Origin of the sequence: Rhizobium sp. P40RR-XXII, assembly GCF_012641405.1 — a bacterium.
Lineage (GTDB): Bacteria > Pseudomonadota > Alphaproteobacteria > Rhizobiales > Rhizobiaceae > Rhizobium.
On record NZ_JABAII010000001.1, the window covers coordinates 507405 to 619257 of the forward strand.

Annotated in this window: 113 protein-coding genes, 1 tRNA gene, 1 pseudogene and 1 riboswitch (2 of these 116 only partly in view); of the genes and pseudogenes, 63 read left to right on the forward strand and 52 right to left on the reverse strand. The window is 60.4% G+C overall.

The window, feature by feature from the left end:
* The 5 genes in view from HGP16_RS02435 to hemP are tightly spaced (at most 19 nt apart) and all read right to left on the reverse strand, a layout consistent with a single transcriptional unit that may run on beyond the window.
* Nucleotides 1-148, reverse strand: the beginning of a protein-coding gene (locus tag HGP16_RS02435) for a heme ABC transporter ATP-binding protein (protein ID WP_168838418.1). 644 nt of this gene lie to the left of the window's left edge; the window shows 148 of its 792 coding nt (coding positions 1-148); the start codon lies at nt 146-148; its stop codon lies beyond the left edge, outside the window.
* Nucleotides 149-155: 7 nt separating this feature from the next.
* Nucleotides 156-1247 (reverse strand): FecCD family ABC transporter permease, encoded by a 1092-nt coding sequence (locus HGP16_RS02440; RefSeq protein ID WP_409526805.1) that lies wholly within the window; start codon nt 1245-1247, stop codon nt 156-158.
* A 19-nt stretch (nt 1248-1266) separates the two neighbouring features.
* Nucleotides 1267-2199: a hemin ABC transporter substrate-binding protein gene (locus tag HGP16_RS02445; RefSeq protein WP_168838420.1), complete on the reverse strand. Its 933-nt coding sequence runs from the start codon at nt 2197-2199 to the stop codon at nt 1267-1269.
* Nucleotides 2200-2209: 10 nt separating this feature from the next.
* Nucleotides 2210-3265 (reverse strand): hemin-degrading factor, encoded by a 1056-nt coding sequence (locus HGP16_RS02450; RefSeq protein WP_168838421.1) that lies wholly within the window; start codon nt 3263-3265, stop codon nt 2210-2212.
* Nucleotides 3266-3274: 9 nt separating this feature from the next.
* Entirely contained in the window at nt 3275-3448 is a 174-nt protein-coding gene (hemP, locus tag HGP16_RS02455) for a hemin uptake protein HemP (protein ID WP_168838601.1), read from the reverse strand.
* Nucleotides 3449-3640: 192 nt separating this feature from the next.
* Between hemP and HGP16_RS02460 the strand changes: the two genes are divergently transcribed.
* The 5 genes from HGP16_RS02460 (at nt 3641) to HGP16_RS02480 (ending at nt 6496) form a co-directional block, all read left to right on the forward strand.
* Entirely contained in the window at nt 3641-4108 is a 468-nt protein-coding gene (locus tag HGP16_RS02460) for a hypothetical protein (protein ID WP_168838422.1), read from the forward strand.
* A gap of 4 nt (nt 4109-4112) precedes the next feature.
* Entirely contained in the window at nt 4113-5357 is a 1245-nt protein-coding gene (locus tag HGP16_RS02465) for a cell envelope integrity protein TolA (RefSeq protein WP_168838423.1), read from the forward strand.
* A 135-nt stretch (nt 5358-5492) separates the two neighbouring features.
* Nucleotides 5493-5891, forward strand: a complete 399-nt coding sequence (locus HGP16_RS02470) for a DUF2325 domain-containing protein (protein WP_168838424.1) — start codon at nt 5493-5495, stop codon at nt 5889-5891.
* Entirely contained in the window at nt 5888-6163 is a 276-nt protein-coding gene (locus tag HGP16_RS02475) for a hypothetical protein (protein WP_168838425.1), read from the forward strand. The genes HGP16_RS02470 and HGP16_RS02475 overlap by 4 nt, the downstream gene beginning before the upstream one ends.
* An 18-nt stretch (nt 6164-6181) precedes the next feature.
* Complete coding sequence (locus tag HGP16_RS02480; RefSeq protein WP_168838426.1) at nt 6182-6496, forward strand: antibiotic biosynthesis monooxygenase family protein; 315 nt, start codon at nt 6182-6184, stop codon at nt 6494-6496.
* A 36-nt stretch (nt 6497-6532) separates the two neighbouring features.
* Here HGP16_RS02480 and HGP16_RS02485 read toward each other — a convergent pair whose 3' ends face one another.
* From HGP16_RS02485 to HGP16_RS02495, 3 genes are all read right to left on the reverse strand, one after another.
* Entirely contained in the window at nt 6533-6910 is a 378-nt protein-coding gene (locus HGP16_RS02485; protein WP_168838427.1) for a DUF423 domain-containing protein, read from the reverse strand.
* Nucleotides 6911-6917: 7 nt separating this feature from the next.
* Nucleotides 6918-7307, reverse strand: a complete 390-nt coding sequence (locus HGP16_RS02490) for a group II truncated hemoglobin (RefSeq protein WP_168838428.1) — start codon at nt 7305-7307, stop codon at nt 6918-6920.
* Between the two features lie 89 nt (nt 7308-7396).
* On the reverse strand, nt 7397-8440 hold the full coding sequence (locus HGP16_RS02495; protein ID WP_168838429.1) for a substrate-binding domain-containing protein: 1044 nt from the start codon (nt 8438-8440) through the stop codon (nt 7397-7399).
* A 136-nt stretch (nt 8441-8576) separates the two neighbouring features.
* Here HGP16_RS02495 and HGP16_RS02500 point away from each other — a divergent pair, with 136 nt between their 5' ends.
* The 14 genes and pseudogenes from HGP16_RS02500 to HGP16_RS02565 all read left to right on the forward strand — a co-directional run bounded on the left by HGP16_RS02500 (nt 8577) and on the right by HGP16_RS02565 (nt 22249).
* Nucleotides 8577-9620 (forward strand): Gfo/Idh/MocA family protein, encoded by a 1044-nt coding sequence (locus HGP16_RS02500; RefSeq protein ID WP_168838430.1) that lies wholly within the window; start codon nt 8577-8579, stop codon nt 9618-9620.
* 4 nt (nt 9621-9624) lie between these two features.
* Nucleotides 9625-10518 (forward strand): sugar phosphate isomerase/epimerase, encoded by an 894-nt coding sequence (locus HGP16_RS02505; RefSeq protein WP_168838431.1) that lies wholly within the window; start codon nt 9625-9627, stop codon nt 10516-10518.
* Between the two features lie 234 nt (nt 10519-10752).
* Nucleotides 10753-12021: an ABC transporter substrate-binding protein gene (locus HGP16_RS02510; RefSeq protein WP_168838432.1), complete on the forward strand. Its 1269-nt coding sequence runs from the start codon at nt 10753-10755 to the stop codon at nt 12019-12021.
* Between the two features lie 71 nt (nt 12022-12092).
* Nucleotides 12093-12998, forward strand: a complete 906-nt coding sequence (locus HGP16_RS02515; RefSeq protein ID WP_168838433.1) for a carbohydrate ABC transporter permease — start codon at nt 12093-12095, stop codon at nt 12996-12998.
* Nucleotide 12999: 1 nt separating this feature from the next.
* On the forward strand, nt 13000-13875 hold the full coding sequence (locus HGP16_RS02520) for a carbohydrate ABC transporter permease (RefSeq protein ID WP_168838434.1): 876 nt from the start codon (nt 13000-13002) through the stop codon (nt 13873-13875).
* A gap of 92 nt (nt 13876-13967) precedes the next feature.
* The gene (locus HGP16_RS02525) at nt 13968-15056 is read left to right on the forward strand and encodes an ABC transporter ATP-binding protein (protein WP_168838435.1); all 1089 of its coding nucleotides are present in this window, start codon (nt 13968-13970) and stop codon (nt 15054-15056) included.
* 96 nt (nt 15057-15152) lie between these two features.
* The gene (locus HGP16_RS02530; RefSeq protein ID WP_168838436.1) at nt 15153-15716 is read left to right on the forward strand and encodes a TetR/AcrR family transcriptional regulator; all 564 of its coding nucleotides are present in this window, start codon (nt 15153-15155) and stop codon (nt 15714-15716) included.
* Between the two features lie 19 nt (nt 15717-15735).
* On the forward strand, nt 15736-16077 hold the full coding sequence (locus HGP16_RS02535) for an SMR family transporter (RefSeq protein ID WP_168838437.1): 342 nt from the start codon (nt 15736-15738) through the stop codon (nt 16075-16077).
* 164 nt (nt 16078-16241) lie between these two features.
* Nucleotides 16242-17027, forward strand: coding sequence for a ThuA domain-containing protein (locus HGP16_RS02540; protein WP_168838438.1), 786 nt, complete (start codon nt 16242-16244; stop codon nt 17025-17027).
* An 8-nt stretch (nt 17028-17035) separates the two neighbouring features.
* Complete coding sequence (locus HGP16_RS02545) at nt 17036-18079, forward strand: Gfo/Idh/MocA family protein (protein ID WP_168838439.1); 1044 nt, start codon at nt 17036-17038, stop codon at nt 18077-18079.
* A gap of 143 nt (nt 18080-18222) precedes the next feature.
* The gene (locus HGP16_RS02550) at nt 18223-19050 is read left to right on the forward strand and encodes a class I SAM-dependent methyltransferase (protein WP_168838440.1); all 828 of its coding nucleotides are present in this window, start codon (nt 18223-18225) and stop codon (nt 19048-19050) included.
* A 64-nt stretch (nt 19051-19114) separates the two neighbouring features.
* A riboswitch (Fluoride riboswitch) is annotated at nt 19115-19202 on the forward strand.
* Nucleotides 19203-19317: 115 nt separating this feature from the next.
* Nucleotides 19318-20688, forward strand: coding sequence for a voltage-gated chloride channel family protein (locus HGP16_RS02555; protein ID WP_168838441.1), 1371 nt, complete (start codon nt 19318-19320; stop codon nt 20686-20688).
* A 24-nt stretch (nt 20689-20712) separates the two neighbouring features.
* Nucleotides 20713-21101 (forward strand): annotated as a pseudogene (gene crcB / locus HGP16_RS02560) (fluoride efflux transporter CrcB).
* A 302-nt stretch (nt 21102-21403) separates the two neighbouring features.
* Nucleotides 21404-22249 carry an aspartyl/asparaginyl beta-hydroxylase domain-containing protein gene (locus HGP16_RS02565; protein ID WP_168838442.1) on the forward strand — a complete coding sequence of 282 codons (846 nt, stop codon included), beginning with the start codon at nt 21404-21406 and terminating at the stop codon, nt 22247-22249.
* A gap of 187 nt (nt 22250-22436) precedes the next feature.
* Here HGP16_RS02565 and HGP16_RS02570 read toward each other — a convergent pair whose 3' ends face one another.
* Nucleotides 22437-25760 carry a thiamine pyrophosphate-dependent enzyme gene (locus tag HGP16_RS02570; RefSeq protein ID WP_168838443.1) on the reverse strand — a complete coding sequence of 1108 codons (3324 nt, stop codon included), beginning with the start codon at nt 25758-25760 and terminating at the stop codon, nt 22437-22439.
* Nucleotides 25761-25985: 225 nt separating this feature from the next.
* Nucleotides 25986-26981, reverse strand: coding sequence for a sterol desaturase family protein (locus tag HGP16_RS02575; RefSeq protein ID WP_168838444.1), 996 nt, complete (start codon nt 26979-26981; stop codon nt 25986-25988).
* 131 nt (nt 26982-27112) lie between these two features.
* Between HGP16_RS02575 and aac(6') the strand changes: the two genes are divergently transcribed.
* Nucleotides 27113-27553: an aminoglycoside 6'-N-acetyltransferase gene (gene aac(6') / locus HGP16_RS02580; RefSeq protein WP_168838445.1), complete on the forward strand. Its 441-nt coding sequence runs from the start codon at nt 27113-27115 to the stop codon at nt 27551-27553.
* A 26-nt stretch (nt 27554-27579) separates the two neighbouring features.
* Here aac(6') and HGP16_RS02585 read toward each other — a convergent pair whose 3' ends face one another.
* Nucleotides 27580-28242: a GNAT family N-acetyltransferase gene (locus tag HGP16_RS02585; protein WP_168838446.1), complete on the reverse strand. Its 663-nt coding sequence runs from the start codon at nt 28240-28242 to the stop codon at nt 27580-27582.
* A gap of 29 nt (nt 28243-28271) precedes the next feature.
* Nucleotides 28272-28955, reverse strand: coding sequence for a pyridoxamine 5'-phosphate oxidase family protein (locus HGP16_RS02590; RefSeq protein WP_168838447.1), 684 nt, complete (start codon nt 28953-28955; stop codon nt 28272-28274).
* A gap of 94 nt (nt 28956-29049) precedes the next feature.
* On the opposite strand from HGP16_RS02590, the gene HGP16_RS02595 reads away from it, so the two are divergent.
* The gene (locus HGP16_RS02595) at nt 29050-30477 is read left to right on the forward strand and encodes a PLP-dependent aminotransferase family protein (protein ID WP_168838448.1); all 1428 of its coding nucleotides are present in this window, start codon (nt 29050-29052) and stop codon (nt 30475-30477) included.
* Here HGP16_RS02595 and HGP16_RS02600 read toward each other — a convergent pair.
* Nucleotides 30467-31330 (reverse strand): helix-turn-helix domain-containing protein, encoded by an 864-nt coding sequence (locus HGP16_RS02600; RefSeq protein ID WP_168838449.1) that lies wholly within the window; start codon nt 31328-31330, stop codon nt 30467-30469. The two genes, HGP16_RS02595 and HGP16_RS02600, sit on opposite strands and share 11 nt — an antisense overlap.
* Nucleotides 31331-31464: 134 nt before the next feature.
* On the opposite strand from HGP16_RS02600, the gene HGP16_RS02605 reads away from it, so the two are divergent.
* Nucleotides 31465-32400 (forward strand): phytanoyl-CoA dioxygenase family protein, encoded by a 936-nt coding sequence (locus tag HGP16_RS02605; protein ID WP_168838450.1) that lies wholly within the window; start codon nt 31465-31467, stop codon nt 32398-32400.
* A gap of 157 nt (nt 32401-32557) precedes the next feature.
* On the opposite strand, the gene HGP16_RS02610 is transcribed toward HGP16_RS02605, so the two are convergent.
* The 6 genes from HGP16_RS02610 to HGP16_RS02635 all read right to left on the reverse strand — a co-directional run bounded on the left by HGP16_RS02610 (nt 32558) and on the right by HGP16_RS02635 (nt 38393).
* Nucleotides 32558-33139, reverse strand: a complete 582-nt coding sequence (locus HGP16_RS02610) for a histidine phosphatase family protein (protein ID WP_168838451.1) — start codon at nt 33137-33139, stop codon at nt 32558-32560.
* Between the two features lie 131 nt (nt 33140-33270).
* On the reverse strand, nt 33271-33477 hold the full coding sequence (locus tag HGP16_RS02615) for a hypothetical protein (RefSeq protein ID WP_168838452.1): 207 nt from the start codon (nt 33475-33477) through the stop codon (nt 33271-33273).
* Nucleotides 33474-34220: a COG4280 domain-containing protein gene (locus HGP16_RS02620; RefSeq protein WP_168838453.1), complete on the reverse strand. Its 747-nt coding sequence runs from the start codon at nt 34218-34220 to the stop codon at nt 33474-33476. Before HGP16_RS02620 ends, HGP16_RS02615 begins: the two co-directional genes overlap by 4 nt.
* A gap of 133 nt (nt 34221-34353) precedes the next feature.
* A complete protein-coding gene (locus tag HGP16_RS02625; RefSeq protein ID WP_168838454.1) occupies nt 34354-35253 on the reverse strand; it encodes a MurR/RpiR family transcriptional regulator in 900 nt (299 codons plus the stop codon).
* Between the two features lie 158 nt (nt 35254-35411).
* Nucleotides 35412-36449, reverse strand: a complete 1038-nt coding sequence (locus tag HGP16_RS02630) for an LLM class flavin-dependent oxidoreductase (protein WP_168838455.1) — start codon at nt 36447-36449, stop codon at nt 35412-35414.
* A 264-nt stretch (nt 36450-36713) separates the two neighbouring features.
* Nucleotides 36714-38393, reverse strand: a complete 1680-nt coding sequence (locus tag HGP16_RS02635) for a phosphoethanolamine transferase (protein WP_168838456.1) — start codon at nt 38391-38393, stop codon at nt 36714-36716.
* 226 nt (nt 38394-38619) lie between these two features.
* On the opposite strand from HGP16_RS02635, the gene HGP16_RS02640 reads away from it, so the two are divergent.
* Nucleotides 38620-39006 (forward strand): response regulator, encoded by a 387-nt coding sequence (locus tag HGP16_RS02640; RefSeq protein WP_168838457.1) that lies wholly within the window; start codon nt 38620-38622, stop codon nt 39004-39006.
* 11 nt (nt 39007-39017) lie between these two features.
* On the opposite strand, the gene HGP16_RS02645 is transcribed toward HGP16_RS02640, so the two are convergent.
* The 3 genes from HGP16_RS02645 to HGP16_RS02655 form a co-directional block, all read right to left on the reverse strand.
* Complete coding sequence (locus tag HGP16_RS02645) at nt 39018-39803, reverse strand: phosphatase PAP2 family protein (RefSeq protein ID WP_168838458.1); 786 nt, start codon at nt 39801-39803, stop codon at nt 39018-39020.
* Nucleotides 39804-40015: 212 nt separating this feature from the next.
* On the reverse strand, nt 40016-40393 hold the full coding sequence (locus tag HGP16_RS02650) for a VOC family protein (protein ID WP_168838459.1): 378 nt from the start codon (nt 40391-40393) through the stop codon (nt 40016-40018).
* A 109-nt stretch (nt 40394-40502) separates the two neighbouring features.
* Entirely contained in the window at nt 40503-40763 is a 261-nt protein-coding gene (locus HGP16_RS02655; protein WP_168838460.1) for a hypothetical protein, read from the reverse strand.
* Between HGP16_RS02655 and HGP16_RS02660 the strand changes: the two genes are divergently transcribed.
* The gene (locus tag HGP16_RS02660) at nt 40753-41145 is read left to right on the forward strand and encodes a YciI family protein (RefSeq protein WP_168838461.1); all 393 of its coding nucleotides are present in this window, start codon (nt 40753-40755) and stop codon (nt 41143-41145) included. The two genes, HGP16_RS02655 and HGP16_RS02660, sit on opposite strands and share 11 nt — an antisense overlap.
* 49 nt (nt 41146-41194) lie before the next feature.
* Entirely contained in the window at nt 41195-42466 is a 1272-nt protein-coding gene (locus HGP16_RS02665) for an RNA polymerase sigma factor (protein WP_168838462.1), read from the forward strand.
* Between the two features lie 32 nt (nt 42467-42498).
* On the opposite strand, the gene HGP16_RS02670 is transcribed toward HGP16_RS02665, so the two are convergent.
* A complete protein-coding gene (locus tag HGP16_RS02670) occupies nt 42499-43899 on the reverse strand; it encodes an MFS transporter (protein WP_168838463.1) in 1401 nt (466 codons plus the stop codon).
* A gap of 120 nt (nt 43900-44019) precedes the next feature.
* On the opposite strand from HGP16_RS02670, the gene HGP16_RS02675 reads away from it, so the two are divergent.
* Both HGP16_RS02675 and HGP16_RS02680 read left to right on the forward strand, forming a co-directional pair.
* Complete coding sequence (locus HGP16_RS02675; RefSeq protein ID WP_168838464.1) at nt 44020-45015, forward strand: LysR family transcriptional regulator; 996 nt, start codon at nt 44020-44022, stop codon at nt 45013-45015.
* Between the two features lie 19 nt (nt 45016-45034).
* Entirely contained in the window at nt 45035-45550 is a 516-nt protein-coding gene (locus tag HGP16_RS02680; protein ID WP_168838465.1) for a GNAT family N-acetyltransferase, read from the forward strand.
* A gap of 60 nt (nt 45551-45610) precedes the next feature.
* Here HGP16_RS02680 and HGP16_RS02685 read toward each other — a convergent pair whose 3' ends face one another.
* Nucleotides 45611-46072, reverse strand: coding sequence for a cupin domain-containing protein (locus HGP16_RS02685; RefSeq protein ID WP_168838466.1), 462 nt, complete (start codon nt 46070-46072; stop codon nt 45611-45613).
* A gap of 377 nt (nt 46073-46449) precedes the next feature.
* Here HGP16_RS02685 and HGP16_RS02690 point away from each other — a divergent pair, with 377 nt between their 5' ends.
* From HGP16_RS02690 to HGP16_RS02700, 3 genes are all read left to right on the forward strand, one after another.
* Nucleotides 46450-47550 (forward strand): porin, encoded by a 1101-nt coding sequence (locus HGP16_RS02690; protein ID WP_168838467.1) that lies wholly within the window; start codon nt 46450-46452, stop codon nt 47548-47550.
* Between the two features lie 285 nt (nt 47551-47835).
* Nucleotides 47836-48147, forward strand: coding sequence for a hypothetical protein (locus HGP16_RS02695; protein ID WP_168838468.1), 312 nt, complete (start codon nt 47836-47838; stop codon nt 48145-48147).
* A 360-nt stretch (nt 48148-48507) separates the two neighbouring features.
* The gene (locus HGP16_RS02700; protein WP_168838469.1) at nt 48508-49410 is read left to right on the forward strand and encodes a GNAT family N-acetyltransferase; all 903 of its coding nucleotides are present in this window, start codon (nt 48508-48510) and stop codon (nt 49408-49410) included.
* A 148-nt stretch (nt 49411-49558) separates the two neighbouring features.
* Here HGP16_RS02700 and HGP16_RS02705 read toward each other — a convergent pair.
* The 4 genes from HGP16_RS02705 to xylF all read right to left on the reverse strand — a co-directional run bounded on the left by HGP16_RS02705 (nt 49559) and on the right by xylF (nt 53240).
* Nucleotides 49559-49635 (reverse strand) — tRNA-Arg (locus HGP16_RS02705).
* Nucleotides 49636-49796: 161 nt separating this feature from the next.
* Nucleotides 49797-50579, reverse strand: a complete 783-nt coding sequence (locus HGP16_RS02710) for an ATP-binding cassette domain-containing protein (RefSeq protein WP_168838470.1) — start codon at nt 50577-50579, stop codon at nt 49797-49799.
* A 15-nt stretch (nt 50580-50594) separates the two neighbouring features.
* A complete protein-coding gene (locus tag HGP16_RS02715; RefSeq protein ID WP_168838602.1) occupies nt 50595-51908 on the reverse strand; it encodes a sugar ABC transporter permease in 1314 nt (437 codons plus the stop codon).
* Between the two features lie 291 nt (nt 51909-52199).
* Nucleotides 52200-53240: a D-xylose ABC transporter substrate-binding protein gene (gene xylF, locus HGP16_RS02720; protein WP_168838471.1), complete on the reverse strand. Its 1041-nt coding sequence runs from the start codon at nt 53238-53240 to the stop codon at nt 52200-52202.
* A 222-nt stretch (nt 53241-53462) separates the two neighbouring features.
* Here xylF and HGP16_RS02725 point away from each other — a divergent pair, with 222 nt between their 5' ends.
* Nucleotides 53463-54704: an ROK family transcriptional regulator gene (locus HGP16_RS02725; RefSeq protein WP_168838472.1), complete on the forward strand. Its 1242-nt coding sequence runs from the start codon at nt 53463-53465 to the stop codon at nt 54702-54704.
* 54 nt (nt 54705-54758) lie between these two features.
* On the opposite strand, the gene HGP16_RS02730 is transcribed toward HGP16_RS02725, so the two are convergent.
* The 4 genes from HGP16_RS02730 to iolG all read right to left on the reverse strand — a co-directional run bounded on the left by HGP16_RS02730 (nt 54759) and on the right by iolG (nt 57263).
* Entirely contained in the window at nt 54759-55382 is a 624-nt protein-coding gene (locus HGP16_RS02730) for an ATP-dependent Clp protease proteolytic subunit (protein WP_168838473.1), read from the reverse strand.
* 44 nt (nt 55383-55426) lie between these two features.
* On the reverse strand, nt 55427-55786 hold the full coding sequence (locus tag HGP16_RS02735; protein WP_168838474.1) for an SRPBCC domain-containing protein: 360 nt from the start codon (nt 55784-55786) through the stop codon (nt 55427-55429).
* Complete coding sequence (locus HGP16_RS02740; RefSeq protein WP_112340583.1) at nt 55783-56097, reverse strand: ArsR/SmtB family transcription factor; 315 nt, start codon at nt 56095-56097, stop codon at nt 55783-55785. The genes HGP16_RS02735 and HGP16_RS02740 overlap by 4 nt, the downstream gene beginning before the upstream one ends.
* Nucleotides 56098-56270: 173 nt before the next feature.
* Nucleotides 56271-57263, reverse strand: coding sequence for an inositol 2-dehydrogenase (gene iolG / locus HGP16_RS02745; protein WP_168838475.1), 993 nt, complete (start codon nt 57261-57263; stop codon nt 56271-56273).
* Between the two features lie 231 nt (nt 57264-57494).
* On the opposite strand from iolG, the gene HGP16_RS02750 reads away from it, so the two are divergent.
* Nucleotides 57495-57755, forward strand: a complete 261-nt coding sequence (locus HGP16_RS02750; protein ID WP_168838476.1) for a hypothetical protein — start codon at nt 57495-57497, stop codon at nt 57753-57755.
* On the opposite strand, the gene HGP16_RS02755 is transcribed toward HGP16_RS02750, so the two are convergent.
* Entirely contained in the window at nt 57756-58226 is a 471-nt protein-coding gene (locus tag HGP16_RS02755) for a hypothetical protein (protein WP_168838477.1), read from the reverse strand.
* 75 nt (nt 58227-58301) lie between these two features.
* Nucleotides 58302-59309 carry a LysR family transcriptional regulator gene (locus tag HGP16_RS02760; RefSeq protein WP_168838478.1) on the reverse strand — a complete coding sequence of 336 codons (1008 nt, stop codon included), beginning with the start codon at nt 59307-59309 and terminating at the stop codon, nt 58302-58304.
* Between the two features lie 274 nt (nt 59310-59583).
* Between HGP16_RS02760 and chvE the strand changes: the two genes are divergently transcribed.
* The 6 genes from chvE to araD all read left to right on the forward strand — a co-directional run bounded on the left by chvE (nt 59584) and on the right by araD (nt 67921).
* A complete protein-coding gene (chvE, locus tag HGP16_RS02765; RefSeq protein ID WP_168838479.1) occupies nt 59584-60648 on the forward strand; it encodes a multiple monosaccharide ABC transporter substrate-binding protein in 1065 nt (354 codons plus the stop codon).
* Between the two features lie 105 nt (nt 60649-60753).
* Nucleotides 60754-62292 (forward strand): multiple monosaccharide ABC transporter ATP-binding protein, encoded by a 1539-nt coding sequence (gene mmsA / locus HGP16_RS02770; RefSeq protein ID WP_168838480.1) that lies wholly within the window; start codon nt 60754-60756, stop codon nt 62290-62292.
* A complete protein-coding gene (gene mmsB, locus HGP16_RS02775; protein ID WP_149634652.1) occupies nt 62289-63497 on the forward strand; it encodes a multiple monosaccharide ABC transporter permease in 1209 nt (402 codons plus the stop codon). Before mmsA ends, mmsB begins: the two co-directional genes overlap by 4 nt.
* Nucleotides 63498-63614: 117 nt before the next feature.
* Nucleotides 63615-64613 (forward strand): AraD1 family protein, encoded by a 999-nt coding sequence (gene araD1 / locus HGP16_RS02780; RefSeq protein ID WP_168838481.1) that lies wholly within the window; start codon nt 63615-63617, stop codon nt 64611-64613.
* Nucleotides 64614-64678: 65 nt separating this feature from the next.
* Nucleotides 64679-66112: an aldehyde dehydrogenase family protein gene (locus tag HGP16_RS02785; protein ID WP_168838482.1), complete on the forward strand. Its 1434-nt coding sequence runs from the start codon at nt 64679-64681 to the stop codon at nt 66110-66112.
* 63 nt (nt 66113-66175) lie between these two features.
* Nucleotides 66176-67921, forward strand: a complete 1746-nt coding sequence (araD, locus tag HGP16_RS02790) for an L-arabinonate dehydratase (protein WP_015340744.1) — start codon at nt 66176-66178, stop codon at nt 67919-67921.
* 65 nt (nt 67922-67986) lie between these two features.
* Here araD and HGP16_RS02795 read toward each other — a convergent pair whose 3' ends face one another.
* The 3 genes from HGP16_RS02795 to HGP16_RS02805 are packed head-to-tail and all read right to left on the reverse strand — an operon-like array spanning nt 67987 to nt 71175.
* Nucleotides 67987-68805: a transglutaminase family protein gene (locus HGP16_RS02795; protein WP_168838483.1), complete on the reverse strand. Its 819-nt coding sequence runs from the start codon at nt 68803-68805 to the stop codon at nt 67987-67989.
* Between the two features lie 12 nt (nt 68806-68817).
* Nucleotides 68818-69759: an alpha-E domain-containing protein gene (locus HGP16_RS02800; RefSeq protein ID WP_168838484.1), complete on the reverse strand. Its 942-nt coding sequence runs from the start codon at nt 69757-69759 to the stop codon at nt 68818-68820.
* A 6-nt stretch (nt 69760-69765) separates the two neighbouring features.
* Nucleotides 69766-71175, reverse strand: coding sequence for a circularly permuted type 2 ATP-grasp protein (locus HGP16_RS02805; protein WP_168838485.1), 1410 nt, complete (start codon nt 71173-71175; stop codon nt 69766-69768).
* A gap of 398 nt (nt 71176-71573) precedes the next feature.
* Here HGP16_RS02805 and HGP16_RS02810 point away from each other — a divergent pair, with 398 nt between their 5' ends.
* Nucleotides 71574-72467 (forward strand): DMT family transporter, encoded by an 894-nt coding sequence (locus tag HGP16_RS02810; protein ID WP_168838486.1) that lies wholly within the window; start codon nt 71574-71576, stop codon nt 72465-72467.
* Between the two features lie 38 nt (nt 72468-72505).
* A complete protein-coding gene (locus tag HGP16_RS33865) occupies nt 72506-72724 on the forward strand; it encodes a DUF6500 family protein (protein ID WP_312862853.1) in 219 nt (72 codons plus the stop codon).
* 210 nt (nt 72725-72934) lie between these two features.
* Here the strand turns inward: HGP16_RS33865 and HGP16_RS02820 are convergent, their stop codons facing one another.
* The 4 genes from HGP16_RS02820 to HGP16_RS02835 all read right to left on the reverse strand — a co-directional run bounded on the left by HGP16_RS02820 (nt 72935) and on the right by HGP16_RS02835 (nt 78070).
* Nucleotides 72935-74587, reverse strand: a complete 1653-nt coding sequence (locus tag HGP16_RS02820) for a DEAD/DEAH box helicase (RefSeq protein ID WP_168838488.1) — start codon at nt 74585-74587, stop codon at nt 72935-72937.
* Nucleotides 74588-75098: 511 nt separating this feature from the next.
* Entirely contained in the window at nt 75099-75602 is a 504-nt protein-coding gene (locus HGP16_RS02825; protein WP_168838489.1) for a DUF1772 domain-containing protein, read from the reverse strand.
* Nucleotides 75599-76252, reverse strand: coding sequence for a TetR/AcrR family transcriptional regulator (locus HGP16_RS02830; RefSeq protein ID WP_168838490.1), 654 nt, complete (start codon nt 76250-76252; stop codon nt 75599-75601). Before HGP16_RS02830 ends, HGP16_RS02825 begins: the two co-directional genes overlap by 4 nt.
* 231 nt (nt 76253-76483) lie before the next feature.
* Nucleotides 76484-78070 (reverse strand): trimethylamine methyltransferase family protein, encoded by a 1587-nt coding sequence (locus HGP16_RS02835; RefSeq protein WP_168838491.1) that lies wholly within the window; start codon nt 78068-78070, stop codon nt 76484-76486.
* A 216-nt stretch (nt 78071-78286) separates the two neighbouring features.
* Between HGP16_RS02835 and HGP16_RS02840 the strand changes: the two genes are divergently transcribed.
* Nucleotides 78287-81535 carry a response regulator gene (locus tag HGP16_RS02840; RefSeq protein ID WP_168838492.1) on the forward strand — a complete coding sequence of 1083 codons (3249 nt, stop codon included), beginning with the start codon at nt 78287-78289 and terminating at the stop codon, nt 81533-81535.
* 67 nt (nt 81536-81602) lie between these two features.
* On the opposite strand, the gene HGP16_RS02845 is transcribed toward HGP16_RS02840, so the two are convergent.
* The gene (locus tag HGP16_RS02845) at nt 81603-82430 is read right to left on the reverse strand and encodes an oxidoreductase (protein ID WP_168838493.1); all 828 of its coding nucleotides are present in this window, start codon (nt 82428-82430) and stop codon (nt 81603-81605) included.
* 77 nt (nt 82431-82507) lie between these two features.
* Between HGP16_RS02845 and HGP16_RS02850 the strand changes: the two genes are divergently transcribed.
* Nucleotides 82508-83437, forward strand: a complete 930-nt coding sequence (locus HGP16_RS02850; RefSeq protein ID WP_168838494.1) for an AraC family transcriptional regulator — start codon at nt 82508-82510, stop codon at nt 83435-83437.
* A gap of 42 nt (nt 83438-83479) precedes the next feature.
* On the opposite strand, the gene mnmD is transcribed toward HGP16_RS02850, so the two are convergent.
* The gene (gene mnmD, locus HGP16_RS02855) at nt 83480-84214 is read right to left on the reverse strand and encodes a tRNA (5-methylaminomethyl-2-thiouridine)(34)-methyltransferase MnmD (protein ID WP_168838495.1); all 735 of its coding nucleotides are present in this window, start codon (nt 84212-84214) and stop codon (nt 83480-83482) included.
* On the opposite strand from mnmD, the gene HGP16_RS02860 reads away from it, so the two are divergent.
* The 8 genes from HGP16_RS02860 to HGP16_RS02895 all read left to right on the forward strand — a co-directional run bounded on the left by HGP16_RS02860 (nt 84213) and on the right by HGP16_RS02895 (nt 89762).
* Nucleotides 84213-85397, forward strand: coding sequence for an NAD(P)/FAD-dependent oxidoreductase (locus tag HGP16_RS02860; protein WP_168838496.1), 1185 nt, complete (start codon nt 84213-84215; stop codon nt 85395-85397). The genes mnmD and HGP16_RS02860 overlap by 2 nt on opposite strands.
* Nucleotides 85398-85499: 102 nt before the next feature.
* Nucleotides 85500-86207, forward strand: a complete 708-nt coding sequence (locus HGP16_RS02865) for a DUF1045 domain-containing protein (RefSeq protein WP_168838497.1) — start codon at nt 85500-85502, stop codon at nt 86205-86207.
* 105 nt (nt 86208-86312) lie between these two features.
* Entirely contained in the window at nt 86313-87236 is a 924-nt protein-coding gene (gene puuE / locus HGP16_RS02870; protein WP_168838498.1) for an allantoinase PuuE, read from the forward strand.
* Nucleotide 87237: 1 nt separating this feature from the next.
* Nucleotides 87238-87735 (forward strand): 2-oxo-4-hydroxy-4-carboxy-5-ureidoimidazoline decarboxylase, encoded by a 498-nt coding sequence (gene uraD / locus HGP16_RS02875; protein WP_168838499.1) that lies wholly within the window; start codon nt 87238-87240, stop codon nt 87733-87735.
* Between the two features lie 95 nt (nt 87736-87830).
* Entirely contained in the window at nt 87831-88157 is a 327-nt protein-coding gene (locus HGP16_RS02880) for a DUF86 domain-containing protein (RefSeq protein WP_246703264.1), read from the forward strand.
* A 7-nt stretch (nt 88158-88164) separates the two neighbouring features.
* Nucleotides 88165-88665, forward strand: a complete 501-nt coding sequence (locus tag HGP16_RS02885) for an ureidoglycolate lyase (protein WP_168838501.1) — start codon at nt 88165-88167, stop codon at nt 88663-88665.
* Nucleotides 88662-89018 carry a hydroxyisourate hydrolase gene (gene uraH, locus HGP16_RS02890; protein WP_168838502.1) on the forward strand — a complete coding sequence of 119 codons (357 nt, stop codon included), beginning with the start codon at nt 88662-88664 and terminating at the stop codon, nt 89016-89018. Before HGP16_RS02885 ends, uraH begins: the two co-directional genes overlap by 4 nt.
* A 3-nt stretch (nt 89019-89021) precedes the next feature.
* Entirely contained in the window at nt 89022-89762 is a 741-nt protein-coding gene (locus HGP16_RS02895) for a metallophosphoesterase (RefSeq protein WP_168838503.1), read from the forward strand.
* A 48-nt stretch (nt 89763-89810) separates the two neighbouring features.
* Here HGP16_RS02895 and HGP16_RS02900 read toward each other — a convergent pair whose 3' ends face one another.
* From HGP16_RS02900 to HGP16_RS02910, 3 genes are read right to left on the reverse strand one after another with little or no spacing between them, the layout of a single operon-like run.
* On the reverse strand, nt 89811-90950 hold the full coding sequence (locus HGP16_RS02900) for an alpha-hydroxy acid oxidase (RefSeq protein ID WP_168838504.1): 1140 nt from the start codon (nt 90948-90950) through the stop codon (nt 89811-89813).
* Nucleotides 90951-90997: 47 nt separating this feature from the next.
* Nucleotides 90998-92305 (reverse strand): guanine deaminase, encoded by a 1308-nt coding sequence (gene guaD, locus HGP16_RS02905; RefSeq protein ID WP_168838505.1) that lies wholly within the window; start codon nt 92303-92305, stop codon nt 90998-91000.
* A complete protein-coding gene (locus HGP16_RS02910) occupies nt 92302-93540 on the reverse strand; it encodes a urate hydroxylase PuuD (protein WP_168838506.1) in 1239 nt (412 codons plus the stop codon). The genes guaD and HGP16_RS02910 overlap by 4 nt, the downstream gene beginning before the upstream one ends.
* Before the next feature lie 217 nt (nt 93541-93757).
* On the opposite strand from HGP16_RS02910, the gene HGP16_RS02915 reads away from it, so the two are divergent.
* Nucleotides 93758-94093, forward strand: a complete 336-nt coding sequence (locus HGP16_RS02915; protein WP_168838507.1) for a hypothetical protein — start codon at nt 93758-93760, stop codon at nt 94091-94093.
* Nucleotides 94094-94171: 78 nt separating this feature from the next.
* On the opposite strand, the gene HGP16_RS02920 is transcribed toward HGP16_RS02915, so the two are convergent.
* Nucleotides 94172-95068, reverse strand: coding sequence for a LysR substrate-binding domain-containing protein (locus HGP16_RS02920; RefSeq protein ID WP_205926335.1), 897 nt, complete (start codon nt 95066-95068; stop codon nt 94172-94174).
* A gap of 102 nt (nt 95069-95170) precedes the next feature.
* On the opposite strand from HGP16_RS02920, the gene HGP16_RS02925 reads away from it, so the two are divergent.
* Nucleotides 95171-95374 carry a hypothetical protein gene (locus HGP16_RS02925; RefSeq protein WP_168838508.1) on the forward strand — a complete coding sequence of 68 codons (204 nt, stop codon included), beginning with the start codon at nt 95171-95173 and terminating at the stop codon, nt 95372-95374.
* 31 nt (nt 95375-95405) lie between these two features.
* Here HGP16_RS02925 and xdhB read toward each other — a convergent pair whose 3' ends face one another.
* The 3 genes from xdhB to HGP16_RS02940 all read right to left on the reverse strand — a co-directional run bounded on the left by xdhB (nt 95406) and on the right by HGP16_RS02940 (nt 100064).
* Complete coding sequence (gene xdhB / locus HGP16_RS02930) at nt 95406-97745, reverse strand: xanthine dehydrogenase molybdopterin binding subunit (RefSeq protein ID WP_168838509.1); 2340 nt, start codon at nt 97743-97745, stop codon at nt 95406-95408.
* 3 nt (nt 97746-97748) lie between these two features.
* A complete protein-coding gene (gene xdhA, locus HGP16_RS02935) occupies nt 97749-99218 on the reverse strand; it encodes a xanthine dehydrogenase small subunit (RefSeq protein ID WP_168838510.1) in 1470 nt (489 codons plus the stop codon).
* Nucleotides 99219-99287: 69 nt separating this feature from the next.
* Nucleotides 99288-100064, reverse strand: a complete 777-nt coding sequence (locus HGP16_RS02940) for a 3-hydroxybutyrate dehydrogenase (RefSeq protein ID WP_168838511.1) — start codon at nt 100062-100064, stop codon at nt 99288-99290.
* 334 nt (nt 100065-100398) lie between these two features.
* Here HGP16_RS02940 and glpK point away from each other — a divergent pair, with 334 nt between their 5' ends.
* From glpK to map, 9 genes are all read left to right on the forward strand, one after another.
* Nucleotides 100399-101895, forward strand: coding sequence for a glycerol kinase GlpK (glpK, locus tag HGP16_RS02945; protein ID WP_168838512.1), 1497 nt, complete (start codon nt 100399-100401; stop codon nt 101893-101895).
* A 180-nt stretch (nt 101896-102075) separates the two neighbouring features.
* The gene (locus HGP16_RS02950) at nt 102076-102879 is read left to right on the forward strand and encodes a membrane-anchored protein (RefSeq protein ID WP_168838513.1); all 804 of its coding nucleotides are present in this window, start codon (nt 102076-102078) and stop codon (nt 102877-102879) included.
* 50 nt (nt 102880-102929) lie between these two features.
* Nucleotides 102930-103877 carry an LD-carboxypeptidase gene (locus tag HGP16_RS02955; RefSeq protein ID WP_246705495.1) on the forward strand — a complete coding sequence of 316 codons (948 nt, stop codon included), beginning with the start codon at nt 102930-102932 and terminating at the stop codon, nt 103875-103877.
* An 81-nt stretch (nt 103878-103958) separates the two neighbouring features.
* Nucleotides 103959-104333, forward strand: a complete 375-nt coding sequence (locus HGP16_RS02960) for a YciI family protein (protein ID WP_168838514.1) — start codon at nt 103959-103961, stop codon at nt 104331-104333.
* Nucleotides 104330-105586, forward strand: a complete 1257-nt coding sequence (locus tag HGP16_RS02965; protein WP_168838515.1) for an RNA polymerase sigma factor — start codon at nt 104330-104332, stop codon at nt 105584-105586. The genes HGP16_RS02960 and HGP16_RS02965 overlap by 4 nt, the downstream gene beginning before the upstream one ends.
* A 99-nt stretch (nt 105587-105685) precedes the next feature.
* On the forward strand, nt 105686-106156 hold the full coding sequence (locus tag HGP16_RS02970; RefSeq protein WP_168838516.1) for an SRPBCC family protein: 471 nt from the start codon (nt 105686-105688) through the stop codon (nt 106154-106156).
* Between the two features lie 30 nt (nt 106157-106186).
* Nucleotides 106187-106615 carry a DoxX family protein gene (locus HGP16_RS02975; RefSeq protein ID WP_168838517.1) on the forward strand — a complete coding sequence of 143 codons (429 nt, stop codon included), beginning with the start codon at nt 106187-106189 and terminating at the stop codon, nt 106613-106615.
* Nucleotides 106616-106764: 149 nt separating this feature from the next.
* Nucleotides 106765-107277, forward strand: a complete 513-nt coding sequence (locus tag HGP16_RS02980; RefSeq protein ID WP_168838518.1) for a GNAT family N-acetyltransferase — start codon at nt 106765-106767, stop codon at nt 107275-107277.
* A gap of 148 nt (nt 107278-107425) precedes the next feature.
* The gene (gene map / locus HGP16_RS02985; RefSeq protein ID WP_168838519.1) at nt 107426-108178 is read left to right on the forward strand and encodes a type I methionyl aminopeptidase; all 753 of its coding nucleotides are present in this window, start codon (nt 107426-107428) and stop codon (nt 108176-108178) included.
* 9 nt (nt 108179-108187) lie between these two features.
* On the opposite strand, the gene HGP16_RS02990 is transcribed toward map, so the two are convergent.
* On the reverse strand, nt 108188-108772 hold the full coding sequence (locus tag HGP16_RS02990) for a PadR family transcriptional regulator (protein ID WP_168838520.1): 585 nt from the start codon (nt 108770-108772) through the stop codon (nt 108188-108190).
* 423 nt (nt 108773-109195) lie between these two features.
* Here HGP16_RS02990 and sbmA point away from each other — a divergent pair, with 423 nt between their 5' ends.
* The gene (gene sbmA / locus HGP16_RS02995) at nt 109196-110461 is read left to right on the forward strand and encodes a peptide antibiotic transporter SbmA (protein ID WP_168838521.1); all 1266 of its coding nucleotides are present in this window, start codon (nt 109196-109198) and stop codon (nt 110459-110461) included.
* A 191-nt stretch (nt 110462-110652) separates the two neighbouring features.
* Here sbmA and HGP16_RS03000 read toward each other — a convergent pair whose 3' ends face one another.
* Nucleotides 110653-111633: a polysaccharide deacetylase gene (locus HGP16_RS03000; RefSeq protein ID WP_168838522.1), complete on the reverse strand. Its 981-nt coding sequence runs from the start codon at nt 111631-111633 to the stop codon at nt 110653-110655.
* A 180-nt stretch (nt 111634-111813) separates the two neighbouring features.
* On the opposite strand from HGP16_RS03000, the gene HGP16_RS03005 reads away from it, so the two are divergent.
* Nucleotides 111814-111853, forward strand: the 5' portion of a protein-coding gene (locus HGP16_RS03005) for an NnrU family protein (RefSeq protein ID WP_168838523.1). Its footprint extends 542 nt past the window's final position; only the first 40 of its 582 coding nucleotides appear in the window; it begins with the start codon at nt 111814-111816; the stop codon falls past the right edge of the window.

Sequence of the window (111853 nt, forward strand, 5' to 3'; positions counted from 1 at the left end):
CGCCGGAGACCGCTTTCATCGTGGTGGTTTTGCCGGAGCCGTTCGGGCCGCAGATCGCCGTCAGCGTCCCGGCCTCGGCCGTGAAGGATATGTCCTGCACGACGGCCTTGCCGGAAAGCCGGACGCTCAGATTGGAGACATCGATCATCGCAGGCTCACAGGCTGAGGCGCGAGCGCTGCCGCAGCAGCATCCACAGGAAGAAGGGACCGCCGACGCCCGCCGTCAGGATGCCGATCGGCAATTCCGCCGGGGAAACCACGGTGCGCGCCGCCACATCGGCAATGATCAGCAATGCGCCGCCGAGCAGCGCGGAAGCCGGCAGGAGGAAGCGGTGGTCGGGTCCGATGACCATGCGCAGGATGTGCGGCACCACGATGCCGACGAAGCCGATGCCGCCGCTGACGGCGACAGAGGCGCCGACGGCCGCGGCCACGCTGACCACGGCGATATTCTTCAGCCGCTGCACCGATATCCCCATGTGAAAGGCGGCAGCCTCGCCAAGCGTCAGTGCGTTCAAGCCGCGTGCCATGAAGGGAAGCGGCAGGAGAGAAAGGACGATGATGGGGCCGGCACCGCCGACCTTGCTCCAGGTCGAGCCCGCCAACGAGCCCATGCTCCAGAAGGTGAGGTCGCGCAATTGCCGGTCGTCGGCCATGTAGATGAGGATTCCCGTTGCCGCGAGAGCGAGGGAACCGAGCGCAATGCCCGCAAGCAGCATGGTCGCGATGGACGTCTGCCCCTGCCTGGTTGCGACTTTATAAAGCAACATGGTCGTCACCAGGCCGCCGATGAAGGCTGCGAGGGGCAGGGCGAAGATACCGAAGAAATGCGCGACCGGACCAAGAATGCCGCCGCCGAGAGCGATCATGGACACGGCACCGAGGCCGGAGCCGGCGGACACGCCGATCAGGCCCGGATCGGCCAGCGGGTTGCGGAAGAGACCCTGCATGACCGCCCCCGATACCGCCAATCCGCCGCCGATCAGGAAACCGAGAATGGCGCGGGGCAGGCGGATGTCGAAAATGACGATACGGTCGCGATTGCTGAGCGCGCTTTCCGCGCCGCCGCCCAGCATGCCTGTCATCACGTCGACGACCGAAGCATTCGAGGCGCCTGTCGTAATGGAGAAGAAAAATGCAGCGGCGGAAACCAGAGCGAGGCCGGCGATGACGAGGATCGCAAGTGTGGTGCGATCCCCCTCGCGACGGCGTGCCGTGGTTTGCGACATCTGCTTCAATCCTGCCATGGCATCGTTGAATGCCACGTCAGCCTCCGTAGATCGCCGTGTTCAACTCGCGAATGGCGCTTGCGGTGCGCGGTCCGAAGCCGAGCAGGTGCAGGCCGTCCATGCGCACGATCGTCTTGTGGCTGGCGGCCGGCGTCAGCGAAATCGCCGGCTGCTTGAGCAGATCCTCGTTCGATATCGACAGCGGTCCCTCGCGATCCATGATGAGGATGACGTCGGGCTTGGCTTCGATGATCGCTTCATCCGTCACCGACTTGTAACCGGAAAAGCCACTGATCGCATTGACGGCGCCGGTGAGCTTGATGATGCCGTCAGCAGCCGTGTTGCTGCCCGATGCAAGGATCTTGCCGTTCTGGTTGCTGAGCACGAAGAGCACGCGCTTGCGCGCGGTTTGCGGACGCTTGGCGGAATCGGCAATTGCCGCATCGAGATCGGCCGCGACCTTGTCTTCCAGTGCCTTTGCCTTTTCGGGTACGCCGAGCAGCGCGCCGACGATCTCTATCTTCTTCAGAATGCCGTCGCGGTCATACTGCTGCGGCACGGTTTCGAAGGGCAGGCTGGCGTTGCGCAGCACGGCAAGCGCCTCCGGCGGGCCGGAGCCCTCGACGGCGATGATGGCTGTCGGATTGACGGCGAGGATGCCTTCTGGCGACAAAGCGCGCATATAGCCGACATCGGGAAGCTTGGTTGCTTCCTTGGGATAGAGGCTCGTGGAGTCGCGGGCGATGAGTCGCTTTTCCTCGCCCAGCGCATAGACGATCTCGGTGACATCGCCGCCGATGGAGACGAGGCGCGACGTATCCGGCTTGGGCGTTTCGGCCGCATGCGCGTGGCGTACGAGGCTGCCGAAACCGGCAATCGGATTGGCCGGCACGAGCGGCAAGGCCATCACCACCATGGTCAGGGCGACTTCCCACGGCCTGATGCGCTTGAAGTTCCTAAACATCGTCATGAACCATCCCTCATGCGGCGACGCTGGTGCCGGCTCTTGTCAGATTTTCCACGATAGCGCGCCAATCGGGGCGCTCATCGAGGCCTTCCTTCCGCTTGCCGAAGAACTGGATGATCATCTCGCCCTTGGCATTATAGGCTTCGAGCGAGGTGACATGGCCGTCCTTGGTCGGCTTGCGCACGGCCCATGCCTCGGCGATGTGGTCCATCCGCAGATGCAGATGGAAGGTCGGGTCCATCACATTGATCCACGGTCCCATGGCCTGCACGTTGTGGATCGGGCCGGAGTGGATCTGCACGGTGCCCTCGTTGGCGACGAAGCACATGATCGGCAGGCCCTCGCGCACGGAAGCATGCATCATCTCGGCGACAGCGGCGGTTTCCAGCTTCCAGGCATAATCATCGCCGACGGTGCGGATCGCTTCCTGGCGGCCGATCTTCAGCTTCTTCAGCATGCCGAAGAATTCGTGCGTGTCCGTCATGCGGCTCCAACGGTCGCGCAATTCGTCGCGGCTGACGTCGCCATCCGTCGCGCCATTGTCATAGCCCGAGCGATCTTCGATGAATTCCTGCGCCTGGTCTTCGATACGCAGCTCGGCCACCATGGCGTGATAGGCATCGACATTCGAGTCGGGGCGCAGATGCACCTTGTGGACGGCATCGCCGGCCTTGTCGAAGAACTGCAGGCTCAGCTTTTTCTGATCGCCATCGGTCTTGGTGACGGCGAAGCCGTACACCCAACGCTTCGGGAAGATGCGCAGGTCGATATTCTCGCCCAGCACGATGGCCGCCTGCACGCCGAACTTCATGTTTTCATAGACGCCGATCTTCTCGTGCACGGCGCTTTCGTTGCGTGACAGCGCCATGATCTCGCCGAGCGAGGCAATCCGCTCCAGGAAGCGATCGACGCTGGCATCGATGCGGATGGCCGAGATGCCGACTTCGGCCGCAACCAGGGCAGCTTCGGAAATATCGAGGCGGGCAGCGATGTCGCGCTCGCGCATTTTCGGGTTTTCGGCGCGGAAGGTGCGGATTTCGGCGGGGGTCGGTCGGGTCGTCTCAGTCATCTGTCATGCCTATTTGTTGAGTATGAGTTTGCCTTGGCGCGTAATCTTCATGCGGTAGATGACGCCCTCGTGCTTGATCATGATTTCGGTCTGGCCCCGGAAAATATCCGTGCTCTCGACAATTCTTATCTGCGGTGCGGCCGTGCATTGCACCGGCGGCGTTGGGGTCTTCTCAGCAATCATCCTGTTTAGTTTTGCCTGAAAATTCATCGGGGGCCGAACCCTCGTCCGGCCAAATTTATCTTGACTCTCATACTCATGGTTTCATAAAGACGCAATAGGAGACTGTTAAAGTCAAGTTTAAAAATTTCGACGCTACACGCCAGGGCCGTTGGCCGGGAAGGTACGTGTCAAACATATTCAGGAGGCATGCCGATGCTGACGAAAACGATCCTGGCGCTCGCTACCTCGGGGCTGTTTGCCGCGGCATCCTCCATTCCCGCCTTCGCCCAGGATGCGACTGCAGCGGCGGCACCCGCATCGGCAGTTCCGGCCGCCGCACATAAGCTCAACATCGAACTCAATGCATTGGCGCCTTCGCAGAAGGGCTGCATGATGACCTTCGTCGCCGAAAACGACATGGCGACGGCGATCAACAAGATTTCCTTCGAACTCGCCTTCTTCAACGATAAGAACGCGGTCGATCGTGTCACCGTTCTCGACTTCCGCGATCTGCCGCTCGGCAAGAAGCGCGTGCGGCAATTCGACATGCCCGGCGTGAAGTGCGAGACCGTATCGCGCATCATCATCAATGACACGCCGGTCTGCGACGGCCCGGCCGCCGGCGAATGCAAGGCGGCTCTGACGACCCGTTCGCAGATATCCGTTCCCTTCGAGGGTTGAAGCCATGGCGGTGCGCTCGGCGAGGGTTTCCATGGAGCGCCGCGCCAACGGCGGCTTGAATGACAATTATCCGAGTGTGCTGCCGGGCCACGAACTGGCCGGCCTTGAAGGTGTGCCGCGACCGCCGGTTGGCGAAGCGGTCGCGCATTACAGTCGCGTTACTGAGATCAGTTCTTTTCCGGACAATCCAAGTGAAGCCGCGTCGGTCGAGACGGCGGAGCGTCTGCCGATGGACGCGCTGCCCGAAAGGCGGCGCGAGGCTATTGCAGGGCGCAAGACATCGCTTCTTTTCTCCGGAATGGGGTCCTGCCTGTTCCATGCCGTGATCGTTGCCGTGTTGCTGCTGACCTTCGTCGCGACCCCGGAAGATGCGCAGGAGGAAGCCGGTGACTCTGTCAGTGTCATTATGATCGGCAATTCCGATGCGGATCAGATGGCCGCCGGCGAGGAGACGCCGCAGACCGAACCGGAACAGGTGACGGCCGAGGCCGTGCAGCCGCAAACGGTTCAGCCGACCGAGGTAACGCCGGAAGAGACCCAGCCTCCGCAGCCGGATATCGTTCAGCCACAGGAAGTCGAGACGCAGCAGGCGCAAACGGCCGAGCCCGTCGAGCAGGCTCAACCAACGACAGTCGTACCGGAGCAGCCGCAGATTTTGGCGACGCAGGTACCGGCCGAGACGACGGTGGTCCAGCCCGCCGAACCGGTGCAGCCCGTGGAGACCGAGGTCGTCGAAGCCCAACCAGTAGAGCCGCCCGCGGCAGTAGCAACGCCTGTAGAAAAGCCGAAGCCAATCGAGAAGCCGAAGGAGGTCAAGAGGCCGGTTGCAAAGGTTGCGAAGGCAAAGTCGGGGTCGCTAGGGGAGAGCCGGGAGGATACCAAACGAGGGGCCGCCGACGGTATTGAGGCGGCGCAGGCCGACACAAATTCGCAAGTGAATGCTCGCCGTACGGGTTCAGGCGATGCTGCCGTCGCGAACTACAAGGGCAAAATACAATCCCGTATCCGCCGCTACGTTCAACGTGTCTCCTCAAAATATGAGAAGGGCCTGATACTCGTTGTAAATCTGACAATTGGTTCCGGCGGCGAGCTCCGATCTCTTTCCCTGACGCGCAGCTCCGGAGACTCTGCATTGGATCAAGCCGTGATGGAGCAAATCCGGAATGCGGCGCCATTTCCACCGCTGCCCTCGGAGTGGGGTAGGCCGACCTGGCCGTTCATGCAAGCGGTTCAGGTCGGCGGGCGCTAGCCTTCCGGCCAGTGTCGCTTTAAAATATGATAAAAATTATCAACTTTATACTTTACTGTAAAAATCAAGTTTAATATGGTCGCCTCGCGCTCGATGGAATCGAGTGCATAGGAGCAACCAGCAAACGGGTGATGCATGGCGCGTAAGGGGAAGAAGGATTCTGGCCGCGAGAGCCGCGAAACGCAGGCGATGGCACAGGCTTCCGGAAAATCCACGCTTGATGGGCGCAGTTTCCTCTATGTGGGCGGTCGCGATTGCCAGGTGGCGCATCTGCGCCAGATTGCCAGCAGCTTCGGCGCCGAGCTCATCCATCACGATGGCGGCCTGCGCGAAGCGGTATCACGTATCGATACGGTGCTTCCTTCCGTCGACTGTGTCTTCTGCCCGATCGATTGCATCAGCCATGATGCCTGCCTGCGGGTAAAGACGGGCTGCAAGAAATTCGGCAAGGCCTTCATTCCCTTGCGCAACGGCAGCAAGTCCAGCCTCGAGCGGGCACTGCAGACCATGAACGAACGAGACGCTTCAAGATGATCGATAACGGCCCTGACGGGTTTTTGCTGATCGGCCTGCACAAGCTGGCCGCACAGAATGGCGACGGGCTCGTGCCCGAACTCTATGAATTGTTGATGCGTCGTGCCGAAGAACAGCGCGCGGCCAATATCGCCTCCTTCCCGGCATGGAAGGCGCGGCAGCCCGGGGAAGCGCCGGATCAGCCGCTGGACGAGACGAGCCGTGATGGCGCGAATGTCGTTGCCTTTGCGCCTGACGTCGATAAGACTGTCGCGCGCCGCAAGAAGTTCTAATCGTCGAACGAGGTTGCCATGTATATCGCCATGAACCGCTTCAAGGTCGTCATCGGTTTGGAGGGCGAATTCGAAGAGGTTTGGAGAGGGCGCGCTTCGCGGCTGTCGGAAGTGCCCGGCTTCCTGGAGTTCAGGCTCCTGCGCGGCAAGGCGGATGTCGAAGAGGGCTATACGTTGTTTTCCTCGCACACCATTTGGCGTAGCGAAGAGGATTTCATCAATTGGACGAAATCCGAACATTTCCGCACGTCGCACCGCAATGCGGGCGATAACAAGCGGCTCTATTGGGGGCCGCCGCAATTCGAAGGCTTTGCTGTCGTTCCGGGGATTTGAGACAGCGCGGTCTGTTTCGCGTACGGTAATTCTCTCTTAGGCTTTGGTCGCAGTGGTTCTGAAGAAAGCGCCGAGCGCTATCGCGGCCCAGCCGGCAATCATCCCCATTCCGCCTATCGGCGCGGCCATCGGAAAGAGCGAGCCGCCACCGTAATGCCTGTTGATCAGATCGCCGGCGAAGATCAGCGCTCCCAATCCCAGCAGGATAGCGGCGATCGGCGCGGTACGGATGCGGTCGTAGCCGATATAAAGCGCAAGCAGGGCAGGGGCGTGGGCGAGGCTCATGGTAGAGGCCGCGCCGAGGAAATGCGTATCACCACCGTGGGTGGCGGCCGCGGCAAGCGCGATACCACCACCGCCGAGAATGCCGGCAATAAACAGGGTGGCCGGACGGATTGCGGCGCTCATGCTCATGTTTTCTTTATTCCCTATTTTGCATATGGAAGGCCAGGCGCTCGACCGGCTCCCAGATAGTGGCCCGCAGCTTTTCATTCTCGATGGTTTCATCCATGGCGCGGCGGAAGCAAAGTAGCCACTCGTCGCGCTCCATCGGACCGATGGCGGCGACGAAATGCCGGCTGCGCAAGCGTGGGTGGCCGCGCTTTTTGGTATAGAGCTGCGGCCCACCGAGATAGCCGGTCAGATATTCGTAGAATTTCTCCTGCGAGCCTGCGAGGCTTGGCGGGTGCACCGCGCGGCAATTGGCTGCCTCGGGCAGCGTATCCATCAGTTCGTAAAAGCGTGATGTCAGCGCTCGCACCGTGCGGTCGCCGCCGATCGCTTCGTAAAGTGTGATGGTTTCTTCGCTCAAGCCCAAGCCCCTGTTTGCGATGTCCTACGTGGCAACTGACGGGCGCTGCCGCAACCGTCGAAGCGGTCGCTGCGGCGTTTCGGCGCTGCTTATTTTGCGGTCTTCAGCTGGAAAGCATCGCTTTCCCCCGGGATGAGCTCGAGCGGCCAGACCGTCTGGCGTGTCTTCCGGGGATATTCCTGGCTGTAGGCGGGCATGCTGGAAAGTAGGATCTCCGCCAGCTCGACGCCGAGATCGTGCACGGACGTGCGAAAGCAGGTCAGCGCCGGCTGCAGGAACTTGGCACGCGGCGCCTCGCGAAAGCTGACGACGGCAATGTCACGTCCCGGAATGATGCCGGCTTCCATCACGCGCCGATAGAAGCCGATCGCCATCAATTCGTAGATCAGGATCACGGCCGTCGGCTGGTTTTCGAGGCTCAGCAGTTCGTCGGCAACCTGATAGCCTCCCTGTTCGCTCGATTTGGCGCGAATGACGAGTGCAGGATCGTAGGCGATGCCATGCCGCTCAAGCGCCCGGCGGTAGCCCTCGAGGAAGACAAAGCCGAGGTTGATGTCGCTCGACGGCGCGCTGACGGCGATGCGGCGATGTCCATGCGCCACGAGCCGGTCGACGGCGCAATTGACGACGCCGTCGAAATCGAGGTCGGCCCAGGGATGCTGCGTGCCCGAAAGGCTGCGGCCGAGTGCTGCGAAGGGGATCTTGGCCTTGGCGAGCAGGTCGAAGCGCTTGTCGACGCGCTGCGTCTCCGAAATGATGAGGGCGTCGACGACGCGCCTTGCCACCATGCGCTTCAGATATTCATACGGATCTTCGTCATGCGGGCAGGGCAGCATGATGAGATCGAGCTTGTGGCGCGAAAATACGCTCTGCAGCCCCCCGGTCACGGTGAGAAAGAAATTGTCGCTGTTTTCGACCGTTTCCCGGCTGGACTGGATCATCAGGCCGATGACATTCGTCGTGCCCTGCCGCAGGCTGCGCCCCGATTGATTGGCCACGTAACCCAGCTGCTCGGCGGCGGCGAGAACGCGCTTGCGGGTTTCCTCGTTGACATCAGGTTTGCCGTTCAACGCCCGTGATACTGTGCCGATCGAGATATCGAGATGTTCGGCAAGCTGACGAATTCCCTTCATCGGCCGCGGTTTTCCTCCATGCGCCATTTTCCGTTGTCCTCCTCTATTGACACAGGAAAATCTTTTCGCATAGTATCGTAAACGTTTACGGAGCGCGTGTCATGAGGGGTTTACGCACCGCCCGCTGGAGGACATCGTGAAATTTAATGCCATTTTGTGTGGGTGCGGAGCTATGTCCAAGGGCTGGCTCAGGGCCATCGCCTCGACGCCAGACCTTGCCGAATCCATTCAGATCGTCGGTCTGGTCGATCTCAATCGCGCCACTGCTGAAAACCTTGCGAAAGAGTTTTCTCTCGAGCATGCCGTCATCGGCTCCGATCTCGCCGAGGTCATTGCGATGACCAAGGCGGATCTGGTCTTCGACGTCGTCATTCCGGCCGCTCGTTTCGGCGTGGTTTCGACGGCGCTGAAGGCCGGCTGCCATGTCTTGAGCGAAAAGCCGATGGCGACGTCGCTCGCCGAAGGTGCCGCTCTCATCGATCTTGCAGCTGAGGCCGGCAAGGTCCATGCCATCATCCAGAACCGCCGCTTCATCTCCGGCATCCGTCGCATGCGACGCTTGGTGGAAGAGGGGGCGATCGGCGAGCTCACGGGCGTTCATTGCGATTTCTTCCTTGGTCCGCATTTTGGCGGCTTCCGCGAAGAGATGGACAATGTCCTGCTGCTCGACATGGCGATCCACACCTTCGATGCCGCCCGCTTCGTGTCCGGCAAGGTGCCGCTTTCGGTCTACTGCGTCGAAAAGAATCCTGTTGGGTCCTGGTACAAGCATGGCGCATCGGCCCATGCGCTGTTCGATTTTTCCGATGACGTCGTTTTCAGCTATCGCGGCTCCTGGTGTGCCGAGGGCCAGCGCACGAGCTGGGAAAGTGAGTGGCGGCTGACCGGCAGCAAGGGCATGCTGACCTGGGACGGCGAGGAGAATTTCGAGGCTGGTGTCGCCGGCAACGATCCGGGGCTGCTGCATGGCTTTACGCCGATCGAGGTTCCCGGACCGAAGCATGAGGAAGAGACGCATGGCCATGCCAGCGTCATCGCCTCCTTCATCGAAGCGATCAAGACCTGCAAGCCGCCCGAAACTGCAAGCGGTGACAACATTCGCAGCCTCGCCATGGTTTTAGGCGCGATTGAAAGCGCCAAGACGGGCCGGCGCGTCGATATTTCAGCACAAGGACAGTGACATCATGACAAATCCGGCAAAGGCCATCCGCATCGGCACGATGATCAGGGCGGCGAACGAGGACGCCGCCAAGGGCATCGCGAAGATCGCCGATCTTGGCTTTGAAAGCTTCGAGCCCTTCTTCTGGCAGACCACCAACGGCCAGAACCTTGCGGAGCTCGGCAAGCGCTGCCTCGACGCCATCGGCGATCGCGATATCACCATCTCGACCCTCGGCATGTTCGGCAATCCGCTCGAAGAGCGCGAGATGGACCTGCAGACGCTGCAGGGCTGGAAGGATTGCATCGACAACGCCCATCATTTCGGCGCGACTTGCGTTGCCGGTTTCACTGGCCGTATCCGCGACAAGCCGCTCACCGACAGTCTGCCGCGCTATAAGCAGATCTGGAGCGAGCTTGCCAAGCGTGCCGCCGACAAGGGCATCAAGATCGCCTTCGAGAATTGCGCCATGGATGGCAACTGGGCGACCGGCGACTGGAACATCGCTCACAACCCGGATGCCTGGGAGCTGATGTTCAACGAGACGCCTGACGACAATATCGGCCTGGAATGGGAACCGTGCCATCAGATGGTCTATCTGATCGAGCCGCTGCCGCAGATCCGCAAATGGGCAAGCAAGATCTTCCACGTTCACGGCAAGGATGCGACGATCCGCTGGGATGTCATCAAGGAGCACGGCATCTTCGGCAAGGAGAAGTTCGTGTTCATGCGCACGCCGGGCTTCGGCGACAGCAACTGGACCGATATCATCTCCGAGCTGCGCCTTGCAGACTGGTCTGGCTCCATCGACATCGAAGGCTGGCATGACCCGGTTTACCGCGATGCGCTTGAGATGACTGGCCAGGTTCACGGTCTGAACTATCTCAAGGCAAGCCGGGGTGGGGACTTCGTCGAGTAACGCATGCATTTGCAGAACTGCATCGATTTAGGAGGCAAGTTGTGCGTTAATGAAATGCCCTAAGTTATCGACGCTTAGGGCATGACGGAAACCCGAACGGAGGAACCCGAGCGTCTGCACCTTGCCCTATGGGACAGGCGGGCGCTTGGCGCAGGTAAGAGGAAAACGCCGATGGCAGCGCGGGCCATGTTATCGGACAGATACCGTCACGGTTCGCATGGTGGAGGAGAATGTATGAATATTTTTTCGAAGCTGGCGATCTCCGCCGGCATGTCGCTTCTGCTTGCCGCCGGTGTGGCGCAAGCGCAGAGCAAGACATTTAACGTCTGGTGGTTCGAACTGCCGGATACTTCGCAAGCCAAGGCATGGACCAAGGCGCTCGAAGAGCTGAAAGCCAAGCATCCTGACGTTACGATCAATTTCGAGCAGAAGACCTTCGAGCAATTGCAGAAGGCAGGCAGCCTCATTCTCAATTCGGATCAGGCCCCGGATGTTCTGGAGTACAACAAGGGCAATGCCACGGCTGGCCTCGTCGCCTCGCAGGGCCTGCTGACACCGCTCGACGATCAATTCAAATCGCGCGGATGGGATAAGATCCTCAACGAAACGAATAGCCAGCTCAGCAAATACGATGGCAACGGCATCTACGGTTCCGGTCCAATTATCGGTATTCCCGTCTATGGCGAATTCGTTTCGGTTTTCTACAATATCGACATGTTCCAAGCCAATGGCGTGAAAGTGCCGACCACGCTGGACGAGTTCGAAGCTGCGCTCGATACTTTCAAGAAGAAAGGCATTACGCCGCTTGCCTATGGTACGGTGGATTCCAACGCGCAGCACCTGGTCTATACGCTTGCACTGACGCAGGCTGACGATACCTGGGTCAAGAATTATCAGGGGCTGAAGGCACCGCTTGATACCAAACCCTTCCTGTTCGCCGCCCAGAAGATCGCCGACTGGGTGAGTAAGGGTTATATTTCGAAGGATTCGACCGGCCTGAAGGGTACCGGCGGCGCCGACAATCTCTTCTCGTCGGGCACAGCTCCGATGTTTGTCAGCGGCACCTGGAACAACGGCAACTTCGCGAGCTCGATCAAGAACTTCAAGTGGAGCCAGTTCATCTTCCCGACCACAAAGTACAGCGTGGGTTCGACCGGCAACCTGTTCATGGTGCCGAAGAGCGCGAAGAACAAGGATCTCTCCTACGAGTTCATCGATCTTGTTCTGAGCAAGGAAAACCAGAACCAGCAGGCCAATCTCGGTGGTGTTGCCATCGCCGCCGATCCGGCCTCAGTCACTGACGAAGTCGGCAAGCGCAACGTTGAGCTCTTCAACCAGATCTCCAGCAAGGGCGGCCTCGGCTTCTATCCGGACTGGCCGGTGCCTGGTTACTACGAACTGCTGATCCAGGCGACCACGGGTCTTGTCAACGGTTCGACCACGCCTGATCAGTTCGCGGCGCGCCTGAAGAAGGCCTATGACGACGTGCAGGCAGCGCAGTAACACCATCGGCGACAATCACAACGGCAAGACGGCTTTGATGCTGCCTTGCCGTATCGGACTGGAGGATTTCGATGGATAAGTCGAAGAACGCCGGCAAGGCGGGGTATTATTTCTATATGATCCCCGGTGTGTTGGGCTTTGTTCTGATCGTGCTCATTCCCCTGATTGCCAATCTCGCAATCAGCTTCACGACGTGGAAGGGGGGCGTTATTCCGCCGCGCTATGTCGGCCTGGAGAACTATCAAAGATTGCTTCAGGATACCCTCTTTTGGGGGTCGATCCAGCATACGCTGCTGTTCATCATTTCGATGACCATCGTGCCCATTCTGTTGGGATTGCTGCTGGCGGCGGTGCTTTTTGACTATATCAGCGCGCAGTTCAGCGAGAGATGGTCGAGCTTCTTTCGCGCGGGCTTCTATCTGCCGCAGATCCTGCCGCTAACCGCCGCCGGTGTTCTCTGGGCATGGATCCTCAATCCGATCGGCATCATCAACGCGGTGCTGAAGGCGATCGGGCTCGATTTCCTCGCCAAGAACTGGCTGGGGGATGCAAGTTATGCGCTTTGGGCGGTTTCAGCCGTCATCGTCTGGGTGCAGGTCGGCTATTGTCTCGTGGTCTTCATGTCCGGGCTGGCGCGCGTGGACCCCTCGCTCTATGAGGCTGCTGAGCTCGACAATGCAAGCTGGTTCGGGCGCTTCCGTTCCATCACGATCCCGATGCTCATGCCTGAAATCTTCGTAGTTGCGCTGACCACGCTGATCGCGGCGCTCAAGGTCTTCGCGCCCATCTACGTTCTGACGTCGGGCGGTCCTGACAATGCGACGACGGTACCGTCCTATCTGTCCTATTATCACTTCTTCACGACAAATCGCGTCGGCTATGCCGCGGCGATCGCAACATTGCAGACGGCCGTGACCATCTTACTCGGCGTCGTGTTTCTGCGCATGCAATCGAAGCAAACCGAGGGAGGTCACTGATATGACGGCCACGTCTTCGCTTTCCGCCCAGGCTGTTTCGGTGCATCATGGCCAGAAGAAAGGGATAGGCCGATGGGTCGTCCTGGCCATCCTGCTGGTTTTCCTTGCAGGTACGCTCTTTCCGTTCTTCCTGGCCGCCGTCAATGCCATCAAGACGCCGTCCGATTATGCCGCCAACGGTCCGCTCGCCTTTCCGCAGAGCTTTGATCTGACGGCGCTCAAGAACTTCTGGGCGACCGTCGATTTCCCGCGCAAGCTCTTCAACAGCATTGTCATCAGCGGATGCGCCGCCATTCTGGCCGTCGTACTCAGCCTGCTCAACGCCTATGCCATCGGCATCGGCCGCGTGCGCGGCGGACAGGTGATGCTCGTCATCCTGCTGATTTCGATCATGGCGCCGCAGGAGGCGCTCGTCTATCCGCTCTACTATATGTCCAAGCAGGTCGGCCTGTTCGACTCGATGCTCTCGGTCATCCTGATCATCGGTGTCCTGCATACCGCATTCGGCACTTACCTGCTGTCGTCTGTCATGGCGACCTTCCCGCGCGAGATCATCGAGGCGGCGCAGATCGACAATGCGAGCCGATGGCAGATCCTTTGGATGGTGATCGTGCCGGTGCTGCGGCCGACGCTTGCGGTGCTCGCAACCTTCTTTTTCATCTGGACCTGGAACGAGTTCCTGATCCCGTTGGTCTTCCTGGTCTCCAACAACAATCAGACGGTTTCCGTCGCCATGGGCGTGCTGTCGGGAGCCAATACGCAGGAGCCGACCGCGATTGCAGCAGCGTCGTTGCTCGGTATCCTGCCGACGGTGATCTTCTTCCTTATTTTCCAGCGGACCCTGACGCGCGGTGTTGCGGTCGGTGCCGTCAAATAACCAATGCGGAAGTCCCGGTCCGACTGTCGTCGTCGGGCGGGGCGCGATGAATGGCAAGTCAGACGACTTCGATTTTCCGCAGGAGGCGTAAAGTGGCAGGAATCAACATCAAGTCCCTCACTAAGCATTTCGGTGCCGTGCAGGTTCTCAACGACATCGATCTGACGATCGAACGCGGCGAGTTCGTCGTCTTTCTCGGCGGCTCGGGCTGTGGAAAGTCGACATTGCTACGTATGATCGCGGGTCTGGAGTCGATCACCAGCGGCGAGATCTGGATCGGCGGAAAGCGCGTCGACCAGTTGCCGCCCGGCGAGCGCGGTGTGTCGATGGTCTTCCAATCCTATGCGCTCTATCCGCACATGACCGTTCGCGACAACATGTCCTTCGGCCTGCGCAACATCAAAACGCCAAAGGCCGAGATCAACAGGCGCATCGAAGAGGCTGCGAAGATCCTTGAAATGCCGCATCTGCTGGATCGCAAGCCTTCGGCTCTCTCCGGCGGCCAGCGCCAGCGTGTCGCGATCGGCCGCGCCATCGTGCGCGAGCCCGACGTCTTCCTCTTTGACGAGCCGCTCTCCAACCTCGATGCCGGCCTGCGCACGCGCACGCGCGTCGAGCTGGCTCAGCTGCATGAGCGGCTGGGCGCGACGATGGTGTTCGTCACCCACGACCAGGTGGAGGCGATGACGCTTGCAGACCGTATCGTCCTGCTCAACAACAAGAAGATCGAGCAGGTGGCCACGCCCGTCGAGATCTATACGCGCCCCGCGACGCGCTATGTCGCGCAATTCGTCGGATCGCCGGGCATGAACTTCATCAACATAGCCGGTGTCGGCGAGGCGGGCGGGCTGGCGACGGCAGCGCTGCCGGACGGATCGGTCATCAGGACGGCGATAGCGCTCGACGGCCTTTCGAACTCCGGGCTGACGCTCGGCATTCGCCCTGAGCATCTGGTTGTCACGGCGGCGGAAAAGGGCGACATTGACGGCCAGGTCGAGACGGTGGAGCGTCTGGGCGACCGTTCCCTCGTTCATGTCAGGCTCAAGGACGGCTCGAAGATCATCGGCACCGATCCTGGCATGACGACCATCGCGACCGGCTCGCCGATCGCCTTCACCGTCGATGCAGCAAAGGTGAGCATCTTCGACGAGAAGGATGCAGCCTATCATTCGGTAAACTAAGAAGGGAGCAACACGAAGATCAGCCACACTCAATAAGGTTCAGAGGCAATCAACTAGGTCGTTGACGAAACCGTCCAACTGGTATGTTATGTCGCCATGTCCACTGCGCACCATAGGAAGAAGCAGCCCTTGTTCGTCCGCCAGCAATTGCTGGAGGTGGCGGCGCGGCTTGCTTCCGAAAAAGGGATGACGGCCGTGACCCTGGATGCCGTTTCCGGCGCGTCCGGCGTCAGCAAGGGCGGTTTGCTGCATCATTTTCCCAGCAAGAACATGCTTCTGGAGGCACTGTTCGAAAGCCTGCTGGAGCGGCTGGACGCGGCAATCGAGGAAGCGATGCGCGCCGATCCGTTGCCGCATGGCCGCTTCACCCGCGGTTACCTGCATGCCTGCCTGGCGCTGCGCGATCAGCCCGAGGGCACGAAGGACTGGGCGCAGGTGACGATGGTGTTGCTCACCGAGCCGCAATTGCGGCAGCGGTGGCACGCCTGGGTGCGCGAGCGCAGCGAGGAATATGTCGGCACGGACTCCTCGGTGGATGCGGCAATCGTCAGGCTGGCAGCCGATGGAATCTGGCTCGCGGATTTGCTCGGTAGCCACGACATGGACGAGAGCGCCCGTCAAAAGCTGATCGACCGGCTGATCGAGCTGACGCAGCTCTAACCTTATCGGAGAAAATGGAATGGCGAACGCATCGGTCTATGCAATGCTGCTGGTCGCGATCGTGCTGGAGGTGATCGGCACGACGGCATTGCAGATGTCGCAGCAGTTCACCCGCCTCGGCCCGACAGTGGTTCTGGTGGTCTGCTATACCGCAGCCTTCTATTGTCTCTCGGTGACGTTGCGGGTCATCCCTGTGGGCATTGCTTATGCCATATGGAGCGCGCTCGGCATCGTGCTGATTTCGATGGTGGGCGTCGTGCTTTTCCGCCAGAAACTCGACCTTGCCGCCGTCATCGGCCTGGGTCTGATCATTGCCGGCGTCCTGGTCGTCAATCTCTTTTCAAAGTCCGTGTCGCACTGAAAACACAGGTGTTGTCTATGGTCGTTTTTGTCTTTGTCAAATTCACGGGGAGGCTTTATCTCTTGTCCCGACTGGGCTGATGGAGTCTTGAAGTACGGCGCTTTCCCAAAGCGCTTTGGATCGCATAACCCATTCAATTTCAATGGTATAAGAGGAGTGCCGTAATGACTATTCGTGCCGTCGTTTGGGGCGAGAACATTCATGAGCAGACAAACAAGGTCGTCGCCGAGATCTATCCGGAGGGCATGCACAACACCATCGCCAAGGCACTGAATGCTGATGCCGGTATCGAGGCGACCACCGCAACGTTGCAGGAGCCGGAACACGGTCTCAGCGAAGCCCGTCTGAAGGATACCGATGTCCTTTTGTGGTGGGGCCACAAGGATCATGGCGCCGTCAAGGACGAGGTCGTCGAGCGCGTCGCCAGGCGCGTGTGGGAAGGCATGGGCCTGATCGTCCTGCACTCCGGCCATTTCTCCAAGGTCTTCAAGCGCCTGATGGGCACGCCCTGCGCGCTGAAATGGCGCGAAGCCGGTGAGCGCGAGCGTCTGTGGGTCATCAACCCCCGCCATCCGATCGCAGCCGGCCTCGGCGAGCATTTCGAGCTTGAGAACGAGGAAATGTACGGCGAGCAGTTCTCCGTTCCCGAGCCGCTGGAAACCGTGTTCATCTCCTGGTTTCAGGGCGGCGAAGTCTTCCGCTCGGGCATGACTTGGCGCCGTGGTGCCGGCAACATCTTCTATTTCCGTCCTGGCCACGAAACCTATCCGACCTATCACAACGGCACCGTTCAGAAGGTTCTGATCAATTCCGTGAAATGGGCTCATAACCCGCTCGGCACCCAGGCCAGCATCCATGATGCGCCGAACGTTCCCGTCGAAAAGGCGCTGGAGCCGATCGTCGAGCGCGGCCCGAAATTGCACCAGGCCGGCGAAGCCGGTTATCGCTGAGGTATCATATGCGTCTCATAGTAGTTGGCACGGGCGGCATGGCGAAGAACCAAGTGGAGCATTTCGCCCGCATCCCTGGCGTCGAAGTCGTGGGCGCCGTCGATACGGACGCGACAAGACTCACCGCCTTTTGCGATACGTTCGATATTAAGAAGCGCTTTTTGTCGTTGGACGAGGCCATCGCCTGGGGCGAGTTCGATGCGGCGACCAACGTCACGCCGGACAAGGCTCACCATCCGACGACCCTGCCGCTGCTTGCCGCCGGCAAGCATGTTCTCTGCGAGAAGCCGCTCGCGGAGAATTACGAAAAGGCACTTGAGATGACGGAAGCTGCCGAAAGGGCAGGGGTCATCAACATGGTCAACCTCACCTATCGCAATGTCGCGCAGCTGCAGAAGGCGCGCGAGATGGTGATCTCAGGCGAGATCGGCACGGTCAAGCATGTGGAGGCGTCCTACCTGCAGAGCTGGCTCGTCTCCAAGGCCTGGGGCGATTGGCGCAGCGAATCCAAATGGCTCTGGCGCCTGTCGACCGGCCACGGTTCGAATGGTGTTCTGGGCGACATCGGTATCCACATCCTCGATTTCGCCGCCTATGGCGCAGCGACCGATATCGATCACGTCTTCGCCCGCCTCAAGACCTTCGCCAAGGCGCCCGGCGAGCGCATCGGCGAATATACGCTCGACGCGAACGACAGTTTCTCGATGTCGGTCGATTTCGCCAACGGTGCGCTCGGCGTCGTGCATGCGAGCCGCTGGGCGACGGGGCATCTGAACGAGCTGAAGCTGCGCATCTACGGCGAGCGCGGCGGCCTGGAAGTGTCCCACAGCCCGAACGGCTCCGAATTGCGCGGTTGCCTTGGCGACGACACCGAAACGGCGACGTGGAGGGTGCTCGAGGTGCCACCGGTCCTGACCAACTACCAGCGCTTCGCCGAAGCTGTCACGACCGGCAGCAGCCAGGACCCGAGCTTCCGCCATGCGGCTAACTTGCAGCGCGTGCTGGATCTTGCCATGGTAACGGAAACCGAGCGGCGCGAACTGAAGGTCTGATGGCTACAGCGCCGCGCATCCCATGTGACGCGCAAAGGTCGCTGTAGTATTTTAAATCTGCCGCATAATTTTATCCTTAAATCGATTCCGGTTTAAGGAAATATGCAGTAGGCCACCTTCAGGCAAAGCCTTGGGAGTGATGCATGTCTACCGAGGAAAAAGTTGCCAGCCACTACACGCACGGATCGCTGGAAACGGCGATCCTGCAAACCCTTGCGGCCGACGGCAAAGACATCGAAAACCTGCGCATTCGCGATCTGGCCGGTGTCGATGAGTTCCATCTGGGGCGACATGCGGCGACGGTGGATTTCGCGAGGGATCTCGATCTTTCCGCCGGCCTGCGGCTTGCCGATATCGGATCGGGGCTCGGCGGGCCTGCGCGCCATTTTGCCGATTCCTATGGATGCATCGTCTCGGGCATCGATCTCACCGAGGAGTTCGTCCAAGTCGCCAATTCGCTGACGGCCCGCTGCGGTCTGGCGGATCAAGTCTCCTTCCGGCAGGGGAGCGGTTTGGCACTGCCCTTCGAGAGTGGCGGCTTCGACCGGACGACGCTCATTCATGTCGGCATGAACATCGAGGACAAGGCGAGGCTGTTTTCCGAGGTCAGGCGCATTCTCAAGCCGGGCGGCCGCTTTGGCCTCTATGAGATCATGCAGATGCGGGAAGGCGCGCTGCCCTATCCGATGCCCTGGGCGATGGAGCCGGAGACGAGTTTCGTCTGCAGCCCCGATGTCTATCGAAATCTGCTTGATGAAGCCGGCTTCAAGGTGGAGCTGGAGCAGGATCGCAGTGCTCTCGCAATCCGGCTGGCCCATGAAGCGCGCGCCAAGGCTGCGGCGGGCGAGGAGCGGAACCAGGGGGGCCGTATCCTGATGGGGCCGCGGGCTGGTGAGCGCATGAGCAACGTCAATATGTCGGTGGAGGGTGGCCTGCTTGCTCCGATCGAGATGATCTCCAGAGCCATTTGAGGCGATTGCGCCGAATGCAGTTCGTCACGGTACATTGACAGCGGTGGGCCTATTTCTATATGGAAATTCCGACGGTAATGGATTTCTGCCGGGCCATGGTGGCCGAACCGCTGCTCTGATTTTCCAGGGAAGCTGATGACTCCTACTCAACGCGCCTAAAAGGCGAAGGAGTAGAGTCATGCCTGTCTTCCTGCCGTTATCCCGCCTATGTTTCTTATGCACTGTCCCCGGAAGACCGTCCGTCGGCTTCGCGGGAGGGGCAAACTGATGTCCGCATCCGCCTATTTTCATCATCGCTTTCAGCAGTTTCGCAGCCTCTTCAAATGGATCCTTCTCGTCGTGCCGATGGCGGTCGTCGTCGGCTCGCTTTGCGCCCTGTTTCTGTGGAGCCTGGACGAGGCGACGACGGCGCGTTTCGAGTATCCCTGGCTGATCTTCCTGATGCCGGTTGCCGGTTTCCTGATGGTGCTGGTCTATCAGCACTTCGGCCGCGGGTCGGAAGGCGGCAACAATCTGATCGTCGACCAGATCCACGAGCCCGGTGGTGGCGTGCCGCTACGCATGGCGCCCTTCATCTTGGTTTCGACGGTCCTGACGCATCTGGTTGGCGGTTCGGCCGGGCGCGAAGGGACGGCGGTGCAGCTCGGCGGCAGCATTGCCAGCGCCTTTGCCAAAGTCTTCCGGCTCAGCCATGCCGAGATCCGCATTCTCCTCATGGCGGGCATCGCCGCCGGCTTCGGCGCGGTCTTCGGCACGCCGATCGCTGGTGCAGTCTTCGCTCTCGAAGTCTTGACGATCGGGCGCATGCAATATGAAGCGCTGATCCCGAGCCTTGCGGCGGCGATCACAGCCGATTGGACCTGCCATGCCTGGGGTATCGAGCATATCCAGTATCAGATCGGCTACCTAGCCGGCACACCGGCCAGCACCTTCCATCTCGATGCCTTGCTGCTCGTCAAGGTCAGCATCGCCGGCGTGATCTTCGGCCTGATGGCGCGCTGCTTCAGCGAGGTCTCGCATCGGGCGTCCGCGGCGTTCAAGCGGTTGTGCGCCTATGCGCCGCTGCGGCCTGTCATCGCCAGTGCAATCCTGATCAGTCTCGTCTACCTGCTCGGCACGCGGCAATATCTCGGACTAGGTGTCTGGTCGCCCAATCCTGGCGATGCGACGATCCTAGGTTTCTTCGATCCCGCCCATGCCGATTACTGGAGCTGGTTCTGGAAGGCCGTCTTCACGATCGTGACGTTGAGTGCCGGCTTCAAGGGTGGCGAAGTGACGCCCTTGTTCTTCATCGGTGCTGCACTTGGCAATGCGCTTGCCGCCATTCTCGGCGCGCCGGCCGATCTCTTTGCCGGGCTGGGCTTCGTCGCCGTCTTTGCCGGGGCCACCAATACGCCGCTTGCCTGTATGATCATGGGTATCGAGCTCTTCGGCGCGACGCACACGGTCTATCTCGCCGTCGCCTGCTTCCTTGCCTATATCTGCAGCGGTCATACCAGCATCTACCTGTCGCAACGGCTTGGCGTCGCCAAGGGGGCCGCCGCCGGTAATGTCCCCGCCGACACGCCGCTTCGCCATATTCGGGAGCGCGGTTTGGAGACGCGGCGAGAAAATGCCCATAAGACCGGAAAGGTTTGACGCCAAGGACGGCTGGAAGTTGTCGTGCTCTATCTTGTCGTGTTTCTCGGTGCCGGATTGGGCGGCGCATTCCGTCTCGGTATCAACGAACTCGTCGCCCGCCTGCTCGGGGTCGAATTTCCATTCGGCACGCTCATCATCAATATCCTCGGAGCCTTCGTCATGGGGGCTGCTGACGGAATATTTCGCCTTTCGCGGCGGTATGTCGCAGGAGGTGCGATTGTTTCTGACGACGGGCGTTCTCGGCGGCTTCACGACGTTTTCGACCTTTGCGCTGGAGAGCGTCGTTCCATGGGGCGCGGCCAATGGATGCCGCCATCGCCTATATCGGCCTGTCCGTTTTCCTGCCGATCGGGGCTCTGATGGCAGGACTTGCAATTGTCCGGCTAATAATTCAGGCTCAAACGGCATAGTGATTGGGGGTCGGCAGATTTCGCCGCATTTTTGCCGATTCCGAGGTGAAACCCTCTCGAGAATCGCGGGGATTCATTCCACGACAAACCACCGCTCGTCGCGAACGGACTCTCTTGCGAAATTCGACTTATCAACTCATATAAACGCCTATTAAGATCACCGCATAACACAAGGAGTCGGGCGTCGATCAGGATAAAGACGGGCAAGCATTCCCAATGACAAGCCTGTTCTCGCTCCGGGATTCGCATGCGGATTCCCCGGCAAAATTTCCTCCCGGACCGCACCGCCCCAAAAGACAGACATGACGGAGAGTCCCTTGAGCGCACCTGCTCCCACTTCCAACCAATCTCCTGTTCCGGAACAAACCTTTGGCACCGCCGGCATCGCGCCGATGGAGCGCGCGAGCGCCATGACGCGCTTTTTCATGGGCATTGTTGCCTGGGCCGAAAGCCTCAATCTGAAATATGCCAAGCTCGGCAATCCGCCGGTCTATGACACCGCGACCTTCCCCTGGGCGGCCGAGATCGAGAAGGATTATCCGGCCATCCGCGCCGAGCTGGAAAAGGTGCTGCTGCGCCAGAGCGAGCTGCCGACCTTCCAGGACATCTCGACCGACGTGAAGACCATTTCGACGGATACGCGCTGGAAGACCTTCTTCCTTCTCGGTTTCGGGGTTAAGTCCGAGCAGAACATCAAGGCATGCCCGAATACCTGGGCAGCCGTGCAGAAGATTCCCGGCCTGACGACGGCGATGTTCTCGATCTTCGAGCCGGGCAAACATCTTCCCGCCCATCGCGGCCCCTATAACGGCGTGCTTCGCCTGCATCTCGGCCTCATCGTACCGGAGCCGAACGAGAAGCTCGCCATCCGCGTCGACAAGCAGGTTTGCCATTGGCAGGAAGGCAAGGCGCTGATCTTCGACGACGCCTATGAGCATGAAGCCTGGAACCACTCCGACAAGACCCGCGTCGTGCTCTTCGTCGATTTCGTCAAGCCGCTGAAGTTCCCGGCCCGTATCGTCAACTGGGCTTTGATGAACCTGGCGATCTTCACGCCTTTCATCAAGGAAGGTCTCGACAATCACAAGGAATGGGAAAAGAAGTTCTACGCCGAAGCAGAGGCGCTCAGGAATCGGCCGAAGCCCTAATTTCATCGGCTGATGACTCTAGTAAAAACCCCGGAATCCGTAAGGATTCCGGGGTTTTATTTTGTCGATCAGACGCAGCGGTTAAGCAGGCTTATTCGCCTCTTCGTGTCTTCTTCTTCGTAGCACTCTTCTTCCGGCTCAGCCGCAGCGGCTTTACCGTCGAGATTGCCAAGCAGCGCCGAAATGGCTACTTCACCGTCCGCACAATTGCAGCGCCCGCCGTCATGCCGCCGCCGAAGGCAACGAGGCCGAGATTGAGCGGCTCGGAGTGTTCGCTGGCGACATGCAGCATGGCAAGCGGAATGCTGGATGAGCTGGTGTTGCCATAGGTCTCGATGACGCTCAGGGCCGGGCGGCCGCTGCGCTTGGCAATCGTATCGATGATGCGCTGGTTGGCCTGATGCGGCACCAGCAGATCGAGATTGGCAAGCTCGATGCCCGCATCGACGCAGGCGTTTTCGATCGAGCGGGTCATCGAATGCACAGCTTCGGTGAAGACCGCGCGGCCGTTCATCGCGATTACGCCGTCGTCCGGCAGCGGAACGTAGAGCAGATCGCCCGGCTCCGGCCGGCCGCTGACGATCGGTCGGCTTGCGGTGAAGAGCGGATTGCGCGCCATGTCGCGGCTGGTCACGAGACTGGCCGTGGCGGCGTCGCCGAAGAGGATCGCCGTGGAGAAGTCGTTCATGTCGAGCAGCGGCGACAAGACTTCCGAGGTGATGATGAGCACCTTGGCATCGTTCTGCTGCGCAATGAAATCATAGGCCTGCTGCAGCGCGTAGAGATAGCCGGAGCAGGCTGCGCCCATATCGTAGGCGGCAAGCGAAGGCCGCACGCCATCTTCGGCAACGGCAACCGCGACGCGGCTTGCGAGCGACGGCGTGGCGATATCGGGCGTGCCGGTGGCGGCAATCACCAGATCAATATCGTGGATCGAGATCTGGTTCTGCCGCAGGAGATCGCGCGCAGCCTTCGTGGCGAGGCTCAGCGTGCCTTCCTCAGGCCCGACCCAGAAGCGACTCTTGATGCCGGTCAGCGCGAGAATCTCGTCAGCGCGGCGGTTCGGCCAGTTGTGGATGATCTCTTCATTGGTGATACGGCGGGCGCCTGTCGCGAAACCGATGCCGTTGATGACAACTTCGGAGAAGCTACCGGTATGGCGGCGCAGCGCCGGGATGACATGCGACTTCAGACGGCGCAGCACGAATTTGTTCTGGATTTCGGAGGCGAGTGCGAAATTCTGCTCGCTCAGATCGCGATTGGCGTCAACGGTCAGAAGCGGACTGTCCGTGGCGATCTGGTCGCCGACCTTGGCGAAGACCTCCTGCACGACGCCGCCTATGTTGGCGCAAATCTCGACAGAGGCTTTCGTCGCCTCGACGACGGCAACGAGTTGGCCGACTTCGATCTTGTCGCCGGGCTTGACGAGCAGATCCGTCACCAGGACGTTTTCGTCGGCAGGGCCGGAGCCGATCGCCTTGATGGCGGCCGTCGGGCCACTATCGTCCTCTTCATGCCAGGTCACCTCGCATTCGAGGACTTCGGCCATCAGATCGACCAGCTTGCGGTAAGAGGGCAGGGTCTCGAGCTGGTTGCGGAAGTTGAAGGGGATATGGGCGTCCGAGCGGGCGAGCCTGCGCACGACAACGGGCACATCGGTCTTTTCTGTAACAGTGGCGACGATTTCCGCGCCCATGCCGACGGTGCGATTGTCCTCATGAACGACGATCAGGCGGCGGGTGCGCCGTGCGCTCGCCAGCACTTCCTTCTCGTCCCAAGGCGAGATCGAGCGGAGGTCGATCACCTCGACGGAAAAGCCCTGAGCCTCGAAGGCGCTTGCGGCATTGGCGCAGAGCGAAACCGTATTGCCATAGCTGACGAGCGTGATGTCTCGGCCTCTGGCGACATGGCGCGACAGGCCGGGATGGACGAAGTGCTTGTCGAGATCCTCGGAGGTGCGGCCGTCGGAATTGTTGAGAACGGCCTTGGGATAGAGGAACACCGTGGGGCGGCGCGACTCGAAGGCGGCGTTGAGAAGCCCGGCCGCATCGCCGGCGCTGGAGGGCATGACGACGTCGATACCCGGCGTATGCGCCAGCATTCCCTCGAAGCTCTGGGCGTGGAATGGGCCGAGGCCGGGCTTATAGCCGCCGCAGCTCACCATCAGGATGACGGGGGCTTCCCATGCGCCTCGGGTGCGCCAGAACATGCTGCCCATTTCCGAGACGATCTGGTTGTAGGCAAGCGGCAGGAAATCGGCGAACTGCAGGAAGGCGACCGGGCGTTGCCCGGCCAGCGCGCGGCCGACGGCTGTGCCGACGATGGTGGATTCGCTGAGCGCGGCGTTGCGCACGCGATCGGGATATTTCGTGCTGAGGCCTCGGGTGACACCAAAGACATCGCCCTTCGGATCTTCGATATCCTGTCCGAACAGGACGACGTCCGGGTTGGCGGCAAGCTGCTTGTCGAGAACGACATTCAGCGCTTCGCGCATCGTCAAGGTCGATACTTTTTCATTGCCGCGATATTCCGCTTTTCCCTTGAAGGAAGCGGGATAGGGAGCCTTCGCGTCCGGCTCGACCTTGGGGGCGTCTTCCTTGCGGGCGAGGGCGGCTTCCGCCTGGACCTCGGCCGTCAGGTCCTGTTCGATCTTCAGAAGCGTGTCGGCGTCGATGCCCGCCTTCTGCAGCATGGCCCGCAAGTTCGGCAGCGGGTCGCGCGAGGAGCCGGCCTCGATTTCGAGCAGGGTGCGATAGGTCTTCTGATCGTCGGCATTCGTATGATCGGACAGCCGCTCGACATTGAGGAGCACGATGCTCGGTGTGCGATTGTTGCGGCTGTGGCGGACTGCCTTATGAAAGGCCTCGCGCGACGCCCGCAGATCGTCACCCTCGGTGCGGATGATCTCGACGCCATAGAAGCTCGCGGCCGGGCCGCCGGGCAGGTCGAAGAAAGTCTGCTTGTTCGTTCTCGTCGAAATGGAGAAGCTGTTATCCTCGATGACGAAGACGACGGGATACTGGCCGCGCACGGCCTCGGCGACCGCTTCGACGAATTCGCCCTGCTGGGTGGTGCCGTCGCCGACGCAACAGACGGCAATCGGCATGCCGGGCTTGTGCTTCAGGGATGCGGCAACGCCGGCGGCGTGCAGCGCATTGTTGCCGACGGGGCCGACGATGGAGGTGATGTTGAGAGCGCGGGAGGAAAGATGCGCGCTCATCTGCCGACCGGCGGAGTGAGAGCTGGCTGTGGCGAGAAGGCTGGAGAAGAACTCACGAATGGGCATTCCGCGCGCCAGCATCAATGCCTTGTCGCGATAATGGAGATGCAGCCAGTCGTCGTCCTGGAGAAACTCGTTAAGCAGCGCCGTGGACTCGTGTCCGGCGCCGGAAACATGGAAATGTGCTATGCCCTGCTTGATGAATTCTCGCTCAAGCCGGTCTATTTCTCTGGAGACGAAAAATATTCTGTGAAGTTGCTTGAGGTATTCTGTCGTAAGCCTCCCTTCCATCTTAATGATTTTCCTAATCTTTCGTCTAAATCAACTGCAGGGACCTAGGTAGACCCCTAGGCTGCCTTTTTCAATACACGTTAAATGACAATATCTTCTCAGTTTGAAATCGAAATACGTGGATTGCCGGGCTGGAGTTTTTCGTGATGTTTCTATCCACAGGCATGCAACGATCAACGCACCCGTCCGCGCGCTGAGCGGCTGGTGCGTTTATCGAAAGCGATCTTAGCTCGATTTGCGGATCTTAGCGTTGCTGTTCCGCCTTGCCGCAGCTGCCTTTGCGGCTTGTTCTTCCTGAAGGATCAATTCCTTCGGCTTCTTGCCGATGATCTCCTTGCGGCCCTTCCTGGAGAAGGGTTGCGCGAGCTGGGCGAGGAAGCCCTTGGCGACCTTGCCGGTGATGCCGATATCCGTGGAGGAAGGACGCGTCGGATTGTAAAAGGTGCCGAGAAGCTGATCCCAGATCACGAGGTTTTCCCCATAATTCGTATTGCCTTCGGCAAGCACCTTCGAATGATGCCAACGATGCAGGCGCGGCGTCGAGAATATGAGATCGAGCGGGCCGGTCCGCATATCGACATTGCAATGCGTGAGCAGGCCGATAAAGGCCGTGACGGCACCAATCCATAGAAAGACGGGTAATGGTGCGCCGAGCAGATAAAGCGGGATCTGGCTGAGCGCGATCTTGAAGAGCGAGTCCATGAAATGGAACCGGCCCGTATTGATGACCCAGAGGCGCTCGACGCTGTGATGCAGCGCATGGAAACGCCAAAGCGACAGATGTTCGTGGGCAAGACGATGCGCCATGTAGAGGCCTAACTCGGCGATAAAGAGGCCAAGCGCTACCTGGAATATCAGCGGCCATCGATCCGGCCAGAAATGCGAGTGATAGCTGAGGACAGGCTGTGCGACTGTCGCCACCGCCATGGGAAACGAGGTACCGATTGCCGCTGCAATCTGCACACCCCCTTTGCTCAGCAGGGTATGGGCGACATCGTTGAAGGTTTCTCCGTCGCGTTTCAGCCAGGTTTTTTCATAGGGCATGAGCCATTCGAAGACCGCAATCACCGCCACGGTCGCAAGATAGACGACGTTGAACCAGAGGAGATGCATGTTCGACTCGAAGGCGAAATAGGCGCCGACCAATCCGGCGCAGAAGATTGCCGGCCACAACAGAGCTGAAACAGCAGCGTAGAGACGCGAACTGCTTTGAAATGTCATTCCATCATCCTCAGATTATGATCAGCGAAAATTGCGCGTGAGTATGCGCGATATGTAGCGTGATGATTGTGGAGTCGAAAGCGAAATTTTTCCATTCGCTGGCGACGGGTAGTTGGAAGGGAGGCCGAAGCATGCGGATAGAGAAGGCGGGACACGAGCATCTGGAGGGTTGGGTGGGCCTGCGCGCGGCGCTTTGGCCAGACGATTCGCTTGAACATCACCGCGCGGAACTCGCGCAGTTTCGCTCCAATGAAAACGGTATTGCCTTCGTGGCGATCGATGCTGCGGGTCATATTGTCGGTTTTGCCGAAGCGACATTGCGGCACGATTACGTCAACGGCTGCGAGACATCTCCGGTTCTGTTCCTCGAGGGCATTTATGTGCGCCCGGAAAATCGGCGCGAAGGCGTGGCGCAGGCGCTTTGCCAGGCTATCGCCGCCTGGGGGCGAGATGCCGGCTGCGTGGAATTTGCCTCGGATGCGCTGATCGACAATCTCGCGAGCCACGCTTTTCACGCCGCGCTCGGCTTCGTCGAAACCAGGCGCGTGGTTTATTTCCGCAAGCTGCTATAGTCGGGAGCCTCGGAGAGCAATTGTACTCAAGCGAATGTCAGCTTGGTCTTCTGCTGTCCAGCCGCGTCGAAATTCTCCGGGGCTAGCCAGCGTTCGTAGCCGGCCTTCAGGCGCGGCCAATCGGCGTCGGTGATGGCAAACCAGGCGGTGTCGCGGTTCTTGCCCTTGGCAACCATGTGCTGGCGGAAGATACCTTCGAAGACGAAACCGAAGCGTCCGGCCGCCTGCTTCGACTGTTCGTTGAGATTGTTGCACTTCCATTCGAAGCGGCGATAGCCGAGCGTATCGAAGACGTAGGATGCAAACAGATAGAGGGTTTCCGTCGTCACGCGGCTGCGGGCGATCGCGGGTCCCCAAAGGATGCTGCCGATCTCGATGACGCCATGCGCATTATCAATGCGCATCAGTGCCTGCCGGCCTTCCGCGCGTCCCGTGCGCTTGTCGATGGACGCGAAGAAGAGCGGGTCGGCGCTGGAGGCGGCTTTTTCGAGCCAGGGAGAAAAGGCGGCGTGATTGGCCGGCGCGTCTTCGAAAAGATAACGGAAACGGTCCTCCGCGCCGTGGGCTCGAGCCGAGGCATAGAGATCCTCGCCATGACGCGCCGGATCGAGCGGCTCGATCCGCACATAGCGGCCTTCAAGGGTAATCCGTTCGGGGCGGGGAACGCCCTTCCAGTTTGCAAGATCCATGTCAAAGTCCTTTGGTCATCAAATGCAGCCTAGCCGAGCCGGCCGGATTGTATCAAGTCCGCGAGGGATTGTGGCAGTTCCATCCCGTCGGGCAAGCCAGGCGCCGGTTGCGGCGGCAACAGACGGCTTTCGATGGGCAGGACACCGGCCCAGACGGGATGATTGGCCTCGTCCATATCGCCAGGCGGGCCGTTGCGGATCTTGGCTGAGGCCTCGTCGATTTTCATTCGCAGCACCGAGGTCGCCTTGACTTCCTGCCTGGTCATCGGCCTCAAGCTGTCCCAGCGACCAGGAAACAGGTCCTCGACAAAACGGCGCAGCGCATCGGTCTTTTCCTCGAGGTCGTCGACCAGGCGGGCCGTGCCGAAGACCATCGCAGAGCGATAGTTGACCGAATGGTTGAAGGCGGAGCGGGCGAGCACATAGCCGTCCATGATACTGCAGGTCAGGCAGACCGGCATATCTTCGGCAGCGCGCAGGAAGCGGCTGGCGGCGGAGCCATGCCAATAGACGTGATCGTCCTCCCGCCAATGCAGGGTCGGCGTCACATAGGGCGCGCCGTTGACGACATAGCCCACATGACAGAGCGGGGCGGCATCCAGAATGGCGTGAACGTCGGCATGGGCATGGCTGCCGCGCTTCGGGCTACGCCGCACGCGGGTGCGCTCGGTCGTCGGATAGGTGTCGGATGCGAGCGGATAGTGATCGGTCATGTCTTCCTCGTCGATTGACCGTTGATCTCTGCCAGCAAAGAGGTAGGTTATAAACAGCCAGTTTCTTGATGTTGAGCAGACCAGTTGAGGTTTCATGGCATCGGTGGCGCAATGGCCGGCACTCGATCGGACTTCGGGTGACTTGGAGGGCCAAGTTTATCGCCTGATGCGCGATCGTGTCCTTCACGGACAGATCCCGACAGGGCAGCGCGTGCCTTCGACGCGGGCAATGGCAATCTCGCTTGGCGTTGCGCGTTCGACCGTCGTCAACGCCTATGATCGCCTGAAAGCGGAGGGCTATCTGCTCTCGGCGACGGGTGCTGCAACGCGCGTCGCGGCCTTCCCGGCTGCACCGTTGTCTGGAGAGGTCGCCGCACCGCCGCCGAACCAGCCCCGCGTTACGGAATTCAAGACCGGAGGATTGTTCGAACCCGGCGTGCCGGATGTGTCGGCTTTTCCTCACGCTGCCTGGGCGCGCTGTCTCGGCGCTCGCGGCCGTTCTCTCCGGGTGCATGATCTCGGCTATAGCGATCATGGCGGCGTTCGCGAGTTGCGCGAAGCCATCCTCGATCATATTGCGGCGACGCGCGGCGTGGTTGCCCGCCCCGAACAGGTTTTGATCGTGCCGTCGACGGGTGCTGCGATCGGGCTGCTTTCGAGCGTGCTGATCCGCGCCCGTGAGCCGGGCGGCGACGTGGTCTGGATGGAGGATCCCGGCTATGCCACTGCGCAGGCGATCCTGCGGATGGCTGGAGCCAGCCTCGTGCCGGTGCCCTGCGATGCCGAGGGCATCGATATCGCGCGAGCTGCCGGGCCGTCTCCACGGCTGATCTATGTAACGCCCTCGCATCAATATCCGACCGGCGTCACCATGAGCCTGCCGCGTCGTCTCGCTCTGCTCGAATTTGCCCGGGCCAACGGCGCGATCGTGCTGGAGGATGATTACGACAGCGAGTTCCAGTATGCGTCGCGCCCGATCGCCGCCTTGCAGGGCATCGATCGCGGCGAGGTGGTCGTCTATGTCGGCACTTTCTCGAAGACGCTCGCGCCAGGCTTGCGTGTTGCCTATGCCGTCGTGCCCTCCCGTCTGGTGGCGGCGACCGAGGCGGCGCAGCGGCTGAGGGGCGCCGTCGTGCCTGTTCATATCCAGGCGGCCCTTGCCGATTTCATGCGCGAGGGACGGTTTCGCGCGCATCTGAGGCAGATGAACGCGATCTATGCGGAGCGCATGGCGGCGACTGTCTCGGCATTCAAGCGTCACTGTGGCACCCAGCTGGAGGTGGGAGCAGGCGGCGGCGGGTTGCAGCTGGCGAGCTGGTTCCGCGATATAAAGACCGATGATGTCGCCCTCGCGCGGACCATCAACGCCAACGGTTTCGCTGTGCGGCCTATATCGGCGCTGTGCCTCGGCCCCGCAAGGCCTGGATTGCTGCTCGGCATCGCCCGCATGGAGGCGCAGGCTGCGGATACGGCGGCTGCCAAAATTGGCAGGTTGCTCGCGACAGTGTCCGTCAGCGCCTAAGAAACATTGCCCGATATTCGCGCGGGGTCATGTCCTTCAGCGCCTTGAACTGCCTGTTGAAATTGGCAAGCGAGGCATAACCGACGGCATCGCTGACGTGGTGGATCGCCTGATCGGTGGAGGAGAGGCGAGCGCAGGCGTCGCCGATGCGCATGCGCATGAGATAGTCCGATATCGTCCCGCCGGTGTGGCGGCGAAACATGCGGTGCAGGCCGGAGACGCTGAGGGCCGCGACATCGGCGAGTTCATCAAGGCTGATTGCGCGGGCATAGTGAAGATGCATATGCGTCAGTACGCGGTCGATGCGCTCACGGCTTTCCTTGAGATCCGGTGCCTGTGCCGGCGCGCTGGCGAGTGGCGTTGCCTGCCGGTCTTCCGCAACCCTCACCAGAATGCCGAGCAACGCTAAAAGGCGCTCCACGGGCGGCCTTTCGAAAATGGTTTCGAAGGCGGGGCGGACGGCGGCGGAGGTCGTCTCGGAAAAGTGCAGGCCGTTGTCTCCACGCTGCAGCATCGCCTCGATCGATCGGAATTCGACGGCACCGTCCGTCATCTGCAACAGCCATTCGCGATTGAACCAGAGCACGAGCGCGATATGCGGCGTCTGTTCCTTGATCTTGGCGCGCGAAACCCAGCTGTGCGGTAGATTAGGTCCGACAAGAACGAGGTCACCGTCGGCATAGTCGCCACTGTGATCGCCGATGAAGCGCTGCCCGATGGAGTTCAGCGTCAGCGTCAGCTCGAATTCCGGATGATGATGCCATTGGAAGGGGATGCAGTCGTCGAGCCGGCGATTGAGCATGCTCCAGGATGCTTCCGGCGAACGGGGCAAAACTTCGAGATAGGGCCTCATTGGGCGTCCATAGCGCTAGAGAGGCCAGAATAGTATCAGAATTGGCCAGAGCCAAGCAACATCGAAGCGGCGCTTACAGCTACAACTTTCTCCGTCACCCGAAACCAAAGGGGCCAGCGAGATGGAGGAAACCGATGCAGCCTGCCTTGAAACGAGACGCTCACCCGACCGCATCAGCGGTCACGGCGCAATTGAAGGATATCCGGAAGACCTTGCCGCTCAGGGTGCTGTCGAAGGACGATTGGCAGCATTGGATCACCAGGGGTTATGTGATCGTGCGTCAGGCGGTGCCGGCGGTGAATGTCGAGCGGCTTGCCGACGTTTTATGGCATTTTGACGAGAAGGACCCGAGTGACCCTTCCACCTGGTATGCGCCGCAGCGGCGCGAGCACAAGATGAAGGAGCTCAACAATACCGGGATGCTGGAGATCTACAATCACCAGTATCTCTGGGACAATCGCATGGAAAAGCGGATCTACGATGTCTTCGTCGATATATGGGATCGGGAAGATCTCTGGGTCACGATCGATCGTGCCAACCTCAATCCGCCGAAGAAGGTGAAGGGTAATCCGAACGGCTTCATCCACTGGGATGTCGACACCTCGATCCGCCCGCTGCCGATCGGCGTCCAGGGTGTTCTGAGCCTGAAGAAGCAGGATGGCGATGTCGGCGGATTCCAGTGCGTGCCGGAGCTCTTCGAGCATTTCGAGGAATGGGAAAAGACGCAGCCGGAAGATCGTGATCCGATGCATCCCGATACGACGAGCCTTTCTGTCGTCAATATCGATATGGAGCCTGGCGATCTGATGATCTTCAACTCGCTACTCGCGCATGGGGTCCGTCCCAACCATTCCGACAATCGCGTTCGCATGGCGCAGTACATCTCCATGCATCCGGCGGAATACGACAACGTCGCCGAGCGCGAGGAACGCATCCGTCTGTGGCGCGAGCTCGACCATCCGAAGCGCGATGCCTTTCCCGGCGACCCCCGCGAATGGGAAAAGCACAATGCGACGACGGCCCAACTGACGCCGCTGGGCGAGAAGCTGCTGGGGCTCAAGGCCTGGTAAGCGGCTGCAAGATGACGTCTGGAAAACATCGAGCGGCCTGGAGCATGATGCCGGAAAGTGTGAACGATTTCCGGACAACATCATGCTCCAATTTCCAGAATCCCCTCCAGGGCCGCTCGAAACGTTTGTGGAGATGCGGCGGGTCGGTGTGCGTCCGTCACATCTGGTTCCAGCGGCGGATGACCGGCTCGGTCAGGTCATGCTCGTAGCCGAGCACGCTGATGCTTGTGGTATCAAGGGCCAGATGCGCGCCGCCTTCCGGCGGCAGGCCGACCCAGCGGGCGGCGAAGACGCGCAGGAAATGGGCGCTGGAGAAGATCAGGACGGAATCGCCGATGCCGCGAAGTTCGCCGATGATCCGGTCGGCGCGCGCGCCGACATCGGCCGCCATTTCGCCATTCGGGCAACCATCGCGAAAGATCTGCCAACCGGGGCGTTCGGCGAGGATCGCCTTGGTGGTGATGCCCTCATAGGCGCCGTAATCCCATTCCGCCAGATCCTCCTTGACGACGCGCCGGTCGCCGAAGCCGGCTAGCGCGCAGGTGTTTTGCGCGCGTTGCGATGGGCTGGACCAGACGGCGGCGAAATCGATTAGGGGTAGGCGACCCACAAGCTTGCGGGCAGCTTCCTCGCCGGCGGCGGTCAGGGGAATATCGGTCCGGCCGGTGTGCCTGCCGGAAAGGCTCCACTCCGTCTGTCCGTGCCGTACGAGGTAGACTTCGGGATAGGCGCTGCTCATGCCGTTTCTCCTTTTCGCTTGACGTGCGGGATTCTTCGCATCTGCCAAAGTTTCTGTCGAGAACTAAGGCCGATCGGCGCGAAACATCACATCCGCCTGCAAATCCAAGGCTTTGCAGGCGGATGTGAATCTCATCGTTTCACGGCGCGCCGGATGCTGTAGAGCAGGATGGCGAGGCAGCCGATCAGCAGGAGAAGGCCGCCCGCGAGCGGCGGCATGGCGAGAAACTCCACCGCTCCGGCAATGACGAGGATAAGGATGAGGCAGAGCGTTGCAAGGCTGCCGTCGTCGATGAACATGCCGATGAGCTCGGACAGGGCGATGCGGAGGATGGTCATTGGGCTGCCTTTGCTGTCGGGTTGCCGCGCAGGCCGCGGATGATGGCGTAGGAGGCGAGGGAGACGATCGCGAAGATGGCGATCAAGGCCAGATCCTCTCCCGGCCAATGCGCGCCGATGCCTTCGCCGGTCCAGAAGATGCCGAAGCTGGTGAGCATGAGGCCGACGACGAATTTGAGGGTATTTTCCGGCACGCTGGCAAGCGGGCGGTGGACCAGCAGCCCTATCAGCATGACAAGCACGAAGGCGGCAAGTGCGCCGAGGCCGGCATAGAGCGTGAGGCCATGGGCGCCGCCGACCGCGATGACGATGAACACCACTTCGACGCCTTCCAGCAGCACCGCCTTGAAGGCGGCGAGGCCGGCGAGATAATCGGCGCGGCGATCGGTGGACTGCGCCTGTAATGCGGCGGTTTCCTTGGAGAAGGCCGCTTCCTCGTCATGCAAGGCGATGACGCCGAGCGAGCGGAGGATGGCTTTGCGCAGCCAGCGCATGCCGAAGAGGATGAGGAGGACGCCGACGACGAATTGCAGCATCTCGATCGGCACCAGCGCCTGCAACGGCCCGAAGATGAGAACAAGGACCGCCAGCACGGCAAGGGCAAGCGCTGCACCCGTAAGAGCCGGACGCCAGCTTCTCGTGACACCGACGGCAAGCACGATGGTGAAGGCCTCCACGACCTCGACGAACGAAGCAAGGAAGGATGCCGTCACGGTGGAAAGAATAGGTGTTAGGCTGTTCATGAAATGAATCCTGGATGGCGGTTAGGGATTTGAATTTGCGAAATATTTCCCCGAAAGTTCTTCTTGATGTCCTGGACCAGCTTGCACAGGGTAGAGGGTCGACCTGCTTCGAGCCCAGCGGTTGGTCCGCGGCTCACTTGCGTTTCCTCGTGCCGCGCTTGCTCCACGCCTTGTCGATCGCGCCGCGCAACTGGCTGAGCTGGTCAAGACTGTCGATGGCTGCTTTCTTGCCCTTGGCCGCCAGCGCGACGATCAATGCCTCGATCAGCACCATCGTGCCGGCATGCATGGCGAGGTGGCCGGCATTGCCGCGTGGGACCGGGAGAACTTCCGCGACCTTATCGACAGTGAACGGGCCAAGATCATCGCTGATAAGAATGACCGGCACGCCATGCTTGCCGGCGTGTTCCAGCAGCACCTCGACCTCGCGATAGAGCGGGGCGTAGGCCATCATCAGCACGACGTCACCTTTGCCTATCCAGAGCAGGCGGTCCGCCAGAGCGATGCCCGACGCCGAAAGCGCGTGGGTCGGAAGGCCGATGCGGTTGAACTGCAGGCTGACATAATCCGCCATCGCGCCCGAAGGACCGATGCCGAAGACATGGCGCCCCCCAGCGCCTGCCAGAATATCGACGCTGCGTTCGAAGCTTGCGGCAAATTCCTCATGTCGCAGGACGTCCAGGGCCTGTTCGTGCATGCCGATAACGTGGCGAAGCGCGTCGTTCGCCTGATTGCCTGTTTCAGCCAACGTACGCTCCATCCGCGTTCCGGGTGAAGGCGTTCCCGTCAGCTCCGCAAGCACGGCGGCCCGCAGCGCCGACAGGCTTTCGAAGCCGAGGGTGCGCGCTGTGCGTACGACGGTTGCGTCGCTGGCGCCGGCGAGCTGCGCGATCTGGGCAGCCGAGTTCAGCAAGGTTGCCTGCTTCTGGTCAATGAAGAAGCGGGCAATGCGTTGCTCCGCAGGCGCCAACGTTTCGATCACGCCGAGAATGCGGTCGTCGAACGTGTGAGGCTTCTGCGTCTTCTCTTCCATCGGCGACTTTGGCTCGTAGTAAATGCTACCAATAACACTATCCGTAGCATTTACTGCATGAAAATGACAGCGCAAAAACAACAGGCGCCTCGCTGTATTGCGAAGCGCCCGCTGATCCGATCGATCATCAAAGGCGAGGGTGAGGCACCCGGCTGCGACTATCCCGCCAGCGCGGCGCGCACGGCCGGGATCACCTTCTGGCCATAGAGTTCGATACAGCGCAGCATCTTGTCATGACGGAGTGCGCCTGCGCTGTATTTCAGCTGGAAGCGGCTGATGCCGAGCGTCTTGACGACGGGGGCGAGCTTGGCGGCGACCGTTTCCGGCGAGCCGACATAGAGCGAGCCCTTTTCGATCTCGCTGTCGAATTCGGCCCGCGTCATGGGCGGCCAGCCGCGCTCGCGGCCGATGCGGTCGCGCATTGCCTTGAAGCAGGGCCACAATTCCTCGCGGGCCTGTTCGTCTGTCTCGGCTATATAGCCCGGCGAATGGATGCCGATCGGCTTGATAGGCTTGCCCAGTTGCTCGAAGGCGCGGTGATAGAGGTCGACATAGGGCTGGAAGCGGTAGGGGCTGCCGCCGATAATCGCCAGCATCAGCGGCAGATCGTAGTGCGCCGCGCGCACCACCGATTCCGGGCTGCCGCCGACGCCGATCCAGGTCTTCAGCTGGCCGCTCTCGATGGTCGGAAAGACTTTCTGATTGCGCAGCGGCGGGCGAATGCTGCCCTCCCAGTTCACCGGCTCGTTCTTGAGCAGGGCTGCGAACAGATCGAGCTTTTCCTCGAACAGCTGCTCATACTGCGACAGCTCGAAGCCGAATAGCGGGAAGGACTCCGTGAAGGAGCCGCGGCCGAGAATGACTTCGGCGCGGCCGTTCGAAACCGCGTTCAGGCTGGAGAAGCGCTGGAACACGCGGATCGGATCGTCCGAGCTCAGCACCGTCACGGCCGATCCCAGATGGATTTTCGAGGTTCGGCTGGCAATGGCAGCCAGGATCGTCTCGGGCGAGGAGACCGCGAAATCCTCGCGGTGATGCTCGCCGATGCCGAAGAAGTCTATCCCAAGCTGATCGGCAAGGACGCCTTCCTCGACGACATTGCGCAGCACCTGCGCATGCGGCAGCGGCGTACCCTTGTCGTCAAAGGTCACGTCGCCAAAAGTATCGAGTCCGAATTCGACATTGTGTGTCGGCATGATTTTTCCTGTCATGTGTCGAAGATGATGTTGAGACAGCATGTAGTGCCGTCGCTGCTCATCAACTACCCGGAAAGTTTCGGCTGAAACCTTCGAGGAATTCGATATGCCAGGATACGGGTTGGCGTTGCCTTCGGCGAAGCCGGCGTCAATATTGGCAATGTGGAAAACGAGCGGACGATCCGCGAGCCGAAGCGGCTTTGAGGGATATTGAAAGCTCGGCGGCCCCATCGAAGCAGGGGCCGCCGGCTATTGTGCAGTCCGTCAGTTCAGCGCGAGCTTGTTCGATGGCGTGCGGCAGGCGGCGAAGACGTCCAGCTTGGGATCGTAGACTTTCGTCGACACGTCCATCATGCCAAGAACGCTGTGGAAGATGTTGTCGTGGGAGTAAGTGCCCTCGGCAGCGCGCTTGGAGAGGCAGGCCATGTCGAAACCGGCTGCCTTGGCGAGATCGTCTGCCATCCACACCAGCATCGGCACCTGCGTCTGCTGCGACGGGGCGATGATATAGGGTGTGCCGTGCAGGTAGATGCCGTTCTCGCCGAGAGATTCGCCGTGATCGGAGAAATAGAGCACGGAGCCGGATACCGAATTCGAGCGTTGTTTCAGCTTGTCGATGACCATCGAGACGACGTGATCCGTATAGAGGATCGTATTGTCATAGGCATTGGTGATTTCTTCTTGCGAGCAGGCGCTGAAATCGTTGGAACGGCAATCCGGGCGGAAGCGGCGGAATTCCTCGGGATAGCGCTGATAGTAGGCCGGGCCATGGCTGCCGAGCTGATGCAACACCAGCACGCTGTCGCCCTTCACCTTGTCCAGCCAGCCGTCGATCTTGTCGACGAGGATCTCGTCCCTGCATTCGCCATCCTTGCAGAAGCGCGGATCGGCCGAGGGCGGCAGATAGGTGTAGGAGACACGATTGGTCACATTGTAGCTGCCGGTGTCGTTGTCGAGCCAGGTCACATCGACCTTCGCATGGGTCAGCACATCGAGCAGGTTTTCCGTCTCAAGCCCCTTGCGGTGCGTGTACTGCCCGTGCGTGTAGACCGAAAACAGGCAGGGTATGGAGGTTGCCGTCGCCGTACCGCAACTGCTGGTATTGGGGAAGTAGACGACATTGCGCTTTGCCAGTTCCGGATTGGTCATCTTGGCGTAGCCGCCGAGCGAGAAGCTCTGCGCGCGGGCGGTTTCGCCGGCAACGATGATCGTGACGCGCGGCTTGCCGCTATCGACCACGCCGACCCTGCGAGCATCCGTGCCCAGCGGCTGCGCGACGACGTTTGCGTTCTTTTGGGCATCGATTGCGTAACGCACGGCGCTGGTGATCGGGACGACCGGATTAAGCGTATCCATCAGGTCGCGATGAGCGCGGCCGACGCCGGCATAGGTCTTGTAGTAGCTGGTGCCGGCAGCGACAAGGATCGCCGAGCAGGCGAGAATGACGGCGGTATTGTAGGCAAGCTTCTTGAGGATGGGGCGATGAACGATCCGGATCCACATGATGACAAGCGAGGGCAAGATGCCCGTCAGCAGAACATATGTCACGAAGCGTGTCGTGATCAGGTGCGCACTTTCCGCCCCCGTCGACACCGCTGCATTGCGGATCATCTCTTTGTCGATGATGACACCGAACTGATCGTTGAACCAGGAACATACCGATGCCACCAGCACGAAGAAGATCAGGGCGGGCTTGGTGAGATATTTGGCGGAAAAGAACGTGAAGAGCGCCATGATGCCGGCGGAAATGCCAATCACGAAGGCGGCGAAAGCGGCAGGTTCAGCAATGAAATAGCCGTATGCCTTGATCCAAAACATCCGGTTTGTCACAAGGAGTACATAAGAAGCGGCTATGAAACAAAGCGTGACGCTCCCGATGGCTGGCCTGAATATTTGCCGGCCGGGCGTGGCGTTTCTGTTGGTCAATAGTCTTTCTCCGCGCATCTGCTGCCGGTCGGGGCGGAAATGCCACTACTGCAGGGTGCGTTTTGGCTGCCAAAGCCGGCCACCATGGTGATCGATCCTGACATCTACCTGAACGGCGAGTTGTTGTGCAGGGCTGTTTCGAGCCCTGTTCGGATTATCTTTGCTTTTTGCCGGCCTCTCGCCCGCAGTTCAGGTCATCGTCAGAAATAGGCATCATAGCTGCCTGATTGCAACGGGGGCAATCGTGCGGCTCTTATTGATCGAAGACAATCCGGCCATAGGCAATGCCGTGCAGGATCATCTGCATGCCGACGGCTGGTCGGTCGACTGGTCGATCAATCTGGAATCCGCAACCGCCGCGGTCGCGGTAAAAAACCATGATGTGGTTCTTCTCGACCTTCGATTGCCGGATGGAAGCGGCCTCGACGTGCTGAAGCTTATGGAGGCGCGTGGCGATACGACACCGGTCGTCGTCATGTCGGCCTATGATCAGCTATCGGACCAGATGACCGCCATGAGCATCGGCGCCGTGGACTATCTGGTGAAGCCCTTTGCGCTCGCCGAGATGGCGGTTCGTGTGCGGAAGGCAGCCTCGCGCAGCGGGCTGATCAGCATGCGCAATGTCAGCTGAGTGAGCGTTTTTCAGGATTGAGTCGATCTTGCCGACCGCAGGAAGTCGATCATCGCGATGACTGCGGCAAAGACGACAAGCGACAGCAGCCAACCCAGGACAGCATCGGACAAGTAATGCGCCCCGGTCATCACGCGCATGACGGGCATCATGATCGAGACGATCGCGAGCGGAATGCCGAGCCGGAGGCGCAGCTGTGGCGGCAGCAGCAGTATGAGACAGAGCAGCCAGCCGCCTGACGATGCTTCCCCGGAAACGAAGGAGCAATTTCCAAGGCACCGGCCGGCAAACGAACCTGCCTGGACGAAATCGAGCGAACCGCCGAAGAGATCAGTGCTGCGCGGCCGCGGCCTGCCGGAATAGCTTTTGAGCAACGTGTTCACGATCAGCCCGCAGCCGATTGTCAGCGATATCAAGGCGGCGACATATCGATCCGTTTTCAGTGTGCGCCAGTCGGCGCCACGTTTGCGCCAGGACGAAATCACGGTCGCGACCAGGGTGACGGCAGCGATGTAGGGCAGAGCAAGCGTCACAGCCCGCATGATCTCGAAAAGAGGATTCTTGGCGAGAGCAAAGACCCCGCACACTTTTCCGGGAAAGCTGGCTGGTCCGGGAAGGATGGCTGGCGCGCAGGGTGTCGCGGTGAAGACGCGCTTGGCGACGAGGAGATCGATACCGGGAAACCGGTAGAAGACAAACAGCAGCAGCCACCAAAGCGTGAAGAGCGCGAGAAACGCGACGAGAGATCTGCTTACCGGCGCGGTCCGTTTTGTGTAGGCAATGGAATTATCGAACATCGGGAAGCCGGCCACGGTCTGAACAAGTTCAAAACGAGCGCCCGTCCGCGTTTTGCAAAACGCCAGGACGGCCACCATCGAGCGTCCAGTACGACAGAAGGCTGACAGCAGCCTGAAAGATAAAATGCTTAAGAAAATCAAGCGACAGGACCCACGCCGGTCAGGTCGATCCCGATAGGTCAATGGGTCCTCATGTTGCCTTTGGTTGCGCTCTATTCGCCGGTCTGGAAATAGGCTTCCAGCCGATAGCCGTCGGGATCGATGACGAAGGCGGCATAGTAGAACTGGCTGTAGTCCGGCCGGATGCCCGGCTTGCCATTGTCCTCGCCGCCATTGGCGATGCCCGCGGCATAGAAGGCGTCGACGGCAGCCTGGCTCGGGGCGACGAAACAGAAATGCAGGCCGGAGCCGCGATCGGCGGGCACCGGGCGCTCCACCTCGCTGACCCAGAATTGCGCGCGTTCCGCGCCATATCCGACCGTGCCGTCGAAATTGGTCAGGCGCTCATAACCAAGCGGCGAAAGCGCTGCGTCATAGAACTTCTGCGCCCGCGTTAGGTCTTTGACGCCGATCGAGATATGGTCGAACATGAAAACAAGCTCCCGCCACGTTTCGCGGGCTTTGCGGAAGGCCGTGTCCCTGGAAGACGCCAGCTTTCGAAGCCCGCAGGTTCAATTTCGCCTCACCATCTTGCAATGGTTATGGGAAGTCAACAAAGCGAAGCGATGGATTGTGGCATCGTTCGATCCAAAATTTCAGTCGTAAAATCGCCTCGATGCCGCCAATCTTGATGAGATGCGCGGGCCGGACGTAGGATCTGCCGGCGTACGGCTGCAATCCGAATTTTTTTAAGACGGCTGTCGATTTGCCAATGGCTGCTTCGTCGTCAATATGAGCGGGCTTTTTCAGCGGCAATGGTGCCGGCGTCCCGCTTCCGGAGGAAACTTCCATGCGTTTCATGTCTATTGTCACCTCTAGTGATCACATGCATCCGACGCCGGAGCTTATCGAAGCCATGGGCAAGCTTGCCGATCGGGAAATCAAGGCCGGCCGCATGCTCGATACGGCGGGGCTGATGCCGCTTGCGACCGGCGCCCGCGTCACGATCAAGGACCGTAAGTTGAGCGTCGTCGACGGCCCCTTCGTGGAGGCCAAGGAGGTCGTCGGCGGCTATGCGATCTTCGAGCTGCAAAGCAAGGAAGAGGCCGTGGCTCTGGCGGTCGAGTTCATGCAGCTGCACAAGGATTTCATGCCCGGCTGGGAAGGCACGTGCGAAGTGCGTGCCTATTTTGAACCGGGTGCGGAGGGGATATGCGATCCGCTCGCCGAAGCAAGGGCGTGATGGTTTCAACCTGTCATATGGTTTTAACCTGTCATAAGGGCGGGCGGCCGTGACGGCCGCCGGTACCCATCGGGCGATGATGGCCGTCTGGCGGATCGAACAGCCACGGCTCATCACCAGCCTGGTCCGATTGCTGCGCGATGTGCCGCTTGCGGAAGATCTGACCCAGGAAGCTCTGATCGTCGCCCTGGAGCGGTGGCCGGAAACGGGCATCCCCGAGCGCCCCGGCGCGTGGCTGATGACCACTGCCAAGCGCCGGGCGCTGGACCATTTGCGCCGTCGCCGGATGCTCGACCAGAAGCACGAGATGATCGTTCGGGAAATGGAAGAGGACGAGCAGATCATGCCCGACCTGGATACACCTCTGGATGACGATATCGGCGATGAAATGCTGCGCCTGATCTTCACGGCGTGCCACCCACTGATCTCGCGCGAGGGACGCGTGGCGCTTGCCCTGCGGATGATCTGCGGCCTGACGACGGAAGAGATTGCCAGAGCCTTTCTGGTGCCGGAAGCGACGATCGCCCAGCGCATTGTCCGCGCCAAGAGGACATTGTCGGAATCGCGGCTTACCTACGAGACGCCGCATGGCGAGGAATTGTCGGAGCGCCTGGCCGCGGTGCTGGAGGTCGTCTATCTGATCTTCAACGAGGGTTATACGGCCGCGCGCGGCGAGAACTGGCTTCGGCTGCAATTGTGCAACGAGGCGCTGCGGCTTGGCCGGGTCTTGACCTCCGTTGCCCCGTTGGAGCCGGAGGCGCATGCGCTACTGGCTCTGATGGAGCTGAATGCATCCCGCGCGGCGGCCCGGACGGATGCCGACGGCAACCCGATCCTGCTGCTCGAACAGAATCGCGGCCGCTGGGATCGATTGCAGATTCAGCGCGGTTTGAAGGCCCTGATAAGGGTACAGGAGCTTGGCGGCGCTGGTGGGGTCTACGCCTTGCAGGCCGCGATCATCGCATGCCACGCCAGCGCAAGAACGGCTGAAGAAACAGACTGGCGGCGGATTGCCGATCTCTATGCGGAACTTGCCGGGCTTACGCGTTCGCCGATTGTCGAACTTAATCGCGCAGTCGCCATCGGCATGGTCGAAGGTCCCGAGGCGGCATTGGGCATCGTTGAAAGCCTTGGCGCCGAGCCTGCTTTGAGGGACTATCATCTCCTGCCGAGTGTTCGCGGCGATCTTCTTTACAAGCTTGGCCGATACGACGAAGCGCGGCAGGTCTTCGAAATGGCCGCCGCGCTTGCCGAAAATCGGAGGGAGCGTGATCTCCTGCTGCGCCGTGCCGCCGAAGCTGCCGGTGTGGAGAAGGATTGACCCGTCCACCGGACGGGTCGTCTTGCCTTGAACTATTCCGCAGCTTGATAATTCGTGGCTCTCGCGGTGGATGAGCGCGGACCGACGGCGGCAAGCAGCGTGATGGCGGCCGCGAGGATCGTCACGAAACCGATGCCGGCGATGTAGGGGTTCCAGCCGAAGCTCGGTGCTGCGCTGAAGACGGCCGATGCCGCCGCCAGGATGATGCCGCCGCCGATCTGGAAGGAGGCAAACAGCATACCCGAAGCCAGTCCGGATTCGTCATCTCCAACTTCGGACAGGGCGGCGACCTGGATCGACGGATAGGTCATGGCATAGCCGACGCCGAGCAACAGCTGCGAGATGATGACGAGCACGATCGTATCGATCTGGCCGGCCGACAGCACCCAGAAAAGATAGCTGATGGCCTGCAATCCGACACCGACGGTCATCAACAGGGTCGTTCCGCGGTTCTGTCCGATCGTGGCGAAGCGTGGAGCGAGGAACATGACGCAGGTCCCGCCGATGGCGAAAGCAAGACCCGTGGCGAAGGCCGACCAGCCGACGACGGTTTGATAGTAGAGTGTCGCAATGAACTGGAAGCCGACATAGGCTCCCTGGTATAGCGCGGCAATGGCATTGGCATGGCTGAGCTTGGCGCGCCGGAACATGGCGAGCGGCACCATCGGATCCCGATGGCGGGACTCGACGACCAGGAACAGCAGGATCAGAACAAGCGCGGCCACCAGGGAGCCCCAGGTCGCAAATGCCTGCCAACCATCGGCTGCGGCATTGGTGACACCGAAGACGAAGAGCAGCAGGCCGGGGGTGATCGTCAATGCTCCGGCCCAATCGAAGCGGGCGCGTGGGCCGCTTCGCTTATGATCGGCGGGCAGGACGAGCGGCGCGACGATGAGCGCGAGGATGGCGATGGGAGCGCCTATGACCAGGGTCGCGCGCCAGCTGATGATGGTCGCGGCACCGCCAAGCACCATGCCTAGCACGAAGCCGGCGGCACCGGTGGAGGAGAAGACGCCAAGCGCCTTGGCGCGGGCGTTGCCTTCTCCGAAGACGGAGAGCAGGAGGGCAAGCGCGGCGGGGGCGGTGAAGGCGGCGGCAATGCCCTTGATCAGGCGCGCGGCGATCAGGGTGGGAGCGCTATCGACGAAACCGCCGGCGATGCTGGCGGCGGCGAAGACGGCGAGCGACCAGAGAAAGACGCGGCGATGGCCGAAAAGGTCGGCAGCGCGGCCGCCAAGCAGCAGAAAGCCGCCATAGCCGAGCACATAGGCGCTGACCGCCCATTGCAGGGATGTGGCCTGCATGCCGAGCTCTTTCTGGATTGCGGGCAGGGCCACGCCAATGGTGGAGACGTCCATGGCGTCGAGGAAGTTGGCAGCGCATAGCAGCAGCAACGCCAATCCGGCCCCGCTTCGGGTTTGGGAAGAAGTCATCGGGATCGTTCCTTTCTAGGCTGCCGCCTCTTGGGAGGTTGAAAGCGGCAGGGAACGAGAAAATGTACATCTTCAAACCCTATTGCAAATTGATAGTAACCATGTCAGGTATTACTGACGATGATGAATGATGCGACCCTGCGAAAAATAGATCTCAACTTGCTGCTCGCCTTCTCCGTGCTGATGCAGGAGCGGAATGTGAGCCGTGCCGCCGAGCGCCTGTTGCTTGGCCAGCCGGGTCTTTCCGCTGCGCTCCGCCGGCTGCGCGAGACGCTGGATGACGAGTTGTTCGTGCGTGTCGGGCGCGGGCTGCAGCCGACGCCGCGGGCGCTTTCCATTGCGCCGGCGATCGAGGATGCTCTCTCCGGCATCGAGCGCGCCATTCGTCCGCCGGCCGCCTTCGATCCGGGAAGCTGGCAGGGAGAATTCCGTATCGGGCTCTGCGACAATCTCGAATCGTCCTTCTTCGGGCTGCTGGCCGCGCGGTTGCGCCAGCTCGCGCCCAATGCCCGGCTGACCAGCGTTGCCTTCGACCGGCGTGATGCCGTGCGGCTGCTGGACGAGGGCGCCTTTGAATTCAGCATCTCCGTGCATGATGAGCCGGCCTCTTGGCACGTTCGCGCGCCGCTGTTCGAACAGGCTTCGCTCTGCATCTACGATGGCCGGCATCTCAAATGCGCGACGCCGCTGAGCCTGAAGCATTTTGCCAACGCGCCGCATGTGACCGTTTCGCTTGAAGGCGCCATATCCACCAGTGTCGACGTCGCTCTCGCCCGCCTCGGCCATCGCCGGCAAGTGGTGGCGACCGTTCCCCGCTTCTCCGCCCTGCCGACGACGCTGCGGGCCATTCCCGCCATCGCGACGGTTCCGGAAGCCATTGCCCGCTGCATGGCGCAACTGCATGATCTTACGATTTCGGAGCCGCCGTTCGAGCTGTCTGCCGATCCGGTGACGATGCTCTATCGGCGCGTCGATCAGGCCGACAGCCGCTCGGTATGGTTCCGCCGCTTGTTCGTGGAGGTGGTGACGGAAGCGCTTGAGGCGAGTGGATGCCGCATGGGGGTTTCCACGGATGCCTGCTGCTACGATCCGCCGGTTCTTGCCGAAGCGGTCTGATCTTTCAAGGGAATGGACCATGATCCGGCATACATCGCGCCTTTCCCTGCGTATGCCGGAAGAGCGGGATCTCGACTTCCTCACGGCCCTGTTTTCGCGGCAGGAGTTGGTCGCCCATCGGCCGGATCCGAGACCGGATTCTCCCGAAGAGAGTGTCCGGCGGCTGGCGCGTGACCGGGCACACTGGCGTTTGCACGGGTTCGGGCGCTGGGCGATCGAAACAGAAGAGCGGCTGATCGGCTTCGGCGGCGTTACCGTCTCGACGGAGTTCGAGGGCCTCAATCTCTCCTATCATCTGCATCCCGATGATTGGGGAAGCGGCTATGCGACGGAGCTGGTAACGGAGGCGCTGGCTTTCGCCCAGAATGATCTGCATGCAGAGCGCGTTGTCGGGCTTGTGCGTCCCGTCAATGTCGCCTCGCGGCGCGTACTGGAGAAATGCGGCTTCGGTTTCGAGCGTGAAGTCATGCTGCATGGCGCGCCGACGCATCTCCTGTCCTATCGGCTGGCTGTGACGACGGACGAACGAGGATAGAACGGTTTGTCTTACGCAATTCCGGACGGAAAACCGCTGCGTACTTTCGCTGGAATTGCCTTAACCGTCCGGATAGGGCATGCCGTCCTTGTGCACGAAACGTCCGTCCGTGCTGGAGCTCATCATGTCGACGTCCGAACAGGTAATAAGGTCCGTTGGTGAGCGCGTGCCGGCCTCGAGATAGATTGCCGTCGTGTTCGATTTGTTGATCATGTGATGGCCGTTGCCCGAGCCTTTCGGGAAGGCGGCGCAATCGCCGGCGCGCAAGATGGTTTCACCATCATCCTCGATCAGCGTCAGTTCGCCTTCCAGCACATAGACGAATTCATCCTCCTCGGAATGCCAGTGCCGCTGGCTCGACCAGTTGCCCGGCGGCAGCCGCATCAGATTGACGCCGAAATCGCTGAGGCCGCCGGCATTGCCCAGCCGCTGGCGTATACGCTCGGCGCAGGGGGCATTGAATGGGGCGGGATAACGCGTGCCTTTGACTTCGGGTATGGCTGCAATATCGATCTTCGGCATGATGATCCTGCCTGCGATTTGCCATGGATGGATGCGCTGTCTGTCCGCTTCAAACTCTATCAAGATTCATCACTGTCAGTCCAGCAATGTATGTCGCTTGAGTGCGTGGCAGACGAGGGCCATTTGCCGTTGTTGTCACTTGGCTGTCATCTAGTTGTCATCGCTCGTACACATGTGCGTCGTTTGAGCAACACGTCATATGTCGGTGCTGTCACATATGTTTAGGCTCCCCTTAAATCCTTGTAAAAATGAAATAGTAAATGCAGCTTACTAATCAGAAGTGAAGCGTTGTGCTTCGAACTAGGCACTGGAACTTGATGTCGAGCGGTCCCCCAGGTTCGTCCATCGCGCAAGTTCATTTGACGGATGGAGTTACCATGAACATCAAGAGCTTGCTTATCGGTTCCGCTGCTGCCCTCTGCGTCGTATCCGGCGCGCATGCGGCTGATGCTATCGTTGCTGCAGAACCGGAGCCGCTGGAATATGTCCGCATCTGCGATGCGTTCGGCGCTGGCTACTTCTTCATTCCCGGCACGGAGACCTGCTTGCGGGTCGGCGGCAAGGTCCGCACCGAGGGCCAGTGGAAGGATCCCTATAATCGCGATAGCAACTTCGGTACCAAGTGGCATACCCGCGCCGAGCTCGACCTCAATACCGCGACCGATACCGAGTATGGTCCGTTGAAGACCGAAACCATCGTTCGCTGGGACTGGAACGACGGCAACGCCACCTCCACCAACCTGTTGTGGGCCTATATCACTCTCGGCGGCTTTACTGTCGGTAAGACGGACTCGCAGTACAACCAATTCACCGGCTATGCTGGCGATGTCATCCAGGACGACGTGATCTATGACGGCCCGTACGAACTGAACCAGATCACCTACAACTATGATAGCGGCACCGGCTTCACCGGCGTCATCTCGGTCGAAGACAGCAATTCCGGATCGACCACCAGCGCCTATGGCGGCAGCTGGCAGCTGTCCGAGACCGACCACTATGCTCCGAACGTCGTCGCCGGCCTCGGCTACAAGGCCGGTGCGTGGCAGTTCCGTGTTGTCGGCGGCTATGACTCGATTGTCGAGGAAGGCGCCATCAAGGCCCGTATCGATGCCGACTTCGGCGCTTTCTCGGCCTTCCTGATGGGCGGCTGGAACACCGACGGCGACAAGCTCAACCAGTATGCCGGCTCGAACCAGAACGTCTCGGCCTGCACGACGTCCGACGGCGTTGTTCACGGCGCGGATTGCGGCTGGGGTGACTGGGCTGTCTGGGGCGGTGTCGGCGTTCCGTTCAACGACAAGCTGAAGTGGAACCTGCAGCTCGCCTATACCGACTCGAAGATTTTCGAGGCCACCACCAACATCAAGTTCAACCCGGTGAAGAACCTGCTCATCGAGCCGGAAGTGACTTACGTTCACTATGACCTGCCGGGTGACGACACCTTCTCGGGTATCCTTCGCTTCGAACGGACGTTCTGACGCTTTCGGTCTAATCTGACCTTCATCTTGAATAGGCCCGGTATTCATATCGGGCCTCATATCTTGCCGGACGATTTCTAAAATCTCCGCTCGGCCCGCATCTGCCTATGGGCAGCATGAGGCGCAAGTGACCCTGGCGCAATCGTACCTAAACGGGCGCTCCGGTCACCCCTGGCAGTGGTTGAACAGCCGATAAGGGAAGTCGGCTCACTGTCATAAATCCGATGCTAATCAAGGACTATCTCATTTTCGACAGCGCCTTTCGGCGCGACCAAAGGAAGACCCATGAAGACGATCATCATACTTGCCGCAATTGCAATGTTCTCCACGAATGCGATGGCAATGTCGGCTTATAATTCCAAGTCGATGACCTGCGCGGCCGTGCACGAAAAGATGGCTCAGGAAGGGTCGATCGTGCTGAGATACCCGTCGCACCATCCGGGCCTGATGATGTACCATCGGACCGTATTGAATTCGATGTCTTGCCTCGGACAGGGTGCGATGGCCAGCGCCAGCGTGCCCACGAGCGACGATCCGAAATGCAAGATCAAGACCTGCAGCTTCGCGACGGGCAAGGGTCCGAACAAGAACCACTAAGCCGAAAGCAGGGCCGATTATCATTAGAGATCAGCCGCCAGGCCTTCCCGAATAGCACTATCGGACGGCAGGAAAGCTCCTGCCGTCCGATATTCTTTTTAGGCTTTCAGGCCGAAGCCGGCTGCCAAAGAGTATCTCGCCGCGCATCCGGCAGGATGATATTGAAAACGCGTATGTTATTATCGAAATCTCAGGATCGCGGGATATGCCCGGGGGGAGCATCAAGCATCGGGTTCCTCTTATCTGGATCAGGAGTGCAGAAAGCGAAGCGGCGGTATCTTAGACGGCGGTCATGAATGGCCGATATGACGGGTGTTGCGGTCTTGCGCTTTGACGCGGAAAAATTTGCGGGGTTATCCAATGCCGCTTGTTTACAGACCTGCTTGCGCGGATGATTTGGCCGCGACCGATGCGCTGGTGGTTGCCAGCATCAACGATCTTACCGTTCGCCATGGCTTCGGCGCGATGGCGACGGCAAGCCCTCCTGGCTTTCAGCTGTTTTCGCTGAAGGACGACCCTGATGGATTATGGGTCGCGGAAGACGAGGGCGAAATTCTCGGCTTTGCCTGGAGTTGGGTTTGCGGCGATGTTTGGTTCCTCGCCCAGCTGTTCGTCGACCCCGCCCGACAGGGGCAGGGCATCGGAAATGAACTGCTGGAGCGAACCATGGAGCACGCCCGGAAATCGGGAGCGGCTCACAAGGCATTGATTACCTTCACCTTCAATCGTGTCTCGCAGGGCCTTTACATGCGGCACGGCCTCTTTCCCAAGATGCCGATTTACTTTTTCAACGTCGAGCGCGAACGGATAAAGCAGACCCTGCCGGAACCGCAATTGCGCGCCATCGCGATCGACAACGGCGCCGCGACCATGGAAAATCTCGTCGATATCGATTCCCGCGCCATCGGCGTCTCGCGGGAGAAGCATCACCGCTATCTGCTCGACGATCCCGTGATCACAGGGATTTTGCTCCACGCTGGCAATGATATTGTCGGCTACGGCTATATCGGCTCCAACGGACACATCGGTCCCCTCGCGGTCACGCGGCCTGACCTTCTCCGTGATGCCTTTGCGACCATGCTGAAGCTGGCGACAGACGGCTCCGCCGAGAAGATATCGGCATTCCTGCCAGGCACATGCGACAGCGCCTTGAGCCTTGCGATCAATCAAGGCATGCGGATCACCTTCCCAATGCTGCTGATGGCATCGCCCGGCTATGGCGACTGGACGCAATATCTGCCGCGAAATCCAGGCTTTATGTGATCAGACGTTTGCGGGTGTTGCAGAGCGGAATGGCTAGCTCGGTTGCGAGTCTTCTCGATCATCGGGATGCGGCAGATGACGGTTGCGTGCCACCTCGGCTATTGGTTCCGAATTTATTCCGTATTGGCATGGGCATTTGGGAAAACGGTGGCGCACCCGACAGGATTCGAACCTGTGACCTTTGGAATCGGAATCCAACACTCTATCCAGCTGAGCTACGGGTGCATGCCGTGGCGGTTTGAATCGCCTGTCCGATGGCTGGTTCTTAGCCTAGGAAGCGTTTGGCTTCAATGAGGAAAATTCAGGAAAGCGTGAGATCGGACGTTTTGGTGGACTGAGGCCGCGGGCTTTTGGCGCGCGGCCTCGTTTTTGTTGGCCGTTTCGGCTTATTCCCGCATGGCGCCGGGGCCGGGGGTGGCTTTCGGGGGGACCTTGCCGAGGATGATCATGCCGAGGACTTCGTCCTTGGTGACGTCTTCGGTGCGGGCGTGGCCGACGACCTGGCCGTTCTTCATGACCGAGACACGGTCGGCGAGGTCGAAAACGTCGTGGATGTCGTGGCTGATGAGGAAGATGCCGATGCCCTCCTTCTTCAGCTGCTTGATGAGTTCGCCGACCTGCGCCGTCTCCTGCGGGCCGAGTGCCGCGGTCGGCTCGTCCATGATCAGGATGCGGGCATCGAAGAGGATGGCGCGGGCGATCGCGACCGACTGGCGCTGGCCGCCGGAAAGTGCCTTTACCGGCTCCTTGAAGCGCTTGAAGTTGGGGTTGAGGCGCCCCATGACTTCGCGGGCCTTTGCTTCCATCGCGACGTCGTCCAGCGTGCCCCAGCGGGTCTGCAGCTCGCGGCCGAGATAGAGGTTGGCGGCGGCGTCGACATTGTCGGCGACGGCGAGCGTCTGGTAGATCGTCTCGATGCCGTATTTCTTGGCGTCGCGCGGGGTGCGGATATCGGCGGGTTCGCCGTTGATCAGGATATCGCCGCTGTCGCGCTTGTAGGCGCCGGAGAGGATCTTGATCAGCGTCGATTTGCCGGCGCCGTTATGGCCGAGAAGTGCGACGACTTCGCCGGGGTAGAGATCCACCGAGGCATTGTCCACCGCGTGGATGCCGCCGAAGGAGATGGAAATGTTCTTCATTTCCACAAGCGGAGTGGTTTGATCCGTCATGGTTCCGAATTCCTTTTACTTGGCGCGCGAGCGGTAGACGATGTCGAGCCAGACGGCGATGACCAGGACGACGCCGACGACGACGTTCTGGATCGGCGTGTCGACATTGGCGAGCCCCATGCCCGATTGCAGCGACTGCATGACCAGGGCGCCGATCATAGCGCCGGCGATCGTGCCGCTGCCGCCGGCAAGCGACGTGCCGCCGATGACCGCCGCAGCGATGGTGAAAAGCTCGTAGGTCGTGCCCTGCGAATTGGCGGCGGCGTTGAGGCGCGCCGTGGAGATCGCCGCGGCAACCGCCGCAAGCAAGCCCATCAGCGCGAAGATGCGCACCGTCACCCAGCGGGTCTTGATGCCGGCGAGTTCGGCTGCTTCCGGGTTACCGCCGATGGCGAAGACATAGCGGCCGAAGCGCAGGCGGGTGGCGATGAAGGTCATGACGATGCCGATGCCGACGGCGATCAGCACGGGCACGGCGATGCCGTAGGGGATATCGAGCCCGGTTTCCGGCCAGGGAATATTGTGCTCGGTCGCGTATTTCTTCGCGATGCCGATGGGCCAGTAATAGATGTTGAAAACGTAGATCGTCACGAGGACGAGGGCGGAGCCGAGGACGGCGAGGAAATATTCCGCCCAGAGCGGCCGGCGCGGGAAGTTGAAGCGCTTGCGCTGATGGCGTCCGCCGATGATGCCGAGAACGATGAAGAGGCAGGCGAGACCGCCGAGGATCCAGCTCCATGTCGCGCCGATCGAGCCTTCGGCGCCGCCGCCCATGATGCGGAAGGTGGCATCGAGCGGGGCAACCGTCTGGCCGCTGGTGACGTACCAGGCAAGGCCGCGCCAGGCGAGGAAGCCGCCGAGGGTGACGATGAAGGAGGGGACATTGAAGAAAGCGATGATCACGCCCTGGAAAGTGCCGAGCAGCGTGCCGACGACGAGGCCGCAGATCAGCGTGATGACCCAGGTCCAGGAGCTGTCGAAGCCGAGATAGGCCGGCAGATATTTCGCCTGGACGACGCCCATGACCATGGCGACGAAACCGAGCATCGAGCCGACGGAAAGATCGATATTGCGGGTGACGATTACGAGCACCATGCCGGTGGCAAGTACCGCAATTTCACAGGTCTGGACGGAAAGGTTCCAGAGATTTCGGGGTGTCAGGAACAGGCCGCCGGTATAAAGATCGAAGCCGATCCAGATGATCAGCAGCGCGCCGACCATGCCGAGCAGGCGGGTATCGATTTCGGTGGCACGCAGAAAGCGCGTGATTGCGCCTTCCTCTGCATTGCGCGGACCGCTCGATGTTGTGGAATGCGTCAGGTCGGCCATCGCTTTGCCGTTCTCCCACTGTTGGGCGCAGGCCCGCGAATGCTTTTCATTGATCGCTGGGCAGTATCCGCGCTGGTCACAATAGACGCCATCGCTCGCCCATCCGGCGTCTGCCGGTTCCACGACCGCCGTCCGGCAGGCCGATCGGATATGCGATGACGCAACACATGCGGGAAGCCTTGCGTCTCCATTCTGGGTGGAGTTGCGGGCCTCTTATCCGCATTCGACGCCGCAACGGAGAGCCCCTTGCGGCGTCGGCATTATCTTCGGGTCAACTCGTCAGCCAAGTGCTTACTTGCAGGCAGCGACGCTGCCGGCCTTGACGCCCTGGCAGGCTTCAGCCTTGGAGATCCAGCCGGCGTCGATGACGACGTTCAGATTGTCCTTGGTGATCGGGATCGGGGTCAGGAAGACCGACTTCATCGCAACATGCTTCGGGCCACCGTTGAAGGTCTGTACGCCATCGATCTGGTCCTGGGTCTTGCCGCCGGCAAGAGCGAGGGCGATTTCAGCGGCGCGCTTGCCGAGCTCGCGCGAGTCCTTCCAGACCGAAACGGTCTGCGTGCCGAGCGCGATGCGGTTCAGAGCGGCCTTGTCGGCGTCCTGGCCGGAAACCGGCACGGAACCTGCGAGGCCCTGGGCGTCGAGTGCAGCGACTGCGCCGCCGGCGGTGCCGTCGTTGGAGGCGACGACCGCGTCAACCTTGTTGTTGTTGGCGGTCAGGAACTGCTCCATGTTGCGCTGCGCGTTCTGCGGCAGCCAGCCATCCGTGTAGGCTTCGCCGACATTCTTGATCTTGCCGGCGTCGATGGCGGACTTCAGCACTTCCATCTGGCCCGCGAAGAGGAAGTCGGCATTCGGGTCGGACGACGAGCCCTTGATGAAGACGTAGTTGCCTTCCGGCTTTGCCTTCAGCACGTCGCGAGCCTGCATGCGACCCACTTCCTTGTTGTCGAAGGTGATGTAGAAGGCGGCCGGATTTTCGATCAGGCGGTCGTAGCCGACCACTGGAATGCCCTCGTCGGCGGCCTTTTCAACGGCCGGGCCGATGGCGTCGGAATCCTGCGCGAGAATGATGAGGGCGTTGGCGCCCTGGGAAATCAGCGACTCGACGTCGGTCAGCTGCTTGGAAGCGGACGACTGGGCGTCGGCGGAAATGTACTTGGCGCCGGCTGCCGCGAGCGCCTTCTTGATGGCGGCTTCATCGGTCTTCCAACGCTCTTCCTGGAAGTTCGACCAGGAAACGCCGACGACGAGATCCTTGGCGAAGGCGGCCGTCTGCATGGTCAAAACGATGGCTGCGCCCGCAGCCAGCTTGATGAAAGCTTTCATGTGATCCTCCCGATTGAATGCGGCCGCACGTATCCTTAACTCCCGTCGGCCGCGGCGAAAATGCTGACAAGAAAAGCTTTGGATTTTTTTCTCGACAGTCGAGAAATTTAGTGTCAGAGATTTTTTCAACTGTCAACACCCGCATTGCCGGCTTTCATCGGTCATCCGAAATGGGCTATCAGGGCTGCGGAAGGGGAGGGTTGATGAGCGGGGAGCTTGCCGATGCTGGCCAAATCGAGCACCGAATTGGTCCGTCAAAAGAACAGCGCTTTGGTCTTGTCGGCGCTGCGCCGGCACGGCCCGCTTGCCCATACCGAGCTTTCTGACTTTACGAAACTCTCCTCCGCGACCGTGTCGGTCATCACAGCCGATCTCGAACGGGCGCAGATCATCGAAAAGGCGGAGCAGCAGGCCGCCAGTGGCCGCGGGCGGCCGCGCGTGCTGTTTTCGCAGCGGCGTGATTGCGGCTATCTCATCGTCGTTGTCATCTCGTCGGATGCCGTGCAATATTCCCTTGTCGATTATACCGGCCGCCTGATCGACCGTTTCACCGAGGACAGGCAGCAGAACGTCGTCGATGTCGATCGCTTCGTGGCCGGATTGCGCGATGCCTTGAACCGGATCGTCACCCGTTCGCAATTGTCGCGCGACAAGGTGCTGATGATCTCGATCAGCAGCAAGGGGCTCGTCGATGCGTCCGAACCAGTGCTGCGCTGGTCGCCGATCTTCGGGCGCGCCGAGATCGATTTCGCCGCCGTGCTTCGTGACGAATGGACAGCGCAAGTCATTCTTGGCAACGAGACCCTGCTGGTGGCCGCGGCCCTCGGGCGGCAGGAGGAAATCAGCACGCGTGGCGGTTTCCGCGCAATGGCGGCGCTGTCGCTTGGCCACAGCATCGGGCTCGGCATCGTGCGCCGAGATCAGGAGGGTAATCATCATATCTCGGCGCCGAATTTCGGGCATATGATGCATGTACCGGGCGGTGGTCTTTGCCGCTGCGGCGCACGCGGCTGCATTGAGGCCTATGCAGGCTTTTATGCCATGCTGCGCACGGCTTTCGACGTGCCGCTCGACACGATCCCGGCGAAGTTCGTTCCTATCGCCGAACTCGACAAGATCGCAGCGAGCGCGCGCCATGGCGGGCGCCGCAATGTGCTGGCCTTCCGTCAGGCCGGCCTGGCGCTCGGCAATGGCCTTTCGCGCGTCCTGAGCCTGCACGAGCGGATGCCGATCGTCATCACCGGTCCGGGCGTACGCTATTATGATCTGCTGATCGAGGGCATAACCGAGGGACTGGCGGAATCGCATGTCGTGCGCATGGAGGGCATGCCGGAGCTGCGCGTCATCGTCGACGAGCCGACGCTCGTCTTCGAAGGGCATCTGAACCGTGCATTTTCGATCATCGACAATGATATCGTGAAAAGGAGCGGATCGGTCGTGGAATTGCGCGACCGGGCCGGTTGAGAGCCACGACGCGAAAGTTCGGCACTGCGACTGGCTGCAGCGCCGCTGTTGGACTCAATCCGTCAGGCCCAAGGGTTGCTCTTCCTCGCGAATGTGCAGGATGCGGTCGATCAATCCCCATTCCAGCGCTTCTTCCGCCGTCATGAAGTGATCGCGATCCATGGCGCGCTCGAATTCCTCATAGGAGCGGCCGCAATGCTCGGCGTAGAGCCGTGTCATGCGGTGTTTCGTTCGTCTCATTTCTTCAGCGTGGATAAAGATGTCCGATGCCTGCCCCTGGAAGCCGCCCAAGGGCTGATGGATATGGATGCTGGCATTGGGCAGCGCGGTGCGCTGGCCCGGTTCGCCGGCCATCAGCAGAAAAGACCCCATTGAACGAGCCGTCCCCATGCAGAGCGTATGCACCGGCGCGCGGATGTAGCGCATGGTATCGTACATGGCGAGGCCGCTGGTCACGACGCCTCCGGGCGAATTGACATAAAGGCTGATCGGTTTCTTCGGGCTTTCCGCCTCGAGAAATAAGAGTTGGGCGCAGACGAGGGCTGAGACGGTATCGTTCACCTCGCCATTCAGGAAGATGATCCTCTCGCGCAGCAAGCGGGAATAGATGTCGAAAGACCGCTCTCCTCTGCTGGATTGTTCCACGACCATGGGGACGAGTTGCATCGCTTCGCGCATCGGCGAACTCCAATATTCTTGAAATTGTTGATCTATTCAGAGCGTCAGGCGGCGCGCATGACGGTCAGGCTGTTATTGTTTGCCGCAGCCTTTTCAGCCTGGCGAAGCCGCACATCATCAAGTTCGTGGATGATCCGCAGGCTCGTGCCGCCGTTTGCGTTCGGAGCTATCCTGAAGGTTACGGTGCTTTCGAGGAATGGCGGCGCGTCGTCGCGCAGGCGGTAGCGCACCTCTTCACCTGGCGTGACGGATATTGCCTGGGGATCGGCCAAGGCTTCCTTCGGCAGCCAGTTTTCGCGAAGTTCGGGAGTGCTGACCGCGCGCCACACCTTCTGAGGGGGCTCGTTGAGATCGTACTCAAGTTCGATGCCGGGTTTGCGGGCAGGGATTTTCCGGTCGTTCATTGGTCCATATCCTTCAGCAAGACCTTGAGAGCTTCGATGCGGGCGGGCCAGTAGGCGCGGTATTTCGCCAGCCATTGCGCAATGAGGGCAAGCCCCTCCGGATCGACTTCGTAATTCACGAACCGCCCCTGTCGTTCTTCCCTGACCAGCCCGGCGCCGCGCAGAACGGCGAGATGCTGGGACATGGCCGGCTGGCTGATATCAATGCCTTCGCGAAGGGCGCTGGCATTCATGCCACCGGCGGCGAGCTTTTCAAAAATGGCGCGGCGGGTCGGATCCGCCAAAGCCCGGAATATCTCGTTCTCTATCATGAGAACAGATAAGCACGTACTTATGCGATTCGCAAGAGGTTTCGACAACGGAGAACGGCAGCCTCGAAAGGCGAGGCTGGCACGGGCCTTCCGGCCAAAGAAAAGGTCCGCCGCGAAGCGATTCGCGGCGGACCTTTTGGGAGGATCGTATTTCTTGCAGGAATTGCGGCTGCTTAGCCGACCTTTATCAGGCGGCCTTCCTTGACCGACTGCAGGGCGGCATCCGCCAGCTTCAGGGCGGCGAGGCCATCGGTGCCCGAGGGAGTGATGGTGGCGCCCTTTTCGACTGCGGCGATGAAGCTTGCGATCTCGTTAGCATAGGCTTCCGTGTAGCGCGTCATGAAGAAATCATGCAGCGGCGGGCGGGTGTAGCCATCGCCATTGGCGACTTCGATCGAGAAGGGGCGCTGGTTTTCGGCTGCTACCATGCCCTTCGAGCCGTGGATTTCGATGCGCTGATCGTAGCCGTAGGTGGCGCGCCGGGAATTGGAGATGATCGCCTGCTTGCCCGACGCCGTCTGGAGGATGACGGAAACGCTGTCGTAATCGCCAGCTTCGCCGATCGCCTTGTCGACCAGCACGGCCGCGGTTGCGGTCACGGCCACAGGCTCTTCGCCGAGCAGGAAGCGGGCCATGTCGAAATCATGGATGGTCATGTCGCGGAAAATGCCGCCGGAGCGCTTGATGTAATCGACGGGCGGGGCGCCCGGATCGCGCGAGGTGATCGTCACCATCTCCACAGTGCCGATGCGGCCTTCGTCGATGGCCTTCTTGACGGCCATGAAATGCGGGTCGAAGCGGCGGTTGAAGCCGACCATCAGCTTGCCCTTGGTTTCCTTGACGACCTTGATGCAGGCCTCGACGCGGGCGACGTCGAGATCCACCGGCTTCTCGCAGAAGACGGCCTTGCCGGCGCGAGAGAAGCGCTCGATAAGATCGGCATGGGTATCGGTCGGCGTGCAGATGACGACGGCATCGATATCGTTTGCCGCTTCGATGGCCTCGATGGTGCGCACTTCGCAGCCATAGGCGGCTGAAATTGCTTCCGCTGCCGCCGGAAAGGCATCCGCGACGGCAACGAGCCTGGCGTTGGCATCGCCGCTGACGGCCTTCGCATGCACCTTGCCGATGCGTCCGGCGCCGAGCAGGCCAAATCTGACAGTCATTCTTACCTCCCTGAATTCGGAATAAATGGACCGAATATCTACCTCTATGGAATTTTCATTCCATTTTCCGGCGACGGCGTCAAGCCGCCTGGACTTCACAATTCTCAAAAATGCTGTTCGATCTCGGCCTAGCCGAAATCAGCCCGCAAAACCTTATTTTATCCGGACCGCTTCACAATTTTCCCAATGATGCGCTAAAGACAAGTCTTCTTGAATAGGCAAAAGAGACCCATGCAACTGATCGATCCCAGTCACCCGCTCTATAAGCCGCTTTGGGTGCGCATCCTCATCGTGGCTGTCTGTTTTGGCTGGGCAGCCGTCGAAACCTTTGGCTCGCAGCCGTTCTGGGCCATGCTGTCAGGAGCGCTTGGTGTCTATTCGGCCTGGATGCTGCTTCTGAATTTCAAGCCTCAACCGCCTGCGGCAACCAATGATGCGCCCGCGCGGGACGATGTCGCCGAGGATGACGGGCCTGCGGAAGATAAGAAATAATCATCGCCTTAGGCGGCGGATGGCTTCGTCGATCAGCTGATTGGCAAGCGTCATGCGGGTCGTCGCCTGTTCGCGGAAGAGGGCGGCGATGCTGTCCGGGTGATTGGCCTTGGCGAAGCTGCGGCGTTTTTCCTGCAGAGCTTCGCGCGTAAGGTCCGAGGTGATTGCAAGCTCCGCGGCGATCTCTTCCCGTGACGTTCGTGCCAGATGTTTCGGCATGACCGGCGGCTCCGGCTCCGGCTCCTGCGGCGCAGGTTCGGGTTCCGGTTCGGGCGGGATAATCGGATCGCCGAGATTGTCGCGATAGGCTTCGTCGGGCCGGTGCGTTTCCGGCGCCTCGCCGCCGAGCACCGTCGCGGCAAAGCTGACATTGAGGCCGCGGATGCGGTGCGCCTCTTCCTTTTCCGGCGCATCCTCCTCGGTATCGAGGCGGTCGAGCACGGATTGAAACAATGATTGCCTGAACAACATGCGAGCCTCCACGCCAAGTTTCATAGGAGCGGAAGTTGGCGTGGAGCTTATGGGCATGCATCCGCGAACGTAACGTTATGTCAGCGCAAGATTCCTGCTCTCTTCCAGGATCATGTCGTGCAGCAGCCGGGCGCTCGGCGGCATGGCGCGTTCGCGCGCTGTGATCAGGCTGTAGGGCCTGACATCGATGTCGAAGTCGATCGGCAGGATGGAGGATTCGCCGGCCTGCGATGTCTGCCCGCAGATGAATTGCGCCATGTCCAGCGCAATGGGAGCAACGGCATCCGTCTTGCAGACCACGGCAAGCGTCAACAGCAGGGACGAGGTGTTGATGACATTTTCCGGCAGGGGCACGCCTGCCGCAAGGAAGATGTCCTCCACCTTGCGCCGCAGCAACGTGCCGGGTGGCTGGAAGACCCAGTCGTAGCCGGCGAGGTCCGGCAGGCTGGCCACTCCCTTTTCGAGCAGTGGATGTCCGTTGCGGACCACGAGGCAGGCTTTCTCGACGCCGATTTCATGGGCGGTGAAGAGGCGCGGATCGAGATCGTCGGGAATGCGGCTGATGATGAAGTCGTGGCGGGCGGTCAGCAGCTCGCGCGCTAGGACATTGCTGTTCTCCACTTCGATATTGATCTCGATGCCCGGATAGGTGCGCGTTACCCGCTGGATTGCCGGCACCACCAGGCTGATCGCCGGGGCGGTTACCGCGCCCAGAAAGACGGAGCCGCCCTTGCCGGTCCGCAAGGCGCCGAGCTCGCGGCCCGCCTCACGCAACTCGAGCAGGATCTTGCGCGCCCGTTTGGCGAGCGCAAGGCCGAATGGGGTCAGCACGACGCCCCGGGCGACGCGCTCGTAGAGCGGACTTTTGACAATTGACTCCATTTCGGAGAGCATGCGTGAAGCCGCTGGTTGTGACATGTTCATGGACTCGGCGGCGGCCGAAATTTGCCCATGGTCCTCGATTGTGACAATCATTCGCAGGTGATTGAGCTTCAAACCGGCTTTCAACAACGTGTCGTCGCGAAAATTGTCGGAATGAATCTCAATGCCATCGCTCAAATAATCGTTATATATTTTCTCCATGACGGCCAAATTTCCCATTCGTCGGCAAAAAAGTACTATTTTTTACCATTATATCAAAGTTGGTATATGTTTTACCAGTTATTCTATTTGACAGATATACGAAATCGTACGAGTTTGCCGATCGTGCGCTGGGTACAGCTCATAGACCGTGAGAGCGTGGAGGAGACCTACTTCGTTTCTCACAATTAGAAGTAAACCATTCCTTCTACGGAACCTGCCGCAGTTTCGGGCGGGCATTTTTTGTCCGCCACATTAAACAACAAGGGAGAGAGTAATGAAATCCATTATCTCATTGATGGCCGGCGCTGCATTCGGCGTCGCCACGCTGGTGGTACCTGCCTTCGCGGCGGACAAGGGCACAGTAGGCATTGCCATGCCGACCAAGGCTTCGGCCCGCTGGATCGACGACGGCAACAACATCGTCAAGCAGCTCCAGGCTGCCGGTTACGGCACCGACCTGCAGTATGGCGACGACGACATTCCGAACCAGCTGTCGCAGATCGAAAACATGGTCACCAAGGGCGACAAGGTTCTCGTCATCGCTTCGATCGACGGCACCACGCTGTCCGACGTTCTGCAGAAGGCACACGATGCCGGCATCAAGGTCATCGCTTACGACCGCCTGATCCGCAACAGCGGCAACGTCGACTACTATGCGACCTTCGACAACTTCAAGGTCGGCGTTCTCCAGGCCGGCTCGATCGTCGACGCTCTCGGCCTCAAGGACGGCAAGGGTCCGTTCAATATCGAGCTTTTCGGCGGTTCTCCGGACGACAACAACGCCTTCTTCTTCTATGACGGCGCAATGTCGGTTCTGAAGCCCTACATCGACAGCGGCAAGCTGGTCGTGAAGTCCGGCCAGATGGGCATGGACAAGGTCGGTACGCTGCGTTGGGACCCGGCAACGGCCCAGGCTCGTATGGATAACCTGCTGTCGGCTTATTACACCGACTCCCACGTCGATGCCGTTCTGTCTCCGTATGACGGCCTGTCGATCGGTATCCTCTCCTCGCTCAAGGGCGTTGGTTACGGTTCCGGCGGCGTGAAGCTTCCGATCGTTACCGGTCAGGACTCCGAAATTCCGTCGGTCAAGTCGATCATCGCCGGCGAGCAGCATTCCACGATCTTCAAGGACACCCGTGACCTCGCTAAGGTCACCGTCGGCATGGTCAACGCTCTGATGGAAGGCAAGACGCCTGAAGTCAACGACAGCAAGACCTACGACAACGGCGTCAAGGTTGTTCCGTCTTACCTGCTGACCCCGGTCGCAGTCGACAAGACCAACTACGAGAAGATCCTCGTCGAAGGCGGTTACTACAAGGCTGATCAGCTGAAGTAATTTTCCAACATAGCGGTCAGGGCTCGCTGAAACGCGAGCCCTGGCTTTGATATTTAAGACGATCGCGCGGTCTGCTATGCTCGGTCGCGGCGTTGGATACGGACAATGGACAATACCATCCTCGAAATGCGGAGCATTACCAAGTCGTTCCCCGGTGTGAACGCCCTGGAAAATGTTAATTTAAAGGTCCGTCAGGGCGAGATTCATGCTTTGGTCGGCGAAAATGGAGCCGGCAAGTCCACTCTCATGAAGGTGCTCTCGGGTGTTTACCCGGCCGGCACCTACGACGGCGACATCTACTATGATGGCGCGGTCCGCCAGTTCAGGACCATCAAGGACTCCGAAGAAATCGGCATCATCATCATCCATCAGGAGTTGGCGCTCGTTCCGCTTCTTTCGATTGCCGAAAATATCTTCCTGGGCAACGAGGTCGTCGCCAATGGGATGATCAATTGGCAGGAAACCTTCACCCGCACCAAGCAACTCCTTGCCAAGGTCGGTCTCAGGGAATCTCCGAATACGCTCGTGACCGACATCGGCGTCGGCAAGCAGCAGCTCGTCGAGATCGCCAAGGCCTTGTCGAAGAGCGTCAAGCTTCTCATTCTCGACGAGCCGACGGCATCGCTCAACGAAAGCGATTCCGATGCTCTCCTCAATCTCCTCATGGAGTTCCGCAACCAGGGCATCACCTCGATCATCATCACGCACAAGCTCAACGAAGTGCGCAAGGTGGCCGATCAGATCACGGTATTGCGCGACGGCATGACGGTGAAGGCACTGAATTGTCGCGAGGAAGAGATCAGCGAAGACATCATCATTCGCAACATGGTCGGACGTGAGCTGGCCGACCGCTATCCGCCGCGCTCGGTGCCGATCGGCGAGACGATCTTCGAAGTCAAGAACTGGAATGCGTTCCATCAGCAGCACCGTGACCGCCAGGTCCTGCACGACATCAACGTCAATGTGCGCAAGGGCGAAGTGGTCGGCATTGCCGGCCTGATGGGCGCGGGGCGCACCGAATTCGCCATGAGCGTCTTCGGCAAGTCCTACGGCCACAAGATCAGCGGTGAAGTCTTCGTCGACGGCAAGCAGGTCGATACCAGCACCGTTCGCAGGGCGATCGACGCCGGTCTCGCCTACGTGACGGAAGACCGCAAGCAACTCGGCCTCGTTCTGACGAACAATATTCTGCACAATACGACGCTTGCCAACCTGATGGGCGTCTCCAAGGCAACGGTCATCGACGACGTACGCGAGCTGCAGGTGGCGACGAACTATCGCGCCAAGCTGCGCATCCGTTCGTCCGGTGTTTTCCAGGAGGCAGGCAACCTGTCCGGCGGCAACCAGCAGAAGGTGGTGCTGTCGAAGTGGCTGTTCTCGGATCCGGATGTCCTGATCCTCGACGAGCCGACGCGCGGCATCGATGTCGGCGCCAAATACGAAATTTATTCCATCATCAACCAGCTTGCCGCCGACGGAAAGGGCGTTCTGATGATCTCATCGGAAATGCCCGAGCTTCTCGGTACCTGCGACCGCATCTACGTCATGAATGAGGGTCGAATCGTTGCCGAGCTGCCGAAGGCAGAGGCAAGCCAGGAGAGTATCATGCGCGCTATCATGCGCTCAGGGGAGAAGCATCAATGAGTTCGGCCAACCCAGCCACGGAAAGCAGCCACGTCGTTTCCATCGGCGATCACATCCGCAACAACATCCGCGAATACGGCATGTTGATCGCGCTCGTCGTCATCATGCTGCTGTTCCAGTATCTCACCAACGGCGTTCTGTTCAGGCCGCAGAACCTGACCAACATCGTGCTGCAGAATTCGTTCATCGTCATCATGGCGCTCGGCATGCTGCTGGTCATCGTGGCCGGCCATATCGATCTCTCCGTGGGCTCCGTTGTCGGCTTCGTCGGCGCGGTTGCAGGCGTGCTGGTCGTGCAGATGCATATGAACCTGGCGCTTGCGACGGTCATTTGTCTTCTGATGGGCGCCGCGGTCGGCGCCTGGCACGGATATTTCATCGCCTACCACCGCATCCCATCGTTTATCGTCACGCTTTCCGGCATGCTGGTCTTCCGCGGCCTGACCTATACGATCATCAACACCACGGGCAACGGCAGCAGCATCGGTCCTTTCCCACCGGCGTTCCAGATCGTCGCGACCGGCTTCATTCCCGATTTCGTCGATATGGGCGGCATCCATTCGACATCGATCTTCCTGACCATTGCCATCCCGATTGTGATGTTCCTCCTCGCGTGGCGCGGTCGCAGCGTGAACGAGAAGCATGGCATCGATGTCGAGCCTTTCAGCTTCTTTATCGGCCAGAATCTGGTGATCGCCGCAGCGACCATTTTCATCGGCTACCAGATCTCCTCCTACAGAGGACTGCCGAACGTTCTGGTTCTCATGCTGCTGTTGATCGCCCTCTACGGTTTCGCAACCCAGCGCACCACGATCGGCCGCCGCATCTATGCCATGGGCGGCAATGAGAAGGCGACGAAGCTTTCGGGTATCGATACCCGCCGCCTGACGTTCTACACCTTCATCAACATGGGCATTCTTGCCAGCATCGCCGGCATCATCATCGCCACGCGCCTGAATTCGGCAACGGCCAAGGGCGGCGACGGCCTTGAGCTCGACGTGATCGCGGCTTGCTTCATAGGTGGCGCGTCTGCCTCCGGCGGCGTCGGCAAGGTGACGGGTGCCGTTATCGGTGCCTTGATCATGGGCGTGCTGAACCAGGGCATGTCGATCCTCGGATACCAGACGGACTCGCAGAAGATGATCAAGGGCGCTGTCCTGCTCGCCGCCGTGTTCATCGACGTCTACAACAAGAACAAGGGCTGATCGCTTAAGCGACCAGCCGAGACTTTAAAACCAAATCCATGACAGAGTCCGGCTCTCGCTGAGAGCCGGAACGGTAAACTGCATCCGATCTCTGTCTGTTAGGAAAGGATGAAAGACATGCTTATCTCGCAGATCAAGGGTTCGAACGGCGATATCGTCGTTGTCGTGCGCAACGGACCCGGCGAAGCTGCCAAGGCCGTCGTCAATGCCGGCAGCGTCTATAAGCTTGCGATGGAAGCAGCCGACAGCGGCAAATCGCTGGCGTCGGTCATCGAGGCACATGGTCTCGGCGAAACGGTCGACCTCGAAAAGGTCTATGCCGAAGGCCGCTTCCTGCCGCCGATCACGCATCCAGATGCTGCCCATCTGCATCTGACCGGCACGGGCCTGACGCATCTCGGCTCGGCCGCCACGCGCGATTCCATGCACAAGAAGACGACGGAAGCGGCTGAAGAGACGCTGACCGACTCCATGAAGATGTTCAAGATGGGCATCGAGGGCGGTAAGCCGAAGGCGGGCGAGAAGGGCGTTCAGCCCGAATGGTTCTACAAGGGCAACGGCTATGGCGCCGCGGCCCCAGGTGCCGCGCTGGTGTCGCCTTCCTTTGCGCTCGACGGCGGCGAGGAGCCGGAGATGGCCGGCATCTACGTCATAGCCAAGGATGGCACGCCGTTTCGCATCGGCTTTGCGCTCTCGAACGAGTTTTCCGATCACGTCACCGAGCGGATCAACTATCTCTACCTCGCCCATTCCAAGCTGCGTCCGGCAAGCTTCGGCCCCGAGATCCGTATTGGTGCGGCGCCCGAGGATATCCGCGGAACGTCCCGCATCAAGCGCGGCGACAAGGTGATCTTCGAAAAGCCTTTCCTTTCCGGGGAAGCGAACATGTCGCATACCTTTGCCAATCTTGAATATCACCACTTCAAGTACGGCCTCTTCCGCGTTCCCGGCGATGTGCACGTGCACATGTTCGGCACGGCGACGCTTTCGTTTGCGGAAGGTATCAAGCCGGAAGCCGGTGACGTCTTTGAAATCGAGGTTGCCGAATTCGGCCTGCCGCTGCGCAATCCGCTGGCGGTTGACGCCGAGGAAAACGTGGCTGTTCGCCAGCTGTAATTCGTCGAGCCCGGCCGCAAGGTTCGGCCGGGCATTTTCAATACGATCCAGGAAGGCATGACGCCATGAGCATTCATCAGAATTTGATCGCCGGCGAGTGGACCGGGACGACGGGTAGCGAGAATATCAACCCGTCGGACACGAACGAGGTCGTCGGCCTCTATGCCAGCGCGAATGCGCAGGATGTTGCCGATGCGATCGCAGCTGCCAAGGCTGCGTTCCCGGCCTGGTCGCGCTCCGGCATTCTGGAACGCCATACGATCCTGAAGAAGGCCGGCGAGGAGATTCTGGCGCGCAAGGATGAGCTCGGCGCGCTGCTGGCTCGCGAAGAGGGCAAGACGCTGCCGGAAGCGATCGGCGAGACCATCCGCGCCGCGCAGATCTTCGAATTCTTCGCTGGCGAGGCGCTGCGCCTGGCAGGCGAGGTGGTGCCCTCCGTGCGCCCGAACATCGGTGTCGAGATCACCCGCGAGCCGCTCGGCGTCATCGGCGTTATCACCCCCTGGAACTTCCCGATCGCCATTCCTGCCTGGAAGATCGCGCCGGCGCTCTGCTATGGCAACACCGTCGTCTTCAAGCCGGCCGATCTCGTGCCCGGCTGCTCGTGGGCAATCGTCGATATCCTCCACCGCGCCGGCCTGCCGAAGGGCGTGCTGAACCTTGTCATGGGCAAGGGCTCGGTCGTCGGCCAGGCGATGCTCGACAGCCCGGTTCTGTCCGGCATCACCTTCACTGGCTCGGTCGGTACCGGCAAGCGCGTGGCGCTGTCTTCGGTCGAGCATGGCCGCAAGTACCAGCTGGAAATGGGCGGCAAGAACCCGATGGTCGTGCTTGACGATGCCGACCTGACGGTTGCCGTCGAGGCGGCTGCCAATTCCGCCTTCTTCTCGACCGGCCAGCGCTGCACGGCCTCGTCGCGGCTGATCGTCACCGAAGGCGTTCACGACCGGTTCGTGGCGGCGCTGACGGAGAAGCTGAAGACGCTGAACGTCGATAATGCCCTGAAATCGGGCACGCATATCGGCCCGGTGGTCGATGCCAAGCAGCTGAAGACGGATACCGACTATATCGAGATCGGCAGGCAGGAAGGCGCCAAGCTTGCCTTCGGCGGCGAACTCGTCAACCGCGACACGCCCGGCTTCTACCTGCAGCCGACGCTGTTCACCGAGGCGACGAACCAAATGCGCATCAGCCGCGAAGAGATCTTCGGGCCGGTCGCCTCGGTCATCCGGGTGAAAGATTACGAAGAGGCGCTGGCAACGGCCAACGACACGCCGTTCGGATTGTCCTCCGGCATTGCCACGACAAGCCTGAAGCATGCGACGCATTTCAAGCGAAATGCCGAAGCGGGCATGGTGATGGTGAACCTGCCAACGGCGGGCGTCGACTTCCACGTGCCGTTCGGCGGCCGCAAGGGTTCGTCCTTCGGTTCGCGCGAGCAGGGCAAATATGCCGCCGAATTCTTCACAACCGTCAAGACCGCTTACACGCTCGCCTGACGATCGAATCCAAAGCCTGGGCGCGGACGAGGCGGCCTGGGCGACGCAAAGGGTACTGAGACAATGAAAAAGAAAGCTGAATGGCCGCGCAAGCTGCGCTCCTATGACTGGTTTGGCGGCACCGGCAAGAATGCGATCATGCATCGCTCCTGGATGAAGAACCAGGGCCTGCCGGCCGACACCTTCGACGGCCGGCCGATCATCGGCATCTGTAATACCTGGTCGGAGCTGACGCCCTGCAACGCGCACTTGCGCGATCTTGCGGAGCGCGTGAAGCGTGGTGTTTACGAAGCGGGCGGTTTCCCCGTGGAGTTCCCGGTCTTCTCCGTCGGCGAAAGCACGCTCCGCCCGACGGCGATGATGTTCCGCAACCTGGCGGCCATGGACGTCGAAGAAGCGATCCGTGGCAATCCGGTCGATGGCGTCGTGCTGCTTGGCGGCTGCGACAAGACCACGCCGAGCCTGCTGATGGGTGCTGCCTCCGTCGACATCCCGGTGATCCTCGTTTCCGGCGGTCCGATGCTGAACGGCAAGTGGCGCGGCAAGGATGTCGGTTCCGGCACGGCGATCTGGCAGTTCTCGGAAATGGTGAAGTCCGGCGAGATGTCGCTGGACGAGTTCATGGATGCCGAGCAGGGCATGGCCCGCTCGGCCGGCAGCTGCATGACCATGGGCACGGCCTCGACCATGGCGTCGATGGCCGAAGCGCTCGGCATGACGCTGCCAGGCAATGCGGCCATCCCGGCTGTCGATGCCCGCCGCCGCGTCATCTCGCAACTGTCAGGCCGCCGCATCGTCGACATGGTCAAGGAAGACCTGAAGCCTTCGGATATCCTGACCAAGGAAGCCTTTGAGAACGCTATCCGTGTCAATGGCGCCGTTGGCGGTTCGACCAATGCGGTGCTGCACCTGCTGGCGCTTGCCGGCCGTATCGGCGTCGATCTCTCGCTGGACGATTGGGATCGCTTGGGCCGTGAAGTGCCGACGATCGTCAACCTGCAGCCGTCGGGCAAGCACCTGATGGAAGAGTTCTACTATGCCGGCGGCCTGCCCGTCGTCATCAAGGCTGTGGGAGAGATGGGCCTGCTGCACAAGGACGCCATCACCGTCACCGGCGATACGATCTGGGCCGGCGTCAAGGATGTCGTCAACTACAACGACGACGTCATCGTTCCCAGAGAGAAGGCGCTGACACAGTCGGGCGGCATTGCCGTTCTGCGCGGCAACCTCGCGCCCAAGGGCGCCGTCCTGAAGCCGTCGGCCGCTTCGCCGCATCTGATGCAGCACAAGGGCCGCGCCGTCGTCTTCGAAAGCATCGAGGACTACCACGCCCGCATCAACCGCGACGATCTCGACATCGACGAGAACTGCGTCATGGTGCTGAAGTACTGCGGCCCGAAGGGTTATCCGGGCATGGCAGAAGTCGGCAACATGGGCCTGCCGCCGAAGGTGCTGAAGAAGGGCATTACCGACATGATCCGCATTTCGGATGCGCGCATGTCCGGCACGGCCTACGGGACCGTCATCCTGCACACCGCTCCGGAAGCTGCCGATGGCGGCCCGCTGGCGCTGGTCCAGAACGGTGACATTATCGCGGTCGACGTTCCCGCCCGTACCATCCAGCTCGAGGTCTCGGACGAGGAACTGGCAAAGCGCCGCGCCGCCTGGGTTTCCCCGGTCAAGCCGCTCACCGGCGGTTATGGCGGTCTCTATGTAAAGTCGGTCATGCAGGCCGACACCGGCGCCGACCTGGACTTCCTCGTCGGCCCGCGCGGCTCGGAAATCCCGAACAATCGCGACAGTCACTAAGATTTGTGTTTTGAATTAAGAAAGGGGGCGGGGCGAAAGCTCCGCCCTTTTTCTTCTGTGAGCCGCTAACTCTGGCTCTGACTTTGCCCCTGGCTTGCCACCGTCACCTTGACCGTAAGAGTTTCGCCTGGTGTGCCGACCCGCATGCCGGAGACCGGGGCTGCGTCACGATAGCAGAGGCCGGTTGCGACGCGGACGTAGCGGGCGTCGGGGCAGACATCGTTCGCCGGGTCGAAGCCGACCCAGCCGAGGCTGGGAATATGCGCCTCCGCCCAAGCATGCGTGGCCGCTTGCTCGTTCTTGCCCTCCATCATCAGGTAGCCGGAGACGTAACGCGCCGGGATATTCAGCGCGCGGGCGCCGGCGATGAAGATATGGGCATGGTCCTGACAAACGCCGCTCTTCGCCTCCAGAGCCTGTTCTGCCGTTGTCTCTGTGTCACTGGTGCCCGGCTTGTATTCCACGGTCTCGTGGATTGCCTTCATCAGTACATGCATCCTGGCAAGCTCGTCGTCGCCGGAAACGTCGCGCAGCAGATTCTTCGTGAGCTTGCCGGCCTTGGTGCGCGGCGATTCCCGCAAGTAGAGCCAGAGCGGAGCAAAGCCGAGATGCTGTCCTAGCACCCCATTGAGATCTTGTGTTTCGACTTCGCCCAAGGCGATGATTTTTGTCGCGTCCTGCTGGCCGTCAAGCGAGACGAGCGTGATGCGATTGCCGAACTGGTCGTCGTACTCCACTTCGGGTTTGGCGCCCTCAACCGTCAGCTTCCAGTCGATGACCGTTTGCCCGATGCCTGTCAGCGGGGTCAGACGCAGCCGCTGCAGTGAAAACTGCGCCGGCTCGTCGTAGCGATATTCCGTAATATGGCTGATCGTCAGTCTCATGATACCGCCCGCCTACTCGTAGAACCGATAGCCGTCGGAGATTTCGGCGCCGAGTTTATTGCTGTGCGCGACGAAATCTTCGAGGAATTCATGCAGGCCCTGATCCATGATGCGCTTGATCGTCAGGCGCTGCAGTGACTGGCGGATGGCTTCCGCCGTGTCGTGGGCCGGCAGCCGTTTTTCATATTCGGCGCTGAGGTAGCTCATATTGCTGACGATCTTGTCGTAGCAATAGGCGAGCGAACGCGGCATCTGGCCGTTCAAGATCAGGAAGTCGGCAATGTTGGCCGGCTTGTATTCGGGGTCGTAGGCCCATTTATAGGCCCGGTGCGCCGAAACGGATCGCAGGATCGATTCCCATTGGGCGTTGTCGAGCGAGGAGCCGACATGCGAGACTGATGGCAGCAGGACGTAATATTTCACGTCAAGGATGCGGGCCGTATTGTCCGCACGTTCGATAAAGGTGCCGATGCGGGCGAAGTTATAAAGCTCGTTGCGCAGCATCGAGCCGTGAAAGGCGCCGCGGATCAATCCGGCACGCTGTTTGATGACGTCGATCATCTCGGGCAGTTCGGCCGTCTTCAGCCGCTTGCCGAGGATGGACTTCAGCTCGATCCAGCATTCGTTGGTTGCTTCCCAGGTGTCGCGGGTCAGCGCGGTGCGCACCATGCGGGCGTTGTTGCGGCCGTATTCGATGCAGGACATGACACTCGACGGGTTGGAGCGATCGCGCATCAGATAGTCGATCGCGTCGGCACCGGTCAGCTTGCCATGCACTTCGTTATAGGCTTCGCGCACACCTGCGCTTTGCAGGACGCCGTCCCAATCGTCATCGACGGCGTCGCTGCGCGTCAGCGACATACGCTGGCCGGCGTCGACCAGACGGGCTATGTTTTCGGCACGCTCGATGTAACGGAACATCCAGTAGAGGCCATTTGCGGTTCTTCCCAGCATGTCCGTTCAGTCCTCCAGAACCCAGGTGTCTTTGGTGCCGCCGCCCTGGCTGGAGTTGACCACCAACGAGCCTTCCTTCAGCGCCACGCGGGTCAGTCCGCCGGGGATGATCCGTACCTTGTCGGAGACGAGGACGTAGGGCCGCAGATCGACATGCCGCGGCGCAATGCCCTTATTGACCAGGATCGGCACGGTCGACAGCGAAAGGGTTGGCTGCGCGATGTAGTTGTTCGGCTTGCTCTTGAGCTTTTCGGCAAAGGCCGTCCGTTCCTTTTTGGTGGCCGTCGGTCCGACAAGCATGCCGTAGCCGCCGGAGCCATGGACTTCCTTGACGACGAGATCGGCAAGGTTGTCGAGCACATATTTCAGGCTGTCCGGCTCCGAACAGCGCCAGGTCGGCACGTTTTCGAGGATCGGCTTGCGGCCGGTATAGAATTCGACGATCTCCGGCATGTAGGAATAGATCGCCTTGTCGTCGGAAATGCCGGTGCCGGGCGCATTGGCGATGGTAATGTTGCCAGCGCGGTAGACATCCATGATGCCGGGAATGCCGAGCGCGGATTCCGGGCGGAAGGTGAGGGGATCAAGGAAATCGTCGTCGACGCGGCGATAGAGCACATCGATGGCCTCATAGCCTCGCGTCGTGCGCATCTTCACCTTGCCGTCGATGACCCGCAGATCCGAACCTTCGACCAGCTCCACGCCCATCATGTCGGCGAGGAAAGAATGCTCGTAATAGGCGGAGTTGTAGATTCCGGGCGTCAGCACCGCGACGCGCGGCTTGCCCTTGCAGCCGGGAGGGGCGAGCGACGCCAGGCTCTGGCGCAGCAGCAATGGATAGTCTTCGACGCGCTGCACCTTGTTCTGATGGAACAGCTCGGGGAACATCTGCATCATCGTTTCGCGGTTTTCCAGCATGTAGCTGACCCCGGAAGGCGTGCGGGCATTGTCCTCAAGCACATAGAACTGGTCTTCGCCCGTGCGGACGATATCGGTGCCGACGATGTGGGTATAGACGCCGCCTGGCGGGCGGAAGCCGATCATTTCAGGCAGGAAGGCGTCGTTCTTCTCGATCAGCTCGCGCGGGATACGGCCGGCGCGGATGATTTCCTGCTTGTGGTAGATGTCGTGAAGGAAGGCATTGAGCGCGATGACCCGCTGTTCGATGCCCTGGGCAAGCTTGCGCCATTCACGGCCGGATATGATGCGGGGGATGATGTCGAAGGGGATGAGCTTTTCGGAGGAGTCTGCGTGTCCGTAGACCGCGAAGGTAATGCCCGTCTTCCGGAAGATGGTTTCCGCGTCGCGGGATTTGGCAATGAGATGGCCCCTGTCCTGGCCTGAGTACCACTCGAAGTATTTCTCGTAAGGCGCGCGCGGACTTTCATCCGCAGTAATCATTTCATCAAATGCCAAAGGTGCGGTCCCCGTGTTTTCACCCATTTGAATACAATGGTTTTTACAATGCAAGAACTATGCGCAGTTGCCATTGCGAATTTCGCAACGTCGAAAAATGCCGGAGTTACAGGCATTTAAGAATAATCTGACCGTTACTCGCCGGGTTTCGCCGCAACGCTCGGGTCAAAATTTGAGCATCTGCTTCTTTTGCGGACTGAACGCCTGGGTAGTGACTGAGGTTCCTGAAACCAGAGCGATGGCTCGCCGGACGTGAAGAAAAATTGATTGCTGTTTTCAGCAGATCGATTTTGACCGCTCCGCCGCCATCGGCTATCAGCCTTCAACCTCTCCGCGCGACACTCCGAGTTCGACCAGGATTCCGGCTCCGAAGCGCCAAACATATCGGTCCGATTTCTATGTCCCTCGATAAACTCGCGCCGGTGATTTTCGTCTTTCTCTGGTCCACCGGCTGGATCGTTGCCAAGTACGCCTCGCTGCATGCCGGCCCGTTCACCTTCCTGATGATCCGCTACAGCCTGTCGGCGCTTGCCTTCGTGCTGGTCTGTTCGGTCACGGGTGCCCGCTGGCCGCGCGACTGGTCCAGCGTGTTTCGGGCCATCTATTCCGGTATTTTCCTGCACGGCATCTATCTGGGCGGTCTCTGGTGGGCGATCGCCGAGGGCGTGCCGGCCGGCATCTCCGGCGTCATCGCGGCGCTGCAACCGCTGATGACCGCTATGGCCGCGCCGTTCCTCGTCAGCGAGCGGCTGCAGCCGATCCAGAAGGTCGGCCTGCTGCTCGGTTTCTTCGGCATTGCTATTGCGATTTCGCCGAAGCTCCTGACGACGGATACGGCCAATCTCTGGCAGTCTGCGCTGCCGCTGGTGGTCAATCTGCTCGCGATGGTGTCTGTGACTTACGGCACGCTCTACCAGAAGCGTCACCTGCAGACCGGCGATCTGCGCACCATCGCAACATTGCAATATGTCGGCGCATTGATCGTCACCGTGCCACTTGCCTTCCTGTTTGAAGGTCTGCGTTTCGACGGCACGCATGAGGTCATTCTCGCAATGCTCTGGTCGGTCTTCGGTCTGTCGATGGGAGCCGTCGGCCTGCTGCTCTATCTCATCCGGAGAGGGCAGGTGTCGCGCGCGGCATCGCTGATCTATCTGATGCCGCCAGCCGTCGCCATCGAAGCGGCGATCGCCTTTGGCGAACCGTTGACGCTGCCGATCATCATAGGCACCGTCATCGTCGTGATTGGTGTCTATCTCACCAACCGGCGCGCGGCGGATGTGGTGCCGGAATAATATCGGCGCACTTCTATTGTTAAAGGAGGATCAGTCCCGTGAGGCCAAGTCTCAGGTTGAAAGCGATCTCAGTCTGCAATGACAAGATCGAGAAGAAGGGAGACGCCGTCGGGCTGTCGTTCTATGCATTTTTCGCCAACAGGAATGATGATCCTACCCTGCTCATGGAAGCGACCGAGTGGTGGATCAAAACGCATTGTTTGGATCACTTCGAAAAAGCAGTCAAAATTCGGGATATGATTCAATCCGGAAAGTAGGCTGTGGTCGGTAATTGAGGCAACTCTGAAATGGTGACGACAACTGCAAAATTTTGTGAGGAACGACTTTTTCTTAAAAGCTGACGCGCTGTTACCGCTAAAAGCGATCACATAACGTCGAGTTTCGCGACGGATTTTTGCGGCGATAATTATTCCACATTTCAGTTTGGGATGGGGGCCAGGTAAACCGGCCCCCATCCCGATTTTATATCAGGCGCGTTCGCGACGCTGACCACCGTTGCCGGGACCGCGGCGCTTCATGCCGCCGTTGCCGCGGTCGTGGCGCTGTTCGCCCTGAGCATTCTGGCCACGGTCTTCATGGCGACCCGAGGGGCGGCCGTGAGCATGACGGCCACCGCGATGGGCGCCGGCTTCGTGGGCTGCGCCATTGGCGTTTGCCGGGCCGTTGTGGTGCGGCTTCTTGGCTGGACGGAAATCGGACGTCGAAGCGAGATCATTGTCCACTTCCGGGCGCGGCGTGCGTTCGTCGCGGCGCTGGCCACGGAAGTCGGCATTGCGATTGTTTTCGCGCTGCGGACGACGTTCCTGGCGTTCGCCATTGTGGGCGCGGGATTCGCCGGCTTCACCTTCGCGAAGAGGGCGACGGGCCGGGCGAGCAGGGCGGCCTTCGGCACGTCCCTGGCCTACGCCACCGCGACCTTGGCCTTGACCACCACGGGGTTGACCACCGCCACGGTTGTTGTTGCCACGGGCCGGACGGCCGCGATCGGCCGGAGCCTCGCCGCTGGCAACGGCAATCTCGATGCCCATCAGGCGCTCGATGTCGCGCAGCAGGCGGATTTCGTCCGGAGCGCAGAAGGCGATGGCAATGCCGTCTCGACCGGCGCGCGCGGTGCGGCCGATACGGTGGACATAGGCATCCGGCACTTCCGGCAGGTCGTAATTGTAGACATGCGAAACGCCGGGGATGTCGATGCCGCGCGCGGCAACGTCTGTCGCGACGAGAACGCGGATTTCGCCGTCACGGAAGCCCTTGAGGGCGCGCTCGCGCTGACCCTGGCTCTTGTTGCCGTGGATGGAGGCGGCGGCAAAGCCGACGTGTTCGAGATGCTTCATCAGCTTCTCGGCACCATGCTTGGTGCGCAGAAAGACCATGGCGCGGCCATCCGGATTGGCGGAAATCGTTTCTTTCAGGATCTCGGTCTTATGGTTCTGGCCGGAAACGAAGTGGACATGCTGCTCCACCTTGTCGGCGGCTTTGCCCGGAGGCGAGACTTCGACCTTGACCGGGTTGGTCAGATAGTCGGCGGCGAGGTCAGCGATCGCCTTCGGCATGGTGGCTGAAAACAGCATGGTCTGGCGCTTGGCCGGGACCATTTTCGAGATCTTGCGCAGATCGTGGATGAAGCCGAGATCGAGCATCTGGTCGGCTTCGTCGAGGATGAGGTAGCTGACCTGGCCGAGCGACAGGGCGCGGCGGTTGATGAGATCAAGCAGGCGGCCGGGGGTAGCAACCAGAATGTCGGTGCCGCGCTCGAGCTGCAGCTGCTGCTTGTTGATCGAAGCGCCGCCGACCACGACATTGATCCTCAGCGCCGTCTTGCGGACGAAGAGCTTGAGGTTGTCGGCGATCTGGTTGACCAGTTCGCGGGTGGGGGCGAGAATCAAGGTGCGGACGGTGCGGTTGTCCGGACGCTTGGCGTCCTTCAACAGCATTTCGATGATCGGCAGGCCGAAGGCGGCCGTCTTGCCGGTGCCGGTCTGTGCGAGGCCGATGAGATCGCGGCCCTCAAGAACGAGCGGGATCGCCTGCGCCTGAATCGGCGTCGGTATGGCGAAGTTATTCTGCGACAGCGTATCGACAATCTGCTTGGAGAGGCCAAGCGAGTGAAAATCGGTCAATTCAATACCTTTCGGGGCGCCAAAGCAAATAGGCCGGGTCGCACCATGCGGTCCGGTCTGTCTCTGGCGTCAAGAACCCCGCGTGAAGTGGGAACTTGTAAGTTGGAAATAGCTTTCCAGCGCATCCGGCCGCAGCGTTGGGCGCGGCCTCATTAACAAAAGCGCTTTTGTCCTTCTCCTGCGTACAAATTGTCCCGCATGGCACGCTCACGCGGCGGCCGGAAGGTGAAAGCTGTCGCGGATTTGGTCTTAATTGCCGCGAATGTCAAGGGGTATGGGCAAAAAGCTTTTCAACAGGCGGCCGAAAATGCCGCCGGAAATCCGGCGGCACCGATAAAGCGGACCGGGTTGTCCAGCCCCACGTAATCGTCAACCGCTTCCGGCAGAACTAGCAATTGCGAGCGGTCTGTTCAGAGAGATAGGCCATGCCAAAATATACCACAGCCGCCTATACGCCGGAATTCTCACTGGAGTTTTGAGGCGATCTCTCTAGGATTTACCCGACAGACGATCATGCCGTCCTTGGGTTCAATATAAAGATGGCGATGCCGGTCAGTGCCAGCGTGAGGCCGCTGACGATCGTGCGGACCGTGTTCCAGAACTGCCACGGCCCCGAATAGTTTTCCCAGATGCGTCGCGCCTCGGCTGCATCCTGCGGAATGACGACGGCAGCGAGCGCTTCGTTCATCGGGACGTTTACGGTCATGGTGAGGATCACGCCGCCGGACAGGTAAAGCAGGCCGGCGATCGCGAAGATCAGGCTTGCGGCTTTCAACCGGCAGAACCAGGCGAACATTGCGGTCGCGATGAGGACGAAGGGCGTCGCGAAGAACGCCGGCGCGAACACCGTGTTTCGCACTGATGCGTTCATGGCCTGCATCGCACCGATCGCAAGCGCCGGATCGGCTGCATCGAGCCCCCACATCGTCGAACAGATCCACGCATAGAAGAAGCCGAAGATCGCGCCGCTCGACAGCAGCGACAGGAGGGAAAACGCGTAAAGAGCCGGAATCATCTCGAAGGTTTCCTGTCGGCGGACGGCAGGGGACGTTCGCTGTCGGCGGGCGCGTGGAGCTGGAGGAACAGGGCCATGGCCTCGCTCGCCCGTCGCTCGATTTCCGAACGCGGCAGCTCGTCCAGGGTGCAGATGACGCGGCGAACCTGAAGGTCGCCGATCAGCAGGCGAAAATAGATGTCGGCGGCCTCGGTCGGGTCGCCGCAGGCGATGAGGCCGGATCGGCTCGCGGCTTGCAGTAGGTCGCGAAGCAAAGGCGCTATGGCGTCGCGTCCGAATTGGGCGATCGCCGGGCCGAGCGTCCTCGTGTCGCTGACGTCGCCGGCCGCCGCGCGATTTAGCACAATGGCCTTGTCGCCCGTCACGAGAGACAGGAGGATGGGACCGAGCGCGGCCAGCGTATCGAGCGGATCGCTTTTCCCTTGAAGGGCGGCCGCCAGCAGCTCTTTGGCCTCTCTGGCGTTGGATTCGATCAACGATCGAAACAGGGCCTGCTTGTTGCCGTACCAGTTGTAGAGCGTTTCATTGGAAACCGATGCGCGCCGGGCGATCGCAAGCAGGGACGTGGCCTTGTACCCGGATTCCTTGAGCACCGCATAAGCGGCTTCTTCTATCCGTTCGCGCCGAGCGATCTGCTTGGGTGTAGCCACTATACCTACCTCGTTGACAAAATCGTACAGAAATATACGGTTTTGTCAACGAGGTATGGTCGAAGGAAGGATCGGCGGAACGGCGGCTGTCGCGCAACTCCTACAGACCATCCGAAAACCCGAGCAGTAATTCCGAAGGTTAGCTTGCGCCTGGGTTTTCGGACGGTCTGAATGAGGTCCGCGACATTAAATTTCGTTCATGATTTCAGGCGTAAAGCCTTTGATTTTCAACTAGAAATCGGTGGGAACGCCACCTTCCTCCTTGCGCTTGGCGACGAAAGCGTCGAGCTCTTCCTCCACCGCCGGATCGAGCGGCGGTTTTTCATAGCGGGCGAGCGTTTCTTTGAAGACGCGGTTGGCGTGATCGTAGGTCGTGGGCCGTCCTGCTTCCGTCCAGGTCTCGTAGTTGCGCCAGTCGGAGAGGATCGGCGAATAGAATGCGGTTTCATAGCGGGCGAGCGTGTGCGCGGTGCCGAAATAGTGGCCACCGGGGCCGACATCGCGCACGGCGTCGAGCGCCAGCGCGTCGCTGCTGACATCGAGCGGCGTCAGGAATTCGGCGACCATCTGCAGCATGTCGACGTCGAGGATGAATTTCTCGAAGGAGGCGGTGAGGCCGCCTTCGCTCCAGCCGGCCGCATGCAGTACGAAATTGCCGCCTCCCTGGGTCAAGGCCCAGAGGGAAAGGGCCGATTCATAGGCGGCTTGTGCGTCGAGCGTGTTGGAGGCGTTGGTGTTCGAGGTGCGGTAGGGGATGCCGTAGCGGCGGGCGAGTTGGCCGCCGCAGATCACGGCCTTCATGTATTCCGGCGTGCCGAAAGCGGGTGCACCCGTCTTCATGTCGACATTCGAGGTAAAGCCGCCATACATGACCGGCGCGCCCTTGCGCACCATCTGCGTGAAGGCGATGCCGCAAAGCGCTTCGGCGTTCTGCTGCACCACCGCGCCGGCAATCGTCACCGGCGCCATCGCGCCCGCCAGGGTGAACGGGGTGACCACCACCACCTGGCCGCGCGACGACATTTCGATGATGCCCTGCAGCATCGGCCCGTCAAGGCGCAACGGTGACGAGGAGTTGATGATGGTGAAGAGCGAAGGTTCGTGGTCCATTTGCGCCATGCTGATGCCGCGGCCGATGCGGGCGATCTCGATCGCGTCGAGATTGCGCTGCTGGCCGAGCGAATAGCAGTGGAAGGCCTTGTCGGTAAGCTTCACGATATCGGAGAGGCAATCGAGATGGCGCACCGAGGGATGGATATCGATGGGCTCGACCGGATAGCCGCCGGTCATATGGATGACGTCGTAGGACTGGGCGAGCTTGATGAGCTTGCGGAAATCCTCCTGATTTCCGGCTCTCCGGCCGCCTTCGCGGTCGGCTACGAAGGGGGCGGACGCGACCTGCGCGAAAACGAGATTACGGCCGCCGATCTCAACGTTTCTTAGCGGATTGCGGGCGTGCAGGGTGAAGGTCGAGGGGGCGGAGGCAATCAGCTCCATGATCAAGTCGCGGTCGAAGCGGACGCGCTCCTTTCCCGGCGTGACATCGGCGCCGGCGGCCTTCATGCGCTCGCGCGCTTCCGGCAGGATGATGTCCATGCCGATCTCTTCAAGGATGGTCAGCGACGCCTCGTGAATATCGTCCAAGGCCTCGGGCGACAGGAGTTCCGTGCGAGCGAGATTATTCACCAGATTGAGGTACTTCGTGCCGCTCGGCTTGCGGCTGCGCTCGGCCCCGCGCCCTCCGGCCCGCCGCCGCCGTTCGCCCGTCGCTGTCGCGGCCTGTGCTTCGTTCAAGGTCAGGCTTGCTTCGTCGCTCATGGCGCTCGCTCCCAATGATCCGTTGACGGATTCTTGGCAGAGTTTGCCTCGGCGTGCCGCCGTCGTTTGCGACCAAGACATGGCCGTTATAGGATAGTGCGTGGTCTGAACGCGACGCCGCCCGACTGGTTAAACATGGTTAACACCTTATTAAATCGATCCGTGTTAGAGCGTTGTTTCACGAACTATCATGCGCGGTGAGAAGAGGGGCTCCGTTTGACCCTGGACGGTGAACTGCTTGACATAGCGTGCCGCCGGATCGCCAATCTGGACAGGCCCGCCTACATCAAGAACAGCGAGCTTCGGTACGTCGCCGTCAACGATGCCTATGCGCGTTTTTTCGGCCGCGATATTTCCGATTTCATCGGCAACCGCAGCCAGGATCTTCTCGATGCCAACGAGAGTGCCGACAGGGAGGACAAGGAGCGTCGCGCCCTTGTCTTCGGTTCGGAAGAGGTCGCGCTGTGCTTCGATGCGTCGGGCCGCCAACGTTCTCTCGTGGAAATCGAGAGCTTTTCCCCATCGGAAGACCGTGTCTACATATTCGGGGTGTTCCTTGCCGCACCAGCCGTTGTGCGCGATGCTTCCACGGACGGGGCAGTGCGAAGGGAGGCCGATGAAGCCGGCTTTTTCCGCAGCATTCTGGAGGGCCTGCCGGTTGCCACCTTCGTGCGCGATTCCGGCCATCGCCTGATTTATGCCAATACGGCCCATGCCGACATTACCGGCCTCGATCGTGACGAAATGCTCGGAAAGACCGAGCATGAAATGTTCGACGCCGGCGCCGACGACTTCTTCGTGGAAAACGAAGCCGTGCTGCAGGAGGGGCGCAGGCATGAATTCGAAAGCGAAATCGTCGACCGACAGCAGGTGAAGCATCCGGTAAAGATTTGCCTCAACCGAACGACGACGGCGGAGGGCAAGCATTATGCCGTGGGTTCGGTCACCGATACATCTGTGCTGAAGCAGCGTGAGATGCAGCTTATTGAGGCGCAGGCTCGTGCCGAAGCGCTGCACCAGGATCTCGACAACATCCTCCGCTCGATGCCGATCGGTGTCCTTATCCATAACGGCGACCATATCGTCGAATACGTCAACGATGCCTTCTACGACATCTGGGAATATTCAAGGGACGAGCGCTTCGGAGGCCGCCCCTATCGCGATATCATCGCCAAGCACTACGAGCTGGCACGCTTCGGCGCCGATGGCCGCAGCATCGACGATATATATCAGGCGTGGCTGGCCAAGCTGCGCAAGGGCGGCGAGCATCTGCAGACGGAAGTAAATTTTGCCGACGGCAAATCCGTCATCATCGACGCGCGCCAGATTTCCAATGGCCGGACATTGATGTCCTACACGGATATTTCTTCCGTGAAGCAGCAATCCAGGGAGATTACCGAGACCCGGCTGGCGCTGGAGCATCTCGGCGAGTTGATGGCTGATGCCATGCAGGCGATGTCGCAAGGCCTGCTGATCGTCCAGGATGGCGCGATCCTGCTGGCCAACGATCGGCTGAAGGACATGCTGAAACTTCCGGCCGAGCTTCTAGAGGTAGGCAGGGACTGGTCCGCGGCATTCGACTATTGCGCGGAACGCGGCGACTTTGGCAATGGTTCCGGGGGTCTGCGGGAATCATGGGCGGAGAGCGTTGCGGCGGGCAAGCCGATCTCCTGCGTATTCCAGGTCGTCGGCGACCGCTGGATACAGCTTGGCGCCGCGATCGGCGAGCAGCGCCGCTGGACGGTGGTGTTCACCGATGTCACCGAGATGAAGGAACGCGAGGCGGACCTACAGCTGCTGCTGGCGCGCAGCAATGCGGCAGACCGGGCGAAATCCGAATTCCTGACCCATATGAGCCACGAAATCCGCACGCCGATGAACGGGGTGCTCGGCATGGCCGAGCTGCTGGGCAAAACAGATCTCGATCCGAGGCAAAAGACCTTCGTCGATATCATCGTCAAGTCGGGCAATGCATTGCTGACCATCATCAACGACATTCTCGATTTCTCGCGCATCGACACCGGCGATATGAATCTGCGCAAGATGGCATTCGACCCCGCTGAAGCTGTCGAAGACATAGCGACGCTGCTGGCCGCCGCCGCATCGGAGAAGAATATCGAGCTGATGGTGCGCATCGCTCCCGGCGTGCCGGCGGCGATGCTCGGCGATGCCGGCCGTTTCCGCCAGATCGTGACCAATCTCGTCGGCAATGCGATCAAGTTCACCGAACGCGGCCACGTGCTGGTGGAACTGGACAGCCAGTCCGCGCCGGACGACAATATATTGCTCATGCTCCGCATCGAAGATACCGGGATCGGCATACCGGACGAGAAGCTCGATACGATCTTCGACAAATTCTCGTTGGCGGATTCTTCCTTTGCGCGGCGCCTCGATGGATCGGGCCTTGGCCTTGCCATTACGGCGGGTCTCGTCGATCTTTTCGGCGGTTCGCTCTCGGTCGAAAGCGAATGGGGCAAGGGATCGGTTTTCACGGTCCATCTGCCCATGCCGCTGGTCGCGTCGCGTGGCAAGGTTCCGGAGCTGCCGGCCAACGTAAAGCGAGCCGGGATCCTGATCGTGGAAGACGACGAGATCCATCGGCGCATATTGACTGAGCAATTGGCGCGATGGGGTTTCGACAGCCACGCGGCAGAGGACGGAAAGACCGCGCTTGCCATTTTGGATGCCGCTTTCGACATGGGCGTATCGGTCGACGCGATCATCGTCGACTACGGCATGCCCGCCATGAGCGGTTATCAGATCGCAAGCGCCGTGCGCGCCGATCCACGTTTCGACGCGCTGCCGATCGTATTTCTGACCTCGATGGGCGTCGCCGGTCGCGACAAGGATTTCACCGCCGTCAATGGCCAGGCGCATCTCATGAAACCCGTGCGTGCCAATGTGCTGCGCAACACGATCATCGACGTCGTGCGCGCGTCGCGGCGCAAGAACGCGGGCGAGCAGCCGGGCTCCATCGCCCGGCCGTTGCCGATAGAGGCTGAGGCCGCAGCCGCGATCGAAGCCGCCGACCGGATGACGCGTGCTAGACCTGGTAACGCCATCGACGTTCTCGTCGCCGAGGATAACGAGGTGAACCAGATCGTCTTCACGCAGATCCTGCAGGCGACCGGACTTCGCTTCCTTGTCGTGGAGAACGGCCAGGCGGCGGTGGACGCTTGGCGTCAATTGCGGCCGTCGCTGATCCTGATGGATGTTTCCATGCCAGTCATGAACGGTCATCAGGCGACGCGCATGATCCGGCAATTCGAGGCGCAAATCGAGCAGGGATGGCATGTGCCCATCATCGGGGTAACGGCACAGGCGTTGGATGTCGATCGCATCGCATGCATGCAGGCTGGTATGGACGACTGCCTGTCGAAACCGATCAGCCCCGAACTTCTCGAGGCGAAGATCCAGCGCTATCTCGGTGACGCCGTTTTCCAGGCCGATCGTTCCAACAGCTAGAGTTGAGATCGATGGACTGAGCCCAAGGCCGGGATGACGCTTACAGCCATTGCGCTGGTCGGCGCTCTCAGCCATCGGTCGAAACGGTAACGGATTTCCATGCCTTGATCTCCTGTTTGAGGCGCTCGATCCTGTCCGTCACAAATCCAAGGGCATCGCTGCCGAGCAGGAGTTGCGGTGGAGGTGCGTCGGACTCGAGCAGGTCCAATACGGCGGCTGCAAGCTTGTCCGGATCGCCGAGCTGCTTGCCGCTTTTGGCATGCCGAGCCTGCCGGATCGGATCGAACAACGCGTCGTAATCCGCGATCGAGCGCTTAGTCCGGATCATCGAACGTCCCGCCCAGTCCGTCCGGAAGGAGCCGGGGCATAAAGCGGTCACTCGAACGCCGAACGGCGCCATCTCCGCGCCCATGACTTCCGAAATGCCCTGAAGGGCGAACTTGCTTCCGCAGTAATAGGCGATGCCGGGCATGGTGATCATGCCGCCCATCGAGGTCACGTTGACGATGAACCCGCTCCGCCTTTCGCGAAAGCGCGGCAGGAAGGCTTTGGCGACCGCGACGGCGCCGAAGACGTTCACGTCGAATTGACGCCGCATCTCCTCGAGGGACGACTCTTCGAGAATTCCCTCGTGGCCGTAGCCGGCATTGTTGATCAGCACGTCGACCGGCCCATGGTCCTCTTCGGCTTGCTGAACGATATCGGCTATCCGGTCGAAGTCCGTCACATCGCACAGGACGGAGCGCGTCGCCGGCAGGCGTTCCGCAAAAGCAGCCCGCGACTGTTCCGAGCGGACGGTGCCGATAACTTTATGGCCTTGGCTGCTCGCGGCCGCTGCGATTGCGAAGCCGAAGCCGGAGTTCGCGCCGGTGATGAAGAAGGTTTTTCGTGACATGATTGGCGTTCTCTTCTTGATTGGTGAGTGTCACTGACTAATAATCTTCAAAAGTGTCGCCAGCGATTGTGAAAACTATGAATAGCTTGCCAAATCCTATGAAGATGGAGAGTGAGAGGCGCCGGGAGCTGGTGGAGTTGGCGGGGATTCTTTCCCCTCGCCAGGGATACAATCCGACCGGGCTTGCCGGCGTGCGCATTCTCAGAACCGAAGCGATCCTTCACGACGTCCCGGTGCTCTACAAGCCGGGTGCGGTATTCGTGTTGCAAGGCCGAAAGCAGGGCATGCTTGAAGGCGAGGTCTATCTCTATGATGAGGAGCATTATCTGGCTGTTTCGGTCCCCGTTCCGTTCCGCATGGAATCCTCGGCCAGCGCAGAACGTCCCCTGCTTGCGGTCTACGTCGAGTTCGACATGCTTCTGGCTGCGGAGATCGTCTCGGAAGTGGGGATGAGACGTTCCGAGCCGAAAGCCGGCAAGGTGCGAAGTCTGGTATCGAGCAGAATGGAGCCGGTTATCGAGGATGTCGTGCTGCGTTTGCTGCGCGCGCTGTGTGATCCCGTCGAGCTCGCGGTCATGGGGACGGGCATCCTGCGCGAGCTGCATTACCGGGTGCTCGTCGGCCTGCAGGGCGGCGCGATGATCTCAGCCCTGCAGCAGCGGGGCACCTCTGGGAGGATCGTGCGAAGCCTGGCCCGGTTGCGCGAGACCTACAGCTCCGAGATTTCGGTCGCCGCGCTGGCGCACGAGGCAGGCATGAGCGTTCCCTCCTACCACGCCCGTTTCAAGGCCCTGACGGGCAGCAGTCCGATACAGTATCTGAAGGCGATGCGGCTGCACGAGGCGCGGCTGATGCTCGCGCGCCAGGACAAGACGATCGCGGAGGTCGCGACATCGGTCGGCTACGCCAGTCCCGCCCAGTTCAGCCGCGACTTCAAGCGACACTTTCGGCGTACGGCATCGGAAGAGGCCAATTGGGTTCGCCGGCATCTTGGCGAGCTGGCTTGATCCCCCGCGGTCATCGTCCGGTTTGAGAAACGGGCCTCGGCCTCAGTCCGGCTTGATTCCGCAGAGCATTTCACGCTTGCCGGCAAAACCCTGCCGTCGCTCGACGACGAAGCCCGCGGCCTGCAGGTTTCGGCGCACGAAACCGGCAGCCGCGTAGGTGGCGAAGGTGCCGTTCGGAACCGTCTTGTCGTAAAGCGCCTGCATCAGCTCCAACGACCACATGTCGGCATTGCGCGAGGGTGCGAAGCCGTCAAGATACCAGGCATCGAAGCCTGGCTGCGCATCGCTCACGCCTTCGAGCGCCTGGCCGCAAACGATGGTCAGGCGCGTGTGGGCGTCAAGCCGCAGCGATACCGAGCCTTGCGGATCGTCCGGCCAGACGGCGACGAGGGCCTGACGTTCTATGTCGATCTCGGGCCAGTGCGACAACGCGCGGTCGATCTCATCCGCACGCATGGGATAAAGTTCGAACGACATGAAATGCAGTTCCGAGCCCGGTGTCGCCTGCTGTCGCCATTGGCGCCACGTCTCGCAAAAGTTCAGGCCGGTGCCGAAACCGAGCTCGCCGATGAGGAGGTTTTGCTGCTTCTGCCAGCGGGCGGGCAGGCCATTGCCGGCCAGGAAGACGTGGCCGCATTCCAGCCGGCCGTCGGTCTGGCAATAAAAATGGTCGCCAAAAGCCGTCGAATAGGGCATATCGCCGTCGCGCCATTCGAGCTCCGGGCTTGCCGCACTGGTTTCGGACGCCTCAGTCCGATCGGAAACTGGATCTGTCATGGAAAGAGCCGATAATCCCACACGGCCCGTCGGTCAATCATCCGTCGATCTGTTGATCGTCGGCGGCGGGATCATGGGCCTGTGGGCGGCCGTCCATGCCGAGCGCCTCGGCATTCAGGCCCTGCTCGTCGAAGCCGGCTATTTCGGGCAAGGGGCGAGTGGCGGCCTGCTCGGCGCGCTGATGCCGCATATGCCGGACAAATGGTCTGACAAGAAGCAGTTTCAATTCGATGCGCTGGTCTCCTTGGAGGAGGAAATCGCAGCATTGGAGGCGGGGACCGGGCTTTCGGCGGGCTACCGTCGCGCCGGCCGGCTGATCCCGCTGCCGAAGCCGCATCTCAGGCAGATCGCGCTTGGTCATTCGCGGGATGCTGAAGCGCATTGGCGTAAGGATGAACGTGAATTTCACTGGCATGTGCTCGACGCTGCGCCCATTCCAGGCTGGATCGATCCTACCGCCGGCGAAAGCGGTTTCGTCTTCGATACGCTTGCTGCGCGGGTTGCTCCACGTGCCTTGCTGAATGTGCTTCAGAGATTTCTTGCCGGAGCCCAGCATGTGCGGCTTGCCGAGGGGCTGAGCGTCGAAGGCATCGATCCTGAGAAGGCCGTGGCGACCACGAACGAGGGCGATATCCGGTTTGGACGCTGCATTCTTGCCGCCGGCTATCGGTCGTTTCCAATCCTCGACGGGCTGACGGAAGGCCGCAAATCCTCACTTGGCCAACCGGTCAAGGGGCAGGCGGCTATGCTCAAGGCCGATATCGACGGCGGCTTCCCGGTTATCTTCCGGGATGGCCTCTACATCGTTCCGCATGAAAATGGATTGGTCGCGGTCGGCAGCACGAGCGAGAATCGTTTCGGCGACCCGCTGTCGACCGATGGGCAGCTTGACGATCTTCTGGCTGCGGCCCGTGCCTTGGCGCCGATGTTGGCCGGCGCGGAGGTGATGGAACGCTGGGCCGGACTGCGGCCGAAGGCGGTCGATCGCGATCCGATGGTGGGCGTACACCCCGACCATCCCTCGCTGATTGCATTGACCGGCGGCTTCAAGGTGAGCTTTGGACTGGCGCATCGGCTGGCCGAGGCGGCGGTACGGGAGGCGGCGGATATGCCTTGTAGCTTCAAGTTGCCGCAGAGTTTCACTTTAGCAAGTCATATTTCAGTCATATCACATAAAACGTGAATTCACGCCCCTTTCGGGTCGTCAATCTGTCACGCAAATCACCTATCTCCTTGGCCGTTAGCCCTTGCCGGTCAGCCGGTTTATCGTGCCTTGGAGGAATTTATGCGTTACGCCATTTGCTTCACGCCGTCCGCGAGCGATCCGCTGACGCTTGTGGCGGCAAATTGGCTCGGCCGCAATGTCTATTCCGGCGAGATGGTCGACCCGCCCGCGGTCCGCGGGCTCGGCATCCACGAGATCGCCTTCTATACCGCCGTTCCCCGTCGCTATGGTTTCATGGGCTTGCTGAAGGCGCCCTTCCGGCTGGCGGAGAATATGTCCGAGGCCGCACTGTTGCGCGATCTCATGCGGTTTTCCGGCTCGGTCGCGCCTTTTGAAATTCCACGGCTGGAGGTCGCGCGCCTCGGCGGTGCGCTGGGCCTCGTCGCGTCCGCACCCAGCCAGCAGATGCATTTCCTGGCGGCATCCCTGGTCCAGGCTTTCGACCAATATCGCGCGCCATTGACCGAAGCGGAGATCGAGCGCATCGATCCGGACGGCCTTTCGGCGGCGCAGTTCGCCAATTTGCACCGCTGGGGCCATCCGCACGTGATGGACGAATTCCGCTTTCAGATGATGCTGACCGGCACTGTCGGCCCGGCTGATCTGCAGCGCATGGAGCGGGCATTGCGCGACTTCTTCGAGCCGGCGCTTGCCGCGCCGGTTCCCGTATCCAACATCGCGCTGATGATGGAAGACGGTTCCGGCGGCCCCTTCCGCGTGCATTCCTTGCATCCGATGGGAAAGGTCAGCGCCCGGAAGATCGCCTAGGATAGCGCGACGGGCTTACCATTGAAGAGAAAGTGATTTTCCCACTTTCCGTCTCGACTTTCGCTGTGTGGGTGCTACCGTCCGCTGATCAGAGAAGGTGCTTCAATGTCGGAAAACTACTCCCGCAATCTCATCGGCTATGGCCGCAATACACCGGATCCGAAGTGGCCCGGCGATGCACGCATCGCGGTGCAGTTCGTGATCAACTACGAAGAGGGTGGGGAAAGCTGCATTCTCGATGGTGATGCGGCCTCTGAAAACCTGCTCTCCGAGATCGTTGGGGCGGCACCCTGGCCGAACCAGCGCAATCTCAATATGGAATCGATCTACGAATACGGCGCGCGTGCCGGCTTTTGGCGGCTGTGGCGCATGTTCACAGAGCTCAAGGTGCGGGCGACCGTCTATGGCGTGACGCTTGCGATGGCGCGCAATCCGGAAGCGGTTGCGGCTATGAAGGAAGCCGGCTGGGAGATCGCCAGCCACGGCTATCGCTGGCTGGAATACAAGGATTTTTCGGAGGATCTGGAGCGCAAGCATATTCTCGAGGCCGTGCGGCTGCACACCGAACTGACCGGCGAGCGGCCTTACGGCATGTATCAGGGCAAGCCATCGGACAATACGCTGCGGCTGGTCATGGAGGAGGGCGGCTTCCTCTATTCCTCCGATTCCTATGCCGACGATCTGCCCTTCTGGGTCGACGGCTTGAACGGCAAGCCGTTCCTGATCATCCCCTATACGCTCGAAACCAACGATATGCGCTTTGCCACACCGCAGGGCTTCAATTCCGGCGACCAGTTCTTCACCTATCTCAAGGATGCCTTCGACACGCTTTATGAAGAAGGCAAACAGGGTAGCCCGAAGATGATGTCCGTGGGCTTGCATTGCCGCCTGGTCGGCCGTCCGGGCCGGGCTGCGGCCCTGCGGCGCTTTATCGAATATGTGCAGAAGCACGACAAGGTCTGGATCCCGAAGCGTATCGAGATCGCCAACCACTGGCATCAGAATCATACGCCGGGGGGCGAGCGCTGACATGATATCGCGAGCCGATTTTATCGGCCGTTTCGGCGGCGTCTTCGAGCATTCTCCCTTCATTGCCGAGCGCGCCTACGACGCTGGTACCATCGCCGAACCGCTGACCTCGGGCGGCGTGCATGCCGCTTTGGTGAGGGGCTTCCGCGCTGCCAGCGAGCAGGAGCGGCTTGGCGTGTTGCGAGCCCATCCGGACCTTGCGGGCCGGCTGGCGGTTGCCGGAGAATTGACCGAGGACAGCCGCAAGGAGCAGGCCGGCGCCGGGCTCGATCGGCTGAGCCCCGCGGAGCATGCGCGGTTCACCGAACTCAATGCCGCCTATGTGACGAAATTCGGCTTTCCCTTCATCATTGCGGTCAAAGGGCTTGGCAAGGACGATATCCTCGCTGCCTTCGAAACGCGGGTCGACAATGGCCGGGATGCGGAATTTGCGGCCGCCGCGGCCCAGGTTGAAAAGATCGCTTTGCTGCGGCTGCAATCCATGTTTCCCGAGGGCTGATAGCGAGCTGTTTCCACGCCGCTCATGACTTAGTATTTCACAAACTGGGGCTGTGTCATATGAGCTTGGATCGGCTAATCGCCCACCTTGATTACATGCAGCGGGCCGTGTCCGAGGCAGGTCAGTTCCTTCGTGGAATTGATCAAGGCGCATTTTTCAAGAATGTCGAGAAGCAGCGCGCCGTCGGTATGACTCTCCTGATGATCGGCGAGGCGGCCGCGCGCATTGCGGAGGAATATCCGGAGTTTGTCGTTGACCATCCGGAGCTGCCTTGGCATGAGATGCACGACTTCAGGAGCAGAATTGCGCAGGGTTATTTCGACATCGAGCTGACGGTCCTGTGGGACATCGCGCAAAAATCTCTTCCGGAATTGTTCTCACAACTGGATTCCATTCGCCGTTGGCGGGCGGAAGGCGAATGATCATAGAATGACACAGCATCTTGAAATTCACCCACTAACGAAGGCCGCGTTCGCTCCTTTCGGCGATGTGATCGAGGCCGATCCGGCAACCATGCGGTTCATCAATGGCGGCACGACGGAGCGCTTCCATGCGCTGTCGGCTGCCGAAGCCATCGGCGACGGGGCACGGGTTATCCTGAACCTGTTTCGCGGTCAGCCGCGCGCCTTCCCCTTCTCGATCGAGATGATGGAGCGCCACCCTTTCGGCAGCCAGTGTTTCGTGCCGCTGAAAAGCCGGCCGTTTCTCGTGGTCGTCGCGCAGGATGAGGGCGGCAGGCCCGGCAGGCCGCAGGTCTTCCTGGCCCGGGGCGATCAGGGCGTGAACTATCGGGTCAATGCCTGGCATTATCCGCTGATGGCACTCGGCGAGCAGAGCGATTTCCTTGTTGTCGATCGTGATGGGCCGGGAAATAATCTAGAGGAATATTTCTTCGAAACGCCCTACATCATCGGAGCGCCAGCGCTATGACCGGATTGACCACCCATGTGCTCGACACCGCCCTCGGCAAGCCGGCCGAAGGCCTGGTGATCGATCTTTTCAGGATCGAGGGCGATGCGCGCACGCATCTGAAGACGGTCACGACCAATGCCGACGGACGTGTGGACGGCGGCCCCATCCTGATCGGCGACAGCTTCGTTGCCGGCACCTACGAACTGCTGTTTCGGGCCGGAGACTATCTTCGTGCCAACGGCGCCAAGCTGCCGGAGCCGGCGTTTCTCGACCTCGTGCCGATCCGCTTCGGCATTGCCGATACAACGGCGCATTACCATGTGCCGCTGCTGATTTCGCCCTATGGCTATTCCACCTATCGAGGGAGCTGAGACTTGCGTTTTGCTGCGATCGCGGACATTCACGGCAATCATCTGGCGCTCGAGGCGGTACTGGACGATATCCGCAAGCAGGGCGTCACCGAGATCGTCAATCTCGGCGATTGCTTCAGCGGGCCGCTGACGGCTGGCAAGGCCGCCGATATGTTGCTGGAACTGAATGCGCTGACGGTGTGCGGCAATCATGATCGGTATCTGATCGAGCAGGCGCCGGAGGCCATGCATGTTTCGGACAAGGCGGCTTACGACGAATTGACCGAACGCCATCTGGAATGGCTGCGCCGCCTGCCGTTCAGTACGACCTATCGGAACGAAGCCTATCTTTGCCACGCCACGCCGACCGACGACAATGTCTATTGGCTCGAATCCGTCTCACCGGACGGTTATGTCTATCTGAAGCCGCTGGAGGAGATCGAAGCGCTTGCCGTCGGTGTCGATTTTCGGCTGATCCTGTGCGGGCATACTCATATTCCGCGAGCCGTCCGTCTCTCAGGCGGCCGCCTAATCGTCAATCCCGGCAGCGTCGGCTGCCCGGCCTATGACGATGTTCTGCCCTATCATCACAAGGTGGAAGCCGGCCATCCCTTCGCCTCCTACGCCATTCTGAAAAAGACAGGCGATAACTGGCTGCCGGTCTTCCGGCAGGTGGCCTACGATCACATGGCAATGGCGAAGCTCGCGGCTGAGAATGACCGTACGGAGTGGGCAAGCGGCTTGGCAACGGGCTGGCTGCGTTAGAGCACGTCGCGCAAAAATGTGCAGCGCTTTTGCGGCAACGACTGCGCTTTAAAGATCAGCCAGGATCGATCGATCTACCGCTTTGATATCCCGCTTGCCGCACAGCGCCATGGAGATATCCAACTCCTTACGGATGATCTCGAGCGCGAGCGTTACGCCTTCCTTGCCCATGGCGCCCAGACCATAAAGGAAAGGGCGGCCGATGTAGGTGCCCTTGGCGCCGAGTGCAATGGCCTTGAGCACGTCCTGGCCGGAACGGATGCCGCCATCCATATGCACCTCGATCTTATCACCCACCGCATCGACGATCCGTGGCAGCATGCTGATGGAGGAATGAGCGCCGTCGAGCTGGCGGCCGCCATGGTTGGAGACGATGATGGCGTCGGCGCCGGTATCGACGGCCGCCTTCGCATCCTCAGCGTCGAGAATGCCCTTGATGATCAGCGGGCCGCCCCATTGCTCCTTGATCCAGCCGACATCGCTCCAGGAGAGCTTGGGGTCGAATTGCGAATGCGTCCAGTGCGACAGCGTCGTCATGTCGGAAATATCCTTGGCGTGACCGATGATGTTGCCGAAGGAATGGCGCTTCGTCTTCAGCATATTCATACACCAGCCTGGTCGCGTAGCCATCTGCCAGAGATTTTTCACGGTCATTTTCGGCGGTGCCGACAATCCGTTGCGGATGTCGTTGTGGCGCTGGCCGAGGATCTGCAGGTCGGCCGTCAGCACCAGCGCCGAGCATTTCGCCGCCTTGGCGCGGTGGATCAGGTTCAGGACGAAATCGCGGTCCTTCATGACATAGAGCTGGAACCAGAAGGGTTGCTTCGTTACCGAGGCGATATCCTCGATCGAACATATGCTCATCGTCGACAGCGTGAAGGGAATACCGAATTCCTCCGCCGCGCGCGCCGCCAGCATCTCGCCATCGGCATGCTGCATGCCGGTGAGACCGGTCGGCGCCAGGGCGACCGGCATGGAGACTTTCTGGCCGACCATGCTGGTTGCCAGCGACCGGTCGGACATGTCGACGAGAACGCGCTGACGCAGCTTGATCCTGGCGAAATCCGCCTCGTTCGCCTGATAGGTCGATTCCGTCCACGAACCGGAATCGGCATATTGGAAGAACATTTTCGGCACGCGCCGCCGAGCGAGCTTCTTCAGTTCTGCGATGGTAAGCGGCGCGGTCATGGCTGTCTGCCCTCTGGACGGTTACATGGCGATGGGGTTGGATTGCCTTATTGCAGGGTCGATTTCATCGGCTTTCCGGCGACATAGGTTTCGACGACGGCGCGGTCGTCGCCCATGGTCTGCAGCAGGAACAGCTCTTCGGTGAGGCTCTTCGTCACTTCCATCTTCAGCGCCATGGCCGGCGTTGCGGCGGCATTGAGGACGATGAGGTCGGCTTCGGTGCCGGCGTCGAGCGTGCCGATCTTGTCGACGAGCGAGAGGGACTCGGCATTGCCTCGCGTCATGTAATAATAGCTTTCCAGCGGGTTCAGGCGCTCGCCCAGCAGCTGCTGGATCTTGTAGGCCTCGTCCATGGTGCGCAGCATGGAATAGCTGGAGCCGCCGCCGATATCGGTGGCGACGCCGATGCGAACGGGTTTCTCGCGGCGCGCCAGCGCCTTCAGCGGAAAGAGGCCGGAGCCGAGAAACAGGTTCGAGGTCGGGCAATGCACCGCGACTGCGCCTGCTTCGCTCATGGCGTCGGCTTCACGCTCCGAGAGATGGATCGCATGACCGAACAGGCTCTTTGGGCCAAGCAGACCGTAATGCGCATAGATATCGGTATAGTCGATCGCGTCGGGATAGAGTTCGCAGGTGAACTTGATCTCATCGTGGTTCTCGGAAAGATGCGTCTGAATGTGCAGATCCGGGAATTCGCGGGCGAGGGTGGCGGTCGCCTCCATCTGCGCGGGCGTGGAGGTGATGGCGAAGCGCGGCGTGATGGCAACATGGTTGCGGCCCTTGCCGTGCCATTGTGCAATCACTTCGCGGGTCTCGTCGTAACCCATTTCGGGCGTGTCGAGCAGGCCTTGCGGGGCGTTGCGGTCCATCATGACCTTGCCGCCGACCATGCGCATGTTGCACCGCATGGCTTCGGCAAAATAGGCGTCGACGGAGGTCTTGTGCACCGAACAATAGGCAACCGCCGTCGTCGTGCCGTGGCGGATCATCTCGTCATAGAAATGGGTGGCGATACGCTGCGCATGCGCGCTTTCGACGAAGCGGCATTCCTCCGGGAAAGTATAGGTATTCAGCCATTCCAGGAGGTTGGCGGCATAGGAGGCGATCACCTGCATCTGCGGGAAATGCAGGTGCATGTCGATGAAACCCGGCAGGATCAAGTGCGGACGGTGGTCGATTTCGGTGACGCCTTCCGGCGCCCGCGCCTTGATATCAGCATAGGGGCCGGTTGCGGCGATCGTGCCGTTCTCGACCAGCAGGCCGCCATCGCTTTCATAAGCGTAGCTGTCCGTGTCGTCGAGGCTTTGCGGCAGGCGCTTGAAGGAAAGCAGGCGGCCGCGCAGAAGGGTGGTCATTGGCTCTTTTCTCCGATGGAGCTTTCGAACCAGGCGACCAGCAGCTTGCGCTCCTCTGGCGTGACGTCCGTGACGTTGCCGGGAGGCATGGCGTGGCTGCGGCCAGCCTGGATATAGATCTCCCGGGCATGCATAGCGATTTCCGCGTCATTTTCCAGCGTCATGCCTTTCGGCGGGCGGACAATTCCCTCATAGACGGGTTCTGCCGCATGACACATGGAACAGCGCGTCGACACCATCTGCTTGACGGCTGGGAAATGCGCGTCCGAGGCGAACTGCTGGAAGGCGGGAGCGACTGCATTCGCATCCTTCTCGCCGGTCAGCACCTTCGGAACGGTCGAAAGCCACATAATGGCGATGAAGATGACGACGGTGACGATCCAGGTCCAGGTCGGGCGGCCCTTGCGGGCATGCGTCGTGTTGAACCAGTGGCGGATGGTGACGCCCATCAGGAACACCAGCGCCGCGATCACCCAGTTATAGGCCGTGCCGAAGGCCAGCGGATAATGATTCGACAACATGAAGAAGATGACGGGCAGCGTCAGATAGTTGTTGTGCAGCGAGCGCTGCTTGGCGATGCGGCCGTATTCGGGGTCCGGCGTGCGGCCGGCAATGAGATCGGCGACGACGATCTTCTGGTTGGGAATGATGATCATGAAGACGTTGGCGGACATGATCGTCGCGGTGAAGGCGCCGAGATGCAGGAAGGCGGCGCGGCCGGTGAAGAGGTGCGTATAGCCCCAGGCCATGAAGACCAGCACGGCATAAAGCACGATCATCAGTCCCCAGGTATTGTTGCCGAGCGGGGATTTGCAGAGAAGGTCATAGACGATCCAGCCGCCGGCAAGTGAGGCCAGCGAAATCAGAATGGCGACGGGGACGCCGACGTCGAGCACATGCCGGTCGATGAGGAAGAGATTGGCGCCGCCGTAATAGACGATGCACAGCATCAGGAAGCCGGAAAGCCAGGTGAAATAGCTCTCGTATTTGAACCAGGTCAGATGTTCCGGCATCTGCGCCGGGGCAACGAGATATTTCTGGATATGATAGAAGCCGCCGCCGTGAACCTGCCATTCCTCGCCATAGGCGCCAGGCGGAAGATGGGGGCGCTTCACCAGCCCGAGATCGAGCGCGATGAAGTAGAAGGACGAACCGATCCAGGCAATGGCGGTTATGACGTGGAACCAGCGGGCAGCAAATGTGAGCCACTCCCACGCTATGGCGTATTCATACATTCAGTTCCCCTTTTCTTCCTCCGACTCGACACCTTGCAGAATGTTGAGAGCGTATGGAAGAGGGGGGCGTTTGATGTGCGGGCAAAAAGCGCGGCCTTGTCTAGCGCCCCGGACGCATTAGATCAGATTATGGCAGTTTTTTAATAAAATGCCCTTGGCTGCTTGGAGCGGGCCATGTCCGCGGCGGCCGTCTATTTTTTTCGACGGAGAATTGCCCATGCGTGGTATTCTGGCGTTCGTATTTTTTCTTCCCTCCGCAGCCTTCGCTTTGGCGCATGAGGCGCCCTCCGGCTGGTCCTACGACCCCTATTGCTGCAATGGCGACAGCAAGACAGGCGATTGCGAGATGATCCCGTCGCGCACCGTCACCATCGTGCCGGGCGGCTATCGAGTGACGCTCAATCCTGGCGACCATCGCTACGTAACGCACGCGCATATCTTCAATCTGCCGCAGCGGAAAACGATGCGTTCGCCTGACGGAGCCTACCATCTCTGTCTGTTTCCGGATGAAAACACACCGCGCTGTTTCTATGCCCCTGACATGGCCTACTGAACACCGGAGAGTGGCGCAGCTCTGAACGACTTTATCTCATTGCTCCGGACGGAGAGCTGCTGCGCAGTTTTCCTGGAACTACTCCAGCGGCATGCCGAATTCGCAGAGGAGCCAATCCCTGAAGGCGCGGATTCGCGGCGTATGACGCCGGTTTTCCGGATAGGCGATCCAGTAGTCCGTATTGTCGGACGAAAGAATATCGAAGGGCTGAATCAGCCGGCCGGAAGCCAGATCATCCGTATAGAACTCCGGGGTCAGGATGGCGACGCCTTGACCGGCCAATGCCGCGCTTGCCTCGAAGGACTGGGCGCCTAGCCTGCTGCGCGGCCGGCCCTGTAGGCCGGGGTCGGGAACGCCAGCCTCCTTAAACCATTGGACCCACCATGGGTCACCTGCGTCGATGATGCGGAGCTTCAGGAGATCGGCCGGTTCGTGTATGCCGCCGACCGTCTCCGCAAGAGCCGGGCTCAGCATCGGCGTGAAATAGACCTTCATCAATAGGTGGGCGCGCAGTCCCGGCCACTGGCCACGCCCAGCGCGGATGGCGATATCGGAGGGCTCTCGGGCGAAGTCTATGATCGAGCCCGAGGTATCCAGCCGGACGGCAATATTGGGATGCTTCAGCTGAAACGAACCGATATGGCGGGCTAGCCACTGCGAGGCGAAGGTGGGGGTCGAATGGATGCACAGCGTCGCTTCGGCATCGCCGCGGATCGAGGTCATGGCCTCCTGCAGCATGGCAAAGGCTTCCGCCACTTTCGGTGCAAGCTGCTCTCCGGCCTTGGTCAACAGGATCTGCCGCGGACGACGTAGGAATAACGGCTCGCCCAAAGTCTCTTCTAGCAGCTTGATCTGATAGCTGACCGCCGTCTGCGTCATGCCAAGTTCTTCGCCAGCCCGCGTGAAACTGCCGTGCCTGGCGGCGGCCTCGAAGACGCGGAGCGCATTCAGCGGAAAGCGCATGGACAATTTCATGGATAAGTTCTCTTTATGTATGCAGACGATAGTTCGATTGGAATTTCAGCATTTTTCGCTCCAGACTACAACCCATATCACTGATCTGATTGAGGTGTTGTCATGGATTGCTATGTTGTGGAACAGGTGCAAGCAGCCAGGCCCACGGTTCTGGAGCGTCTTCTGGAATCGTTGACGCGGGCCTTCGTCAAACATGCGGAGCCGTCGCCGCATCTCGATCTAGATGAGATGCCGGACCGCCTGAAGCGTGACCTCGGATTTCTCGACGGGCGCGAGCCGCGTTATGACGATAACCGGCTGCTCTAAGTGGCAATGGGCGCAAGCCCGGGAAGGACAATCACATCCCCTTGAGCCGCTCGACCGCCATCAGCACCCGCTCCGGCGTTGCCGGGGCATCGAGGCGCGGGCAGATGCGATAGTCCGCGACGCTTGCAACCGCCATCGACAATGCTTCGAGCACGGATATGCTGAGCATGAAGGGCGGTTCGCCGACCGCCTTTGAGCGGCCGATGGTGGCCTCGGTATTTTCGGACCATTCCGCCAGCCGCACGTTGAAGATCTTCGGCCGGTCGGAGGCGAGCGGGATCTTGTAGGTCGATGGCGCGTGGGTGCGCAGCCGGCCCTTTGCATCCCACCAGAGCTCTTCGGTCGTCAGCCAGCCCATGCCCTGTACGAAAGCGCCTTCGACCTGGCCGATATCGATGGCCGGATTGAGCGAGCGGCCGACGTCGTGGAGGATGTCGGTGCGGTCGATCAGATACTCGCCGGTCAGCGTATCGATCGACACTTCCGAGCAGGCGGCACCATAGGAGAAATAATAGAAGGGCGTGCCCCGACCGGCCTTGCGATCCCAATGGATCTTCGGCGTCTTGTAGAAGCCGGCGGCCGAAAGCTGGACGCGGGCGAAATAAGCCTGCTTGACGAAATCGGGGAAGGGGATTTCCACTTCACCGATGCGCACGCGGTTCGGCAGGAACTGTACCTCCTCGGTGCCCACGCCCCATTTCTCCGTCGCGAAGGCAACGAGCCGCTCCTTGATCTGGCGCGCGGCGTCATAGGCTGCCATGCCATTCAGGTCGGAGCCGGAAGACGCAGCCGTTGCCGAGGTGTTCGGCACCTTGCCGGTCGTCGTCGCGGTAATCTTCACCTGATCGATATCGACCTGGAAACTGTCGGCCAGCACCTGCGCCACCTTGGTATAAAGGCCCTGGCCCATCTCGGTGCCGCCATGGTTAAGGTGGATGGAGCCGTCCTGATAGATGTGCACCAGCGCGCCAGCCTGGTTGAAGGCAGTCATGGTGAAGGAGATGCCGAATTTCACCGGCGTCAGCGCGATGCCCTTGCGGATGAAGCGGCTGGAACGGTTGAACTCGATGATGGCGCTGCGCCGTGCCTGATAGTCGGACGTCTGTTCAAGCTCATCGACGACGCGGTCGATGATGTTGTCGGTGACCTCCTGGTGATAGGGGGTCAGCGTTCGGCCGGAGCCCGGCTGGCCGTAGAAATTGGCGCGGCGGACTTCCAGAGGGTCCTTGCCGAGCGCATAGGCAATTTCTTCGATCATGCGTTCGCCGCCGACCATGCCCTGCGGGCCGCCGAAGCCGCGGAAGGCGGTGTTGGAGACGGTATGCGTCTTCAGCGGCTTCGAGACCAGATGCACATGCGGGTAGAAATAGCTCGAATCCGCGTGAAACAGCGCGCGGTCAGTGACCGGGCCGGAAAGATCGGAGGAGAAGCCGCAACGTGCGGCATAGGTGGCATCGACGGCGTGGATGCGGCCCTCGTCGTCGAAGCCGACTTCATAGTCCACCAGGAAGTCGTGCCGTTTGCCCGTGGCGCTCATGTCCTCATCGCGGTCGGGCCGGAATTTCACGGCGTGGCCGAGTTTCTTGGCAGCGATGGCCGCGAGCGCCGCAAACTGGTTGCCCTGCGTTTCCTTGCCGCCGAAGCCGCCGCCCATGCGGCGCACGTTGACCGTCACTGCATTGGACGGAATGCCGAGGACATGGCCGACGATGTGCTGGATTTCGCTCGGATGCTGCGTCGACGACCAGACGGCTACTTCGTCGTCTTCGCCAGGGATCGCCATGGCGATATGGCTTTCGAGATAGAAATGTTCCTGGCCGCCGATGCGCATCTGCGCCTTGATGCGATTGATGGCATTCGCCATCTCGGTTTCGGGCTCGCCACGCTTCAAGGTCATCGGTTCGTAGACGAGCGGTGCGCCATTGGCGAGCGCACCGTCGATATCGCTCCAATGCGGCAGGTCGCGATAGTCGATTTTGGCGAGGCGTGCGGCGCGACGAGCCGCATCGCGGGTTTCAGCGATGACGGCGAAGATTGGCTGACCGTGGAATTCGACCTTGGTCTCGGCAAGCAGCGGTTCGTCGTGCATGCCGTTGGAGCTGGTGTCGTTGACGCCGGGGATATCGGCGCCGGTGAAGACCCAGACAACGCCGGGATAGGCCCGAACAGCCGAAAGATCGATGCCGGCGATCTCGGCATGGGCGCGGTCGGAAAGGCCGAGTGCGCCGTGTAATAGGCCGGCGGGTTCGGGAATATCGTCGATGTAATCGGCTGCTCCGGTCACGTGCTTGTGTGCGGAATCATGGCGCAGCGAGCCATGCATGGACCCGTTGATGACGACTTTGGGCTCTTCGAAAGCGGATTTATCCATGGCTCAGGCCTCCGCCGTCGCAAAACGCTTCAGCTCCTGAGGCGCACCCGACGTTTCAAGATAGAAGCGGATGAGAAGATTCTTGGCGGTCAGCTGCCGGTATTCGGCTGAAGCGCGCCAATCGGATAGCGGCGTGTAATCGCTGTCGAAGGCATCGCGTGCGGCGGTGACCGTCGCGTCCGTCCAGGGTTTGCCGAGCAATTCCGCCTCGACGGTACGAGCGCGCTTCGGCGTGCCGGCCATGCCGCCGAAGGCGATGCGGATATCGGCGACGTTACCGGCGGTGTCCAACGACAGATGGAAGGCGCCACAGGCGGCCGAAATATCCTCGTCTCGACGCTTGGAGATCTTGTAGACGGCGAAATGCGCATCGTCGGCTGGGTATGGCACGAAGATGCTTTCGACGAACTCGCCGGGATTGCGATCCTGCTTACCGTAATCGATGAAGAAATCTTCCAGCGGCAGGCTGCGCGTGCCTGCCGTCGAGCGCAGTTTCACCGTTGTGCCGAGCGCGATCAGCGGCGGCGGCATGTCGCCGATCGGCGAGCCGTTGGCGATATTGCCGCCGATCGTGCCCATGTTGCGAACCTGCTCGCCGCCGATGCGGTTGATGAGGTTGGCAAATGCCGGGATCTTTTCGCCGATCACCGCAAAGGCGCGGCTATAGGTGAGGCCGGCGCCGATGGTGAGGCCCGCATCTTCAACAGTGATTTTCTGCAGATCGGTCAGATGGTTGATGAAGACGACCGGGTTCAGCCGGCGCATCTGCTTGGTGACCCAGAGGCCGACATCGGTCGAGCCGGCGACGACGGTCGCGGTCGGCTCGTCGGCAAGCACCTGCGCCAGTGCCGATACAGAACCGGGCACGATGAGACGATCCTCGCCCTCGGAAATCTCGATGGTATCGCCACCCTGCATTGCCCAGAGGCGGGCGATGATATCGGCCCTGGTCTTTTCGAGCGGGTCGAAGAGCGCGCTCGGCCGTTTCTGGCTGACCTGCTCGGCGGCCTTGACGATCGGCTCGTAGCCCGTGCATCGACAGAGATTGCCCTGCAGCGACTTCTCGATCTGCGCCCGGCTCGGCTTTTCCGTCGTCAGCCAGAGGCCATAGAGCGACATGACGAAGCCCGGCGTGCAGAAGCCGCATTGCGAGCCGTGGCAATCGACCATGGCCTGCTGCACCGGATGAAGCGTACCGTTCTGGGCGGCAAGATGCTCGACTGTCACGACATGGGTCGCATGCAGCGAGCCGACGAAGCGGATGCAGGCATTGATGGATTCGTAGTGCAGTCCGCCATCGATCAGGCGGCCGACGAGAACTGTGCAGGCGCCGCAGTCGCCTTCCGCGCATCCTTCCTTCGTGCCCGTGAGGCGCTGCTTGAGGCGCAGGAAGTCGAGCAGCGTCTCGGTGGGGCGCAGGCTGGATAGGGTGATATCCTCACCGTTGAGGATGAAGCGAATGCAGTCGCTCATGTCGTTCCCGTTTTTCGATCTGTTGGCCGGGCCGGATACGCAGACGAATCCGGCCCTAACCGTCTATGGTTATTCCGCGGTCCAGCCACCGTCAATCGAGACGTGCGTGCCGGTCACCTGGCGCGCCTCGTCGCTTGCAAGGTAGAGCGACAGGGCGCCGATCTCCTCGGCCTTGACGAACTCGTGCGTCGGCTGGGCCTTGAGGATGACCTCGTTCTTGACCTGCTCCTCGGTCATGCCGCGGGCCTTGGCCGTGTCCGGGATCTGCTTTTCGACAAGCGGGGTCAGGACGTAGCCCGGGCAAATGGCATTCACCGTGACGCCGAATTCGGCAAGCTCAAGCGCTGCCGTCTTGGTCAGCCCCAATATACCATGTTTTGCCGCGACATAGGCGGACTTGAAGGGTGAGGCGACCAAGCCATGCGCCGAGGCGATGTTGATGATGCGGCCGTATTTTTTGGCCTTCATCAGCGGAATGGCGGCGCGGATGGTATGGAAGGAGCTGGAGAGGTTGATCGCGATGATCTGGTCCCATTTCTCGATCGGGAAGTCCTCGATCTTCTCGACATGCTGGATGCCGGCATTGTTGACGAGGACATCGACGCTGCCGAAGGTGGAATTGGCCGTTGCGATCAGGTCGGCAATTTCGGCGGGCTTCGTCATGTCGGCGGGATGGTAGATCACCTTGCCGCCGCCCGAGGCTTCGAGCTCGTTCTTGATCGCGTCGATTTCCTCGGGCTTCCCGAAGCCGTTGATGACGACGTTATCACCCGTGGCGGCGAAGGCGGTCGCGATGGCGAGGCCGATACCGCTCGTGGAACCGGTGACGACAACTGTTCTTGCCATGATCTTCTCCTTAGACAGCGCAGCTCCTGCTGCAGTGCAAAACGGACTGAGCTTACTGCATAATTCCTTAAATCGGGATCGATTTAAGGATAAAATTATGCAGCATCTAAAGTGCTACGGCGACCTTTGCGCGTCACATGTGACGCGCGGCGCTGTAGTCCCAAACCCGCGGATATGGCAATCGCATTGCTGCAAGTCCCTTTTGCGGCACCTTGACCCACGATGCTGTGAACAGGAAAGCGCTTCCTTCAGCGAAAAATTTCGTTTTGCTTTCTTTTCACATTCGTTTTGCTCGCGTATCTGTTGTTTCGGGATGCATTAGCGGGAGGAACGCATGAGCGGTTATGTCTTGGCGATCGATCAGGGAACGACGTCGACGCGGGCTATCGTTTTCGACGGCAAGATGAAGGTTGCCGGTGTCGGGCAAAAGGAATTCACTCAGTATTATCCGAAGCCCGGCTGGGTCGAGCACGATCCAGAGGAGATCTGGTCGTCTGTCCTCGTCACCGTCCGCAAGGCGATCGAGGCCGCAGGCATAACCGCCAAGGATATTGCAGCCCTCGGCATCACCAATCAGCGCGAGACCGTCGTCGTCTGGGATCGCGAGACAGGCAAGCCGATCCACAATGCCATCGTCTGGCAGGATCGCCGCACGGCAAGCTATTGCGAGAAGCTCAAGCGCCAGGACCTGGAAAAGCTCTTCACTCGCCGCACCGGCCTGCTGCTCGATCCCTATTTCTCCGGCACCAAGCTCTCCTGGCTGCTGACCAATGTGAAGGGCGCCCGTGCCCGCGCTGCCAGGGGCGGCCTCTGCTTCGGCACCGTCGATACGTTCCTGATCTGGCGGCTGACCGGGGGCAAAAGCTTCGTTACCGATGCCACCAACGCCTCGCGGACGCTCATGTACAATATCGGCGCCAACGAATGGGACGAAGAGCTGCTGGATATTCTGCAGGTCCCCGCTGCGATGCTGCCAGAGGTGAAGGATTGCGCCGCCGATTTCGGCGTGACCGATCCCTCGCTCTTCGGTGCCGAAATCCCGATCCTCGGCGTTGCCGGCGACCAGCAGGCGGCGACGATCGGCCAGGCCTGCTTCGAACGCGGCATGATGAAATCCACCTATGGCACGGGCTGCTTCGCGTTGCTCAATACCGGCGCGGACATGGTGCGCTCGAAGAACCGCCTGCTGACCACCATCGCCTACCGGCTGAACGGTGAGACGACTTATGCGCTCGAAGGATCGATCTTCATCGCGGGCGCCGCGGTGCAGTGGCTGCGCGATGGCCTGAAGGCCATCCAGCGCGCTTCGGATTCCGGCGAACTCGCAGCCAAGGCCGATCCGCTGCAGGAGATCTATCTCGTGCCGGCCTTCACCGGTCTTGGCGCGCCTTACTGGGATCCGGATGCCCGCGGCGCGATCTTCGGCCTCACGCGCAATACCGGACCGGAAGAAATTGTCAGGGCAGCGCTGGAAGCCGTCTGCTATCAGTCGCGCGACCTTCTGGATGCGATGCACAAGGATTGGCGCAATGGCAGCGGGCAGGACACGGTGCTGCGCGTCGATGGCGGCATGGTCGCTTCCGACTGGACGATGCAGCGTCTTGCCGATCTGCTCAATGCGCCGGTCGACCGTCCGACCATTCTGGAAACGACCGCGCTCGGTGCTGCCTGGCTTGCCGGCAGCCGCGCCGGCGTCTGGCCGGATCGCACCGGCTTCGCCAAGGCATGGGCGCGAGACCGGCGGTTCGAGCCTGAAATGGATGACAAGACGCGAAATACGAAAATGAAGGGGTGGAAGAACGCGGTGTCGCGCACTTTGAGTGCACGGTAGAGGCGATCGCCATGATGCGCCGCTCACCTTAGGTTATGCCGTGTAAGATTTCTTTATTTTGCTTATATAAGGGCACGCAGCGATACTCACGCCGTTCGTGGTTCGGAGGGGATGTTCCGAGCCATCTTTGAAAGTTTTTCCCTTTGGAATGAATGCCTTCTGAGAGACGACGACGGGATAATGGCTGCTCAATTTAGCGAACTGAAGAAACACTTTTACCGGCAGATCAAGTATCATCTGACCCGACCGAGGCCCCCGGTGCTGGCCGAGCGGTTCGATGGGCCTGTTCTTGTCGTCGGATCGGCGCCAGTGTCGAACAAGCCGGCGGATTTCGACAAGAGCTTCCGGGTGATCACCATCAACGGATCGCAGACGGTGACGAAGGGCTGGGGAATAGAGGCGCCCGACGTGACGCTCGTTCAGTTCAACCAGATCGAAGGCACGAACACCAATGCCGTCGAGGTGCGCCGCGTTCTGAACGGCGAACGAACGAAGATGCTCTATGTGCTGCTGTGGCGGAAGGAACGTCGACGGCTGGAAGACGGGCTGAGAGCCTTCAATTACGGCTACGACAAGCTTGAAATCGTCGATCGCTACAAGCGCATGGCGCTGCTGGACCGGGTCGGCGGGGTGAAGTGCAGCGAACTCGGCGCTGACGACAAATGCTCCAACGGCATCAACGCCGTCCTGTTCGCGCTCTATAACGGCGCAACCGAAGTGATCATCACCGGCATCAATCCCGATTCCGGCGGGCATGTCTACAACACGGAAAATCTCGCCCGCCTCCATGTCCGCAAGGACCGCGAAGTTCTCGAACGGCTGATCCAACGGGGCTATCCAGTGTTCACCTCGGATCCGGGCGTTTCGCAATCCATCGGTCTGCCGCTGTGGACCGGCAAGGCGAGGACCGGTCGGGCGATCGAAGCCGATGTCAAGCGGCCTGCGCCGATAACGGCAGGGGCTGTCAATCCATCCTTGAGCTAAAGGACTGCCGGCGGCTGACGCATGCGATGATTCCATGCCAAGATCGCAGCATGGAATCACTCGATCGCACAGAGACCAGTCGGATATCAATGCCGCCGCCATTGCGGCCGGGCGACAAGGTGCGCTTTGTGTCGCCCGCAAGCTCGCCCGATAGGGACAGGGTTCAGAAGCATGCCGAAATCCTGAAAGGCTGGGGATTGAGCGTCGACTTCGGCGAACACGTCTTCCGCAAGTGGAATTATCTTGCCGGCACCGATGAAGAGCGGCTGTCGGATCTCAACGCCGCGCTTCGCGATCCCGGTGTTGGGGCGATCTTCGCCACGCGTGGCGGCAAAGGATCTTATCGAATTGCCGATCAGCTGGATTTTGAAGCGGCGCGGCGCAACCCGAAATTCGTCATCGACTTCAGCGATATCACCGCATTGCATTTGAGCTTGCTGAGGCATTGTCATCAGGTCGGCATTCACGGCGCGTTTTCTATCGGGCCAAATGAAGACGGTGTCAGCCCTTACACGCATGACTCGCTGCGGCAGGCGTTGATGGCAACCGAGGACATCATCATTGCCGGGCGCCCGGAAGAGCCGACCTCGCGGCTGACGACAGACGGTGTGGCCAAAGGCCGGCTGATCGGCGGCAATCTCGATATGGTGGCCACATCCGCCGGCTGGGCGTTGCCGGATCTGCACGGCGAAATTCTATTGCTCGAAGCGATCGGCCTGTATCCCGGTCAGGTGGACCGGCAGATGACGATGCTGCGCAAGGCGGGGCATCTGGATGGTCTGACAGGTGTCGCCATTGGCCAGTTTACCGACTTCGAGTTCGATCGTCCTTATTCGGTGATCGATATCCTGCGCGAGCATTTGACGGCGCTGAATGTGCCGATCCTCGGCGGTTTGCCGCTTGGGCATGGCGATCGTCCGGCAAGTGCGTTGATCGGCGCTGTCGCGGAACTCGACGCGAGGGCCGGGACCTTGGTGATCCGGCGCGGCAAGGCCTGACCGCCTGCTGCAATATTTTTTTGACGTAGCCTGTCGGTCCGGATGATATTCCTTCGTCTTTAAAGGGAGAAGGGAATCCTCATGCTCTATGCGATCCTATGCTACAACGACGAAGATACCGTATTCGCCTGGTCCAAGGAGCAGGAGGAGACAACCATGGCGCGGCTGATTGCCGTGCAGGAGCCGCTAAGACAGGCCGGCAAGCTTGGCCCGGTGGCGCGACTGATGCCGACGACGGCGGCAACGACCTTGCGCAAGGGCAAGAACGAACCGATCGTCATCGACGGTCCCTTTGCGGAAACGAAAGAGCAGTTGCTCGGTTTCTATGTGGTCGATTTCGAAACCCTCGACGAAGCCATTGATTTCTCGAAGGAGCTTGCCGCGGCCAATCCCGGTGTCGGCTCCTATGAAATCCGCCCGCTTTACGTCTTCCGGCCAGGAGCGGTTGCGACATGACGGATATTGCCTGGATCGACATCGCGCTCACCAATGCCCGGCCGCAGGTGCTCGGGGCGCTGCTGCGCTATTTCCGCAATCTCGATATTGCCGAGGAGGCCTTTCAGGAGTCCTGCCTCCGAGCTTTGAAGACCTGGCCCGACAAAGGGCCGCCGCGTGATCCCATTGCCTGGCTGATCTTCGTCGGCCGCAACAGCGGCATCGATACCGTGCGCAAACAGGCGAAATTGCAGAGCCTGCCGGACGAGGAGGCGATCTCCGATACGAGCGATGCCGAGAGCGATCTGGCCGAACGGCTCGATGGCTCCGGCTATCGCGATGATATTTTGAGGTTGCTGTTCATCTGCTGCCATCCGGATTTGCCGGCGACGCAGCAGATCGCCCTGGCGCTGCGCATCGTCTCCGGCCTTTCGGTGCAGCAGATCGCCCGTGCCTTCCTCGTTAGTGACAGTGCGATGGAGCAGCGCATTACGCGAGCGAAAGCGCGTGTGGCGGCCGCCGGCGTTGCTTTCGAGACACCGGGCGCGGTCGAGCGCAGCGAACGGCTGGCGCTCGTCAGCGCCATGATCTACCTCATATATAACGAAGGCTATTCGGCCGGCGGTACGCATCGCGAGGCTGCCGCCTTCGCCGACGAGGCGATCCGGCTTGGCCGGCTGCTGTTGCGGATCTTTCCCTCCGAACCGGAGACCATGGCGCTGCTGGCGTTGATGCTCTTGCAGCAATCGCGCAAGGATGCGCGGTTCGATGCGGACGGACAGATCATCTTGCTGGAAGACCAGGACCGCTTGCGTTGGGACCGGACGCTGATCGACGAGGCGCTGGCGCTGCTCGACAAGGCGATCCGTCATCGTCGGCCTGGTCCCTACCAGGTGCAGGCGGCAATCGCGGCGCTGCATTCCCGAGCAAAACGGGAAGTCGATACGGACTGGGAGGAGATCAACCTTCTCTATCAAATGCTGGAGAGGCTGACGCCGTCTCCCGTCGTCACGCTCAATCGCTCGGTCGCGCTCTCCAAACTGAAGGGGCCGGAGGCGGCTCTGGCGCTGATTGCGACGCTGGAAGCGCAGCTCGACAGCTATTTCTATTTTCATGGGGTGAGGGGCGGCCTGCTTGCACAGCTGGGCCGTTCGCAGGAGGCACGTGTCGCCTTCGACAGGGCCATCGCGCTTGCCCGCTCGCCCGCCGAGGCAGCCCATATCCGCCATCAGCTCGATCGTCTGAACGCGGATGCTCTTGCGGCTGCAAAATAATCGGAAAATTTGTGTCTGCGTTGTCGGGAAACGATGGTTACGAACGTCGTTGGAGTATAGGCCGCGCAGGTCGCGTCAAACTAAAAGAGGAAGAGGACCATGACCGAGCAAACCCAGCGCCATGAACTTTCGCTGACCCGCATCATCGATGCGCCGCGCGACAAGATCTTCCGCTGCTGGACGGAGGAGGAGCTGTTAAAGCAGTGGTTCGCGCCGCGACCGTGGACGGTGTCCGCCGCCAGCATCGATGCTCGTGCGGGCGGTTCGAGCTCGGTCACGATGCGCAGTCCTGAAGGCGAGGATTATCCGGGCAACGGCGTTTATCTCGAAGTCGTTCCGAACGAGCGGATCGTTTTCACGGACGCCTTCACCAGCGCCTGGGTTCCCTCGGCCAAGCCTTTCATGGTCGTGACGATCCAGCTCGACGATCTCGGCGGTGGCAAGACGCGCTATACCGCGACTGTCCTGCACTGGTCGGCCGAGGATCGAGAAGCGCATGAGAAGATGGGTTTCCATCAGGGATGGAGCCAGTGCGCCGATCAGCTCGCCGCGCTGGCGGCCAAGATCTGAATTTCCTAGTCAATTCCGGGGGATACGAACATGTCTTATGCAGTCGATTCATCCATGCCTTCGGTCACGCGGGCTCAGCGCGTGGCGGGCATGATCCTCAGCGGACTGGTCATTGCCTTCCTGTTGTTCGACGGCGTGATCAAGCTCGTTCCGCTTCCTGTCGTCACGGAGACGATGGCGGCACTCGGCTATTCGGCCGATCCGGCGCTCGCACGGCTGCTCGGCGTCATCACGCTCGGCTGCGCCGTTCTCTATGCGATCCCGAGAACTTCGGTTCTCGGCGCCATCCTACTGACAGGCCTGCTCGGCGGCGCAATCGCGACGCACCTACGGGTCGGCAGTCCGATCTTCTCGCATCTGCTATTCGGCGTCTATCTCGGCGTGATCGCCTGGGGCGGACTTTATCTTCGCTATGAAGGCGTTCGCAAAATGATTCCGTTCTTTGATCGAAGCTTTTGATTCCGGATTCGATTTGCTAAGGCTCGCTCATCCAGAGCACCTCGGTATTCCATGGAGATGCCGAGGTGCTCTATCTGTCTGTTTCTGCGCAATTCCGGGAAAACCGCTGCACACTTTTCCTGGAATTGCTTTGGAGAGGGGAGCGAGCCATGCCGCAAGTGATCATCGCACCGGTCAGGCAATCGGACGCGGACGAGCTGATCGCCGCCAACATCGCCAGCCGCGCCCATCATGTACCCTGGGCCTATCCCTTTCTCGATCGTGACGGTTTCGACGCATGGTTCGGCCAGACGGTCACGGGACCGAATTTGGGTCTGGTGGCGCGCGATCCCAGCTCCGGCGGGATCGTCGGCGTCGTCAATATCAGCCAGATGGTTTGGGGCGGTTTCCGCAGTGCCTTTCTCGGCTATCACGGCATGGTCGGTTTTGCCGGCAAGGGCTTCATGACGGAGGCGGTTCGTCTGGCTGTGGCGCATGGTTTCGATGCTATCGGCCTGCATCGGCTGGAGGCCAATATCCAGCCGGGCAACTACCCCTCGATCGCGCTGGTCGAGCGGTTGGGCTTCCGGAAGGAAGGGTTCTCGCCCAAATATCTGAAGATCGGCGGCGTCTGGTGCGATCACGAGCGCTGGGCATTGCTGTCGGACGAGCCGCGCTCGTGACCTTTTTCGGAACTCCAAATTTGCGCTATCTGCCAGAAAGCCTCGGAAAGACCCCAGAAAAGCGTTGACTGCGCAAAGGGAAGGGGCGAAAGCGACTTTGAGCCTCTCGCCAAACCGTTGCTGAGAGAGAGGGTGCCGGAAGCCGCAAATGATCGTTTCGACCGAAGAAGAACTGACCAAGCTGAAAGATATCGGCCGCATCTGCGCCAATGCGTTGCAGGCCATGGCCGCCGCGCTCGAACCGGGCATCACCACGCTGGAGCTGGACGCGATCGGCCGCAAGGTGCTGGAGGATGCCGGTGCGCAATCGGCACCGGAATTGGTCTACAAGTTTCCTGGCGCGACCTGCATCAGCGTCAACGAGGAAGTGGCGCACGGCATTCCCGGCCCGCGCGTGATCCAGGCGGGGGACCTGGTCAATCTCGACGTTTCGGCCGAGAAGGACGGCTTCTTTTCCGATACCGGCGCATCCTTTGCCGTGCCGCCGGTCAAGCCGAAGATCGAGCGCCTTTGTCGCGACGGCAAGCGGGCTCTCTGGGTCGGCCTCAATCAGGTGCGCAGTGGCGCGCCGCTTGCGAAGATCGGGCAGGCGGTCGGTGCCTTCGCGCAGAAGAACCGCTACACGCTGATCGCCAATCTCGCCAGCCATGGCATCGGCCGCTCTTTGCATGAAGAGCCCGCCGAGGTTTCCACCTGGGCGGACCCCGACGAGACCCGGATCATAGATGATGGCCTGGTCTTCACCGTTGAACCGTTTCTCTCGCTCGGCGCGAGCTGGGCGGAGGGGGGCGACGATGCGTGGACGCTCTATGCCGAACCGCAGGCGCCAACGGTCCAGTACGAACACACGATCATCGCCACCCGCAACGGGCCCATCGTCCTGACATTGCCGGACAAGTGACGCCGCGGTTCAATCGCCGGACTTCGGGTCTTCCTGGGTTTTTGTTTCGCCGCGGATGATATCGGCGGCGGCCCGCTCGAGGATTGCCGCGATGCGCGCGCCTTCGGCCTTGCTCCACGGGAATTTCGAGCGAAGCGCTGAGCGCAGCAGGTGGCGGGCGCGATGCACGTCGCCGGTGCCGTGACGGTCGAACGGATTGTCACGCTCGTCCTCGTCTTCGCCGCCGAAAACCTGCCGGACGCGGGCCATCTTCTCGCCGATGGCGCTAAGCTTGGCAAACGTTGCCTCCACCAGATCATGGTTATCATCGACGCGTTTCTGGCCGCTTTCGGTGATGCGGTAGAGTTTCTTCGTGCCAGCCGCCTCGACTTCGGCCTGACCGGTCTCTTCGAGATAGGTGAGGGCGGGATAGATGACGCCCGGGCTCGGCACGTAGAAGCCGCCGGAGCGCTCTTCGAAGGTCTTGATCAGTTCATAGCCGTGGCGCGGCTGCTCGGAAAGCAGGGCGAGGATGATGAGCTGCAGGTCGGCCGCATCGAACTTGCGTCCGGTGCGAAACCCGCCGCCGAACATGCCGCCCTTGAAGCCTCTCATGAAGTCTCTCCTGTGCTCGCCATGTGATTCACGGCCTCGACCATGTCGTAGGATATATGCCTCGACGATGTCAAAGCTATCTCCAAACATGCGATCTCTGAAACCTCTCATATCGTTTCTCCTTGTGAAGTGTGAGAGTTTATATCGTTCGTCATGTCGTAAGATATATATCGTAAGATAGTATTCTGCAAGAGGGGTGGCTTCGAAATGGGAGGGTTCGATGGAAAATACGCCCATATGGGGAGGGAATTCACCCAATGGGTGAAAATTCGATGCTGAACAACTGCATCACGATCATGGGATAAGCGATTACATCTACGTAAGAATAGGCCCTGGCGGTTGCCGCTATTGGCGAACTGTCCTAGGCTCCCCGCAAATTGACGTCATTCGTGGTCGTCCGAACCAATAGGAAGCCTAACCGTCGTGTTCCATTCTTTCTTCCCGAATCCGAGATTGTTTTTTTCCTCAGCGGTCATCTGGGCGCTCGTCTGTGTGTTCCTGTGGTATTTTGCCGGCGCGCATGTCGTGGCGTCCATGGGCTATCCGCCGCTATCGGAAGAACAGCAACCGGTCGGAGCGGCCTTCTTTGTTGCTCCCACTAATTTAGTGTTTTACCTTTACTTTATTCTCTGCGCCGCCGTCTTTTGCGGCTTTTGGCACGCGGTTTCGAAGAGCAACCCTTGGATCGCCTGGTCCGTGTGGGGCTCTGCTTTCATCGTCTTTATCACCTATTTTGGTGTTCAGATCGACGTAGCGGTAAACGTATGGCGCCGGCCTTTCTTTGATCTCCTGCAAAATGCGCTCGGCGGAAAGCCCGGCGTTACGGATGGGGATTTCTATGGATTGCTGTGGGCGTTCACGCAGCTCGGTCTGGTGGGCGTAGCTGTCAGCGTCGTTTCATCGTTTTTCCTGAGCCACTATCTCTTCCGCTGGCGTTGGGCGATGAACAATTTCTACATGTCGAAATGGGAGAAGCTTCGACACATCGAAGGCGCATCGCAGCGTGTCCAGGAAGACACGATGCGCTTTGCGACCAATCTAGAAGGGCTCGGCGTCAGCCTGATCGGCTCTGTCATGACACTCATTGTCTTCCTGCCGATCCTGCTGGAACTGTCGAAATATGTGACTGATCTGCCAATCATTGGCGCAATTCCGTACTCGCTCGTCTGGCTGGCGCTGATCTGGTCGGTGTTCGGAACCTTCCTGCTTGCACTCTTCGGGATCAAGCTTCCGGGGCTGAACTTCCGCAATCAGCGTGTCGAGGCGGCCTATCGAAAGGAACTTGTCTACGGCGAGGATCGCGACGACCGTGCGCAGCCCCCCACTGTGAAGGAACTCTTCTCCAACGTCCGCCGCAACTATTTCCGCATGTATTTCCATTATGCGTATTTCAATGTGGCGCGCTATTCCTACGGTCAGCTCGACGCGATCTTCCTCTACTTCGTGCTGGTGCCGACTTTCGTCGCACACAAGATCACGCTCGGCATCTGGCAGCAGATCGCTACGGCTTTCGGTCAGGTCAGCAATTCCTTCCAGTATCTCGTCAGCTCCTGGACAACGATCATCGAGCTCCTGTCGATCCATAAGCGTCTGAAAGCCTTCGAGGCGGCCATTGACGACGAGCCTTTGCCGACGATCGACCAGACCTATCTGGAGCGCGAAGCGGGTGTCATCCACGCGGACGGCTGATGAAAGAAACAAGGTCCCGGGAACGGGGCCTTTTCAATCACGATAATGGCAGGGAAGCAGCAATTCGGTGGCTTGTAGGGTAACGGAAGGACTTCCGTTTGCCGCACCGCCGGCCCTTCGCCTTGGCTCAGGGCGTTCGTCGCTGCAATCGACCCACTGGGTCGATTGCTCGGGCTCTGCCCGACCGCTCCTCACCCCTGCTGGGACTTGCCTCTGGCGGCGATCAGCGGGATGGCTTCGGAATAGCTGACGCAGGCGACGTCCTGCTTGTGGCAGACATCGCTGACGAAGCGGTCCAGCGCGCGCCAATAGGCGCCGTCGTTCATCTCGACGAAATGGAAGCCGAGCTGCAAAGGGATGCGTTCGCCATCATATTGTTTGTTGAAGGCGGCTTCGAAGGCGTCGAAAGTGCGGTCCTCATAGGTCTTGGCATTCGCCTTGTCCTCGGCGCCCTTCGAATGGCGGACGTAGAGATTGTAGTCCATGCCGATGACCAGGCGATGTTCCGGACCTTCGGGGATCAAGGGCAGGCCGAAACGATAAATGCCGTCGATCACCTGCGGCAGGGCAGGCCCCTTGGTGACGAGGCTTGCATCATACTGGAAGCCCGTCTCCTTCTCCGCCGGCACGAGACCGTCGCTAGTGGAGAGGTAGGGCGCGCGGAACCCCTTGACGCCGTTCGTGGCGAAATCTTCCCAGCCTTGCGGCTCCTTGTCGGCAAGGCCGACATTCTTCCAGGCATCGCGAAGCGCAATGCGCGCATTCGTGAATTCCTGGCTCCAGTCGGCCGCACTCCAGCCCTTGCCGTCGAAATGGCCGCAGGCATGGCTGGAAATATCGTGACCCTCCAGATGGGCGCCCCAGATATTGGCGATGCGGGTGCGCACATCGTCTTCGCTCTTGGCGAAGCCGACGTTGGATTTGCCGGGACGCTGCTTCGGCCCTTGATAGGCCTTGGCCTGTGCCTTGTTCATCAGGAATGTGCAGGACAGGAAATAGGTGAAATGGGCGCCGTTGCGCGAAGCGATCTCACGGCTCCTGGTCCAGAGCGCATTGTCGTGCGCGCCGTCGAAGGAAATCATGACGAGCTGCTTGGGCTTGCCATCCGCATAAGCTGCAGCGGGAAGAACAAGAGAAAACGCGACGGAGAAACAGGTAGCTAAACGAAACATGGGCACCGAATATTGATTTGATCGAGCACGAGTTTGCGAAGGTCGATCCGCGCTATCGGATGGCGTGCTCCAGATGGCCTCCTTCCTTTCGTGTAAATAAGGCGAAGCTGCGGTGATGCTGGCATTTTTTTGCCACAGCCGATAAGGATGTCATTTACAAGACCGTAGGGGACTTCATTCATGGCATTGCTTATTCTTGGTATTGTTCTCTTTCTCGGCA

Coding starts and splice junctions, on each gene's coding strand:
- HGP16_RS02440 (WP_409526805.1), bottom strand. CDS start 1,247: ATGGCAGGATTGAAGCAGATGTCGCAAACCACGGCACGCCGTCGCGAG.
- HGP16_RS02445 (WP_168838420.1), bottom strand. CDS start 2,199: ATGACGATGTTTAGGAACTTCAAGCGCATCAGGCCGTGGGAAGTCGCC.
- HGP16_RS02450 (WP_168838421.1), bottom strand. CDS start 3,265: ATGACTGAGACGACCCGACCGACCCCCGCCGAAATCCGCACCTTCCGC.
- hemP (WP_168838601.1), bottom strand. CDS start 3,448: ATGATTGCTGAGAAGACCCCAACGCCGCCGGTGCAATGCACGGCCGCA.
- HGP16_RS02460 (WP_168838422.1), top strand. CDS start 3,641: ATGCTGACGAAAACGATCCTGGCGCTCGCTACCTCGGGGCTGTTTGCC.
- HGP16_RS02465 (WP_168838423.1), top strand. CDS start 4,113: ATGGCGGTGCGCTCGGCGAGGGTTTCCATGGAGCGCCGCGCCAACGGC.
- HGP16_RS02470 (WP_168838424.1), top strand. CDS start 5,493: ATGGCGCGTAAGGGGAAGAAGGATTCTGGCCGCGAGAGCCGCGAAACG.
- HGP16_RS02475 (WP_168838425.1), top strand. CDS start 5,888: ATGATCGATAACGGCCCTGACGGGTTTTTGCTGATCGGCCTGCACAAG.
- HGP16_RS02480 (WP_168838426.1), top strand. CDS start 6,182: ATGTATATCGCCATGAACCGCTTCAAGGTCGTCATCGGTTTGGAGGGC.
- HGP16_RS02485 (WP_168838427.1), bottom strand. CDS start 6,910: ATGAGCATGAGCGCCGCAATCCGTCCGGCCACCCTGTTTATTGCCGGC.
- HGP16_RS02495 (WP_168838429.1), bottom strand. CDS start 8,440: ATGAAGGGAATTCGTCAGCTTGCCGAACATCTCGATATCTCGATCGGC.
- HGP16_RS02505 (WP_168838431.1), top strand. CDS start 9,625: ATGACAAATCCGGCAAAGGCCATCCGCATCGGCACGATGATCAGGGCG.
- HGP16_RS02510 (WP_168838432.1), top strand. CDS start 10,753: ATGAATATTTTTTCGAAGCTGGCGATCTCCGCCGGCATGTCGCTTCTG.
- HGP16_RS02515 (WP_168838433.1), top strand. CDS start 12,093: ATGGATAAGTCGAAGAACGCCGGCAAGGCGGGGTATTATTTCTATATG.
- HGP16_RS02520 (WP_168838434.1), top strand. CDS start 13,000: ATGACGGCCACGTCTTCGCTTTCCGCCCAGGCTGTTTCGGTGCATCAT.
- HGP16_RS02530 (WP_168838436.1), top strand. CDS start 15,153: ATGTCCACTGCGCACCATAGGAAGAAGCAGCCCTTGTTCGTCCGCCAG.
- HGP16_RS02535 (WP_168838437.1), top strand. CDS start 15,736: ATGGCGAACGCATCGGTCTATGCAATGCTGCTGGTCGCGATCGTGCTG.
- HGP16_RS02540 (WP_168838438.1), top strand. CDS start 16,242: ATGACTATTCGTGCCGTCGTTTGGGGCGAGAACATTCATGAGCAGACA.
- HGP16_RS02545 (WP_168838439.1), top strand. CDS start 17,036: ATGCGTCTCATAGTAGTTGGCACGGGCGGCATGGCGAAGAACCAAGTG.
- HGP16_RS02550 (WP_168838440.1), top strand. CDS start 18,223: ATGTCTACCGAGGAAAAAGTTGCCAGCCACTACACGCACGGATCGCTG.
- HGP16_RS02555 (WP_168838441.1), top strand. CDS start 19,318: ATGTCCGCATCCGCCTATTTTCATCATCGCTTTCAGCAGTTTCGCAGC.
- HGP16_RS02565 (WP_168838442.1), top strand. CDS start 21,404: ATGACGGAGAGTCCCTTGAGCGCACCTGCTCCCACTTCCAACCAATCT.
- HGP16_RS02570 (WP_168838443.1), bottom strand. CDS start 25,760: ATGGAAGGGAGGCTTACGACAGAATACCTCAAGCAACTTCACAGAATA.
- HGP16_RS02575 (WP_168838444.1), bottom strand. CDS start 26,981: ATGACATTTCAAAGCAGTTCGCGTCTCTACGCTGCTGTTTCAGCTCTG.
- HGP16_RS02585 (WP_168838446.1), bottom strand. CDS start 28,242: ATGGATCTTGCAAACTGGAAGGGCGTTCCCCGCCCCGAACGGATTACC.
- HGP16_RS02590 (WP_168838447.1), bottom strand. CDS start 28,955: ATGACCGATCACTATCCGCTCGCATCCGACACCTATCCGACGACCGAG.
- HGP16_RS02595 (WP_168838448.1), top strand. CDS start 29,050: ATGGCATCGGTGGCGCAATGGCCGGCACTCGATCGGACTTCGGGTGAC.
- HGP16_RS02600 (WP_168838449.1), bottom strand. CDS start 31,330: ATGAGGCCCTATCTCGAAGTTTTGCCCCGTTCGCCGGAAGCATCCTGG.
- HGP16_RS02605 (WP_168838450.1), top strand. CDS start 31,465: ATGCAGCCTGCCTTGAAACGAGACGCTCACCCGACCGCATCAGCGGTC.
- HGP16_RS02610 (WP_168838451.1), bottom strand. CDS start 33,139: ATGAGCAGCGCCTATCCCGAAGTCTACCTCGTACGGCACGGACAGACG.
- HGP16_RS02615 (WP_168838452.1), bottom strand. CDS start 33,477: ATGACCATCCTCCGCATCGCCCTGTCCGAGCTCATCGGCATGTTCATC.
- HGP16_RS02620 (WP_168838453.1), bottom strand. CDS start 34,220: ATGAACAGCCTAACACCTATTCTTTCCACCGTGACGGCATCCTTCCTT.
- HGP16_RS02625 (WP_168838454.1), bottom strand. CDS start 35,253: ATGGAAGAGAAGACGCAGAAGCCTCACACGTTCGACGACCGCATTCTC.
- HGP16_RS02630 (WP_168838455.1), bottom strand. CDS start 36,449: ATGCCGACACACAATGTCGAATTCGGACTCGATACTTTTGGCGACGTG.
- HGP16_RS02635 (WP_168838456.1), bottom strand. CDS start 38,393: ATGCGCGGAGAAAGACTATTGACCAACAGAAACGCCACGCCCGGCCGG.
- HGP16_RS02645 (WP_168838458.1), bottom strand. CDS start 39,803: ATGTTCGATAATTCCATTGCCTACACAAAACGGACCGCGCCGGTAAGC.
- HGP16_RS02650 (WP_168838459.1), bottom strand. CDS start 40,393: ATGTTCGACCATATCTCGATCGGCGTCAAAGACCTAACGCGGGCGCAG.
- HGP16_RS02660 (WP_168838461.1), top strand. CDS start 40,753: ATGCGTTTCATGTCTATTGTCACCTCTAGTGATCACATGCATCCGACG.
- HGP16_RS02655 (WP_168838460.1), bottom strand. CDS start 40,763: ATGAAACGCATGGAAGTTTCCTCCGGAAGCGGGACGCCGGCACCATTG.
- HGP16_RS02670 (WP_168838463.1), bottom strand. CDS start 43,899: ATGACTTCTTCCCAAACCCGAAGCGGGGCCGGATTGGCGTTGCTGCTG.
- HGP16_RS02675 (WP_168838464.1), top strand. CDS start 44,020: ATGATGAATGATGCGACCCTGCGAAAAATAGATCTCAACTTGCTGCTC.
- HGP16_RS02680 (WP_168838465.1), top strand. CDS start 45,035: ATGATCCGGCATACATCGCGCCTTTCCCTGCGTATGCCGGAAGAGCGG.
- HGP16_RS02685 (WP_168838466.1), bottom strand. CDS start 46,072: ATGCCGAAGATCGATATTGCAGCCATACCCGAAGTCAAAGGCACGCGT.
- HGP16_RS02690 (WP_168838467.1), top strand. CDS start 46,450: ATGAACATCAAGAGCTTGCTTATCGGTTCCGCTGCTGCCCTCTGCGTC.
- HGP16_RS02695 (WP_168838468.1), top strand. CDS start 47,836: ATGAAGACGATCATCATACTTGCCGCAATTGCAATGTTCTCCACGAAT.
- HGP16_RS02700 (WP_168838469.1), top strand. CDS start 48,508: ATGCCGCTTGTTTACAGACCTGCTTGCGCGGATGATTTGGCCGCGACC.
- HGP16_RS02710 (WP_168838470.1), bottom strand. CDS start 50,579: ATGACGGATCAAACCACTCCGCTTGTGGAAATGAAGAACATTTCCATC.
- HGP16_RS02715 (WP_168838602.1), bottom strand. CDS start 51,908: ATGGCCGACCTGACGCATTCCACAACATCGAGCGGTCCGCGCAATGCA.
- xylF (WP_168838471.1), bottom strand. CDS start 53,240: ATGAAAGCTTTCATCAAGCTGGCTGCGGGCGCAGCCATCGTTTTGACC.
- HGP16_RS02725 (WP_168838472.1), top strand. CDS start 53,463: ATGCTGGCCAAATCGAGCACCGAATTGGTCCGTCAAAAGAACAGCGCT.
- HGP16_RS02730 (WP_168838473.1), bottom strand. CDS start 55,382: ATGCGCGAAGCGATGCAACTCGTCCCCATGGTCGTGGAACAATCCAGC.
- HGP16_RS02735 (WP_168838474.1), bottom strand. CDS start 55,786: ATGAACGACCGGAAAATCCCTGCCCGCAAACCCGGCATCGAACTTGAG.
- HGP16_RS02740 (WP_112340583.1), bottom strand. CDS start 56,097: ATGATAGAGAACGAGATATTCCGGGCTTTGGCGGATCCGACCCGCCGC.
- iolG (WP_168838475.1), bottom strand. CDS start 57,263: ATGACTGTCAGATTTGGCCTGCTCGGCGCCGGACGCATCGGCAAGGTG.
- HGP16_RS02750 (WP_168838476.1), top strand. CDS start 57,495: ATGCAACTGATCGATCCCAGTCACCCGCTCTATAAGCCGCTTTGGGTG.
- HGP16_RS02755 (WP_168838477.1), bottom strand. CDS start 58,226: ATGTTGTTCAGGCAATCATTGTTTCAATCCGTGCTCGACCGCCTCGAT.
- HGP16_RS02760 (WP_168838478.1), bottom strand. CDS start 59,309: ATGGAGAAAATATATAACGATTATTTGAGCGATGGCATTGAGATTCAT.
- chvE (WP_168838479.1), top strand. CDS start 59,584: ATGAAATCCATTATCTCATTGATGGCCGGCGCTGCATTCGGCGTCGCC.
- mmsA (WP_168838480.1), top strand. CDS start 60,754: ATGGACAATACCATCCTCGAAATGCGGAGCATTACCAAGTCGTTCCCC.
- mmsB (WP_149634652.1), top strand. CDS start 62,289: ATGAGTTCGGCCAACCCAGCCACGGAAAGCAGCCACGTCGTTTCCATC.
- araD1 (WP_168838481.1), top strand. CDS start 63,615: ATGCTTATCTCGCAGATCAAGGGTTCGAACGGCGATATCGTCGTTGTC.
- HGP16_RS02785 (WP_168838482.1), top strand. CDS start 64,679: ATGAGCATTCATCAGAATTTGATCGCCGGCGAGTGGACCGGGACGACG.
- araD (WP_015340744.1), top strand. CDS start 66,176: ATGAAAAAGAAAGCTGAATGGCCGCGCAAGCTGCGCTCCTATGACTGG.
- HGP16_RS02795 (WP_168838483.1), bottom strand. CDS start 68,805: ATGAGACTGACGATCAGCCATATTACGGAATATCGCTACGACGAGCCG.
- HGP16_RS02800 (WP_168838484.1), bottom strand. CDS start 69,759: ATGCTGGGAAGAACCGCAAATGGCCTCTACTGGATGTTCCGTTACATC.
- HGP16_RS02810 (WP_168838486.1), top strand. CDS start 71,574: ATGTCCCTCGATAAACTCGCGCCGGTGATTTTCGTCTTTCTCTGGTCC.
- HGP16_RS02825 (WP_168838489.1), bottom strand. CDS start 75,602: ATGATTCCGGCTCTTTACGCGTTTTCCCTCCTGTCGCTGCTGTCGAGC.
- HGP16_RS02835 (WP_168838491.1), bottom strand. CDS start 78,070: ATGAGCGACGAAGCAAGCCTGACCTTGAACGAAGCACAGGCCGCGACA.
- HGP16_RS02845 (WP_168838493.1), bottom strand. CDS start 82,430: ATGTCACGAAAAACCTTCTTCATCACCGGCGCGAACTCCGGCTTCGGC.
- HGP16_RS02850 (WP_168838494.1), top strand. CDS start 82,508: ATGAATAGCTTGCCAAATCCTATGAAGATGGAGAGTGAGAGGCGCCGG.
- HGP16_RS02860 (WP_168838496.1), top strand. CDS start 84,213: ATGGAAAGAGCCGATAATCCCACACGGCCCGTCGGTCAATCATCCGTC.
- mnmD (WP_168838495.1), bottom strand. CDS start 84,214: ATGACAGATCCAGTTTCCGATCGGACTGAGGCGTCCGAAACCAGTGCG.
- HGP16_RS02865 (WP_168838497.1), top strand. CDS start 85,500: ATGCGTTACGCCATTTGCTTCACGCCGTCCGCGAGCGATCCGCTGACG.
- puuE (WP_168838498.1), top strand. CDS start 86,313: ATGTCGGAAAACTACTCCCGCAATCTCATCGGCTATGGCCGCAATACA.
- uraD (WP_168838499.1), top strand. CDS start 87,238: ATGATATCGCGAGCCGATTTTATCGGCCGTTTCGGCGGCGTCTTCGAG.
- HGP16_RS02880 (WP_246703264.1), top strand. CDS start 87,831: ATGCAGCGGGCCGTGTCCGAGGCAGGTCAGTTCCTTCGTGGAATTGAT.
- HGP16_RS02885 (WP_168838501.1), top strand. CDS start 88,165: ATGACACAGCATCTTGAAATTCACCCACTAACGAAGGCCGCGTTCGCT.
- uraH (WP_168838502.1), top strand. CDS start 88,662: ATGACCGGATTGACCACCCATGTGCTCGACACCGCCCTCGGCAAGCCG.
- HGP16_RS02900 (WP_168838504.1), bottom strand. CDS start 90,950: ATGACCGCGCCGCTTACCATCGCAGAACTGAAGAAGCTCGCTCGGCGG.
- guaD (WP_168838505.1), bottom strand. CDS start 92,305: ATGACCACCCTTCTGCGCGGCCGCCTGCTTTCCTTCAAGCGCCTGCCG.
- HGP16_RS02910 (WP_168838506.1), bottom strand. CDS start 93,540: ATGTATGAATACGCCATAGCGTGGGAGTGGCTCACATTTGCTGCCCGC.
- HGP16_RS02915 (WP_168838507.1), top strand. CDS start 93,758: ATGCGTGGTATTCTGGCGTTCGTATTTTTTCTTCCCTCCGCAGCCTTC.
- HGP16_RS02920 (WP_205926335.1), bottom strand. CDS start 95,068: ATGAAATTGTCCATGCGCTTTCCGCTGAATGCGCTCCGCGTCTTCGAG.
- HGP16_RS02925 (WP_168838508.1), top strand. CDS start 95,171: ATGGATTGCTATGTTGTGGAACAGGTGCAAGCAGCCAGGCCCACGGTT.
- xdhB (WP_168838509.1), bottom strand. CDS start 97,745: ATGGATAAATCCGCTTTCGAAGAGCCCAAAGTCGTCATCAACGGGTCC.
- xdhA (WP_168838510.1), bottom strand. CDS start 99,218: ATGAGCGACTGCATTCGCTTCATCCTCAACGGTGAGGATATCACCCTA.
- HGP16_RS02940 (WP_168838511.1), bottom strand. CDS start 100,064: ATGGCAAGAACAGTTGTCGTCACCGGTTCCACGAGCGGTATCGGCCTC.
- glpK (WP_168838512.1), top strand. CDS start 100,399: ATGAGCGGTTATGTCTTGGCGATCGATCAGGGAACGACGTCGACGCGG.
- HGP16_RS02950 (WP_168838513.1), top strand. CDS start 102,076: ATGGCTGCTCAATTTAGCGAACTGAAGAAACACTTTTACCGGCAGATC.
- HGP16_RS02955 (WP_246705495.1), top strand. CDS start 102,930: ATGGAATCACTCGATCGCACAGAGACCAGTCGGATATCAATGCCGCCG.
- HGP16_RS02960 (WP_168838514.1), top strand. CDS start 103,959: ATGCTCTATGCGATCCTATGCTACAACGACGAAGATACCGTATTCGCC.
- HGP16_RS02965 (WP_168838515.1), top strand. CDS start 104,330: ATGACGGATATTGCCTGGATCGACATCGCGCTCACCAATGCCCGGCCG.
- HGP16_RS02970 (WP_168838516.1), top strand. CDS start 105,686: ATGACCGAGCAAACCCAGCGCCATGAACTTTCGCTGACCCGCATCATC.
- HGP16_RS02975 (WP_168838517.1), top strand. CDS start 106,187: ATGTCTTATGCAGTCGATTCATCCATGCCTTCGGTCACGCGGGCTCAG.
- HGP16_RS02980 (WP_168838518.1), top strand. CDS start 106,765: ATGCCGCAAGTGATCATCGCACCGGTCAGGCAATCGGACGCGGACGAG.
- map (WP_168838519.1), top strand. CDS start 107,426: ATGATCGTTTCGACCGAAGAAGAACTGACCAAGCTGAAAGATATCGGC.
- HGP16_RS02990 (WP_168838520.1), bottom strand. CDS start 108,772: ATGAGAGGCTTCAAGGGCGGCATGTTCGGCGGCGGGTTTCGCACCGGA.
- HGP16_RS03000 (WP_168838522.1), bottom strand. CDS start 111,633: ATGTTTCGTTTAGCTACCTGTTTCTCCGTCGCGTTTTCTCTTGTTCTT.